We start from the raw sequence: 115,343 nt of genomic DNA on the forward strand, positions 1-115,343 counted from the left end.
GTGGCGGTGGTAGAAGTTGTTGAACTGCTGCGCGAGCTGGAAGGCGTACTTGGCTAAGTAGGCGGGCTCGGAGGTGGCGATGGCCTGCTCGATGAGGGTGGTGAGACGCGAGGTGAGCAGCCAGGTCTCCCACAGCGTCGTGCCCTCTTCGGAGTTGAGGATGGGGGCGATGTCGAGCGTGGGCATCGCGGCCAATGCGGCCTCGGCGGTGGTGCCTGCCTTGCGGAAGATGTTGGCGGCGCGCACGATGGCGTACTGCACGTAGGGGCCGGTCTCGCCTTCGAAGCTGAGGGCATCCTTGAAGTCGAAGGCGATGACGGTGTTGCGGGTGTAGCGCAGCATGAAGTAGCGCAGCGCGCCGACGGCGATCTGTTTGGAGATGGTGGCGCGGTCGTCGTCGGAGAGGTCGGGGTGACGGTTGTCGACCTCGGTGCGGGCGGCGGTGGTGAGGCGGTCGATGAGGTCGTCGGCCTTGACGCCGAAGCCCTTGCGGCCGGAGACCTCGATGTAGGCGCGCTTCTGGTCCTCTTCGCTGACATCGTAGCCGAGGTCGAGGGCGCAGCGCGGGGTGAGGGCGACCATCTCGTAGGAGAAGTGGGTGTAGCGGTCGGCCTCATTGGTGAAGCCCATGCCGCGGAGGGCGGCGATGACGTTGTTCTGCGGGTCGTTCTGGCGCGAATCGATCACGTTATAGATGGCGTCGGCGTGTCCGAAGGCGGGGGCGTGTTCGTCGCTGGGGCTATCGGTGGAGATCCAGCACATGTGGTTGGGGTACTGGTGGAACTTCGTGTAGCCGAAGTCCTTGCCGGGAAGGAGGCCGAACTTCCAGAGGTGGTAGGCGATGTCCTTGCCGACGTAGGTGACGGTGCCGTTGGAGCGGACGATGACCTTGGCGTCCTCGTCGGGGCCGGTCTCGGCTGCCTCAGCGTTGGTGGTTGCGCTGGCATCCTGCGAAGAGATGCGGGGGTTCCTCGACTCCGCTTCGCTTCGCTCGGAATGACGAGGCTCAGCAGAGGCGCGGCGCATGACCCAGCAGCCCTTGTTCTTGCCCTCGGTCTCGAGGTAGAGGACGCCTTTTTCGATCATGAGCTGGCGGGCGGCGTCCCAGAAGTGGAGATGGAGGATCTCGCTCTCGCGGGGGAGGAAGTCGTACTCGATGCCGAGGCGCTGCATGGTCTCGAGGTGGCGGTGGAGGACGGCGGTGGCGATGAGGTCGGCTACTTCGGCGATCTCGTTGCCACCTTGCTCGAGGGCGTGGAGGGTGGCGAGGCGGAGGGCCTTGCGCTCGGCGGCCTGATCGGGGTCGGCGGTGTACCACTGCGAGACGCGGGCGTAGAGGTCCCAGCAGTAGTAGTCGATGCGCTTGCCCTGGGCAGCGAGGTCGGCGACGAGGGTCTGCACGGTGTCGAGACCGAGGTTTTCGAGGTGCATGAGGCCGACGACGACATCGGCGACCTGGACGCCGGTGTTGTCGATGTAGTTCTGCACGCCGACCTGGTAGCCGTGCTTGTAGGTATCGGGGCGCAGGAGGCGCTGGAAGGTGTCGCCGAGGATGGCGTTGCGCAGGTGGCCGATGTGGGCGGCCTTGTTGGGGTTGATGCTGGTGTGCTCGATGAGGCGGAAGCCGGGGCCGCCGATGGGGGCGTGCCGGTCGGCGGCGATGTGGCGGGCGACCCAGGCGCGATCGAGGCGGATGTTGAGGTAGCCGGCGCCTGCGATCTCGACGGAGGCGACGCCCTCGGGGAGCTGCGCGGAGAGCTCGGCGGCCAGTTCGGTGGCGATGGCGCGGGGAGCCTTGCGGAGACGCTTGGCGAGCTCGAAGGCGACGGGAAGGGCGAGTTCGCCCATGGCGATGGAGGGCGGCTGCTCGACGGCGAGGCTCGCGAGGGTGACGTCGTACTTCGAGGCGAGGATGGCCTGAATGGCGGCCGTGAGCGACTGCTGGATTGTGCGATACATGGTCTGAGTTAGTTTACGTGAGGGGACGGTGGGGATTACCCGGCGGGGGCGGGAGAAGTGAATCTCCTGGCTGCGCTGCGAGGTGACAAGGCCAAGGGGTATAGGCGGGGATGGTCTGGGGTCGAAAAGCGGGTCTCTCCACTGCACGGCTGCGCCGCTACTCGGGCAGCTCTTCGGGGAGGGTTTCGATCTCCTGGAGGAGCGGGGTGTGGTTATGGGTGCGGATGCGGTGGAGGAGAAAGATGATGCCGCCGGCTCCGGTGACGGAGACGAGCATCCAGGCGTGGATGGCGAGGCCGAAGACGGCTGCGTTGGCCTGGGGGGCTCCGTGGCTGACGAGGGCGCTCTTGGTGGCCCACTCGAAGGGGCCGATGGCTCCGGGGGAGCTGGGAAGCATGTAGGAGAGGTTGGCGAAGGAGACGGCTTCCCAGGGGCCGAGGGCGTCGGTGGACAGGCCGATGAGTCGGGCGGCGGAGACGAAGATCATGCCCTCGCAGAACCAGACGATGAAGCTCTGCAGAAGGAGGGTCGCGCTGCCGGCGATGCCGAGCTGGCGGAGGGTCTCGATGGCCATGAGCAGCCAGTGCTCGAGCTTTTGGACGAGCTTGTGGGCGGGGAGCGCGGCGAAGAGCTTTTTGAAGGGGGCTTCGAGGTGCGCGGCTCCGAACATGAGGACGAAGAGGCCGATGACGGAGATGACGACGGCGGCATCGGCGGCGTGGCGGATCTTTTCGGGGAGATCGCGACCCATGGTGGCGATGAAGATGAGGCCGTACGACGAAGATGTCGAGGAGCTTTTCGAGGATGACGGTAGAGAGGATGGCCGAGGGCGAGGCTCCGAGATCGGCGGAGTAGGTGAAGACACGCATGATGTCGCCGATGCGGAAGGGCAGGATGTTGTTGGCGGCCAGCGAGGTCATCAGGACGCGGGCGCAGACCTGAAAGCCGGAGCCGCTGGGGCGCATCATGCGGGTCCAGCGAAGGCAGCGCAGGGTGTAGCCGGCGAGGGTGAAGCCGAGGACACCGGCGATCCAGATTGGGTGCTCGAAGCGGAGCGAGCGGAACTCGGAGGGGTGGATTCCACGGAAGGTATACCAGAGGAAGAAGGCGCTGACGAGAAGGCCCGGGACGGTTTTGATGAGATTACGGCTGCGGGTCTGGGGCGTCTTCTGGGTCATCGAGGCGTGGAAAACCGTCCGGCGTGGAATCGGAAGTGCAAGTACAGGAGTGTCTTATTGTAACCAAGTCAAATGATACGGACGGCTGTAGACCAAATGGGCTGTGGGCGCGTCCTATATGGCATCGGATGTCGCAGGACATGGCAGGAGAGGTTAGATTAGCGTCTAACCTGCGTCTTCAGACAGGCTGGTTTCAGGCGGCCTGAATCGATGATGAAAGACTTTCGGCAACGCCGTTGTAAGCTTCCGGCAAGGAAGCATTTGCCAGGATGGACCAATCGAAGCTGAGACCGCGATAGCGGCAGGAGCGTATTGTTTGGCGACACCCGTACTCGCTCGACCGGGCCTAACCGGGAAGTTCATTGCATCGCAGGCACAGGAGAGACGTCGCTATGCTCTTTGCCTGATTTCGGCGCTGACGGCGGTGGCCCTGGTCATCCATGGATTTCATCCCTTTGCCGAGGACGGCGGCCTTTATCTGGCTGGGGTGAAGCGGGTTCTGGACCCCTCTCTTTATCAAGTGAACGGCGATTTTGTGATGGGGCACCTGCGGTTCTCGGTGTTTGCGCCTGTGGTGGCTGCGCTGGTGCGGATGTCGGGTCTGGGGCTGGAGACGGTGGTCTTTCTGCTTCACCTGGCGAGCATATGGCTGACGCTGGCGGCGGCGTGGATGCTGGCGAGCCGGTGCTTCCGCAGCACGACAGAGCGGACGGCGGCGGTGACGCTGCTGGCGGTGTGGCTGACGCTTCCGATTGCCGGGACCTCGCTGATGCTGATGGACCCGTATGTGACGGGGCGCAGCGTTTCGACTCCGATGACGATCTTTGCGCTGGTGGGGGCGGTGGACTTCCTGCGGTCGACGCGGATGGAGGGACGCTGGAACTGGCGCGCTCTGGCGATGGCGTGCGCTGCTTTGGCAGTGGCCGCGGCGGTGCATCCGCTGATGGCGGCGTATGGCTTTGGCTGCGTGCTGACGCTGGCGGCGGCGGCGACACCGGAGCGGCGCGGGGTGAGGATCGGCGCAATGGTGGGGCTGACGGCCTCGGCTGTGGCGGCGGCGATGGTGCTGCGGCTGGTGGCGCAGCCGGAGTCGAGCTCTTATCAGGCCGTGGCGATGTCGCGGTACTACTGGTTTCTGAGCCAGTGGCACTGGTATGAGCTGGTGGGAGCGGTGGCTCCGCTGATGATTCTGGGGGCAGTTGCGTGGATGCGGCGGGGCAACCGCGGCAGCGCACAGCGCGAACTGGCCACGATGGGCGTGACGGCGGGGACGATTGCGCTGCTGATCGCGGTGCTGTTTGCGCGGGTGCATTCGACCAACCACCTGGTGGCGCGGATGCAGCCGATGCGGATCTTTCAGCTGATCTACGTGGTGATGATCCTGTTTGTGGGCGCGGCGATGTCGCGCTGGATGGGGCGGCGTGCGCTGCGCTGGGTGGGCGTCTTCGCGATGCTGGCGACGATCATGTTCGTGGTGGAACGGAAGACGTTTCCGGCGTCGGACAGGATTGAGATCGCAGAGGACCGCGAGGGACCGGAGAACAGCTGGGTGCAGGCGTTCGAGTGGATCCGCACGAATACCCCAAAGGACGCTGTGTTTGCCCTGGACGCCGACTACATTACGCAGTCCGGCGAGGATGCGCAGGGCTTCCGCGCGATTGCGGAGCGCAGCGCGTTGCCGGACTACTCCAAGGACGGAGGCGAGGCGGCGATTACGCCGACGCTGTCGGAGGAGTGGAAGTCGGGCGAAGAGGCGCAGGCTCGCCTAAGCGAGCGTACGGATTCGGAACGCGTCACGATGCTGGCGAGCAAGGGCGTGGGCTGGGTGGTGCTGGCGCATGGAGCACAAACCGGCTTTGCGTGCGCTTACTCGAACGCGATGGTGAAGGTATGCCGGCTGCCGGAGGGAATGGATGCGCTGCGGGTGAGCCTAAGGCCACCGGCTATCGCGGCGCCGACGCAGCGATAGTTCGTCCGCTTCGTGCTGCAGCTTCAGGTTCAGGATAGTTGTGCGGGACTGGATGCGGGGCGGTCGCGGAGGATGGCGGCGGCCCAGAGCTGCAGCAACGGGAAGAGCTCGAGCGTGTAGCGCGGCTCGGAGTTGTCGAGGTTGAGCAGCATGGCGCAGCGCAAGAGCACAAAGGCAATGGTTGCAAAGGCGAGCGCGGCGTGTCCGTTCCAACGCTGGCGACGCCAGCACCAGAGGCCGTAGAGGCCAAGCAATAGATAGGCGAGGTTGAGCAAGGCATAGGCGAGGACGAGCGCGGTGCGCCTGGGCTGCGTCTTCCACTGCCACCAGTGGAGGGGGACCTCCATCATTTCGACGCGGGGCCGCAGGAGCATGTCGGCGAGCCGGGCGAAGGGCATGGCGAGGTAGTAGCGGACGGGATCGTCGGCGATGCGCTCGTCGGCGAGCTTGTCGAAGGCCTGCTCGATGGCGGGGTTGGTGTTGTTGTTATTAGCGTTGTAGGTGGTAAGCAGCGCATCGACCTGGTTGTACTGCTGGTCGCTGTCGAAGGCGCGGGAGGGGATGTCGTCGATGTTGATGTCGTCGGAGTCCCAGTTCCAGTAGACGTTCTCGGTGGAGGAGAAGTCGATGGCCCAGGTGCGGTACCAGCGCTGGAAGCCGAGGTAGACGGGTTCGCCGGGATCGGTGGCGTAGCGGGGGGCCAGCGGCTGGATGACGTGGAAGGTGCGCCAGTTGCGGATGGTCCAGGGCACTAGCGGAAGAAGGACGCAGATGGAGGCGGCCACGATGGGAACGACGCGGGAGAGTCTGCGCGGTTCGGTGAAGGGCGTGGCTAGCCAGATCATGGCGGGTACAACGGCGGCGGCGAGCAGGCCCTGCTCGGGGCGCAGCAGGATGGAGTAGGAGAGGGCCGCGGTGACGATCCAGAGCCAGCGGTTCCAGGAGGCACCGGCGGCACGCCAGCGCTCGAGCGCATAGAAGGCGAGGGCGATGCAGAAGAGGGTGAGGGTCTCGGTGAGCGGGGCGGCGACGTAGTTGGCGGTGAAGGGGCAGAGGACGCCGAGCCACAGCGCGAGAAGGCCTGCGCGGTTGCCGAAGACGCGGCGGGCGAGATCGGCGATGAGCAGGCAGGTGAGCAGATCGATGACGGCCTGCACGAGCATGACCTGGAAGTAACAGTCGGGTCCGAAGAGTTTGAAACAGAGCGCGAGAAAGATGGGATAGCCGGGCAGGCGGATGAGCGTGGGGACGGCTCCGGTATCGGTACGGGCAAAGCCGTAGACGCCAAACTGCATCCAATTCTTCGCGATGTCGCCGTAGAGGAGGGTGTCTCCTGCAACGCGTGCGGCGTTGGTGATGAAGGCGATGCGCAGGGCGAGACCGAGGGCCAGGGGGGCTCCGATTGCAGTACGCGATCTCGCTCTTGACTCTGCCATGTAGGAGCATGATAACCGGAGGCTTGACACACTTTGACCTGCGTTGACTGGACTGAGGGGCGTGCATAGGATGGCAGAAGGTCTTCACACGCAGGGAGGCCGTCTCTCCCTATGAGCAAACCGATCTTTTACGATCCGCAAAAAAAGCGTTGGAAGCGACTTCGGATCGTCTTCGACATTCTGGCCCTTTGCGGGCTGGTGATCGGCACCATCTTCCTGATCGGCCTGATGCGAATGCGGCCGCTGCCGGAGCTGCTGCTGGCCTCGCAGAAGAGGAACTATCGCACGCTGGCCAACCAGCAGCTGACGAAGCAGCAGAAGCTGAGGCGGTCGGCGCATCGGAAGACGGATACGAAGCCTTCGGACGTTCCGCTGAACTCGGGCGAGGGCCTGCGCGCGGCGTACTACGTCGAGGATGACCCGGCGAGCTTCTCGTCGCTGCGTCAGCATATCTCGCAGATCGACATCCTGTTCCCGGAGTGGCTGCACGTCGTCTCGGCTGAAGGCAACCTGATGTCGTACAGCCTGGACAACCGGCCGTACCGCGTGGTGAACAACAAAACGATTGCGCCGGTGGATCGCGACAGCAAGGTGGCTTCGACGATTGCGTTGAACCATGTGAATCTCGATGTGCTTCCGCTGGTGAATAACTACGATCCGGTGCAAGGCATGTTTCTGCCCGAGATAGGCCAGTTCCTTCTGAACGAGCAGGCACGGGCGAACTTCCGCAGGCAGGCGGACGCGTTCCTGGCGGCGAACCCGAGCTATCGCGGCCTGTCGATCGACTTCGAGGCGATTCCGACGGAGGCACAGCCGGGATTCAAGGCTCTGATGGCGGAGCTGTACGACGACTTTCATGCGCGTAACCTGCGGCTTTATATCAACGTGCCGGTGCATGACGACGACTTCGACCTGAAGTTCCTGGCCGACCACTCCGATGGGCTGATGCTGATGAACTACGACGAGCATGAGAGTGACTCGGAGCCGGGAGCGATCGCATCGCAGGACTGGTTCATCGACAACCTGAAGGCGGCGCTGAAGGTGGTTCCCAAGGAAAAGATCATCTGCGCGCTGGGCAGCTATGGATACGACTGGACGACCACGCTGCCGGCGCCGACGAAGAAGGGCAGGAAGGCCGCGCCGGGAAAGGTGATCTCTTCGGTGCCGCTTTCGACGCAGGAGGCGTGGCAGGCGGCGTATGACTCGGACTCACAGATCGACCTGGACGACGATACGCTGAATGTCCACTTCGCCTATGACGATGAGGATGCGCACGTTCGTCACAATGTCTGGTTCCTGGATGCGGTGACGGTGCTGAACCAGATGCGCGCGGCGCGTGAGCTGGGCATCCAGACGTATGCGCTGTGGCGTCTGGGGCAGGAAGACAACTCGTTGTGGAAGATCTGGGATTCGCCGATGCACGCGGACCCGAACAAGGATCTTGTGCATGTGGAGCCTGGGTATGACGTCGATACCGAGGGCGAGGGCGACATTCTTCGCGTGACGCGCAAGCCTCAGAACGGCGAGCGCGACGTGACGATGGACGATGACAAATCGATCCCGCAGCAGTACCGGATGGTGCTGCAGGAGTCGATGCACTCGTATCCGCTGTCGTACACGGTGACGCAGTATGGGTATCACCCGCGGAAGGTGGCGCTGTCGTTTGACGATGGGCCTGACCCGGAGTGGACGCCAAAGATCCTCGACATCCTGAAGAAGTACAACGTGAAGGGCGCGTTCTTCATGATCGGCGAGGAGGCCGAGAAGTACGTCGGCACGATGCAGCGGGTGTATCGCGAAGGGCACGAGATTGGAAACCACAGCTTTACGCATCCGGACATCGCCGCGATCTCGAATGCGCAGGTGGACCTGCAGCTGAACCTGACGGAGCGGCTGTTTGCGGCGAAGCTGGGTGTGCAGCCGCTGTACTTCCGTCCACCGTACTCGATTGACCAGGAGCCGGATACGAACGACCAGGCGGCACCGGTGGACCGTATCCAGGGACTTGGGTATGTGATTATCGGCGACAAGATCGACACCAACGACTGGGACGAGAATCCGCGCAAGACGCCGAAGGAGATTACCGACAGCGTCTTCGAGCAGTTCGCCATGATGGAGAAGAAGGCGTGGATGCGGGGCTCGATTATCCTGCTGCACGACGGCGGCGGAGACCGGACGGCGACGGTCGCGGCGCTGCCGGTGCTGATCGAGACGCTGCGCGCGAAGGGCTACGAGATTGTTCCGGTATCGGAGCTGGTGGGCAAGACGCGGGCCGAGGTGATGCCTGCCCTGACGCCGAAGCAGCGCTGGCAGGCGATGGTCGATTCGGTTGCCTTCTTCGTCTTCGGATTCTTCAACAACTTTGTGGTGGGCGTGTTCTTTGTCGGGGACGTGCTGATGAGCGGACGGCTGATCATCATCGGCGTGTGCGCGGTGATCGATCGTCTGCGTACACGCAAGAACTATGCCGGGCCGGAGTACGCTCCGCGGGTTGCGGTGCTGATTCCGGCGTACAACGAAGAGAAGGTCATCGTGCGGACGATCCGCTCGGTGATGATGTCGAACTACAAGAACATTCGCATCATCGTGATCGACGACGGATCGACGGACAGGACGCTGGAGGTTGCGCGCGAGGCGTATCCGGCGGAGATCGCTTCGGGAAGAGTGACGATTCTAACCAAGCCGAACGGCGGCAAGGCGGAGGCGCTGAACTTTGCGCTGGAGCATACGGATGAGGAGATCTACGTCGGCATCGACGCGGATGGCGTGATTGCGCACGATGCGATCACGCGCCTGGTACCGCACTTCGCGAATCCGAAGATCGGCGCGGTGGCGGGCAATGCGAAGGTGGGCAACCGCGTGAACCTGTGGACGCGGTGGCAGGCGCTGGAGTACATCACGAGCCAGAACTTCGAGCGTCGCGCGCTGGATCTGTTCGACGTGGTGATGGTGGTGCCGGGCGCGATCGGCGCGTGGCGTACCTCTGCCGTACATGCAGGCAAGGGCTACCACCCGGACACGGTGGCCGAAGATGCCGACCTGACGATGAATATTCTGGAGCAGGGTTACTCGGTGATCTACGAGGACCAGGCGCTGGCGTTTACCGAGGCGCCGGAGAACATGAACGGGCTGATGCGGCAGCGGTTCCGCTGGTCGTTCGGCATTCTGCAGGCGGTGTTCAAACATCGCGGCGCGATCAGGAAGCACAGGGCAATGGGGCTGTTTGCGCTGCCGAATATTGTGATCTTCCAGATCCTGCTACCGCTGGTGTCGCCGCTGATCGACCTGATGTTTGTGGCAGGCGTGATCGGCTACTTTATCGACAAGCACTTCCATCCAGAGTCGGCTTCGGCGGACAGCTTTCACAAGCTGCTGATCTTCTTCGCGGCGTTCCTGGTGATCGACTTCCTGACCTCGACGCTGGCGTTTGCACTGGAGAGGAAGCATCCGGCGAGCCGTGGGGATGCGTGGCTGCTGGTGCATATCTGGATTCAGCGGTTCACGTATCGGCAGGTGTTTTCGATTGTGCTGTTCAAGACGCTGAAGCGGGCGATCGACGGCAAGCCGTTCAGCTGGGACAAGCTGGAGCGCACGGCGCAGATGTCGAAGCAGACGGAGGCTCTTACGGAGCAGCGGTAGGCTTGGCGGAGAGTTTGTCGGAGAAGCGGATTCCTTCGCTGCGCTGCGGAATGACAACAAAAAGACTGCTAAAAAATAAAGGCAGCCGCGAATCGAACTCGCGGCTGCCTTTTATTTGCTTTGGGCTAATCGCCGTAGTAGTCGAGGCCTAAGTGGGTGATGAGGTCTTCGCCCATGACGTGGCGGAGGGTGTTTTTGAGCTTCATGTTCTGAATGAAGAGGTCATGCTCGGGGTAGACGCCGGGAGCGGCGTCGGGATCCTTGAAGTAGAAGCTGAGCCACTCCTGGATGCCGAGACCGCGCAGCGAGGGCGTACGGGCGGCGAGGTCCATGAAGAGGACGAGATCGAGCGCGAGCGGTGCGGCGAGGATGGAGTCGCGGCAGAGGAAGTCGACCTTGATCTGCATGGGATAACCGAGCCAACCGAAGATGTCGATGTTGTCCCAGCCTTCCTTGTTGTCGCCGCGGGGCGGGTAATAGTTGATGCGGACCTTGTGGTAGATGTCCTTGTAGAGCGCGGGGTGCAGGTCGGGCTGGAAGATGTGTTCGAGGACGCCGAGCTTGGAGACTTCCTTGGTCTTGAAGGAGTCGGGGTCGTCGAGGACCTCGCCGTCGCGGTTGCCGAGGATGTTGGTGGAGTACCAGCCGGAGACGCCGAGGTTGCGCACCTTGAAGGCGGGGGCGAGGACGGTCTTGATGAAGGTCTGCCCGGTCTTGAAGTCCTTGCCTGCGATGGGGGCGTTCATCTTGCGGGAGAGCTCGTTGAGCGCGGGGATGTCGACGGTGAGGTTGGGCGCGCCGTTGATGAAGGGGATGCCCTCCTTGAGCGCGGCCCAGGCGTAGAGCATGGAGGGCGTGATGGCCGGGTCGTCGTCGACGAGGCCTTTTTCAAAGGCTGCGAGCGTCTGATGGACGGGCGCCTGCTCCATGAAGATCTCGGTGGAGCCGCACCAGATCATGACCTGGCGGTCGGTTCGGGTCTTGAACTCGGCGATGTCGTTGCGGATCTGGTTGGCGAGATCGCACTTGTTCTTGCCGACCTTGACCTTCTTTCCTTCGAGGCGCTTGACGTAGTGCTGGTCGAAGGCGGCGGGCATGGGCTCGATGGATTCGAGGAAGGGGCGCATCTGCTCCAGCTGATCGCGGTCGAGAACCTGCGCGGTCTTGGCGGCGTCGTAGAGATTGCCGCCGAAGATGTCCCAGCCGGTGAAGACGAGATCGTCGAGGGAGGCGATGGGGGCGAAGTCCTTGATGAGCGGAGAGCGGCCTTCGTTGCGCTTGCCGAGGCGGATGGTTCCCATCTGCGAGGTGGAGCCGATGGGGAGAGCGAAGCCGCGGCGCACGGCTTCGACGCCGGCGATCAGCGTGGTGGCGACGGCTCCCATGCCGGGGATCATGACGCCTAATTTTCCTGTGGCTGGCTTGATGGAGGTTGCCGCTGGCCTGGCTGCGGCGGATTCGTTCGACATGCTGGGTGAGACCCTTCCCTGTTGCAATTTTCCGTGGCCACGGAAGTTGCAGTATGAAAGAGCGTTGAAGGGCGATGCAAACAAAGTGCCCGTTTTTACAGGCGTAAACGGTAAAGGAGGGTTAGCGGTTACGTGTTTATGGCCGTTCGTCGTGGATATTGAATGTGTTGCACTTCAGTGATGGACGAGGTGAAAGCCTTCGTCTTTGTGGGGTAGCTCGAAGTACTTTGCGATGGCATAGAAGTCTTCATCGGTCGTCTCGGCGAAGAAGAGACCTTCGGGCTTTTCGTGATTGCGGCGGTGCAGATTTTCGAGGCAGGCGGCCTCGGACAGAGAGAGGACGTGCAGAGCGTGCGGGGCCTCCGCCGTTTCGAAGAGGGATCGCACCCAGGCGCGTTCGCGGGCTGTATTGCCGGCGAAGTCGAGGACGACGGAGCTTCCGGTGCGCAGCGTGTCGATGAGGAGTGGGCCCATGACGGCGCGGCAGCGGCGGGACCACTTGAGGTAGTCGTCGAAGGAGCGGATGCCGTCGCTCAACTTCGACAACCACACGTCTTCGCAGAAGAGAACGGCCGGGGTGGAGGCTGCGATCTGGCGCGCGAGGGTTGTCTTGCCGGATGCGAGTCTTCCGCAGATGAAGTGCAGCGTTCCTGCCATGGACGGCCTGCTATGAGGTTAGACGGCTTCGACCTTCACGCGGTTCTTCCAGTGGGTGTAGACGAACCAGGCGATGAAGGCGACGAGGACCAGCTCCACGCCGAGGTGGAAGCGGTGGAAGATCTCCTTGAAGCGCGGATCGGATTCCCAACGATCGCCGAGCTTCATGCCGACGTAGGCGAGGATGTAGCACCAGGGCCAGGAGCCGAGAAAGGTATAGGTATGGAAGCGCAGCTGCGGCATCTTCGCGATACCGGCAGGCAGGGCGATGAAGGTGCGCACGACCGGAAGCAGGCGGGCGACGAGGACGGTGATACCGCCGAAGCGCTGAAAGAAGTGTTCGGTGCGGTCGAGGTCGTGGCGGCTGAGCAGAACGTAGCGGCCGAAGCGCTCGACGGCGGGGCGGCCTCCCCATGCACCGAGCCAGTAGGCGGGGATAGAGCCGAGGTTGCAGCCGATGGCCCCCGCAGTGGCGACCCAGAAGAGCTTCAGCTGACCGGTGTGCACCAGGTAGCCGGCGAAGGGCATGATGATCTCGGACGGCAGAGGGATGCAGGCGGACTCGATGCCCATGAGCAGGGCGACGCCGACGTAACCACCGGCAGAGATAACCGCAATAATGAAGCTGGCAAGGGCAGCAATGATCTTCTCGGACATGCAGCTTGAGTATAGCTGGCCCTCGCCGGAATGGCGGCAAGCGTGGAGAGCCCTGATGCGCTAGCATTAAAAGTGTTCAGGAGAGATCGATGTCAGAGAGTACTGTCGCCCCCGTTGCCCCGGCTTCCACCGCAACCACCCCTGCCACCGGACGTCCCGCGTCGAGCTATGGCGCAGCGCCGCATGACCCGTCGAAGCCGCCGGTGAAGCGGCAGATCGTCTGCTTCAGCTTCTATAAAGTGATGCCGGAGTGGCGACGCCTGCCTGCCGAGGAGCGCGAGGCTCATAAGAAAGCCTTTGCCGCGGTGCTGGCGAAGTGGAACAAGCCAGGCGAGTTTCTGTCGCTGACCTACTCGACGACGGGTACGCGCGGCGATGTGGATATGTGCGTGTGGTCGATCGGCTATGGGGTGGATGAGCTGAACGAGATGCGCAGCGAGCTGATGTCGACGCCGCTGGCCGGCTACCTGACGACGCCGCATAACTTCCTGGCGATGACGAAGCGGTCGCAGTACCAGATCGACCGTCCGGATGAGAGCGAGAGCGAGGGACGCGGCGCGATCCGTCCCGGCGGCCAGAAGTACATCTTCATCTACCCGTTCTGGAAGACGCGGCCGTGGTACCTGCTGTCGATGGAAGAGCGCAAGCGGTTGATGGACGAGCATATCCGCGTGGGGCTGGCGTATCCGCGCGTGAAGCTGAATACGACGTACTCGTTCGGCCTGGATGACCAGGAGTTTGTGGTGGCGTTCGAGACGAACTTCCCGGAGGACTTCCTCGACCTGGTGCAGCAGCTGCGCGAGACCGAGGCCAGCCTGTATACGCTGAAGGACTTCCCGATCTTCAGCTGCGTACGGCTTTCGCCGGAAGAGATGCTGAACCGGCTGGGATAGATGGCGACGGCAAAGCGTGCGGGAAAGACGGCAGCGAAGAAGGGCGGACCGAAGAGGAATCCGCTCGACCCCGCACGCGTGGCCGCAATCTTGGACATTCTGGCAAGGACGTATCCCGGCGTGGTGTGCGCGCTGACGCATCGCAATGCCTGGGAGCTGACGGTGGCGACGATTTTGTCGGCTCAGTGCACCGACGTTCGCGTGAATATCGTGACGCCCGCGCTGTTCAAGACGTTTCCGACGCCGAAGGCGATGGCAGCGGCTTCCCTGCCCGAGATCGAAGAGCTGATCCGGACGACGGGTTTTTTTCGCAACAAGGCGAAGTCGATTAAGGGTGCGGCGGAGCTGGTGGTGCGGGAGTTCGGCGGGAAGATTCCACAGACGATGGAGGAGATTCTTCGTCTGCCAGGCGTGGCGCGCAAGACGGGAAACGTGGTGCTGGGGTCGTGGTACGGCATCGCCGTGGGTGTGGTGGTGGACACGCACGTGATGCGGCTTTCGCGGCGGCTGGAGCTGACGAAGGAGACGTCGCCGGAGAAGATCGAGCGCGATTTGATGAAGATTCTGCCGCAGGACCGGTGGATTAACTTCTCACATGAGCTGATTCATCATGGGCGTCAGGTGTGCGTGGCGCGGAAGCCCCGGTGCGTGGACTGCACGCTGGAGACGCTTTGTTATTCGGCCGATAAGACGTGGAGCTCGCACCCGGCTTGAGCTTGCAGCTTGGTGGCTGCGGGTTTGTGGCTGGGAGGCGTTGGCGGTAGAGAAGCAGGTTCCTCCACTTCGCTTCGCTTCGGTCGGAATGACAATTTTGTGGGAATGCTTAGCGCGGTCGCTCGGAACGACAATCTTGTGGAGGTGCTGAGTGCGGCCGGAGCGGGATGGCAGCTTTGTGGAGGTGCTGAGTGCGGTCGAGCGGGATGGCAGCCTGTCTAATTCTTCAAAATTTATTAGGTGTGTGTCGCTGCTACGTTGAAGCGAAGTGCTGCCTGATGGCTTCGATGAGGGCGGGGATGGTGGCTTCTTCGGCTTCGATGGTGGGGCTGTAGCCTAGTTCGCGGATGGCGGCGGTGGTGACGGGGCCGATGGATGCCAGCGCGATGGTGCGCGGCAGGGCGAGGTTGGCGGTTTCCAGAAGGGCGATGAGGGAGCGGGCCGTGGAGGCGCTGGTCAGCGTGATGGCGTCCGGGTAAAGCTCTGGCGCGGAGAAGAGATCGCGGACGGCGGGGATGGAAGACGCCGGCACCTGGTTGCGGTAGGCGGGAGCGATGGTGAGGTGGGCTCCGGTTAACGCTTCGGGGAGGACGTCGCGGGCCTCTTCGGCCCGGATGAGCAGCATGCGCTTCCCTGCTGCGTGAGGCGCAAGCGCTTCGGCGAAGGATTCGGCGACGTAGCGTGGCGGGAGAAGATCGACCCTGAGGCCGAGGGCTTCGATGGCTTTCGCGGTGGCGGGGCCGATGGCAGCGATCTGTTTTGGCAGCAGGGATGGATTGCGGCGGGCGGCGAAGACGTCGACGGCGTTGGCGCTGGTGAAGAGCAGCCAGTCGAAGGTGTCGAGGGCTGCGAGCGAGCGATCGAGGGTGATGTAGCTGGCGGGCGGCGCGATCTCGATGGCGGGGATGGCGATGGGGGTCGCGCCCAGGGCGGCGAGTTGCCCGGCGAGTACGGAGGACTGGCGGCGGGTGCGCGTGATGAGGATGCGTTTGCCGTCGAGGGAGGACATCGTCTCCTGATTTTATGACGCCTTGATTTTATAAAGCGAAGACAAGAGAGCCTTCGCCGTGGGGTCTATCTTGCGGCGAAGGCTCTCTTGTTGATTCTTCCTGCGTGATTATTCCTGCGTGTGGCGCGGGGGCTGTGTCTTCCGCACTTTTTTGACCGGGGGCGCGGCTGAGGGCGGGAGCGCCTCGCCGTTGTCGCCGTTGATGGGCGTGTACTGGCCGGGGGTCTCGATGACGGCGCGCATCCAGTAGTTGCCTTCGCTGTCGCCCTCGATGCCGTGGACCTCGCGCTCGAAGCCGGGAAAGCGCTTGCCGAAGGCCTCGGTGGCGAGGATGAGGCGGATGACGGGGCTCTCGGGACCGCCGAGCCGCTCGCCGGGCATGCACATGGGGATGCCGGGAGGATACGGGACCAGCATGACGGCGCCGATGCGTCCGGGCATCTGGGTGAAGCGGATCTTCTCGGTCTCGTTGCGGAGGAGCTTCTGGTAGGTCTCGGACGGCGTGAGGACGGGGTCGAAGTCCTCGTCGCAGGCATCGCCGACGAGCGTGGGCAGGTTGAGCTCGACCATGGCGGCGTGCATCTCGTCGGAGAGCTCCTTGAGCGTGGAGTTGCGGTAGCGCTGCGGATACTTGGCGACCAGCTCGGGGAGCGCCTCTTCGAGGGGAGCCTCGCTGTCGTAGAGACGCTTGAACTCGAAGAGATTCTCGAGCAGCGAGCCCCACTTGCCCTTGGAGGTTCCGACGGAGAAGAGGACGAGGACGGTGTAGTCGCCGGTGCGGGCGATCTCGACGCGGCGGGAGTCGAGAAATTCGGTGAGGATGGCGGCGGGAATGCCCCAGTCACTGACCTTGCCCTGGGCGTTGACGCCCGGCATGAGGATGGTGACCTTGGTGGGGTCGAGCATGCAGTAGCCGTCGGCGATATCGTCGTCCTGAAAGCCGTGCCAGTCCTCGCCGGGCTTGAGCGTCCAGCAGTTGGGATTGGCGCTGAGCAGCTCGTCCGGAGCCTCTTCGAAGACGAAGGTCTCGTTGGAGTTGGGATCGGTGACCTGGTCGGGCTGGAAGAGACGGAAGAACCAGCCGTCGCCGTTTTCAGCAGCGCGCAGGCGGTGTGCGACCGAGCTCATGGCCTTGCGGAAGCTGATGGCGTCCTGGATGCACTCGTACATCAGGGTGGGGCCGGTGGGCTCGTCCATCATGGCCGCGGCGACGTCGAGCGAGGCGATGAGCGGGTAGAAGGGCGAGGTGGTGCCGTGCATCATGAACGACTCGTTGAACTGGTCGAACTCAAGCGGAGCGCGGGGGCTGAGCTTGATGTGCACCATGGAGCCCATGGAGAAGGCGGCGAGCATCTTGTGCGTGGACTGCACGGAGAAGATGGTGGGACGCTCGGGCATGTCGTCGGGGACGTCCATGGCGAAGCGACCGCGGTAGATCTTGTGGAACTTGGCGTAGGCGTACCAGGCCTCGTCGAAGTGGACGCGGGGGACGGACTTGGAGAGCTCTTCGACGACGCGGTTCACGTCGTAGCAGAGGCCGTCGTAGGTGGAGTTGGTGACGACGGCGTAGGTGGGGTTCTGATCTTCGACGCCCTTGGTGAGCGGGCTGCGATCGATGAGGCCGCGGATGAACTCCGGCGCGAAGCGCTTGAGCGGCACGAGGCCGATCATGCCGTAGCCGTTGCGCGTGGGCTTCATGTAGACGGGCCGGGCGCCGGTGACGGTGAGCGAGTGACAGATGGACTTGTGACAGTTGGCATCGGCGAGGACGATGTCGTCCTGAGCGATGACGCCGTGGCCGATGATCTGGTTCGAGGTGGAGGAGCCTCCGAGGACGTAGAAGGTCCAGTCGGCGCCGAAGATGCGGGCGGCGTTGCGCTCGGATTCTCCTGGAGGCCCGAGGTGGTCGAGCCAGGAGCCGAGCTGCGCGGTGGAGATGCCGAGGTCGGAGCGGAGGAGATTCTCGCCGAAGAAGCGCTGGAACTCCATGCCGATGGGGTGCTTGAGGTAGGCGACGCCGCCCATGTGGCCGGGCGCGTCCCAGGAGTAGGCTCCCTGGTCGGTGTACTTCTTGAGCTCGCGGAAGTAGGGGGGCAGCAGCTGCTCGTGGTAGCGCTCGACGGCGAAGTCGACGCGGTTGGCGATGAAGGCCGGTGTGTCGCCGAAGAGATGGATGTACTCGTGGACCTGCTTGACGACTTCGAGGGGAAGCTCGGAGACGAGGGTTCGGTCGGCGATGAGGAAGATCGGGATCTTCTTGCTGCGATGACGGACGGAGCGCAGAACCTTGAGAGCGGCGCGCTCGTCGAACTGGCCCTCGCCTTCGAGATCCCAGTCGAGGAGGATGGCGGAGTAGGAGGGATCGCTGGTGACGAGCGAGACGCCATCTTCGGGCGTGGAGGTGCGAATCACCTGATAGCCCTCCTCGCGGATCGCCTCGACGAGACGTTCCATGGCGCGGTCCGAGACGGAATCGGTACCGCCAACTTCACTCGCAATCAAAAGTACCCAACGACCTTCGTTCATTCCACCTCACAGCAATACGATTAAGCAGTTTATAGCGATTTGACGCACGACAAGATGAACGGTGGGGAGAATTCCCTATCCGTTTTGATGAAGCGTGGGTTACATGATGGAGGGGGAGAGCAGATCGAGCGCTCCCCTGATTTTGAGCTCGTCGGCGACAGTGCTGCCGAGGGTCTCGGCGTCGGTCGAGAGCGGGAATTCGCGATCGAACTGCACCATGGTCTCTCCGTCGGAGGCGATGACCTGGGCGAAGATACGCCACTTCTCGTACTCCGGCACGCAGTGGACGCCGATGGGAAGTGAGCAGCCTCCGCCGAGGGCATCGAGGGCGATGCGTTCGGCTTCGACGCAGAAGCGGGTCTCGAGATGATCGAGCGGCTGGAGGGCCTGTCGGACGGCGCGATCGCGGCACTCGTCGATGGGATGCGAGGCGCTGCGGGTCTCGATGGCAAGCGCTCCCTGACCGGGTGCGGGACAGAGCTCGAGCGGCGAGAAGCGGTGGTGGACCCACTCGGTGCGGCCGAGACGGTCGAGGCCGGCGGCGGCGAGTACGAGGGCGTCGCAGACTCCGCCAGCGAGTTTATTGAGGCGGGTGTCGATGTTGCCGCGCGTCTCGACGAATTCGATGTCGGGGCGGAGGGCCCAGAGCTGTGCCTTGCGGCGGGGGCTGGTGGTGCCGACCTTGCCGCCGAAAGGAAGCGTGTGCAGCGACCAGAAGGGCTCGCAGACCCAGGCGTCGCGGGCGTCGGCGCGGCGCGGGATGGCGGTCAGGGTGAAGCGCGAGGCGAGCTGCGTGGGCAGGTCCTTGAGGGAGTGCACGGCGAGGTCGATGCGGCCTTCGGCGAGCGCCTCCTCGATCTCCTTGATGAAGATGCCCTTGCCGTCGACGTCGGGGGGCGGCACGAAGCCGGGCTGCTGCATGCGGTCGCCGGTGGTGCGGATGATCTCGATCTCGGCTTCGTAGCCGGAGGCGCGCAGTTCAGCCTGAACGAAGTTTGCCTGCCAGAGGGCAAGCTGGGAGCCGCGCGACCCGATGCGAATGGGAGAGGAGAGATTAACGGAAGAGCTCATAGATCCTGTCTCTCTAGGATACGGGAAGCGGCGTTGGATTTGTTGGAGGCAGGGGTTACGGGCAGGCGGTTAAATGACTCACCCGGCAGCCATGACCGGCTGCCGGGTGAGAAGAGTTCCAGATGCGGAGGTTAAGGTTCCAGATGCGGAGGTGAGGCTTAGCGGTGTCCGCCGCCACCACCGCCACCGCCGTGGAAGCCACCGCCGCCACCGCCCATCATGCCGCCGCCACGGAAGCCGCCGCCGCCAGCCGTTCTGTTCTGGAAGGCCGCAGCCGCGGGGTTGCCGCGATAACCGGCTGCGCCGCCACGATATCCGTAGCCACCACGATAACCGTAGCCGCCACGGAAGCCGCCGTAGTAACCACCGTAGATGGGTCCGCCGCCGTAGAGGTAGTAGGGCGAGTAGAAGCCAAAGCCATAGGGGTTCCACCAGAGGCCATTGCCGGGGAGCCAGGTATAGCCGTAGCCGCCTCCAGCCCAGTACCAGCCGGGATTGAAGCCGGAGTAACCGGCGTAGGAAGAGGCCAGCTGCAGGTTGGCTTCGCCGAGGTACTGCGAGCGCAGGCTGCCCCAGTTGTAGAGATCGTCCTTGGCCTGGTTCTTGTCGAACTTGACCGGCTGCAGGGTGTCACCAGCGAGGACCAGACGGCGCCCGCCCTTGACCTGGACCGGCTTCACATTGGTCGTGAGGTCGGAGCCGGGGTAGACGTTGGCCTGTCCGTCGAAGGTGCTGACCGAGGAACTCGAGGCATCGAAGGCGTAGAGACCCTTCTTCATGATCTGCGCCTGTCCGTTGGGCAGATCGATAAGGATACGGTTCTGGTTGTAGAGCTCGTCGACTTCGAGGTTGGCTCGTCCCTGCTCGAGGCGAACCTCGGTGTGGGTCAGATTCGGGGAGATCATCTGCACGGTGCTGTTGGAGCCGATGCGCAGAAAGATTCCGGGGGTCAGCAGGATCTCCGCCTTACCGGTGGTGGTGGAGAGAGACTGGCCCGCTGCGAGCGTCTTGCCGGTCTCGGCACCTGCGTTGAGGGTGCGACCGTCGAGGACGGACTGTCCTTCGGTGTAGTTGAGGGTGCCTGGCCGCGCTGAGACCGTGGCCTGAGATGTCTGCTGGGCAAGACCGGCTACGGAAAGAGTCGCCAGGGCAACAAATGTGATGATTTTCGACCTTGGCATCTTGGTACCTCTCATTAGGTTTAGATGCAGTCAGGGATGAAATGTCACACGTTAAATGCAAGTGGGCCAACGAGATAGCCGATTATCAGAACGCAACTTTCTGGAAAAACGCGGGTTGCAGAGGGAGAACCCTTTATTTCCATCACCCTCGACGCAAACCGACGCTGCAGCTCCTGAATCAGCTTTTGGAGCCGTTGCGGCTGCGTGGCTGGCCAAGGTAGAGAGCTTCGAGCTCAGCGAGAGCCTGAGCATCGCCGTCGCGGGCGGCCTCACGCAGGGCGGTCATGGGGGGGTGCAGGAACTTGTTGGTGAGGGAGCGGGTGAGGGCCTCGACGGCGGCCTGCTGCTCGGCGGTGAGGCCGGCAAGCTTACTGGCGCTGCGGCGCAGCTCGGCCTGACGGAGGTTCTCGGCGTGCTCCTGGAGACCGCGGATGGCGGAGGCGGCGTCGAGCGACTGCACGCGCTGCTGATATTTTTCCACCTCGCGGGTGACGATGGTCTCGGCGGCGGCGGCCTCGCGGCTGCGATCGGCGAGGTTGGCGACGGCAACCTGCTGGAGATCGTCGATGTCGTAGACGAAGCAGCCTTCGACCTCGTTCATGCGGGGATCGACGTCGCGGGGGACGGCGATGTCGATGAAGAACATGGGCCGGTTGCGGCGGGAGTGCAGGAAGTGCTGGCCGTGGGAGCGGCCGAAGAGCTTCTGCGGCGCTCCGGTGGAGGTGATGACGATGTCGGCGCGGGCAGCCTGATCGTAGAGCGCGTCGAAGGGGACGACCTGGCCGTTGAACTGTGCGGCCATCTTCTCGGCTCGCTCGGCGGTGCGGTTGGCGACGAGGATGTTGGAGGCGCCGTGCTGCATGAGGTGACGCGCGGCGAGCTCGGACATCTTGCCGGCGCCGACGAGCAGAACGGTCTTGCCGTCGAGGGTGTTGAAGATCTTCCGGGCGAGATCGACGGCGACCGAGGCGATGGAGACGGAGCTGGAACCGATCTGGGTCTCGGAGCGGACCTTTTTGGCAACGGTGAAGGCGCGCTGGATGAGGGCGTCGAGCGAGCTGGCGACGGCACCGACCTCGCGGGCGACGGAGTAGGACTCCTTGACCTGGCCGAGGATCTGCGGCTCGCCGACGACCATGGAGTCGAGCGAGCTGGCGACGCGGAAGAGGTGCCGGACGGCCTCGCCTTCGCGGTACTCGTAGAGATGCGGCGTGAGGGTGGCGGGCGCGAGGGAGAAGTACTCGTGCAGGAAGCGCAGGAGCTCGGCGTTGCTGTTGGGGTCGGCGTTCTCCTGCACGGTGAGCAGCTCGACGCGGTTGCAGGTGGAGAGGATGAGGCCTTCGCGGATGCCGGGCTGGTGGATGAGGGTGCGGGTGGCGTCGGCGAGGCGGCCTGCGGGGATGGCGAGGCGCTCACGCACCTCGATGGGCGCGGTGTTGTGGTTGATGCCGAGGAGCACGAGATTGAAGGTCTGGCTCATGGCGTCGTAAACCTGTGCACGGCGGAGAACTGATTAGCCGACCAGACGGCCAGCACCACGAAGAAGACAAAGGCCGAGAGGTAGATGGCGCGGCGTCCGCGAAGGCCGGAGTGGCGGCGGATATAGATCATGCCGACGTAGGCCAGCCACATGGCGAAGGAGAGGAGCACCTTGGGATCGAGAAAGTAGCTGGGGCCGATGGTCTGCTGGGCGATGAGCGAGCCGATGAAGAGACCGGCGGTCATGCAGGGCAGGCCGAAGAGCAGCGACTTGAGCGCGATCTGGTCGGTGGTCTCAAGCGGCGGAAGCCACTCGGCGCTGGGGCGCGTGTGCTTGGACTTGAGGTTGCGCTCCTGGATGAGGTAGAGCACGGAGGCCAGCAGCGAGAGCAGAAGGGCGGCGTAGGCGGCCAGCAGCAGAGCGACGTGGAGGAAGATCCAGCCGGTGTGGAACTGCGGAAAGGGCATGCTCTCCTGCCCGGGGCGAAAGGCGGGGATCAGGCAGAGCAGAAAGCAGATAGGCAGCACGAAGATGCCGAGCGAGACGGTGCGGTAGCGCCAGTACACGATGACGAAGGCACAGGCGAGCAGGAGGCCGAGCAGGGCCTGGGTCTCGTGGGTATCGACGGGAAGGCTGTGATGGGCGGCGTTGAGCATCTCGGCGAGCGAGACGAAGTGGAACAGCAAAGCCGCAATGGTGGCGGGCACCGCGATGTGCCGCCAGCGGGGGCGTTCGTACAGCGCAGCAGGCAGTACCGCCAATGCGGCGATACCGTAGAGAAGCACTGCGACCCTGAGCCAGAGTAGAGACATGAAGTGTTCGTTCATCGGCCCAGTTGCGCCGAAACTTCAGTATACCGTCTGGGCCCGGGCGGCTGTGTGCGATGTACGGTATTCTGCGGTTCTGCGATGGCAACAGAGACAACAAATTTAAGCCCGGAGCTGGCCGCTCTTTCACCGGCGATGCGGCAGTACCGGATCGCCAAGGATACCTACCCCGATTCCCTGCTCTTCTTCCGGATGGGCGACTTCTACGAGCTGTTCTTCGAGGACGCCGTGGTGGCATCGCGGGAGCTGCAACTGACGCTGACGGCCCGCGACAAGGCCAGGAGCGTGCCGATGTGCGGCGTTCCTTACCACGCGGCGGAGACCTACCTGCAGCGGCTGCTGCGCAAGGGCTTCCGCGTGGCCATCTGCGAGCAGATGGAGGACCCGAAGCTGGCCAAGGGTGTGGTGAAGCGCGAGGTGACCCGCGTATTCACGCCGGGGACGGCGATCGACCCGACGCTGGGCGCGGAACAGAGCAATTACCTGGCAAGCGTTTCTGTTACAGGGACGGGCGCGGGGACGGTGTTCGGAATGGCGCTGCTGGATCTTTCGACGGGCGAGTTTCGCGCGACGGAGTTTGCGGGAGCGGCGGCACGGGCACAGCTGGCCGATGAGCTGGGGCGGATGCGGCCGGTGGAGCTGGTCTTTGGCGCGGGTGGATCGCTGTTTGCGGCGCAGAGCGGCTCGCTGGGACTGGAGAAGAAGCGCGAGGACGAGGATGAGTCGGCGTGGCTGAACGGGATTCGCACGAAGACGCCGCTGGATGAGTGGGTGTTTTCGTCAGACCATGCGCTGCCCCTGCTGCAGCGGCACTTTCGTGTGCACTCGCTGGACGGGCTGGGGCTGAGCGGACGGGATACGGCGGCGATTGCGGCCGGGGCGCTGCTGCACTATATGCAGGCGACCAAGCAGGGCGGTCTGGAGCATGTGGACGCGCTGCGGTTCTACGAGCGCTCGTCGTGCCTGGAGCTGGATGCGGTGAGCGTGCGCAACCTGGAGCTGGTGGAGCCGCTGTTCTCGGGCGAGACGACGCAGACGACGCTGTTTTATACGCTCGATGCGTGCTGCACACCGATGGGTAAGCGGCTGTTGCGGGCGACCCTGCTGCGGCCTTCGAGCGAGATCGCAGAGATTGAAGCTCGGCTGGATGCAGTGGCCGAGGCGGTGAGCGACCTGCAGCGCCGCGAGACGGTACGGCGGGCGATGGATGGCATCCTCGACCTGGAGAGATTGCTGGCGCGGGTGGCGCTGGATTCAGCGGGCCCCCGCGAGGTGATGGCGGTGGCGGCGACGCTGGGCTGCCTGCCTCGGCTGCTGGAGGCGACGCTACGGTTTACGGCAGCGCGATGGGTGGCGCTGTGCCAGGGATTCGATCCGCTGGTGGATCTGCATGGGGTGATCACCTCGACGATCGCCGACGAGCCGCCGGTCTCATTTGCCGACGGCGGCGTGATTCGCGCGGGCGTGGATGCGGAGCTGGATGAGCTGCGCGAGCTGAGCCGCAGCGGACGGCAGGCGCTCGCTGCGATCGAGGAACGCGAGCGCGAGCGGACGGGCATCACGTCGCTGAAGGTGCGGTTCAACAATGTCTTCGGCTACTACATCGAGGTGACGAAGGCGAACGCAAAGGCAGTGCCTGCGGACTATGAACGCAAGCAGACGCTGGTGAACGCGGAACGCTTCACGACGCCGGAGCTGAAGGAGTACGAGACGAAGATCCTGACGGCGCAGGAGCGTTCGAGCGAGATCGAACGCCGCCTGTTTGCCGCGCTGCGACGGCAGCTGCTGGATGCGGCGGGCCGGATGCGCGAGACGGCGCGGCGGGTGGCGGAGATCGACATGCTGAGCTGCTTCGCTCACATGGCGACGCTGTATGGATGGACGCGGCCGGCGGTGGAGTCGAGCGGCGTGCTGGAGTTTATCGGCGCACGGCACCCGGTGGTGGAACGAAGGCTGGAGGAGTCGGGCAGCGGGCGGTTTGTGCCGAACTCGGTGTACCTGGATGCGGATGCGGGGCCATCGATCCTGCTGATTACCGGGCCGAACATGGGCGGTAAGAGCACGTACCTGCGGCAGACGGCGCTGCTGGTGATCATGGCGCAGTGTGGCTGTTTCGTTCCCGCGGAACAGATGCGGGTGGGACTGGTGGATCGCATCTACACGCGCATCGGCGCCAGCGACAATGTCGCTCGTGGGCGCTCGACGTTCATGGTGGAGATGACGGAGACGGCGGCGATTCTGAATACCGCCACCAACCGTTCGCTGGTGCTGCTGGATGAGATGGGGCGCGGTACGGCGACGTACGACGGCCTCTCGCTGGCGTGGGCGACGGTGGAGCATCTGCATGAACGCATCGGCGCGCGCACGCTGTTTGCGACGCACTATCACGAGCTGACGCTGCTGGCCGATCGGCTGGAGCGGCTGAAGAACCTGCGCGTGACGGTAAAGGAGACGGCGAGCGGCATCGTCTTTCTGCACTCCGTGGAGGCAGGACCGGCGAACAAGAGCTACGGTATCGAGGTGGCGCGGCTGGCGGGTCTGCCGCAGGCGGTGATCTCGCGGGCACGCGAGGTGCTGAAGCTGCATGAGCGCGCGGAGAGCCAGCAGGTGGCGCAGGCGGGAGCGGAGTACGTGGCTCCGATGCAGATGACGATGTTTACGCCGCTGTCGCAGAGAATCGTAGACCGCGTGGCCGAGGTGGATGTGGATGGCCTGACGCCGCGTGAGGCGCTGAACCTGCTGGCGGAGCTGCAACGGGAGCTGAAGGGATGACCAAAGCTAAGGCGATGATCGTTGCAGGTGTGATGAGCGGCACTTCGGCTGACGGCGTGGATGTCGCGCTGTGCCGCATCGCGGAGGGCACGGATGGAGTTCAGGGCTCGCCGAAGGTGAAGCTGCTGGGGATGTCGAGCATGGCGTATCCCAAGCCTCTGCGTGAGGCGGTGCTGGCGGCGATGGATGCGAAGTCGATTGCGGCGGCGGAGCTTTCGCGGCTGCACTGGCGGCTGGGCGAGGTCTACGCGGACGCGGTGGCGAAGGCTCAGGTGGAGCATGGCGTCAAAGCGCAGCTGGTGGGCTGTCATGGGCAGACGATCTATCACCAGGGTGCGGCGACGAAGTACCTGGGCAGACCGGTACGGGCGACGTGGCAGATCGGCGAGGCGTCGGTGATTGCGGAGCGGCTGCGGGTGACGGTGGTGAGCGACTTTCGTCCTGCCGATCTTGCGGCTGGCGGACAGGGCGCGCCGCTGGTGCCGATGCTGGATTATGTGCTGTTTCGCTCGGCGAAGATGAGCCGCGTGCTGCAGAACCTGGGTGGCATCGCGAATATGACGTCGATCCCGGCGGGAGCGACTGCTGAGACGGTGATGGCGTTCGATTCGGGACCGGCGAATGTGGTGATCGACAGCGTGATGCTGAAGCTGTTCGGCAAAACCTATGACCGTAATGGAGCGACGGCGAAGCGCGGCAGGCCGGTGGCAGCGGTGATTGAGCGGCTGAAGCAGGATGCGTATTTTGTGGCCGCCCCGCCGAAGAGCTGTGGACGCGAGGAGTTTGCCGGGGAGTATATCGAACGCTTTATGGCGCTGTGCCTGAAGGCGCGGGCGAGCGATGCGGACATTGTGGCGACGGCGACGGCGCTGACCTCGGAGACCATCCTGGAGGCGTATCGCAGCTTTGTGTGGCCGCACCTGGGTCAGCTGGCTCCAATGGCACGCGGCGTGGAGTACATCGTTGCCGGGGGCGGAGCGAAGAATGCGCTGCTGATGAAGCAGCTGCGTGCGGGGCTGGAGCCGTTGGGGGTGACGGTACGCACGATGGATGAGCTGGGGATTCCCGCGCAGGCAAAGGAAGGCATGGCCTTCGCGCTGATGGCATGGCTGACGGCGCATGGCAGACCGGGAAATATTCCGAGCGCTACGGGGGCTTCGCGGCCGGTGGTGCTGGGCAAGGTCACGCACGCATGAGGCGTCTGCTGCGTGCCATGAGCGTGGCTACGGCTGTGGCGATGTTGCTTCCGATGGCGGGATGCCGGGGGAAGGCAGCCGATCCGCGAACGGTGGTGATGATCATCGAGAGCAGCCCGAACAATCTCGACCTGCGACAGGGGACGGATGCGCAATCGGAGCGCGTGGGCGGAGTGATCTTCGACGGGCTGGTGACGAAGGACGAGCACTACAAGCTGAAGCCGTGGCTGGCGACCGCGTGGGAACAGACCGATCCGCTGACGCTGGTGATTCATCTGCGCGATGGAGTGCAGTTTCAGGATGGGCGTCCGATGGAGGCCGAGGATGTGGCGTGGACGATCCGCAGCATGGTGGACGGCACGCTGATCACGGCCAAGGGCGGGGCGTTTGCCAGCGTGGATCGCGTGGATGTGCGCGATCGGCTGACACTGGTGGTTCATCTGAAGCATCCGGATGCGGGATTGCTGTTCAACATGAGCAATGGGCTGTTCGGCGTGGTGCCGCGCGGCGCGGGGCGCGACTTCGGGCTGCATCCGGTGGGGACGGGGCCGTTTGCGTTTGTGAGTGCGGTGCAGGATAAAGAAGTGATCGTGCGGCGTAACGAGCACTACTGGGCAGGAGCGCCGAAGATCGACGGCGTGCGCTTCACGGTGGTGCCGGACGCGATCACGAGCGCACTGGAGCTGCGCAAGGGCGCGGCCGACCTGGCCAGCAACGTGGTGACGCTGGACATGATTCATACGCTGAAGCAGGCGCCGAACCTGGGCGTGGCTTCGGGCGAGAGCTCGGTGGTGGTGTACACGAACTTCAACGTCAACGATGCGACGCTGAAGGATCGTCGCGTGCGTCAGGCGATTGCGTGCGCGATCGACAGGAAGGCCATCATCGATGCGATCTGGCGTGGCGAGGCCAAGCCTGCGGAGACGCTGCTGCCCGCAGGGCACTGGGCTGCAGCGGATGATGCATCGATGGCGCAGTATCCACATGATGTGGAGCGGGCGGAGCGTCTGCTGGAGGAGGCGGGTTATCGTCGCGGTGCGGACGGCGTTCGCCTGACGATCACGATGAAGACTTCGACCGATGAGACCACACGGCTGATGGCGATGGTGATGCAGCAGCAGCTGCGAGCGGCGGGCATACGGCTGGAGCTACGGTCGGCGGAGTTTGGAACGTTCTATGCGGACGTAACGCGCGGTGCGTTCCAGATGTATGCTCTGCGCTGGATCGGGTCGAACGAAGATCCGGACATCTTTCGCTACACCTACGGCAGCGCGGCGTTTCCGCCGAAGGGAGCCAATCGAGGACGCTACTCCAATCCGCGGGTGGATGCTCTGCTGACGGCGGCCGCAGCGGAGACGGATGAGGCGAAGCGGCGGCAGGACTACGTCGAGGTGCAGAAGATTCTCGCCGTCGACCTGCCGGGGATTCCGCTGTGGTATCCGAACAATGAGGTGGTCTACTCACGCCGGATTGCGGGCGTGCAGCCTGAGGCTTCGGGGACGTTCAGCTACCTGCGAACCATCACGATCCAGTAGACACGCCCTCGTTACGAGGTAGCGCTCCACTCGGCCTTTTCGGCTTCGGTGAGTGGGAGGGGCAGAACGCGGCCCTCCTGTCCGGAGCGGAAGGAGGTTTCGAGGATGGCCATGGTGGTGATGGCGTCGCGCGCGGTGACGGGCAGACCAGAGCCGTGAAGGATGGCATCGCGAACAGCCTCGTAGTAGCCCTTCTGATTGCCGCGCGGTGAGGGAATCTCGCGGCGCTCGCCGGTAGCTCCGTCGTAGATATAGCAGGGCGTGGGGTCGATGCCGAAGGCGGGATCGCGCGGCGACATGCCGGACTTGAGCTGATCTTCCTGCACGTCCTGGCCGTATTTAGCCCAGCTTGCGGTGGTGCCATGCATCAGCGCGCGCGGCATGCCTCCGGAGGAGAGAAGCGTGGCGTTGAGGACGATGCGCATGTGTGGATAGAGGAGCTGGATGTGGGCCCAGTCGTCGGTCTGTGCGCCATCGCGGAGGCCGGCGAAGCTGCCATGCACGGCATCGGGCAGACCGAAGAGGTAGAGCGAGAGATCGATGAGGTGCGGACCGAGATCGAACCAGAGACCGGCACCGGGGCCGGGGTCTTCGCGCCAGCGGCGGCGTACGTTGGGGCGGAAGCGGTCCATGTGGCACTCGAAGTGGGTGACGCGGCCGAGTTCGCCGGAGTCGAGGATCTGTTTCGCGGCGAGGATCTCGCTCTCCCAGCGGCGATTGTGGAAGACGGAGAGGAGCCGGCCCTGCTGCTGGGCGATGCTGCGCAGAGAGCGTGCCTCTTCGAGGGTGACGGTGAAGGGCTTGTCGATGACGACATCTTTGCCTGCGAGCAATGCGGCTTTGGCGAGCGGATAGTGGCTGTCGTTGGGTGTGGCGATGACGACGAGATCGACGTCGGGATGCGTGGGCACCTCGTCAGCAGCGCAGAAGATGCTGGAGGGGAAGACGGAGCGCAGCTCTTCGCCTTTGCTGGAGCCGACGACGGTGATAGGCATGTTGTCGACGGCGAGGATGGATGGCGCGTGGAAGGTCTTTCCCGCGTAGCCGTAACCGATCAATCCAACCCGTACACTGCCTGCCTGCTTTGCCTCTGACGTTGCCATGAAACTCCTGTTGCAGCGCGATGGTTTCGCGCGTGCCGAGACATCAGTTTATCGTCAGCGGCAGAATGACTTCTATTGCGCCCTAACTGGCGCGCAACGTTGAAAGCAGCAAGGCTGTGAGTGGTCCCCTTCTCTGCCCTGCGATGATGGTGTATCGCAGGGTGTGGGTTCGACGAGTGGTCCACGCTTCCATTTCCTCGGTTCCCTACGGAGTGCAGTGTCGCGGGACAGGGGCAGGCAAAATCGACGACCCGCTAAAGGTTGCCTGCCTGCGACGAGGAGAATGCGGCGGTTCCTGCAGAGCTACTGCCAATGGTTCAGCGATTGGATTTTCGCTGCACGCGCAGGTATGGAGAAGGCAAGAAAAGAAGCGAAAAAGAACGGGATTTCTGCATGGAAGAGCTCTGCGATTGACCATATCTACTTGCAAGCCTTAGGATTTTGGCCATGAAACGAAGAGACTTTGTGAAGGGTCTTGCGGTGGCCACGGTTACTGCCGGCGCGGCAGCGGGACAACAGTCCGGGTCGCAGGCGCAGAACCCGCCGCCTGCTCCGAACGCGACAGACCAGGGAACGATGGCCGTGCAACCATCGGCGGCATCCAGCAGTCGTGCCAGGTCACGCGTAGAAGAGATGGCGCATTTTCACACGCCGAATATCCCTGTCACGCAGCCGGATCTTCTTGCGACGACGGACGCGCGGTACTTTACGGCGGTCCGTTACGCGACGCTGGTTCACCTGTGCGAGATTCTGATGCCGGCAGGAGATGACGTTCCCAGCGCCATCAAGGCGGGGACGCCAGAGTTTCTGGATTTTTATATCGGAGCCTCGCCGGCCGATCAGCAGGCGATGTACAACGACGGTCTCGACCGGTTGAACGCCGATTGCCTGAAACAGTGCAGCGTTCCGTTTGCGAAGGCGGATGCGAAGCAGGCGGACTCAGTGATTCGACCTCACCTGCGGGGGTGGATGAACGATCATCCGCCACGGGAGGGGCACGTTCGCTTTATCAACCTGGCTCATCGCGATATTCGCACGGCGACCATCAACTCCCCTGCATGGGCGATCGCAGCGGAGGCATCTGGTGAGCGCACACCTGGAGTGGGACTGTACTGGCATCCTATCGACCCAGGAATCCAGACGTGGGTCAGCCATGCGGTTGAGCAAGCGACTCCAACGAACAAGCACAAGCACGCTTAAATAGATTTCGCGAGAAGGAACAGGAAGACCATGGCACAGAAGAAGGTAGATGTCCTGATTATTGGTTCGGGACATACCGGCGGTATGGCCGCAAAGATCCTGACGGAAAAAGGTATCTCGTGCACGATGCTCGATGCGGGGCCAATGCTGAACTTCGAGAAGGATCGCGAACTGAAGCCTGTGAACGAGCTTCCTTATCGCGGCTTCGACGCACCGGGGCGTCTGCCCCACGTCTTTCAGGCGAGCGAGTTCAATGCGAACTTCTGGGTGGATGAGAAGACCAGCCCCTATTACCATCCGCCAGAGCAGCCCTATAACTGGGTTCGCGTTCGCAGCGTTGGCGGACGTTCGCCTGTATGGGGGCGGCAGTCATTCCGTCTGAGCGACTATGAGTTCAAGAGCAAGGATCATGACGGCTTCGGAGAAAACTGGCCTGTCTCGCTAAAAGACCTGGCACCGTACTACTCGCGCGTGGAAGAGATCTTTCGCGTGACCGGGCACACGGATGGTCTGCCGCAGTATCCGGATGGCAACTTTATCGAGGACAAGTCTCCGTGGTCGGGCGCCATGCAGCGATTTGTGGATGCCGGCAAGAAGATCGGCGTGCCGGTAACCAAGCCGAGGTCCTCTCTGGGCAAGGACGGCATGGCGGCATCACTGAATCTGCTGCTTCCGGATGCGGTAGCAACGGGCAAACTCACGATGATTCCGAATGCGATCGTGCGGCAGATTACGGTGGATAAGAATACCGGACTGGCCGATGGGGTTCTCTTCATCGATCGCCACTCGCATCGTGAGATGAAACTGAAGGCGCGAGTGGTCATCGTCGCGGCCGGGACACTGGAGACGACTCGTCTGCTGATGTTGTCGGAGATCTGTAATTCGAGCGGCGCGCTGGGCCATTACCTGACAGACCAGATTTACGGTGCAGGCATCATCTGCTCTGTTCCCGAGGCACGCGACGGTAAAGCGCCTCATGGCCTGATGGGTGGAGGAGCGCTGATTCCCCGGTTCCGCAACCTTGAGACCAAGAGCAATGGCTTCCTGCGCGGCTATGCGGTGAATGTCTCATGCAGCAACGGACCTTTCGACTCTCGCACGTTGCCCTTCTACGGCAAGGAGCTCGACCAGAAGCTTGAGAGCTATAACGGGAGCGGCTTTTCGACCAACATCATGGGCGAGACGCTCGGGCACTATGAGAATCATGTCACGTTGAATAAACAGGTCGTCGATGCCTGGGGTATTCCAACGTTGAATATTTACACCAAGTACACGGCCAACGAAACAAACATGACGAAGGACTATATCGACACCATGGCTGCGATGGCCGAAGCTGCGGGCTTTGAAGTCATGGTGAAGAACTATGAGTTCAATCCTCCGGGCTACTCGATTCACGAGCAGGGGACGGCCCGCATGAGCGACGATCCGAAGAAGGGCGTCGTGAATAAGTGGAACCAGAGTCATGACATGAAGAATCTGTTTATCTCCGACGCCAGTGTGTTTGTCTGCGCCGGATGGCAGAATCCGACGATTACGATGTGCGCACTCGCCATGCGTGCATCAGAGTATCTGGCGGAAGAGATGCGCAAGGGCAACGTTTAGCCTGATGTCATTTGCAACAACACCGATGCGCCGTTGATGACGGGAGACGGCCCTACTCTCCAGGAAGAGGTTGTATGCAGAAGTTTTTGCTTATGCTCACCGTACTGTTCTGCGCCGCCGGCGTTCTTCAGGCGCAGAACACCGATGCTTTGAAGCCTGCTCCTGCGCAGCCGATTGCCTTTAATCACAAGCTCCACATCGAAACTGCGAAGATGAGCTGTAACGATTGCCATGAGCCACGTGGCACCGGCATGACGGTCGCGATGCCGCAGCCACCAAAGTGCATGCGCTGCCATGCCACGGTCGCTACCGACAAGCCGGATATCAAGCGTCTCGCCGAGGCGGCCAAGAATGAAGATCCTATCTTGTGGGTTCGCGTGTATCGTATACCGTCGTTTGTGAGCTTCAGCCATAAGACACATACCGATGCCGGTTCTACGTGTGAACAGTGCCACGGGCCTGTTGCCGAACGCACGGCGATTGCCCAGGAGAAAGACACCAGCATGGGCAGCTGCATTGCCTGTCATCAGGCCAAGGGCGCACCGTCGACCTGCGATACCTGCCATGCGATCATGTCGATGAATCGTGGATTTCCAGCCAATGCCGAGGGGGCAACTCTCGCTCGTCTTGGTATCCATGCGACGGACCATCCCACATTCAAAGCAACGCCGGAGGCAAAGAGCACCGGCGGCTTGCCTCAGCTCGCAGCAGTTGCCAACTTTTTGTTCGCTCCCCCGTTGTCGGTTCAATAGCTGACAAAACCTGCATCCTGCAAACTAAGCTAAGGCGCACGTCCTGCGCGTCGTTCTCTCGAACGAGACCACTCGAGCAACCCCGAGTGGTCTCGTCACGATATCGAGCTCGACGTTGCTGCGCTGCGGCGCCCTATGATAAAAGCCCACAGAACAAGGCCCACGACTGCCCAGATGCTGCCTGCGACAAGTGCAAGTCGGCTGAGATTGCACCACAAGCAAAGACAGGTAAGCAGGCCACACACGGCGAGGAAGATATCCTTCCGCTTGCTTTGAAGATTGTCACGCGCCGCCCGCACCGCGCAGGCAAGATTCACCCCCATGAATGCGAGCAGCGCTCCATAATTCAACAACTCGGTTCCAAGTTCGTAACTGAACATCAGCGCGCCGATCAAAGAGATGGCGCCGACCAGCAGCACATTATTTCGGGGAATCCGAGTGTGCGTCGACACGGAGCCAAAGAAGCGGCGAGGGAGAGCGCCATCCTGCCCCATCGCGTAGAGAAGGCGAGCAGCGCCCAGTTGGGATGCCATGCCCGATCCAACGGTGGCGACCAGCAGAGCACTGTTCACAATAAGGAAGAGTGCCGGGCCACCCAGCCTCTGCGCAACATGGACATAGGCCGTATCGATGTCGGGAAATGCCAATCCCTTTGGCCAGACTAACTGTGCGAGGTAGACTTCAATGCTCGCCAGAAGTCCTGTAACCAGGCAGGCAAAGACGATGGCACGAGACACATCGATCTCAGGCCGGACAGCTTCATCGCTAAGCGTAGAGATGCCGTCGAAACCGATGTATGTCAACACTGCGATCGATGTCCCGCTAAGCAGGCCGGATGGGCTGAACGTGCTGCGGTCATAAAAGGGTTTCAGGAAAAAAGCCGTCCCAGGATGATGCAGATGCAAGAGCCAGCGAACTCCCTGGGCGAGCACCAAAAGGATGACGAGCCCAAGCGCCGCGGCCATTCCGCGATTGATCCGCGCAGACGTCTCTACCCCGAAGCAGTTCAATGCACTAAAAAATATTGCGAAGAATATTGCCAGAATCGGATAAGGGATATGCGGTAGAAAATTCATCACGGCGCGGCTGCACCATATAGTGCAGATCAAGGGATTGAGGACGTAATCCATGATCAGACACCAGCCCGTGACGTACCCCAGACCGGGGTGCAGTTCCTTACCGACGTATAGAAATGCAGATCCTCCCTGCGGATAGACTCGCGCCATCTTTCCATAGCTGATGCTGGTAAACAGCATTGCAACCATCGCAAGGAGGATTGCCGTGACCACGTGTCCGTGCGCTTTGGTGTAGATCACACCGAAGCTCGGCATGGGAGCCGTCGGCTGGATCAGGACGATGCCATACAACAATAGATCGGAGAAACGTAGGGTCCGCCGCAGACTCAGGCGGTCAGAAGTACCGTCTTGCATGGAGATTCCTTAGGTGTACAACGGCTCAATGATCGTCTTAGTATCTCCCATTCATTCTTTTATATAGCTGCCATGCAATAGCTACCATGCCGCCCCTGGAAGCCAGATGCAGCCCCACTGTCGAAGCGCGAGTCTCATCCCTGCGGTCGGAGGATGGTTGGAGTATCCGATCAGCAAGCTGGAATGCGCAAAACGATCGCCCGAGGCGCTCCCGCCCCGAGCGACAGTCTCCCCACTACCGCGTTATTGGTGAGGAACGAATACCAGAAGATGGTTGGCGACAGGGCGCTCCATGCCTAACACCCCAGCCTGCATGACCCGGTTGAGGATCTTTGCCCTGCCGTCTTTTCCTTCTACGACCAGCGTGCTCGATCCACCACCATCGAGATTGATGGCATCGCTGGCTCCGAGCCGCAAAAGAACTCGACTCAGCTCCGGCCCTGTCATTCCGACACTTCCTGGCTGGCGACCATCGACCACGACGATCCATGCCTTATCGCGGTTGCTGGAGAGACCGAAGGCGGTGCGTGGCTGAGGTTTGAGATAGTAGTCAAGGGTGGAGGGAACGATCTGCCCCTGCTTCAGCAGTCTTGGACCGGCCGCGACACCATCGAGGAATTCTGCAGGACACTGCTGGCCATCGACGATCGTGCCCTCCGCATGACGGAAGCACAGCATCGCATCGACGCGCGGGTCAAGATCGGTCTCGACCGGTGAGACGGTCTGGCCATCAGAGAGCGCGGCTCCCGAAACATTGACCGGCTCGCCTACATGCGGATAAAAGCCCGTACCATTCTTTCCACCGCGAAAAGGGAGAAAGTACATTGCGTTGATTGCAAGCTGAGCGTGGCGCTCTTCCAGATAAGTGCTTGTAAGGCGCGCGGTGTACTCCATACCCTGTGAACGGTCTGCCGGGGTCACGGCAAATCGAAGTCCGGGCGTCTTCAACGCAATCTCCACGATATGAACTAGGGCCGGGATCTCGCCCGTGATGGTCAACTCTTCATAGCGCATCCCCGGCCAGAGCTGCGTTGGAGCAGGGATGGCCTGCTGACAGAGTGCCGACATTGCTGTGAGTGCGAGGACACACCAGACTGCAAGGCTGCGGATGGTCTGAGCCACGGTCTGCTGGCGTCGAGTCGGACGTGCGACCGTGCGAGTAATCACTGCGAGATAAGGCCGTAGCCCGATGCAATTCATAACGAAGATGGTCCTTCCTAATCTCTGTTGGAAGCGATGCTCTGCGGAGGCGTGCCACCAGGAATTTCCCCGGCAGCACGCGCAATGCTGCGGCCTAGAAGTTAACTTTGGCCTGCAGTTGCAGGATGCGAGGCATGAAGTTCTGTCGGGCCGAGCTCTGAGTGCTCAGAATGCGGCCAAAGTTCGCATTGTTGATGTCGGTCACCGGATTTCCCCGGCCGGCCCGGTTCAAGGCATTGAAGGCATCCATGCGAATCGAAATGGAGCGACGCTCTTTCCACCCGAAGGACTTCTGAATGCCTATGTTCTCGAAGGCGTATCCCGGCCCCTGGACGTTAGGCAATATGGTTGGAACATTGCCCTTGGCGAGACCGACGTGGTGGTTAGAGGTATACGCCACATGACTGAAGGCTGCGGGATTCAGGTAGAGCGGCCCCGTGTTGTGTACCGTGTCGATGAAGCCGCTGCGATCCAGCTTGATGGGCTCACCGGTGAGGTTCGGCCTGCTCGTGGCGAAGAGGCCGTTCGTGACCAGGCCGTCGGTAATAGAGAGGGTATCTCCGGACTGATAGATCCCGTTGCCGACAATCTTCCAGCCTCCTGCAATCCAGTCGAGCGGTCCGTGAAGGCTTACGAGCCTGCCTCTTCCGAAGGGAAGCTCGTAGACAGCCGTAATTTTGAACAGTTGCGGCACATGGATAAACGAGGCAACTCCCTTGGCCGCCTTCTTGTCATAGACATCCTGCAGGCCGCTATTGGTGTTGGTGAGCGTCTTCGACCAGGAGTAGGTGGCGAAGAATGAAAGGCCGTTGCTCATTCGCTTGGTCAGCGTCGCCTGCAGCGCATCGTAGCGAGACCAGCCGACACCGGGATCGAACAAGGTGACACCACCGCCAGCGAACTGCGGATAGGGTGCAAGCGCCTGGCGCACTGTCCCGTTGAATCCGCTGTACGGAAGCGGGATCTCCGGATGCTGCGAGATGTTATCCAGGAGAGCATCGCCGTACTTCTCCAGGTAGCTGACCGGCAGTTGGTTCATCTGAGTCAGCTGTGAGGCACGAATTCGGCGTCCTGTGTTTCCAATGTAGTTGATCTGGGCCACGACGCCCTTCCCCATGTCGACCTGCACGCCGAAGGTGTAGTTGGCATAGAGAACGGGCTTCGATCCCTTCGGATTGTTCACCGTCACACTCTGCAGGTTAAGCTGTGTGGGGTCGTAGTTCGGCAGAGATGTGGTCGGCGCTGGATAGGGATCGCTTAATCTGGCGACTGCCATGTCGGCGTAGGGCTGAGGGTTCGTCGTGGAGTTGACTGCGATGGAGGCGGAGTATCCGGTCGAGGAAGGCAGCGTCTGTCCCTGGAAAGGTTCGGCGCTGTACACCGGGGCCTGCGTGTTCATTCCGAAGCCGCCGCGAAAGACGACACGGAGAGCTGGGGTGTAGGCAAATCCGACACGTGGCAAAAAGAGCTTCCAGTCAGGATCTTCGAAGCTGGTCTGCTTCAACTGGCTCGCGAAGACCAGGGCTCCGGGGAGATTTCCCGCGGCCGTGTTGGGAACCGTCAGATCGACGCCGCTCCACTGCCCATTGGTCTCGTAGAGCTTGCCGACAAACTCCCAGCGGAGGCCGAGATTCAGAGTGAGGTTGCGTGCCGCCTTCCAGTCATCCTGTACGTAGAGGCCGGCCTGACGCCTGCGATAGTGCTGATTTCCAGCGTAGATCGTGCTGGAAAGCGAGTTCACCTGGCCAAGCAGGAAGCTGGCAACTGCATTGCCGGCGTAACTGGTCGTCGCAGTGCCGTCGTCGGTCAGAGCGCTGCTGAAGCCGTAGGTTCCCGGAGCCGTGCCGTTGGTCCAGTTGGTCGAATAGAAGCGTCCTTCGAAGCCGGCCTGAAGCTGATGCGCTCCATGGTTGACGTAGATCTGATCGATCAGCATGAAGTCGGAGTTACCGCGAAGCTGCCCCTGGTAGGCACCCGCGATACCGAGTGTTTGAGTTCCACCGCCAAGAGCAGAAGCGCCCGAGAAGTCGATTGTGGGGAAACCATAACCACCATAGTTCGGAATCCCCAGTTCGGCGGCCCACTTGCGGTTAGATTGCACAGGATCGAAGGAGATCGGAGCGCGGAACCATCCGGCTCCAAGGTGATTTGAGATAGACGGTGTAATCGTCCAGTAATGATTGATGCGGGCGATGTGGTTCTTGAAGACCTGGTTGTAGCCGGTATCAAGGATATTGTTTTCACTGGGAAGCGACCAGCACGGGCCACAACCATTAATGCTCTTTCGATCGTTGTAGTCGTAGAAAAGCGATAGCTTCTGATTGGAGGTCAGCACCTGATCCAGCTTGGCTGCGATGAAGTGCTGCATGATCGTCGGCACTGTACTGGCGAGGGTCGGAATGTTATTGACGACCTGGTTGCTCAGAAAGTTCGTGGGCAGTTTCTGCTTCAGAATATTTGTGGCGACAGGATTAAACTGCGTCGTCGCAATCTTATTGTTGGCATAAGGATCGCGCACAAAGCCATTCGATTTTGCGATCCTGCCGGTCGCCGAATCGACCTCGCCCTTCGACAGCGTGCGAGTCGTATCCGGGTTGTAGATCTGTCCGAAGACAACAGGCCGACCGAGAATGTCGGTCGTAATCGTCTTTCCCGAGTTCGCATTCAGGGTCTTCGACGGATCGAGCCATGCGGAAAAATCTCCGTCCAGCATCTCGGGGGTCGGGATCGTCGCGTTGGATCCTCCGAAGCCCAGATTGTTAAAGCTGTCGCGCTCGTAGTTGAAGAAGAAGAAGCTCTTGTCTTTGCCGTTGTAGACCTTTGGAATCGAAATCGGTCCGCCGAGCGCCACGCTGAACAGGTTGAAGCGGTTCTGCGCACGTACCTGCCCTGCCTGCTTGGCAGCATAGCCGTTCGCATTGAAAGCCTCATTCTGAAATATTCCGGTAAGCGAACCATGCAGATTATTGGTTCCAGACTTGATGGAGACGTTGGTGACCGCCGTTCCGCCGCCGTTGTATTGAGAGTGAATGACACCCGTCTGAACGCTCATCTCCCGGACGGCATCGACACTTGCGCCCTCCTCGGCGGTATCCATCGTACCCAGCGGAACGCCTTCGAAGTAGATCTCGTTGGACCGGGTCTGTCCTCCATTAATGGAGCCGGTAAACGAGACGCCCGTAGCTCCGGGCAGGTTGTTATAGAGGTACTGCGAGATGTCACGCTCTCCGCCGGTCGCCAGCAGCGGCCAGTCCTCCATCTCCTCCTTGCTGATGATGACGTTAATTTGTGGCGATCCTGTTTCCAGGAGTTCCGCGCTATTGGTGACCTCGACAACCTGGGAGGTGGAAGCGATGTCGAGGGTCAGGTTGACCGTTTGCAGCTGACCGACATGGAAGATCACATTCTTCACGATGGACTCGCTGAATCCGTTATGAAGAGCCGCGATGTCATAGGTGCCGGGGGGGAGTGACGGGACACTGTAGAGGCCGGCCGAGGTCGTGGTCGCGCTGTAAACGACACGGGTCTCGCTATTGGTCGCCTCGATCCGAGCCTCCCCTACCGCGGCCCCGCTCCGATCCAACACCTGCCCTGTCAATCCTGCGTTCGATCCCTGCTGCGCGAAGAGAAGAGAGGAAACCGAGAAGAACAGGATCATCACTGCGAGCTGAAGCAGACGACATCCTGCCTGCCGATCTCCCTTCCGGACACCCGGGCGCGACGGGTCCTGGAAGAAGGATTCGTTTCTGGTGCCCCATGGAAGGGGCGCTGTACTGGACGTGTGCATGGTATGGATCTCCGAGGAGCTTCGAATGTCACAACCCTTGTGAATTGAGGTCATCGTGACATCACGAACCGGAGTAAAAGAATGCAGCTCACGGGTAGATCCACGTGAACCACGGGTCTCTTCGGACAGCGATTTACCTGCATGTAACATTCACAACCTTTGCATCTGACTGTGCTAGAGTCGCCTACGTTGATGAAGTGATGATTACCTCAGAGCACAGTAGTCAGGAGTCATGGAGAACACACCCTGACGGTCGGTCAGAAGATCCGCGCTGGCAGGCGACAGAGCGCTTGCTTGCCAGCAGCAGCTTTGTTCGATCGGAACGCATGAGTGCCTTCCTGCGCTATATTGCCAACTGCGCCATCGAGGATCGTACTGCTGAAAGCACGGAACAGTTAATCGGGATTCGTGTCTTCGGACGTGCTCCGGGATACAACACCAGCGAGGATACGGTGGTTCGGACCACCGCACGCCAGCTCCGTCAGCGCCTGGCCCTGTACTACCAGGAAGAGGGCGCGCACGATCCGTTGCGCATTTATGTACCGCGCGGCGCCTACGTTCCATCCTTTCAGGATATGGCGTTGCAGACTCCAGCAGACGACGCCCAGACCTCTCGTCCCATGGCTGCGCCCCGCTTCGAGGAGCTGGCAGCTCCTCCCTCGCAGGAAGATGTGGTGATACCGGCTTCTGCCGATATCCATGCTCCCGCACCATCCTCCTGGAAGAAGATGGGCGGTCTCCTGCTTCTTGGGGCAGTTATGGCGTTACTGATGCAATGGTGCATGGCGACGCTGCAGCAGCGTTCCTACCAGACGGCCCCGTTATGGAGGCAGCTCTTCGACAGTCGCCACAGGACTATTTTCGTTCCAGGCGATGCCGGGCTGAACATGTATAACAACGAGGCGCGCCTACCGCAGCCACTTAGTTTGAATGAATACATCCAGGGACGATTCGGAACAGCCTCAGCCAACACACCAGCATCGTTTCGGGAGCAGCACATCGTGGGTGCGCCTCTGGCGAATCGCCGCTACACCACTGTCTCCGACCTTGATCTGGAGGAACGGCTTACCCGTGCGCCGTATTATCGCGCCGACCAGTTCAGTGTGGCCTATCCCCGGGGCCTCTCTGTCGAGAGCTTTCGCAATAGGAACGTTGTCCTCGCCGGTGCTCCTGTGTATAACCCCTGGGTTGCGCTCTTCGACTCCAATCTCAACTTTCACTTCGTCTACGACAACACAAATGGCTCCAACCGCCTCTATGTCGTCAACCGAAAGCCCAGAGCCGGAGAACCGTCGCAATACAACTTCAATGGTGACGAAGGATTTGGCTACATTGCTCTCACCGACAATCCAAATGAGGGGGGCAAGGTGCTATTGATCGAAGGGACGGCTCATCCCGGGGTGGATGCCTCCATCGCCTTTCTCTTCGACGATTCCAGAATGGGAGCCGTGGTGACCAAGGCTCTTCGCTCGCATGGCGGCTCTGGAAACTTCGAGATCCTGCTCCGCAGCCACTTTGTCGGGGCCAATGGAACCGATACCACCATCGTCAGTTCGCGATTCTATTAGGACGTATTGACCTTGCGTGATCGATGCGCAAGCGATGGCCAACGATCTGAGCCTTCGCGCATACTTGTCATCGCTGCATGCGAGTTGCAGAGAGGTGAGCCGATCGAGCCACGGGCTATGCTCATCATCGATCCATATCCGATCGCGGTTTACTCAGAAGCTATCTGGACAATCTTCGGGATCAATAATGGCAAGCACGCATCGGGGGTAGTAGCGGATGGCTACCGATAAGCTGCCGCTCCCGCGCCAGACGCCGGGCACCCGCATTGCCAATGTTTCGAAATCCGTCGGTCATTTTTGATGCACTCATTAGTAGCGAGGCGTAAACGATATCAAAATGATGCCTACTCAATCATGTCTCAAAGCAGTCACAGGATTCATCTTCATGGCCTTGAATGCAGGCAGGTAGCCTGCCAGCGTGCCCACCAGCAGCAGGATTAGCGATGCACTTGCAAGCGTTATGGGGTCGGCGGGGGAGAGACCAAAGATCATGTGCGCAATCAGCCGAGTCGCAGCAAGCGTACACGGAAGCCCCACAGCAATGCCGGCCACGGTAAGCAGGATTGCTTCGCGTAGAACCAGTTCCAGAATGCCTCTGCGCTGTGATCCCATCGCCATGCGAATGCCAATCTCGCGGGTTCGCAATGTCACAGCGTATGACATCAGGCCGAAAAGCCCAAAGCCGGCGATGAGCAGCGCGATGCAGGCAAACAATGTAGAGAGTGTTGCCGTCATCTGCTCATAGACAAAGGTATGTTCGCTTTTCTCTTCGAATGTCGTCATGCCAGTCGCGTACTCGTGATTAAAGGATCGTATCTCGTCAACAACGGCCTTGGTGATTTCGGTTGAGGCAGAGCCGCGCAGCAGAAGCGTTCCTCCACGGGCGAAATCGCGGAGTTGAAGCGCAGAGGTATAGATGACAGGCGCATTGCCATCGCGAATGTCCAGAATCCGTGCGCTTTGAGCGACCCCTACAATCTCAAGATCCTGGAAATCGGGTTGAACGCCAAAACGAATATGTTTCCCGATGGGACTGCCAGTGGGAAAGAGCTGTTTTGCGATAAGGCTATCGATGATGACCACCGCAGGATGCTGTTTGTCATCGAACCAGGTAAAGTCGCGGCCCGACATCAAGGGAATCGCAAGTGTCTTGAAGAAGCCGGGTGAAACGGCTGCGAGTGTTGCAGTGCTGTTCCCCGCGGGATTGGGATCGGATACGGTGGAGAGCGTCTCCTTCCATCCGCTGTCGCCGTTTGGCACGGAGAGGTTTGAAAAGGCGGCAGACTTGATCGATGGCAGGTTGGTCATGGCCTCAAGAAGCTGTCTGCGATAGCTGGCTGCATCGAGTTTTTCCTTATCCTGCGGCTGTGGCGAAAGATGAGCTTCTAACAGGCTCGCTCTCTCAAAGCCGGGATCGAAGGTGCGCAGACTCTTGAGGGTTCGCAGAAACAGCCCCGATGCCTGCAGCAGGATAAGGGAAATTGCGATCTGCGCGATGATGAGAGCCTTGCCCAGCGAGCCCAATCCATAACCAAGGGTGCGCTGGTCCACACACAGGCTTGTTGCAGGATGTTGCCGCGAGAGCTTCCATGCCGGGATAAGACCGATAAACAATCCGGTGAGAATGGCAGTGGCCGCGGCAAAGACACCTATGCGCCAATCGGGTCTCAGATCGAGCAGCACGGGAACGGCGGTGCCCTTCGCCAGAAGACGGACCAGGAGCTGGCTGCCCCAGAAGGCGAACAGCAGGCCGGACAACGCGCCCATCGTCGAGAGGAAGAGACTTTCGACCACGATCTGCCGAATGGCCTGCCATGGCGTGGCGCCCAGCGCGATGCGTGTGCTGATCTCGTGGCGGCGTGCGCTGGCGCGTGCCAGCATAAGGCTCGCCAGGTTGACGCAGACAACAAGCAGGATCAGCGCGACAATGCCCGAGAGCAGATAGAGCGGCTTCAGAAATTTGGACCGGAGATCAATATTTTTGCTGCCCGCGGATGCCGGGTCGATGCGGAACCGCATAGCAAGAAACGACTGGCGTCGTGGCCCTACGGTCTGCGTGGGAACAGTGTCCTCCAGCAGCCTGGGCCAGAATGTCTGCAACTGGGTGCGCGCCTGCTCGATGCTCGTTCCCTCGTTGAGCCGCCCGGTTACGAAGAGCCACAGCATCGATCGGCTTTCAAGATCGCTCAGTTGCGCTGCTCCGGCAGGAATGGTGATCTCGGGCGGCGATCCGACGATCATCCCCGTAAACCACTTCCGCGTAACTCCGATGATGGTGAACAGCTTGCCATCGATACGAATATCTTTGCCGACGACGGCAGGATCGCCGCCGAAACGCTCTTGCCACAGCTCATAGCCGATAACAGCAACCTGCGATACCTTGTTTCCCTGTGTGTCTCCGGGAGAGATCAGGCGGCCCATCAGCGGATTCGCGCCAAGAACGGTGTAGTAATTTCCGGTAACAGAGTGCACGAGCGATGCGGTAACGCTGCCGTTTGCTTCCACGTTGAAGTTCGCGCCCGCACTCCATCCACAGATACCGGAGAAGGCATGCTGCTCACGCTCCAGTTCGGCAAACATGGGATAGGAGATCGGGATACTGGAGTTGTTCCGGTAGATGCCGGAGAGTTGTATGAGCTGTTCGGGATGGGGCAGCGGGAGAGGCCGGAACACAAGAGCGTTGAAGACGGTGAAGATCGCAATGGCCGCCCCGATGCCGATGGCAAGAACGATGACCACGATGGAAGCGAAACCGGGGGTCCGCGTAAACGCCCGAAGTCCGTAACGTGCATCCTGCCGCAACGATCCCATAACGAGCCTCTCGGATACTGGTCAAATTCTAGAGGAATTTCGAGAAACGCCGAGTCGATCAGAGGAGAAAATCCAGACTCCCCGATGACGATTTCAGTCCGATGCACTCTCCGATGCACTCATTGACGGTCTCTTTCCGACGTCAAACGAACGATTCGACTTCGGCACGCCGGGGAACGAAAGATCTGGTGTCGAGTCACGAGCTATTCTGGAGTAAACCTCTACGGTCAGGTCACTGCGATTTTGCCTACCCACCAGAGATCTTCATCAGCAGACGAGTCTTCTGACAAAGCTGCACATCCAACTTGGTGATGAACGACGTGCGACAGTTCGTCCACCGGCCAGGAGGTACGCTGCGCCGCTACGTGCGTGAGATCCTGTGGATCAACTCGGAGAAATCCCGGGGACAGGTTCTACTGCCGGAGACCACGCTCACGCTCGTCTTACGACAGTCCGGTGCGGCGTCCCTGCACAACGAAATCCTCCCTAACACCATCGTCTCCGGTCTGCAGAAACACACTCGCATGATCGAGCACGCTGCCGGCTCCTCACTCATCATCGTTCGTTTCACTGAGGTCGGTGCTCCGTCGATCCTGCATGACCGCGTCGACCTCCTGTACAACCAGACCATATCGCTCGACAATCTCTTGCCTCGGCAGCAGATCGACCATATCCAGAACCTTCTTGCCGACACACGCGAGAGATCGGGCCAGATCCAAGCGGTGGAACGCTTTCTCTCCGGCCAAATCCGCGGGAAAAATGTTATCTCTCCGCAGATCGAAGCGGCTGCACGTATCATCCGCAACTCCCATGGACGGGCCTCCATTCGAGCGATTGCGCGTCATGCCGCCATGAGCCAAAGTGCGCTGGAGAGACACTTCCGTGCCGCAGTGGGCGCGACACCCAAAAAGCTCAGCCGTCTGGCCCGGTTGGAGCATATCTGCCGGCTGTGGGACACCGGGCAGACGCTGACAGAGATCGCCTTCGAAGCTGGCTACTGCGATCAATCGCACATGGTGCGCGACTTCCGTCTCTTCACCGGTACGTCCCCGGAAGAGTTTTTTCGGAACGCTCGCCCACGAAATCTGCCGATTTTTTACAAGTAGGGGACACCCCTCGTTCGCTACGCTCGCAGAATGAGACCTCGGTTTCGCCGTGCCCGCATTCATAGTCAATCCGGAAAAGCGAGCTTCTCGTTTGCAATGTTTCTCTGTCTTTCACTCCTGGTTCCCACCTGCAATCGCAGTTCGTCCCCTCTCAGCCTGCCAGACCACAGGGGAGTCCGTGAAGCACTATGCCCTGCTCTTGCATATCGCCCCGAACCGCCAGCCTTAGTCGCGGGAGACCGGAATCGCTCGAAATCTCTCAGAGGAACCTGAATGACAAAGACGAATGCGACGATCTATTGGATAGCAACCCTGTTCGTGGTGTGCATCATGACCATCTCCGGCGTGCTCGCGATCATCCGGTCGCCCGACATGATGAGAGCAATGGCACATCTGGGCTATCCGCCATACTTTTCAAATCTCCTGGGAGTGTCGAAGCTGGTCGGTGTCTGCGTGCTCCTCGTTCCCGGCCTTGCGAGGCTGAAGGAGTGGGCGTACGCAGGATTTGGGATTACCATTCTCAGCGCCTCCTACTCTCATCTGCTTTCGGGCGACGGACTCCTTTCCCTTGAACCACTGGTCACGTTCGTTGCATTGATCGTCTCCTACCTGATGCGTCCTTCCAGCCGCACATTTTTGTGGCCTGTTCTGAGCAATGCCACTTCTCAAGGTGAGGCAACACAGGCCTATAGCAGCACCAAATCTTTATCGACCGACAACGATAACCAGCTATGAGGAGAAGCAAACCATGAAACTCATCGTCCTGGGAGCTACAGGAGGCATCGGTCTCGAGACCGTTCGCCAAGCCATCGAAGACGGTCATTCTGTAACAGCATTTGTGCGTTCGCCGGAGCGGCTCAAACCATTTGGCAATCGCATCACGGTGAAGCAGGGCGACCTGTTGAATAGTATCGAGCTTGCAAAAGCAATCAGCGGTCACGATGCAATTTTGTCGGGATTCGGTCCGCGCGTGCCAGTTTCAAAAGCCGACGCCAACCTTCTCCGGGACTTCGCCACAACCCTGACAACCGCCATGCAGCATGCAGATATCCGGCGTGCCGTGATCGTATCCACAGCTTTCCTGTTTAAGGATTCGATCGTTCCCCCAACATATCTTCTAGGCCGCCTGTTTTTCCCAGGTGTGGTTATCGATGCCACCGCAATGGAGCAGATCATTGCGGAGAGCGGCCTCGACTGGACGATCGTGCGTCCCCCTCAACTTACTGACAAGCCGTTGACTGGTAAATACCGCGTTCAGACAGGCCATCTACCTCGTTTCGGCTTCAAAATCTCACGTGCGGATGTAGCCCGCTGTTTGATCGAAACCGCTGACGATCGTGCGTCCATCGGAAAGATTTTAGGCTTAAGCAACTAACGTCAGCACCTTTTCTTCTGTAAAGAGCCTTTCGAACACGCTTGGCACGTGCAATGACTTAATCGATGGTTCAACAGGATGTACCCATTCGAGCCGTTATGTGTCGTGCTCAGGCTGCTGCGCATGCCTGAAACATTCAAATGCAATCTGCCTAAGCAATAGCGATTGCTGCCAGCGGTCCGATTCTTCCACGTCACGAAAGCGCCGGGCGTAATAGATGTCCGCCGCCAAGAGTTCTGGCGTAAACGTGAGAAAAGGCTGTCTGGTTGCAGACGCAGCCATATATCCGGCAATCGCTGCCGTCCACAACATTCGAAAATGCAGAATATAAGGATGCTGCTCCGGGTTCCCATCGCCGAGATCGACCTGAATCGATCCAGGATTTCCAATGCGTCCATGCAAAAAACGTACGTTGCTTAAGATCGGAGCAATAAACTCGAGCTTTTTTTCGAAGCCTCCGTAGACCATCTCCTGGCCGGTGTACCAATGAGAGAAGTCGCCATTGAACTCCAGTGACGGAAAGCGTCGATGAAAGCCTACCGTTCGCCACATATCCTGAAAGATCGTTGCACGATGTGTTTCGACATACAGAGGAACGGAGTACCTGGCTGAAGCATCAAGAACCGCATCGATCAGACGGAAAGCATCGTCATCGTCTTCGAGACCCCAGCCCACATGCAAGGTAAGACATTCCAGTCCCAGCTGCTTCGCCTGCCCGGCACACAAGTCAGCATCCGCGGGGTTATTGACTCTTGCGGGATTTGGCTGCCAGCCAAACTTCGTGGCGATCGTGACGGAACCGCCATAGGGCTCCAGCGCTTCGCCAAGAAGTTCTTCGTTGAGGAGCGGCCCCCTTCCAGTGACTGCACTGCAGAGCGAATACTCCTTCGGCAATCGGGGCGATGCCAGCGCACGGCCTCGCATGGTTTCGGACCTAAAAAATTGTCGATTTATATGAATAAATTCTCGCGAATGGAAATCTGACGGAGCACGAGCAAATGTGGACTTGGTTGCCTCCCAGGGAGTAACAAGCATTGAAAATAAGGGATATAGATCTTGCGATGGTGTACCACGCCGGCAAGTATCTCGTGAGCTTTTGCAGTCTCCGAAAAACAGAAGCAAATCAAATCAGGAAACTGCCCAATCTGCTTCGCCCAATTCAGAGATTTTTATTTTCGCGTTATACCGCAGTGAACAACTAAAAGTCGACCCTCAACATAAATTGAAGCTCTCGCGGAGTGCCCGTTCCCACGGGGTTGCTGTTGAACGATGTCGTGATGACGCCAAAGTTATTCGGATTTGCCGAACTTCCTGTCGGCGCGGCCCACACTGCAGCTGGTGTGCCATAGTGTGCAACATTGAAGAGATTGAAGGCTTCGGCTCTGAAGCTAGCACCAACTCTCTCAGTGATGACAAAGCGCTTTTGTAGCGAAGTGTCCATCTGCCATAGACCCGGCGCACGGGCGATATTACGGCCAGCGTTTCCGTGTGTTCCTACGGCGGGAGCGGAGAAGGCTGCGATGTTCAGCCAGCTTCCCGGCGTTTGCGACGACGGATATAACGGCACTCCAATGACACGATTCGGTCGTTGATTCTTATTCAACTGATCGGGTAGATCACCAGCGCTTCGGCTCATGGTGACATTGATCGGCAAGCCGCTACGCGCAGTACCCAGCGCACCAAACTGCCAACCGCCAAGAAGAAAATCTGTGGCGCGAGATGCCTGTGACAGGAACCTGTGTCCCCGGCCAATTGGTAGTTTCCAGATCGTGCTCGCCGCAAAGTAGTGACGCATGTCCTGATCGCTCGAAGCGATTTCACAACGGTGGCAGTAATAATCCTGAGGAATGTCCGCCTCTCCACCACCCAGACCACCATTATCGATCGAGTGCGAGTACTGGTAGTTAGCTGAGATCAATAAGCCTGTATTCATGCTGCGCTGTAGGCTGGTTTGAAACGCGTGAGTATGTGCGTCGTTTGCGAATCCGCGATAGTCAATCGTTGAATAACCCGCATAAGGCCTAACGCCAGTCGTTGGATTAATCCCGTTCAATGTCACGTCAGAGAAAGCATGGCTTGTTTTGTTTCCAAAGTAAGCCACCTGCCAGATTGTATTTCTCGCAACTTCGTTCTGCACCGAGAGCGTCCACTGATTCGATGCTGTATCGCGACGGTTGATGGGTGATCCCGAGGGGCTAAAACTGTAAGCTACCGCGCCCAGATAAGGAGTCGTCGGATAGCTGAGTCCAGGTGCCTGCTTTTGGGTTAGCGTGTACTTGGTCGCCAGATTTCCAATTGGCGTGCCAAGGTTTCCAAACTGCCCGTCACCATAATAGATTCCGAAGCCTGCACGAACGGCTGTCTTACGCCCCAAGACAGGAGGCTGCCAGGCAATACTAATGCGCGGCGAAAAATCGGCCAGATTAGGCTTATACCACTGCGTTCCTGTGGGGCATATGACTTTGATACAGTTGAGCGGATCGACGACGATCCCACGTCCCAGGACCTCATGATCGACTCCGAAGTATTCGTAACGCAAACCTATATTTGCGGTGAAGTGCGGCGACATCTGGAACTGATCCATGACATAACCAAATGTTTCGGTCATACGCTGACCTGTAAGAGGCACAACGCCGGCATAGCTATCAGAGTCCATTACGTTGTTCGTAAAGTTAGCCAGGCTGGTATAGGTGTAAATCTCATCGGCGACGCTCGGCGACGACTTGTTTTCCTGGATACGGCGCACAGTGGCACCAAACTTGATTGTGTTCCTGCCACGCACCAGGGTCACGTCATCGACAAACGAGAACGAGTTATCGTAACGAACGGACCCGGTGGGATCATCCAGCTTTGTGAAGCCGGTGACGACGGTTGAGAAAGGTAGCGTGTTGGTCTCGCCTTGTGTAAAAGCCGCGCGATTGAAACCGAAGCGTGCGTCGTTCATCAAGCTTGAGTTGAGGGTATTCTGTACCCCCACCACCACGCTCGGCGTTTCAAGCGTGGTAAAAGCCGAGCCCGTCAGGTCACCTGGTGTGGTCAACGAATAATGGTCGGTACTGTAGCGCACAAACGCATTCATACGGTCGCTCAGGTGATAGTCCACACGAAGAAGTCCCGAATCCTCATGGTCGACCTGGCGACCGCTTCCGTACCATGTCATCACATCCGGGTTGCTGGTTGCCACCGTGCCAATTGGGTATTGCGCAAGAATCGGTGACAAGGATGGAGACTTTGCCAACGTCGCCGTACGATATGAAGCACTGGGGACCGAGCCCGTCACGACCTGGTCGAGAACTTGGCGCAACGATTCGTAGTTCGCAAAGAAGAAGAGTCTCTTCTTCAGGAGCGGACCTCCGAGGTTGGCACCGAAGTTATTCAAACGGAGCGGAGGTAGTGCACCGTGCGAGCCCCACGGTGCAGCATCAAAAACATCGTTCCGTATAAACTCCCACGCTGCCCCATGAAATAGGCTTGTTCCCGACTTTGAAACAAGCTCTATCTGGCCGCCTGGCGTTCCTCCCTGATCTGCGCCATAGGCTGTGCTGTTTGCGCGGAACTCCGCAATCGCTTCAGTCGATGGTTGTAGACGAATTGCAACTTTTTGGTACTGATGATTGATTCCAGAGTTGTCCACACCGTCCAGATGCCAGGAATTATCCTCCGCAGAGAGGCCGGCAAATCGCACTTGATCCTGCGTTCCAGTACCAGAATCAATTGCTCCTGGCACAAGCGCCACCAGACTGACATAGTTGCGGCCGTTCAGTGGAAGATCCTGCGCCTGGCTGCCATGCACGACTCCGCCAATTTCGGCAGAAGAGGTAGAAAGACCGGAGTCGGCGGCCGTCACTTCGACCTGAGACGCTACGCTCTCCAGCGCTAGTTGAATCGCCACGGTTCGCGTTTGTCCCACGTCGAACGTTAGGTTTTCAAGTTCGCGCTTTCCGAATCCGCTGGCCGTGAAACGCGCGACATACGTTCCTACCGGCAGCGACGCAATAGTAAACACGCCCTCTTGATTGGTCTTGCTGGTACGGTCTTGACCCGTCGCAAGTGAATGAACCGTGACCTCGGCGCCCGCAATACGCGCACGAGCGGCGTCGGTGACTGTACCCGTCAGAGTTCCTCTATCGGTTTGTGCAAAGACAGAAGATACACACAATAATGGGAGGAGAAATACCGCAAGCTTCTTCATGTCGACTCCTTGAGCAAGGTGGAGATCTATTGCTTGTAAAGAGCGTCCCGGCTGGGGATCTGACGCTGTATCTCGTTGCGAATGCCCTCGCCGATCTTAAGTGCCTGCTCTGGACTGTCAGCGTTCTTGAAGGGCACCTCCATCACGACAAAACCTTGACCGATGTCTCTTCCCTTTGCATCAGACAAGGGCAGAAAGAGGTCATAGATACCGTCCTTCTCAATCCGCTCTGCTTGCGGCTTTGCTTCCGCTACCTTCTTCATGTCTTTGTCCGAAGACTTTTTCCCTACCTTGGCCTGTGCATCGCTGCCGATAATTGCGTTATCACTTGCTGATGGGGGAGTGGCGTGTAGACCAAGCTTCACGATCTCGGGGTGCTTCTGCTTGGTCGCGACCGTCAGACGTTGAGCCATCGGTGCGCTGACGTGGATGTAGTTGGCGGGGAGCGGGGTAGCCGTGTTCTGGGCGGTTGCAAACAGCGATGCCGTTAGGAACGTGGTGACGATAAGAGAGCTGCGGAAATAGCGGTTCTTCATGGGAGATATCCTTTCGGCTAGGGCGTAGTATGCGAACTATGGATTGACGCGATAGACAAGAAGGCCTGCATCGTCGATCGTCGTCTTCGGGTGGACCACGTAAAGCTGCTTGAGCTGGGGGACCAGGAGGGCGGTCTTGCCACCGTTGGTGGGAATGTCGGTCAGCTTCGTGTAGTGGTCTTTATCATCCTGATGAAAGATAGAAAGCCCCTGTGAGCCAGCAACATAGATCCGCTTCATCTGTGGATCCCATGCCATGGCATCAGCAATATTCACGCTGGGCTGCTGATCAACGACTTTGCCGGTTGCGGTGTCGAAGACATAGAACAGGCCAGGCTTGCGGCCCACGACGAAGAGCCGGTGCGTTGCAGCATCGAGCGCCATTGACGTATTGAGGTTCAGGTCTGGGGTCGTCCAGGTACCAGTCACCTTCCCGGTCTTGAGATCGATGACACCAATCTGCTTCTTGTCGCGAACATTGACATAGAGCGTGTCATTCGCTTCATCCACTGCGATCGCTTCGAGGTTGATGCCTTCCACTCGAATTTTTCTAACAACCTTATGCGTGTCGACATTAATCTCCGCGATCTCGGAGTAAGGCAGGTTGGCAGACTTGCCTCCGTTGCCAATAAAGAACGTTCTACGCTTTGCATCGTAGTAGCCCACATCCGGGGAATCCGTCTTGCCGGTTACCGATCCATCAATTAGCGGGATACGATCGGTCCGATGAAAATCAGCCGCAGAAAAGAACAGGCAGGAAGAGTCACCGCCATCCGCTACGATAAGCTCATCTTTTTCCGGTACGTAAGCAAGGGTATGAGGGGTTTTGACTTCACTGATGCTCTGGAGATGTTTGCCCGTGCTGGCTTGGAACACTTCGATGGTGTGATGCTCTTCCGCAGCAATAAACAGGTGATCCCGCTTCAAGTCGATTGCGAGGAAATCGAAGTCGCCTTCAATGTCCGGCATAGCTGTCGATGTCCGTAACGTCACCGGGGCTCCCTGAGCAATCGCGAACACTGGGAAATCGAACCACGCAAGTCCGGCAAAAATGCTGTACAGGGCGAACGCAAACACTTTACTTCTGGTCATAAATCCTCTTTGGAAATGAGTTGATTGTGGCGGGGTTGAAGAAAAAAATTACTGATGGCGCGAGTTCGTCTTTGCCTGCGTCTTATTCAGGAATGGGTCGGCAACCTCTGGGAGGATGTGGCCCACCGTACCGCTCGGCGCCTGAATTTGAAGAATTGCGGCAAGCGTCGGGGCAACGTCGCTGATGCCGACCTTCTCGCTGTACACACCTGCTCTTATCCCACCACCCCAGAAGAGGAGAGGAACATGACTGTCGTAGTCATAGGGAGAACCATGCGAAGTTCCTTCTTTTCCGAAGAGATAGTACGGCTTGAGGACGACGAGCACATCTGGCCCGCGCTGCGGGTAGAAGGCACGTGCGATGTATTCATCGATTTGCGACTGTGATGCTTCGTGACGCAGCAACTGTGTCCGGGTATAGACGCTCGCGACGTATGGAAGCGTCATAACAGTAGTGGCGACCTCATCCTCGACCGCACTGTGTTTCAGCTTCTTCGACTGGATCAGTTCGTCATTGAGGTAGAAGCCTGATTCCTGAGTCGCAATGACCCACTTACCTTCGCCAAACTTTTTCTCGAGAGCGGACTCCACAGTGCTGATGTAGACGGTCTTATCGAGTCGGCCTCCCGGCATTTTGCGTTTCAGGTTCACCTCGGGCACTGGTGCAACGCCATGGTCGGCGGTAAGAATGACAAGAACGTTCTCCCGACCTCCCGCTTGCTTGACTGCAGCATCGAGCAGCTTTCCAATAACGCGGTCCGTACGCACCGACATATCTTCAACCTCCGGTGCATCCGGTCCAACCGCGTGGCCGAGGTGATCATTTGCGGAGAAGCTGATCGTGAGAATGTCTGTCTGTTCGTGCTTTCCAAGTTTCTCGTTGTTCATGACACGCTCAGCAAATTCCTCGAGCATCTCGTTGGCGAATGGCGTCTCTTCCCACTGCGAAAAATATGCTTTGCCAGGCGTCGCAGGAAGCGTCATCAGCGGCGTGGAAGAGGGCTCGTCACCGACAGCGTGCCAACTCGCACCGAGAGATTTCAGCGCCGTCTTCTGCGCGTTGAACTGCTTCACCCATTCCGGCAGCTCCGGTTGGTACCAGGTGCTGCTAACGACAGCTCCGGTCAGGTTATCGACCCAGTACGCCGCATCTGCCATTCTGCCTGCCGGAAGGATGGCAGCGCGATCCTTCATCGAAATACCGATGACCCTCGAAGCCCCGCGGTCGGCAATCTTCAATTCATCGCCAACCGTACTGACAATCAGGTTATGCGGGGAAGATCCTTCTTTTTCCCCGTCAACCCCCAAGAGCCTGGTCTCAGCATCCTCAACCGAGGTAATCACCTTGCCTGACTTACGGTCGTACCACTCATTGCCAATAATGCCGCTGGTTGCCGGAACAGAGCCACTGAGATAAGTTGCGTGTCCCGTGGCAGTGACCGTTGGAAAGTGATCCTGGTGGGCGTCCGTGTAGATTGCCCCTTCAGACAACATCTTTGACAGACCGGCGTTATATCGAGCTCGGAAGCGTGTGGTGTAGTCATATCGGAACTGATCGACTGCAATCGCAATAATGAGTTTGGGGCGATGAGGTCCGGGGACCACGGCATCTGTGGTCGCAGCCTGTGAGGCAGGTGCAAGGAAGGCAATCAACGTGGTGGCAACAAGACGCTTCATAAGAGACCGATTCTCCTCAAGTCATCGCAAAGAGCCTCTTACACGGAGAACGATCTCCGCACGACTCTTTTGCAATCAGGAATGATGCGATTCAAACTGATGTTCCTGAGAGCAATCTGAGAGAACAAACCGAGTAACCGACTATTCACAAGACAGCAGTCGGATCTTCACATTTCTCGTGCTCAATCGATCTATGAACGTTCTAGTCATTGAAGATGACAAAAGAATCGCTGTAGTACTCCAGCAAAGCCTGGCCGAAGACGGCCACAACGTCTTTCTCTCTCATCGCGGAGATGAGGGCATGGATCTCATAACGAGCGATCAGTTTGATGTAGTTGTGCTTGACATCATGCTTCCAGCAATCGATGGTTTCACGATATTGAGTAAAGTCCGCGCAAAGCGTTTGCAGATCCCTATTCTGATGCTTACCGCGAGAGGCGACATGCCGAATATGGTTCGCGGACTGGACTTGGGCGCAGATGACTATCTAACCAAACCCTTTCAGCTCGACAATTTTCTCGCCAGAGTACGGGCAATAGGACGTCGTGGCCATAATGCCTCAGACAACAACATCACAGTAGGATCCCTGATCCTCAATCAGGCGCAGCAGATCCTGCGGAGAGATGGTGAAGAAGTTGCTCTGACCCGAAAAGAGTTTTTGATCTTAGACCTGCTCATGCGCCGGATGAACAAAGTTGTGACACGCGACCAGATGATCTCTGCCGGGTGGGGTTTCGATGCAGACGTCAGTGACAACTCCATCGACTTCTACATCTCAAGTTTGCGCTCCAAAATCGATACGAAAGGACAACCCAGTCTCATTCGCACCATGCGATCGATTGGGTACTGCTTCTCTACTTCCAGTGTTTCCCAACCGTCGATCGCTTAGAGTACGCATCTGCCTCTGGTACGTGACGCTAACCATAGCGTGCGTCGGAGCGCTTGGAGCGTTTTCGTTCTTCTATCTGCGCACAGCCTTGGCCAGCTCACGCGAGCACACACTCCAACGGCGCGTAGATCGTCTCATCCTATTCGTCAATAGCGCCCCGCAATCCTGGGCCGCGATTCCGCTATCTGATCTGATTCATCAATTCAGTGTTGTTAGCCCTGAGAGTGATTTACTGGCGGTGAGTAGCCTCGAAGGTCGTAGCATCTATCCTCATTCATTGAATGCAAGAACCTTCTCTTGGCCTGCGGATCGCTGCGATCTTCCCTGCTTCAGTATGGTCCAACTCGGCGATAAGCATATGCGCCTTATCCAGCAGACGATTACATTACGCGGACAGGCTGTTCACGTCGCACTCGCCGGCCAGGTCGACGAGCACTACGACATACTTCGAATGGTTCGAAACTCTTACCTTGTCAGCATTCCGGTCTTGCTGGGCGTCTCTATCATTGGGGGCTTACTTCTAGCGAACCGAACCATGGAACCGATAGGACGCATGACGCGGGCCGCACAGACGATAAGCATTCGCGACCTCCGGAAGCGACTTCCCGTTCCCGCAACCGGCGATGAGATCCAAGGCTTTGCAGTCACATGGAATGAGATGCTAGCAAGGCTGGAAACAGCCGTGGAGAGTCTCACCCAGTTCACCGCAGATATCTCTCACGATCTTCGGACAACCCTCACAGTGATGCTGGCAACCGCTCAGGTTTCCATGAAGCGCGAACGGACGGCCGCGGAGTATCAAAATGCCCTGCAGACCATCATGATCGAATGCGAAGCAACGACCCAGCTTCTTGACGATCTTCTCGCGGCATCGAGGACAGACGTGGAGCATCAGAACATCCAGCTCTCTCTTGTTCCTCTTTCTGATGTCGTAGAAGAAACCTGCACACACCTTCAGGCGCGTGCCGAGGTGAAACAGCAATCGGTAGACATTGGGGTCGAACCAAATCATTGGATTGAGGGAAACCTTTCGCTGCTTCGTCGTTTGATCACCATCCTCGTCGACAATGCCATCAAGTACACACCGCAGCAAGGAAAGATCAGCGTGCGACTTTATTCAGAGCAGAGGAATGCGATGCTCGAAATAGCCGATAACGGCATAGGCATCGCGGCACAGGATCTCGATAAGATTTTTAAGCGCTTTTATCGTGCCGATACATCACGAAATCGCGACCAGGGCGGCGCCGGTCTTGGTCTCGCCATCGCAAAATGGATTGTTGAGGTCCACAGAGGAACCATCTCAGCGAAGTCTGACTCGACCATGGGAGCCAGGTTTCGTGTGACCTTCCCAATCACGCAGGGCTAAATTTTAGTGATTCTGCCCAGCTCGATCGGCCATTCAGGTTGCATTGTCGGAACGCGGATGTAGATGGTATTTTTATGCCCCTGCCAGACCATCCATTTTTTAGGCACTTTACGCCAACCCTTAAATTTAAAAAGAAGTATGCGGAAGTCATATTGCGCAGAGTATTGGTTGCCTCCCAGGGATTCGAACCCCGATTGATCGGTTCAGAGCCGACTGTCCTACCATTGAACGAGGAGGCAACAGGTTTGCTGAAGGCGAGCCGCTGGATTACTCCTGCCGACGTCGCACTCTTCTAAGAGTAAGGCATGAAAGCGATTCGGTCAAACCTGTGATCCGCCAGTTAGAATCCCCGCATGGCCGATACTGCAGCGTCGCTTTTTCTTGCACATTCCACCGCGAAGCTCGATCAGATGACCGGGTTTCTCAACTCCTGCCTGGAGAAGCTGAGCGAGGAGCAGATCTGGGAACGAAATGGGGCTCACGAAAACGCCATAGGCAATCTGGTGCTTCATCTGACAGGGAATATGCGGCAATGGATCATGCATGGTGTTGGCAAGGCGGAGGATGTGCGGCTGCGTGACGAAGAGTTCAGCACGCGGAGCGGCATGACGCCTCAGCAGCTGCAGGATCACTTCGCGGCCACGGTGAGCGAAGCCAAAGCGGTGATCGCCGCGCTGCCGCATGAACGGCTTATGGAGAGGGCTACGCCCCAGGGGCGGGACGTGACGGTGCTGGATGCGATCTACCAAGTGGTCGGACATGTCCAGCAGCATGTGGGTCAGATCATCCTGCTGACGAAGCAGATGACGGGGCGGGATCTCGACCTGACGATGCCGCGCCCGCGCTAGCGATTCTCTTCCCTCTTCGCCTTACTCGTAGCGCAATGCTTCGATGGGATCGAGATTTGCCGCCTGGATGGCAGGGATCATGCCACTGACGACGCCTACGACAACCAGCACCGAGGTCGCGATGATGACGATGTTCGGGGAGATGAGCAGGTAGATGTCGGCACCGGTGGCGTTGGTGGCGATGGCGCTATAAAAGGTGATGCCGCCGACGAGCTTACTGACGCTGAAGGCGAGGAGGATGCCTCCGATGCCTCCCACGCTGGTAATGACCATCGACTCGGCGAGAAACTGGAAGAGGATGTGGCGCTTTCGTGCGCCGAGCGCCTTTTCGACACCGATCTCGCGGGTGCGTTGCTGCACGCTGACGAGCATGATGTTCATCAGGCCGATTCCCGCGATACCGAGGGTGAGCACGCCGATGAAGAGCAGCAGCGCCTGTAGTCCGATGGAGATCAGGCGGAACTGCGACAGCTGCTCCATAATATTGGCGACGAAGACGGCGTTGCGGTCGGAGGGACGGAAGCCGTGCGCCTCGCCCAGCTGATTCCGCAAGGCACGCTCCACGGCCTTGTGGTCACCGTGGAAGCTCATCCAGATGCCGTCAAGATACTTGGTGTCCTTGATATCTCCCATGGTATTGAAGGGGATATAGATGACGCGGTTGATGTTGTCATCGCCCTCCTGCATTTTGGGCCGGAGCACACCGATAACCTCGAAGCTGATGCCGTTGAGGCGAATCTTTTGACCGATGGGAAACATGCCGGAGAAGAGCTTGCTCTTGGCTTCGGAACCGATGACGGCGACATGGCCGCGCTGCTGGAGGTCGGCGCCTGAGAGAAAGCGGCCTTCCTCGATCGGCATGTTCATAATCTCCTGCAGCTCCGGGGTGACGCCGTCGACTTCCCAGGTGTAGGTGTGGAGATCATTCTGAACAGGAATACTCTTCCACAGCACAGGTGAGACATGAATGACGCCGGGGACGGTCTCCTGGATGCGTTCGACGTCGTCGCGCTGGAAGCGAATTTTGACGCCGGCTTTCGCGCCGCCGGCCTGCTCGCTGGTCGTACCGGGAAAGACGCCGATCATGTTCGTGCCGAACTGGGCAAAGATGGTCTCGAAGGCACGGCCAAATCCGGCACCGTAGGCGAGCAGCAGGACAACGGTAGCAATGCCCCATGCCATGCCGACGATCGTGATCGTTGTGCGGCGGCCGTTGTGGCGCATGGCTTCGATAGCCTGACGAAAGATGTCCTTGAGCATGCGCTACTCCTTTCTGAGCGCTTCGACGGGCTCGAGCGCGGCGGCTTTGCTGGCGGGATAGATTCCGGCGACGATGCCGCAGAGCGTCAAGGTGGTCATCGCCATAACCGCCGACCAGGGCACAAGGCGAGGCGGATCGAAGCCCATCTGATTGTCGCCCATGGCTTTGCCCAGGACAAACATGAGAGCACCGGCACCCACGATGCCGATCAGGCCGCTGAGTCCGGTCAACAACAAGCCCTCCAGAAAGAACTGCGTGAGGATACTGCGCTTGGTGGCTCCCAAAGCCTTGCGCAAGCCGATCTCGCGTGTGCGTTCGGTGACGGTAACAAGCATGATGTTGATGATGCCGACAGCTCCCAGGGCGAGAGTGACGATGCCGACACCGCCGAGGAAGACGTCCATGGCGGTGAAGATGAGGCCGATGGTTCGCTCGGACTTGATGGTGTCCCACTCCTCGAAGGCGTCCTTCTGGGCGACGTCGAAATTGTGGCGCTGAGCGATGATGCCGTGAAACTCAGCCTTGGCGGTCTCATTGGTCTCAGGAGTGAGCGGCTGGTACTGGATGGAGGTGACGGCGTCGTCGGGGACGTTTTCACCCGTGATGGGAAAGAGCTCCATCATGGTGGTTAGCGGGATGTAGAGGCGCTGATTGTCGCCATCGTTATTGCCACGGCCGATCTTGGCGGCGACTCCGATGACCTGGAAGCGCGCACCGTTGATGGTGATGAAAGCCCCCAGAGCGGGGCGGCCGGAAAAGAGCAGCTTGTTGTTCTTCGTACCAAGGACGACGACGCGCCGACGGAGGGCGAGATCCTCGGTATCGAAATAACGTCCTTCGGCTATGGGGAGGTTGCGGATGACAGGATAGTTAAGCTCGACCCCCATAACGGAGCCGCCGGTGCTCGAGAACTCACTGACCTGCTTGAGATCACCGCGGTTGATGAAGGCCGTGACGCCACGAATGTGGCTGGCTTCCGAACGAATGGCCTCGACGTCGCTGTAAGTGAGCTTATAGGGGCGCATGCCGGTGTGCTGATTGGGCAGTGCCGGGATCGTGCCACCCCAGGCCATAATGACGTCGGTGCCGAGCTGGGAGAGCCCGCGACGCTGCCCCGAGCGAAAGCCTTCGCCAAGCCCAATGAGCAGAAGCAAGGACGCCACGCCCCAGGCGATGCCGAACATGGTGAGGAACGAACGGAGCTTGTTGGCGCCGATGGAGCGGAAGACCTGAGCGAAGATGTCGTACAAGGCGCGCATGACGGTTATTGGACTCGAAGAGACACTCTCCGATACGCAGAATGTCAGGAAAGGGTTCCGTGCAGGGACGAATAACCGTTACCTACTCCCGCGAGAGCATCTTACAGGAGGATTGCCCTCTCCTGAACGGGGATGGAAGCGCCTAATTCGGACGCGAGAGGGTCTGGTTCTTTACCAGCATGGGAGCGTCCGGGTCGGAGAGCACCTCCGTACGGATACCGAGCGCGGTGAGCATGCCGACTACAGTATCAAGGGCCAACGCATCCACCAGGGGTGGATGGAGCAGACGCACCGTCTCGCCCTTCTGCAGCTGGCCACGCACAGCGACGGCACGCTCCGGCCGGTAGACGCAGGAGGCGAGATCCGTGATGCTGAGTGCTTCGCTGGGGGTGCAGAGGATCGTCTTCGGCGGGGCCATGCGGTCGATCATGCTGAAGATCTCGAGCTTGGACTCAAGCTCATCGGGAACGAAGTCGACGGCGATGTCGGCCTCGCGAACGGCCTCTTCGACCGTGGAGGCCAGCTGGAGTTCACCGAAGCCGCCGCGCAGACTCAGGTCGGCGTACTCGACCTCGGCGTTGCGAAGCTTCGAGGGCATGACGTCCTCCAGCACAACGTAGAAGCCGGCCGCAGCACATGCCATGGCAAAGCTGCGGCCGGCCAGACCTGCGCCGATCACGGCGATCACACGAGCCGTGGGTTGGACTCCTGCAGAAGCATTCACTTCTTGGCCGAAACAGCAGTGATCACGGAGTCGTAGCTGGGGTCAGCCTGCTTGATGTGCTCAGCCACGCGCGCACGCTCCTCGTCGGTAAGCGACGGCAGCACGGCGAGGATGCGGCGCAGGGTGACGGAGATGTCGTCGACGTAGTTCATGGTGCGGATCGCTTCGCCAGAGAGTGGCATGTTTACTCCTCGGGATTGGGATTGCTCTCCCAGTCTAAATGCTGTCGGGCTGCTCTGCCGGACTGACGGCCAACGGTATGACGGGCGAATTGGCCACCTCGGGCGGAACGTAGCCGTCGCGATCGGTCATCTCCATCAATGCCGCGAGCTGCGTGGCGAAGTCCGGGTGCAGGGCGTTGGGACCATAACGCCAGGCCCAGTTGCCATCGATGGCAGCTGGAGTGTTCATGCGAGCCTCGCTGCCGAGGTGCAGGAGATCCTGCAGGGGAAAGATGCAGATGCTGGCGACGGAGCGTGCGGCCCCGCGCATCATGGCCCAGACGACCTCACCGTTGTGGTGGATGGGCTGGAGATACGTCTGCACGTTGGTTCGCTCGTAATCGCCGATGTCGTCGTTCCACCAGCCGAGGGTCGTGTTGTTGTCATGCGTGCCGGTGTAGACGACGGTATTAGGCACGAAGCTCTGCGGGAGGTGGAGGTGGCCGCCGCGGTCGGAGAAGCCGAACTGCATGACGCGCATGCCGGGCATCTGGAAGTGGAGGCGCAGCTCATCGACCTCGGGCGTGATGAGACCAAGATCTTCGGCGATGAAGGGCAGCTGGCCGAAGACCTCGCGGAGACGATTGAAGAGGGCGTGTCCCGGAGCCTTAACCCAGACACCGTTGACGGCGGTGGCCTCCTCGGCGGGGATAGACCAGAAGGCCTCGAAGCCGCGGAAGTGATCGAGCCGGATCATGTCGTAGAGGGTGAGCGAGCGGCGGATGCGCGCGACCCACCAGTCAAAGCCACGCTTCTCAAGAAGCTTCCAGCGATAGAGCGGATTGCCCCAGCGCTGGCCGGTCTCCGAGAAATAGTCCGGGGGGACACCGGAGACGCGGATAGGCTTCCCTTCTTTGTCGAGTTCGAAGATATCGGGGTTGGTCCAGACATCGGAGCTGTCATAGCTGACGAATATCGCGACGTCGCCGAGGATGCGGATCGCGCGCTCGGCGCAGTAGCCGCGCAGCTGACACCACTGCTCGTTGAAGAAGAACTGCACAACCTGCTCGACAGCGATCTCCCGAGCATACTGCTCGAGCGCCGCGGCCATGGCTGCATCCTGACGCAGGGCCAGATCGGTGGGCCACTCGTTCCAGCTCTTGTACTCGAACTGGCGGCGCAGCACGCTGAACATGGCGTAATCCGCGAGCCAGGTGCTGTTCTCGTGGGCGAAGGACTGGTAGCGTGCGCGGGCATCGTCGGGTGCGCGATCGAGGAAGTTCGCCGCAGCCTCTTCAATGAGCGGCAGCTTCTTCTCGTAGGCAGCGCCAAAGTCGGCCGCGCCATCGTGGCCTGGGAGGCCCGCGATGCGATCCTGCGTCAGCCAGCCATCGGCGACAAGGCGCTCGAGGCTGATGAGCAGCGGGTTACCGGCAAAAGCGGAGATCGCTGAATAGGGAGAACTGCCGTACCCCGTGGGGCTCAATGGCAGGACCTGCCAGAGATGCTGCTTGGCGGCGACGAGAAAATCGACAAAGGCATAGGCTGCAGGGCCGAAGTCGCCGATGCCCCCATACGAGGGGAGAGACGTCACATGCAGCAGTATCCCGGAGATACGCTGTTCCTTCACTGCTTCCCCACTCATATCGACACTCCCCACCGGTCTGATTTCTTTACGCTCCCTGTTGGACGCAGATTGGGAGCACGGTGACTGTGTAAAGTCTGTCATGGTCTGAGATAAAAGCTGACGGGCATGACTCCCAAAGGTAACGGGGCAGCGATGCAGGAGGGCAAAAAAGGCCCGGGATCATCCCGGGCCTCTGTGATGGTGGTTCGAAGCGTTTACTTGCCGGTGGGAAGTGCGGGAGCCGTCGGCTTCTTGGCGTAGCGGACTGCGCCTGCGGTCTCATACTTCTTGGTCACCGTGCCAACATAGACGCGGAAGAGCTCTTCGCGCTGATCGTTGAGCTGCTGCTCGCGGGTCTGATCGAAGTTCTTGGCAATCTCGTCGGCCGTGGGCTCCTGCTTGTCGGTCACCGTCAGCACAACACCGGAGCGGCCGAGGTTGATAGGACCGGAGACAACACCCTTGTTCAGCGAGAAGGCAACGCTCGCAGGACCGCCCATGGAGCCGATCTCCGGTACCTGGGCATCCCGTCCAACCATCTCGCTGGACTTCACCGGGATATTCATCTCCGCTGCAGCCTTCTTCAGATCGTTGAGCACCTTGGCGCGGTCATCGAGCTTGGCCAGCTGGGTGTTGAGCAGCAGGGGAACCTTCTGCTCACGGTAGTCGTCGAGGATATGCGTCTTATAGTCGGCGAACTCAGGGGCATGAGCAGCCTTGACGTCGACAACCTGGAAGACAGCGAAGCCGTCGCCGGTGGAGACAGAGGCAGGATCAGCTCCCTTGACCACGCTAAAGGCCTGGGTCAACAGACCGGAGGCATCGGCCAGACCGGCTACAACGCCATCCTTGGCGACATAATCAGTGGTGACGGCGTGGAGGCCACGAGCCGTTGCGGCCTTCTCAAGGCCATTCTTCTTGGCGTCGGAGGCGAGCTGCGAAGCAAATGTCTGCTCGGCGGCACCTACGCGCTGCTGCTCAAGAACAGGAACGATCTCAGCCTTGACCTCGGAGAGAGGACGCAGATGAGCTGTCTTCTTCTCTTCGACCTGAAGGATGTGATAACCGAACTGCGTCTTGATCACGTCGGAGATCTGTCCGGCGTTGAGCGAGAATGCCGTCTTGTCGAACTCAGGAACAGTGCGGCCGCGATCGAGCCAGCCGAGCTCACCGCCCTGCGTCTTGCTGCCGGGGTCATCGGAGTTTTTGCTGGCGAGATCGGCGAAGTTGCCGCCGTTCTTGATCTGCTTCAGCAGGTCGTCGGCCTTCGCCTTGGCAGCCTGATCGGTCTTGGCATCAGCACCCTGCGGTACGGCGACGAGGATGTGGCGAACCTTCACCTGCTCCTTCACCTCGTACTGCGACTTGTGCTGGTTGTAGTAAGCCTCAACATCGGCATCGGAGATCTGCGGCTTGCCGCCGGGCAGATTCGAGGCATCGAAAGAGGCGTACTGGATCTTGCGCGTCTCGGGAACAGCGGTCGCGTACTTCGCGGCATTGTCCTTGAAGAACTTCTGGAGCTCATCGTCGCTGGGGGCGACGGTCTTGGCCAGGTCGTCCGCCGAGATGACGGCGTAGTCAAACTTCACCTTGGTGGCCTGCGTCTTGTACGCCTCACGCACGGCGTTGTCGGAGACGCTGACGCCGCCGGTGATCAGCGACTGCAGACGCTGCAATTCCATGTCAGCCTTGATCTGCGACTCGAACTCGGAGCGGCTGGTCTGGAAGAACTGCTGCACGAAGTTCATGTAGGCGTCGTCGCCGATGTACTTGCCACCGGGAAAGAGGTACTGCGCGAAGGCACCGGTCCGCAGCTCGCGACGAAGGTCCTCATCGGAGACCTGCAGGTTCATGCGGTCTGCCTCGTGCTTGAGGATCTGGCGCTGGACCAGAATCTGAGCAGCCCGCTGCGACATGTAGGGCAGAAGAAACTCGGGAAGACGCTGCTGCTGAAGCTGACGGGCGGCAAGCTGGTTGACTTCGGTCGTCTTCACGGTCGAACTGTCTACGCCCAGGCGGCCAAGAAATCCTGTCTGGCGAACCGTGGCAAAGACGTCTGCGCCGGTCGTGCCTGCGTCGTCAAAGACGCCGGGCACAAGAGTGATCACCATGGTGACCACCGCAAAGCCAATAATGACAGCAAAGAGAATCTTGGTGATGCGGTTGTCCTGCTGCAGAATACGAATCATGCTTGACTGAAGACCTTTACTTCAACGCCACCATCCGACACGGTGAACGCGCGCCCGGTATTTGCGAAGCCAGAACAAGACCCCCTGAGGGTCTGCCGGATGCAGGGCAAGCTTAAAGTATAAATCAGAGGGCGCGGTGGATTCCCTCCCCTGCCTGCCGGGAGTAGAGACTTAATCGTTATGCCAGCCCCACAAAATACATCGGCGGACCCGGTGTGGGGTCCGCCGAAAATCTCTTCCGCCAGGCTCAACGATAGCGGTAGTAGGGGTAGTACGGTGCGGGATATCCATAAGGATACGCAACCGGGCCATAGGGATACGGTGAAGAATAGCGGCGCTGCAACTGCTGCGGTCCTGCCATCTGGGGCGGCATCGTCGCGGCCAGTCGATCAAGTTCAGCCTGCGAGACCGCATTGATTGGGACTTGCTGCGAAAGCCGGAAGCTGAGGAGCGCCTCAGAAGGAACAGTAGCATCGCCCTGGTGAGACGCCGAGGACAGGCCGATGCCGGCGACGCCGCCGATGCCTGCTCCAAGCAGCGCGCCCGGACCACCACCGGCGACCGCTCCGATGAGGGCACCCATGGCTCCGAGACCGACGGTGGTGCCGACGGTCTGGCCGGTCTTGCTATACCCCTGGTGCGTCCACGGATCCGTCGCCAAAGCGTAGGTGCGGCCTTCGAGAGTAATCTGCGTCAGCTGCAGTGCAAGACCTCCGCCGCCTTTTAAGTCACCACTGGGATGAACGTCGACGACCTGCCCCTGCACCTGAGCCCCACGCGGAACAGCGACCATACCTCCGAGGACGACCTGGTTAACGACGACGCCGTCAAAAGCCGCTCCCGGCTGAGTGTGACGGCTGTCCATCGCCTGATTGATGCGAACCTGCAGATAGGTGCCGACAGGCAGCGTAAGGGAATCTCCTGCCTGCTGCGAGCGATATGGCTGTGGCGAGGTGCTGGCAGGAGGATAGGCTCCGGCCTGCTGCGGATAAGGCGGATACTGCTGTTGCGCCCCCTGCTGCGAAGAATAGGGTGGCTGAGGAGCGCCCTGCTGCTGCGGCGGCATCGATGCACCGGCATCAGCTTGCTGTTGTCCGTCTGGCTGCTGTCCTGCATCGGCAGGCTGCTGCATATTCCGATCGGCAGGGTCAGGACTGGCATCGCTGGCGGCCTGTGATGTATTCGCATCAGGCTGCGTCGCCTCCCCGATGACCAGCTCATCGACAACCTTCACCACGCCGGGAGCAGTTGCGACGGCCTGCTCAGCCTTGTCGCGTGATGCCTCATCACGCACCGAACCGGTGATGGTAACCGTTCCATAAACGGTCGTAGTGCCGATAGCCTGATCTGCAAGTTCAGACACACCCGCCAGCGCCTTCAGGACATTCGACTCCACCTGTGCATCCGGCATACTCTTCTGCTGCGCAAGAGCCGAAACAGAGAGTGCTGCTGGTCCGACTACACCTAGAACGGCCAGGCGAATCAAGCGCCTCCAACCGTGATCCGTAAACATACGTCCCTCCATCGAGACGGCACATGTTGCCCACTTAATCAAACGTATTTAAAAGAAAAAAGTTACGGCAGCCTATGAGGATATATAAGCATTGCCCTTACAAAAGAGATTATCTATGGCGTGTTATCTCTTTGCCATGAGGCTATTTGACGCCACATGAAACCAGCAGTATATTGAAGAAGCGGGGTGGAGCAGCCCGGTAGCTCGTTGGGCTCATAACCCAAAGGTCGTAGGTTCAAATCCTACCCCCGCAACCAATAAATAAAATCAATTAGTTACGTAGTTTGTGCCATTCGGACAAACTACATAAACTCTCAATGACAAAAATCAAGGTTTAGGCGCTCGCCGGCATCGGCTTGAGCACCATATCCACAACCTTGCTATTCGCCTCCCACTTCGCTTGAAGTCATAGCCTGTCCATAGACGTTCATCGTCGTCTTGGATCGACGCATGGCGCATCAGCTCCTGCTGCACCTTCATCGGCGCTCCCGTCTTGTCGAGCCACGAACGGTACGTACGGCGGAACGTGTGCCAGCCGAGATTCGCATACTTCCCTGCAGCAACCTCTCGCTTCTCGTGAATCAGGAGCGGCTTGCCGTTCGGCGTCGGATAGTCCTGCTTGCACCATACGCCAACACCGGCTCCGCACTCCCCGCCCAGCAGCCGCAGAAGCCGCAAATGTAGGATCAGCCCTGTTCCGATATTCGGCTGCTTGTTGCTCTCCGTGCTTTCCCGCCACTGGGATTTGCTGTCGCGCCGACCAAATGGTTCCACGCTCTCATCGAGGTGTTTACGACTTCAGTCAAGATCTTGCGGGAAGCTCCGTCCCTTGCCTGAATGGAGAGACCGTGAAGCACTGTCGCGTAAAAGGCGGCGATCGCTTTGACTGGCACGTTTTTAGCTACGTCCCCTTCGCGCTGACCACGCCGTAGCCGAGCCTCAATATCGACGCAGGTTCGCTTCCGCAACGAAGACAGATACTCCTGTACGCCTTTGTTCTCTACGGTGCAATTGATGGTGCTCAGAACAAGGAGGCAACCGCGCGACGCGGCGTGTGCGGTGAACAGATGGACACCATCCTGGAGCATGGCGTGGATGGCATCGTGCGTGGACAGATCACTGGCGAGTGCACGCGCAGTCGCGACGCCGTCGGTCTTCCGGTAGAGAGTGACAACCTCGCGAAATAACTCTTCTTTGCTGCCATAAGCAGCGTAGAGACTTGCCTGGTTGATTCCAAGAGCTGCCCGAAGGTCTGCCATGGATGTGGCCTCATAGCCCAAGGACCAGAAGATCTGCATCGCTTTGCGAAGACCTTGCTCACGATCGAACTCACGAGGCCGTCCGCGCCCACGGATCGCTGTTGAGATATCGTGGTTTATGGATCGCCTGGTCTGTATATTCGCCACCCCACTCATTCCTGCGTCAAATTATAGATCGATCGATCTGTAAATAGCATCCTAAATGTCACCTGCCAGACCGAAAGCCGTTTTTCTTCTGTCTGCCCGGACAGTCAGGTAGCGTGATCAAGATCCAGAAAGTACATGAAGACTTATAAAGAGAATGGCAGCGCCAGATTTGACGAGATGCAAAAAACTCTGGCTCCCGATGTAGTTCTGCACCAATCGTCAGACCTTCCCCATGGGGAGATCATGTTGGCCATGAAGGATATGAGCCATGGCCTGTTGCGATGAGCTCGATCTTCGACAAGCTCGAAGTCACCGAGCGTGAGTTCTTCGGACACGGTGACAAGGTCATCGTAGTGTGCCGGCTGATCACCCGATCCCGGATCAATGGCTCTGTTCAAGACTTTCCGATGACACAAGTCGTGACCGTCCGCGATGGAAAGATCTGTGATTTCAGACCGTTCTACTGGGATGTTGCGCGTACGTCGTTGCCGCACGCTAAACACCGACAAACAACCAATCGAAAGAGGTTTTGCTATGAATGCCCAAGAACAACAACCTGCGCTGGCAACGCTAACGCGCTTTTATGAGGCAGAGACTGCCTACCTTGCGTCGGGAACTCGCGACTTTTCCGGCATCGCAGCCACCCTTGATCCGGAATGCGTCATCTACCAGCCAGCGTCACTGCCGTACGGCGGAACATGGCGAGGGCATGCAGGGTTTGAGGCCTGGATGCAAGCCTTCGCCGAGATTTGGTCTTCGCTTGAGGTGAAGAGCCCTGAAATTTTTCCGCTTGGAGACGTTCTTGTGAGCCGCTCGCATGTGTACGCGAAAGTGCGCCGCAATCAACGTGAGGCCGATTGGCCTCTGCTGCAATTCTTTCGTGTACGAGAGGCGCGCATCCTCGAGCTGAGGCCCTTCTACTGGGATACGGCGGCACTTCTAAAGGCTATCAATCATCGCTGAAACAACTCAGACAAGGCAGGTTTGCGATGCTGGTAAGTCCAAACAACTCAACCCGAGGAAGGGATAAAAAGTCGAACGCTCTATTCCGGTATCGGCAGGCTGCACCCGTTCGAAGCCAAGCGGATAGGAGCGGGTGGTTATTATGGAACAATTGATTTAGAATGTTCATGGCATGGCACGAAGCGTCGAATTCGATGAAGAGCTGGCCATTCGGGCCGCGATGGAAGTCTTTTGGGAAAAAGGCTACAAGGGAGCATCGCTGCGCGATCTGACCGACGCCATGAAGATCAACCCAAGCAGTTTGTATAACACCATTGGCGATAAGCACGCGTTGTTTCTGCGCTGCGTACAACGCTACACCGATGACCGTACAACATACATCGCTTCTCATCGTGCGAGCGGCAGGTCCCCCGTGGAGACACTCAAGATCTTCATCGATGATGCCGTGACCAATATCACCACCAACGCGCACAGCTGCATGGCCATCAAGGCTGCGTTTGAAGTCGCTGCCGATGACATCCGCGTTCAGGCCATATTGAAAGAAGACAACGATGCGATGTACCGCTTTCTTTGCTCGCTGCTTACCCTCGCGATCAAAAATGGTGAGATCAAGACCGAGGAAGACCCGAAGCTGCTTACCGATTACCTGATAAGCATCTATATCGGTTGGCATGAATCATTCATCCTCGATCGGGATGCTACCAAAATCAAGCGAATGGCCCGCTTTTTATTGCGGCAGCTCACCCGCTGAATTCGCATCAGCCTTCAGCAACTTCACGGACGTAGCTCTTTTTATGTCTTATTCTGAAACGCTTGTTTTACAAAAGGAGAAGAAATACGCAATGGCCAATTCACTTCTGCAGGACATCACCCTCGAAGGCAAGACTGCGCTCGTGACAGGCGGCACCAAGGGCATCGGCAAAGCAATTGCCGAGCGTCTAGCTCGTGCTGGAGCCACGGTTGTGGTTACGGCGCGAACGCGTCCGTCCGAAGCCAATTCCGAACACCAATTCATCGCTGCCGATTTGACCACCGTTGAAGGAACCGCAACCGTGGTGAAGGAGGTTCAAGATAACTTTGGCGCCGTAGATATCCTGATCGAGAACGTGGGCGGGCTACGCGCCCCTGGTGGCGGTTTCAGCGTTCTCACGGACGAGCATTGGGAGAACGAATTGCGGCTGAACCTGCTGCCCACCATTCGACTGGACCGCGCATTGCTGCCGGGGATGATCGCGAAGAAGAGCGGCGTCGTCATCCATATTTCCAGTATTGCGGGAAGGATGCCACTTTGGGAGGTCAACATGGCGTATGCCGCTTCCAAGGCGGCCTTGAACTCCTACAGTAAGGCACTCGCAAATGAGGTAGCGAACAAGGGAGTACGCGTCCTGACTGTTTCTCCAGGGGGAGTTGCCACGGAACCCATGATTCAATTCATGGAAAGCCTGGGTGGGGCCTCCGGCGCATCCCCGCACGAGGTCTATAAGAATCTTGTCGATCGATTTGGGGGAGTGCCGATGGAACGAATGGCTGAGCCCGAGGAGGTGGCCTCGCTTGTCGGCTTTCTGGCCTCGCCTGCTGCTGCCTATCTCACGAGTGCGAACTACATGATCGATGGCGGCGCTGTTTCGGTGATCTAGCAACCGTGTGGCATTCCTGGCCGGGCAGTCCTGAACGAGAATGCCCGGCCTCTTGTTGCAACGAATCTCGCAAATGATTTGCGAACCTGGCGTCGTCAAGGCAGGGAGTTTCGAGCGCTCCTTGGATTTCTTGGATCAGTTGGCCATAGGCCTCGCCTTTGTCTTTGCACTCTGCGCACTGCAGGCCTTCGCGCAGGCTTCGTGATACGGGCGCATCTGGATGCCAACACGACATTCTCGTCGGTCATACCTAGAAGACTAATCATCTGGAATAAGCAAACTGCTGGGCCAGATAGATTTCGTGTACATAGAAACGGTCAGTCCATAAGGCCCTCATTAATTTGTATGAAAGAGATTGGGAACTATACCCAGTCCGTAAACACTGCGATGATGAACATATATGGACGTACACAAACAGATTTCCTGGAGCTTCTCCCAACTTCGGGCCTTTCGAATTGTTGCGGAATACAGCAGCTTTACTAAAGCGGCAGAGCAGATGGAAGTGACACAACCATATATTTCTGGGCAAATTTCATCTTTGGAGGCGCGTGTCGGCGCGCCCCTATTTAATCGCGTTGGAAGACGTGCCTATCTCAATGCCGCCGGAAAAATGTTTCTCCCTTACGCGATTGCGATTCTCGATCGGGTTCGCGACGCAGACCGCGCAATTGATGCTTTTCGCGGTCTGAGCAGCGGTTATGTCACGATTGCTGCCAGCTCCACGCCTGGGGCCTACATTCTTCCCCGCATTCTTCGCCAGTTTCTGAGCGATTATCCGGGAATTCGGATTACGGTTCACATCAAGGACCAATTGCATGTCGAGCAGTTGCTGCTCCGTCAAGAAGCTGAAATTGGAGTCATTGCTTCCGAGCCCGCTTCGCCGGAACTAGAGCCCCGACTCCTTGGCATTGATCGCGTGCTCCTAATTTGCAGCCCAGATCATCGACTGAATCGTGGAGTTCCCATACACCTTCGCGAGCTCGAAAACGAATGCTTGATCGTCCGAGAGGAGACGTCAGGAACGAGAATTCTAACTGAGCAGGAGTTTAAGAAGGCGAACCTTAGCCCCCTGTCGAAGATTGAATTCACAAATAACGATGCGATTAAAGAGGCTGTGATGGAAGGCCTCGGGGTAGCCTTCGTCTCCCAGCGTTCGGTTCGAACCGACCTAAAGTCCAGGAACCTAGTCGCCATTCCGATTGAAGACTACAGCGCAGCTCGCCCCCTAATGCTCCTGACCAATGCTGGTCAGCCTCTCAGTCCTGCCGCGACAGTACTTCGCAATCTCATCGTCGCCGACGCCGCAAGGGATGAAGCGCAGCAATAAGGTCCCCTGTTTGTTGAGAAATCGCCGCTACGACGAGCCTAACCTCATTGCACCGATCGCTGGATCCGTCTTGCTTGCTCGACCATTTTCGAGATGACCGGCATACTGCCATACGGTCTCTCCGTCTCCTTGAGATCTGAGAGTCAGACCATACCAACGGTCGCTTCCGGCAACAGATATTCGATGTTGTGCCTTTGTTCCCGGCCGTAATGAGATGGTCTGTACTTGTAGCTGACCGGACGAAAGCCGGTAGGCTTCATCGTGCGTGATGGTAACTTTTTTGCTTTGGGGTGATTGATTGTGAATCTCGATCATGATCGCTAACCGCTCGGGCTCATAGGTCGTGATAACTTCGAGCGATTCCTTTTCTTCAGAATTTCCCTTAAACCTTCTATAGAAACCATTGGGGCCATGAACCGCAAGATCGTAATCTCCTTCCGATTGTGCATTCCATGGAGAGACCATCAACTCCTTCCCTGCTTCAATCGTGTACACCCACCGGCCTTGGTGCTTGCCGTAATCGTAGACATGAAAGACCACCCCCGACTTTCCCCGGTTGGCAAGCTTCAAAGAGAAACGGCCATCTTTGCTCCGCAGAGCATCAGCTGACAAGATGTAAGGTAGGGCCCGTGCACGACGCTGGCCAGCTCCCTGGCGAGTTGCGGCCTGTGCTGCAGGTATATGGAGTTGCGCTCCATTCTTAGAGCGCGCCACTCGAGCCAGGTAGTCTGCCGTATCCGCCAACGCAAGGCTACGACAGTCATTCTCAGGATCTGTGAAATCGAAGGCCGAGAGGAGGTTGCCGCACACTGAGCGGCGCCAGTTGCTTATATTCTCTTCTCTTACCCCAAAGCGTTCTTCAACAAAGCGGAGGACCGACGTATGGTCGAAGACCTCGGAACAGACCCAGCCTCCCCGCGTCCAGGGAGAAACAATAATCGCTGGAACCCGCATGCCGAGCCCAATCGGATGTTTTCCCAGATTCGCATTCTTGCCATCATCGGCATAATGCTTGAACTCCCCATCCGTAGATACCGTACTGATCCCTTCAGCCTCCGAGGCTGGAGGGCGGGGGGGCGGCATGTGGTCGAACATGCCGCCGGTCTCGTCGTAGTTCAGAATGAAGACGGTCTTGGCAAACATATCTGGAAAGTCCGTCAATGCTTCGACCAGCCGTGCTGTTACGTTCTCCCCATTTGCAGGAACATGATCAGGGTGTTCTGAAAGATCGGCTGCCGTCACAATCCACGAAACCTGAGGTAGAGTGCCTGCCTTCAGATCGCGGCGGAAAGCCTCTACCAACTGCGTCCCATCGGAACGCTTCCGATTAGAGGGATCGGGGTCATGTTCGGAGACCCAGGAGCGCCCTCGGCGATAGAGCTCGGACGTTTTGTCCGCAGGACGAAAGTTCTTGTAAACCGATAGCAGGTTGTCGCCGAAGTTATCGTATTCCTGGTACACCTTCCAGGTAACGCCTGCCGCCTGAAGGCGTTCTGCATACGTGGTCCAGGTGTAGGCCGCGAACTTCTTGTCCTCATCCATGCATGCAGAGGGCGTCTCGTCTTCTCCAGCATTTGACATGACTGGATCGCCGCCAACTGTACCGCCCCCATTGCATCCCGTGAAGAGGTGATGTCGGTTTGGATATGTCTGCGTCAGCGTCGAGCAATGATAGTGGTCACAGATCGTAAATGCGCTAGCCAACGCATGATAAAAAGGCAGATCATGCGCATCGTAATAGACCATGCGCTTGTGCAGTTCTTTACTCGCACCCCACGCATCGTATCTTCCGCCATTGAGAATTGTCAGGTTGTCCTGATGACTCTGACCTGAACCATCGACGGTATAGGCCGTTGTAGTTACAGAGTCCCCATGAAAGGGCATCACGTATCCGTCAACGTGTTCATCACTTGTTTGCTGCCAGACCGGGCGATTGTCGGGAAGACGCACCGCACGCGGATCTCCGAAACCCCGTACCCCATTCAGCACACCAAAATAGTGATCGAACGAACGGTTCTCCTGCATGTGAATGACGATGTGCTCGACATCCTTGATCGTCCCGGTTTTTCGATGAGCAGGTATTGCCATCGCTTTGCGGATTGACGATGGGAGCAAGCCAACCATGGCGGCATTGCTAAGACCCATTGTTGTCATCCGGAGAAAATCACGCCGCTCTTTTGACTGCATTGACCCTCTACTATTTCTCTCTGCTTCACCATCATTCCGCGTCATAATCTCCTCCCTACCCTTCCAAGAGAGTCATCTCTTCATCGATGATGTCGATCGCCTTCCCCATCTCTTCACGAGTGATCGTCAGGGCAGGAGTGAGAGTCAAAATGCGTCCCATGGTGGTCTTGAAGTTAAGTCCTTTACGCAACGCGCCATACATGATTGCCTCTGCAGCCTGTGCTGAAGACCGGCCTGCAATTGGAGAACGGACCTCGACTCCAATCAGCAGACCCAATCCCCGGACATCAACGATCATGGGGTGACGTGCCTTCAGATCATGCAACCGTTGTAACGCATACTCTCCAAGAGCCGAGACGTGGTCAAGCAAACCATCTTCGATCACATCAATCGCAGCCAGCGCCGCCGCAGCCGCAACCGGATTTTTCTCATGCGTATAGTGACCGAGTGCGCGATCCCCTGCAACATCAAGATGCTGGCGAGCGATCAGTGCCGCCAGCGGAAAGATGCCGCCGCCCAGGCCTTTGCCGATCACCACCATATCGGGCACTATCCCGTAGTGCTCGAAGGTGAACATCTTTCCTGTTCGCCCCAGAGCATGGGGAATCTCATCCAAAATCAGAAGCGCACCGTGCCGGTCACAGGCCGCTCGCACCGCCTGCCAGTACTCTGGAGGGGGAATATAGGGGGTGCTCCGGACCGTCTCCGCGATCACCGCAGCCACATCACCTTCCTTTTCCAACATGTACTCGATGTAGCCGGCGCAATGCAGATTACAACTGCTTCCGCAGTGGAATGGACAATTCACTGGGTCCGGAGGCGGAGCATGTTCTGTGCCAGGTAGCAACGGCCCGGCGTTGTTACGGAAGGTTGCCTCTCCACCGATCGAGATCGCGTCGAGAGATGCCCCATGAAAGGAGTCCCACATGGAGATCGTCTTATAACGTCCCGTAGCCGCGCGAGCGAGCTTCAGCGCCATACCGATCGCAGCTGTACCGGCTGGGGCAAACAGGACTTTATTCAAATCTCCAGGAGCTAGATGCGCAAGACGCGAGGCCAGCTTGATTGCCGGAATGTTCGTATACCGGCGCGTGCAGAAAGGCATCTCCTGCATCTGCTTTGCCACTGCTTCGATGACACGAGGATGGCCAAATCCCACCTGATGCACACTGTTGCCATGGAAGTCCATGTAACTTCTGCCTTGCAGGTCTTCAATATTTACGCCATGGCTCTTGGTGAGCACATTTAAACACGGGGTCGATAAAGATTGATGTAGAAAATACTTCGCATCCTCTTCAAGCCAATGACGCGTCTCCGCATCGAGCCATTCTTCGTTCCACTGCTGCCGTTCCAAAGAAAGATTCGTATCGCCTTCAGACTGAGCTATCTGTACAAATGTCATGCCGTCATCTCCCGTGGTTCTTCTTCCGGCAGTCTGCCGTAGTTCCAATAAAAAGCCTGCAATAAGCCACCGCACAGCGCAAAGATCACAAAGACATGGAACAACAAGTTCCACCCAAAGCGTCCGGCCATCAGTGCGACCATATACGGAGAGATCAGCTGCCCTAACGAGCCCACACCGCTGATAAATCCAGAGACCGTTCCGGTGCTCAAGGCACCTCCCGCATCCTGTGACGCAGCTCCCTGCAGTAACGTATCAGGGCCGAAATTAGTGATGCCGATTAAGGCAATTCCCAGAGCATTCGTCCAATGACTGGCGGCACCGAGAAACGGCTGCAGCAGGCATGCAATACCGAGCCCCCAGAACATGAGAGCGCACACTGGAAATCGTCGCGAACCGAAACACTTGTCGGAAAGATATCCAGCCGCAAGTGCGCCTGCGAATCCCGCTAACTCGAAAATACCTGAGGTATAGCTGGCCTCAGCCGCCCGATAGTGCAGTTGCTGCGTCATGTAGAGGGGCAACCAAAAAAGAAAGGCATACCTCGTGATCTTCGCGAATAGACATCCTCCAGCAATCACGAGGACTTCTGGACTGCGCGCGATGAGGAGAAACTTTTCAAACATCGACTGGCTAGGAAGAATCTGCGACAACGCCGGATCGTTGGGATCAGGCATCGATGTCTCTTCCAACTCCACGATCTGCACTCCAACTTCTTCCGGTGTGTCCCTTACGCCGAGAAAATAAAATGCCGCAACGCACAGGAGAATGACAGCAGGCATCCAGAACGCGCGTTGCCAGGCTGCTCCGGGAAGAAACGTGCAACGTGTAGCAAAGTACGTTACGGCAAGCGTCGCCAAAAATGCGCCGAGCACATAATTTGTCGTCCACCAGGACATCACAATGCCCCGGTTCTTCTTGGGAAACCAGTTGGACATCATCTGCACCAGTCCCGGCCAGCCGCCTGCCTGGCCAAGTCCGTTGACCATCATCATGGCAAACAGGATCTTTGGTGAAGAGGTGAACGCCATCGCCATATTGGCAAGTGCCGCTATACACATGCTCAATGCCACAACGAGACGAGCACCAAATCTGTCAGACAACACGCCGCAAATCATCTGGCCAGCGGAGTACATCAGGCTGTACACAAAAATCATGTTGGCAAAAGCCAACATCCCTAACGTACTGTGACCAGACAGCAGCGGAATAACAACACTGAAGTTCTTCCGGCAAAGGTAGAAGGAGGCGTAGGCCACCCATGTCACGGCAAAGATACGCGATTGCCATTGCAGTGTCTGGGACATGACACGGATTTTCATTTATGGCCGATCCCAGGGAAGTGAGTACGTTTTGATATAGGTCATACTTTTAGCGGCCTCGATTACGCCTTCTTTGTATCCAAGACCTGAAGACTTGATTCCTCCGAAGGGAGAGCACTCTAAGCGAAACCCGGGTATCTCATTAACATTCACCGTGCCCGTCTCCAGATCCGAGATCACTCTCTGTATTGACGGCCAATGATCGCTTACGACCGCACCTGAGAGTCCGAACTCCGTGTCATTGGCGATCTCGATGGCTTCGTTCAAATTCTGGAACCGGATAATTGGTGCAACCGGCCCGAAGGTCTCATGGCGAGCGATTGTCGTCTCGTTCGAAACATTGTCCAGGACCGTAGGAGCATATAAAGCTCCTTCGCGTGTGTGCCCCGCTATAAGACGGGCGCCCTCTGCGATCGACTGTTCAACACTCTGCTCAATTGCCATGGCCGCTTTCTCAGAGATCACGGTTCCCATCTGGGTGGCCGGATCCATCGGATTGCCAAATCTCAACTGTTCAGCTTTGTGAGCGAGAGATTCTGCAAAACGATCCGCCAGAGATTCATGCACCAGCAGGCGTCGAATCGCAGTGCAACGCTGTCCACTGTTTTTAAAGATTCCAGCAGCGGCCAACTCTGCTGCCTTTTCCGGATCGGCGTCCTCGAGCACCAGCATCGCTGAGCTTCCACCCATCTCAAGAACAATGCGCTTATAAGCAGCCACGCCCGCGATACGTTTGCCGACGGCCGTACTGCCGGTAAACGTTACCATCTCCACAAGAGGGTTTGTAATCATGCTTTCGGCAACCGCAGCGCTCTCGCAGTTGATCACGCTTAGCATCTCCGGCGGCAATCCGCAGTCATATGCCAACCGAGCAATGTAGTGCGCTGAAAGCGGCGTGAGCTGTGAAGGCTTCAGCAGGATTGGGGCACCAGCCGCAATCGCAGGAGCCACTTTGTGGACCACCTGGTTGAGTGGATGGTTAAAGGGTGTAATCGCACAGACCAGCCGCAACGGATGCCGCGTCGTGTAAATTCGACGCGGCTTTGCTGAAGGTGAAACATCGCATGGGAAGACCTGGGAGTCATCCTGCAGTGATTGAATTGCCGAGAACATCAGCACATCACAAGCTCGGCCCACCTCGTACGTCGTGTCCTGCAATGAAAGTCCGGACTCAAGGCTAATGAGTCTGCTGACCTCATCAATCTCGGCGGATAACCGCTGTGACATCGCGTTCAGAATGCGGTAGCGCTCATGACGAGAGAGTCTAACCCGGCCGGCAGCCATCTTGTCTATGGCTCGCCCTGTCAGAGCTGCATCAGCCAACGCCACAGCTCCAACCTTCTCTCCCGAATACGGGCTGCGGATATCCAGCCAGCCGGATCCCGCCTCCTCCTGGCCGACAATCAAATTTGCATACTCCCGCGTCATTGGTTACCTCTGTGTTCCATTGAGAGCAAAATCGTAGATGTCATAGTTATTGACGAAGCCGGATGCCAGACGTTCCGCGTATTCCGGAAGCAGTGGACGGTTGATCACGAAGGGTACACTTCGTTCGTGCAGGCCGCCGTGCGAACGCAGCCCCTGATGGACACCCGACAAGTCATGCCATTCCGGTGTTCTGCCAAATGTTGTGACATGGTCCCCCAGCACGACAAGATCCCCTATCCGATCTTCCGGAAGTAGAAACTGCTTCGCAGCCTCATCCCGGGACAAGACCTGCTCGACGCCACTGACCGCAGCAAGCATCGCTCGCGCATCTTCGATCCCGCCATTCGGGAGATAAACCGTCGCGTAGGATCCCAACGCTCCATGATGAAGCACGTAAGGATCGGTGATCGGCAAGATGACAAAAGCACCTTCAAATCCCGCCTCGTTCAACAGCGTTTCAAGAAACCGTACTCTCGGCGTTCCGTCGGCACAGGTCTTCGCGTTCATTCCATGGTCTGCCGTGACTGCAACAATTGCGCCTGTCGCATGCAATCGTCCCAGCATCTCATCCACCCTCTTGTAAAACGCGTGAGCCAACTCTTCGTCAGGTGCCGCCTTGTGCTGCACATAATCCGTCGTACTTAGATAGAGCAAGTCAGCGACCCCGGCCTCCAGCATCGCGGCACCGGCCTCCAGGCAATAAATGCTCGCTTCCGGATCATAGATTCCTGGTGATGTGCCTCCGCGCAACGCCGCAACCATAGCCAAACGAGGATCCGTGTGAATAACGTCCTGAGCCTTTTCTACTGAAAAACAGATTCCGTCCAGACCGTAGCCGAGAATGCTTCGCAGCTTATCCTTAGCTGTCACTACGGCAACCGAACGCCCTGCTTGAGCCATTGCGGCGAACAACGTGCCGCAACGTAGATACTCCGGCGAGTTCATCATCACTTCGGCGCCGCTCTCAGCATCGTAGTAGAAGTTTCCACTGATGCCATTCACCTTTGCCGGTACGCCAGTAGCAATCGCAACATTATTGGGATTGGTAAAGGAAGGGATTGCGGAATTGGCAATTCCCTGGGCACCTCCCTGCATCATCTTTGCCAGGTTCGGCATGACATCAACGCACGCTTCAAGATAGCTTGGGTCTGTACCGTCAAGGCAAACCGCCACGACAGGCGGTGTATCCAAGCGATAAGACCTTCCATTTACTTTAATCACTTCTTCTCCTCGAATTAATGTCTCCATGCCTTGAGCCCTCCGACGACAAGAATGAAGGGTCATTGGCGAGAGGTACGGCTCCCCGTACGCGCTATCGCAATGCGAAACGCGTACGAGGCAAAGTTGGTGCGTTTACTGACTTAATACAGAATCTTCAGCGCGAACTGCAGGATTCTTGGATCTCCTTGCGTGGACGTAATCATGCCGAAGGTGCTGTTCCCATATTGAGTATCTGGATTAGTAAAGTTGGCATGGTTGAGAACATTGAAGGCCTCAGCACGAAATTCAAGCTTTGCCGAATCCATCATCGCTGGAAGAGCAAATACCTTGTTGATCGAAGCATCAATGTTCACATATCCAGGCCCGTATAACGTGTTTCTGCCGATATTTCCGAAGCTCCCGGGAGCGCCGCCAGTGACATTCGCCGTGTTGAAGTATTGATTCAACATCTGCGAGCGCGACCGACTCGAGCTGAACTTCAATGGTCCCGTCTGATCCGCGTGGGGACTACACCCCGGACCGCATCCTGCCTGAGTCGAGCTGGCGGTGATCGTCGAAGGATAACCTGTTTGGATCGTAGCGATACTACCGATGCGCCAGCGATTCGTAAAGAACGAGGCGAACGTTCCTTCACGTGTCAGCTTCGGTGTCTCATACAGAACAGACGCAACCAGAACATGCTTGCGGTCATAGTCAGATGCTCCGCGAAAGGCAAATGGATTGGATGGGTTTGGGCTAGATGAGCCTCCATTCATATCCTCTACGCTTCCGTTCTGCGTTGTGTAATCCAACGCCTTGGCAAACGTGTAGCTGGCAGTAAAGTTTAGGCCGTTCCGCATGGGATGCGAGACAAACAGCTGCAACCCGTTATAGTCTGCGTTTTGTCCAGCCTGAAGAAGATACAGGCGCTCAAACTCCGGTCGTGGGCGACGAGTCTGGATCGTCTGGGCGTTTCCCTGCACCGTCATACTGTAGTCATACTTCGGAGCATTGATGTCCTGAGTAAACGCGAGCTGTGACGAGTGATTTCCAACGTATGCGAGCCGATAGGCCCATCCCGGAGCAACCTGGTGTTCAATTGCCAGGTTCCACGCATACGTCGAAGGAATCTTCCAATGCTTGACCTGTGCATACGCAAATAGCGGAGTCGGGAATACAAGGTTTGGATTATTCAGGAACCCCGTCGGCAAAGGGAAGACATTCAGCGATTCGCGCCCTTCGTACGGCTTATCGAACGAACCGCCCTGCATATTTTGGTCGTAACCAAATGGCGCCTGATCGCTCAGCGCATTCAGCATATAGACCTCGGGGGTGCTGTAATAAATGCCCGCTCCCCCGCGAAGACTCATCGTTCCATCACCAAGCACATCCAGCGCAAAACCTGCGCGGGGAGCCAACAGGTTCCACATCGAATCAGTGATTCCATTGTTAAGCTTTTGACCGTTTAAAGTGTCCCCGGGGTACAGGAGACCTGCCGGTGAATTGCTATAGACCTGCGACTTCACACCCGTCGCATAAAGATCTTGCTGAAACAAGACATCGCGATTCTTCGTATCGGTCAGGGGTGTGTATGGCTCCCAACGCAGTCCAAGATCAATCGAGAGTCGCGGAGTGAGCCGAATGCTGTCTCCACCATAGAGCGCCTGGTAATGGTGGCGGCGAAACTCAAACTCTCCCGTTCCCTGCGTGAACTCGCCAAGACATCCGAGAATGGCATCCGCCTGATCGAAGCCTGTACAACGACCATCGAACGAAAATACACCGGAGGCATGGTAGGGGTTGTACTCGTTATAGCGTGACCAGCGCATCTCTCCGCCAAAGTTCACATTGTGTCGTCCCTTGGAGAACTGCCAGGATTGTGAAAAGCCTCCGCTGCCGCGCTTGAAATCCGCCGATCGACCGGCGCTGCCCAGGCCAAATCCACTGGTTCCGTCGAGACCGACGTCCATCTCGTTGGCCAGCGGGTTGATGTCGATTCCCAGAGCCTGCTTAATATTTCCCCACGGGGAATCCAGGTTTCGGTGTGCCGGAACATAGTTGAGGTACACATGACTATCTGCCAGCAAATTATTCGTGATCGTCCAGGTCCATCCCAACGTGCCGCTATGCGCATTGGTCTTGGCTCCGTCTTGACTTGTGCCAAGGTTATTCCCGATAAACGGCTTAGGGGCATTGTCGCTCTGCATCAGATAGCGAGCATAGATCGTGTTATGAGAATTCAGAAGATAATCCGCACGACCGACATACTGAAAGACGGTTGAATTGTTTAAGACAGGCGCCGACACCAAGCCATTGGCGTTAGGCTCCGGCCAGAACGCAAGCAGCTTCTGCATTGCCGGGGACCACGCCGACTGCGGAATCTGGTTATTCAGGTAAGGAGTTCCGGTCGTCGGATTCACAAGCTGTATCTTCGAGCTACCATTCAGCAGATCTGAGAAATCTCCTCTGCGATAGGCCGCCGGCATCGCTTGCACGAGATTACTGCCTTCCAGCTGACGGACCCAAGTACCCTGCCAGCCAGCAAACAGGAAGAGCTTGTTCTTGATAATTGGTCCACCAATCGTGAACCCGCCCTGATTACGCTTCAGTTGATCACCGGTGGTTGAGAAGAAGTTGTTTGCGTTGAAAGCCGTATTGCGGACGAACCAAAAGAGCGTTCCATGGTACTGATTCGTTCCGCTCTTCGTGATGATATTGACAGACCCACCGGGACTTGAGCCAACATCAACTCCTTTGCCCGCAGTGACAACACTAAACTCCTGCGACGCATCCGGAAACGGAAACGGCATGCCAGAGTTGTACATCGTGTCGTTATTGTCCGCTCCGTCCAGCGTATAGCGCGTTTCATTGTTTCGGGCTCCGTTGATGGAGAATTGACGACTCCCGGCCGTGATCTTGATACCATCGCCATACCCCTGCTGATCAGCACCGTGAGTGTTCTGTGCAATCGAGACTCCCGGAGAGAGCAGTGCCAGATCTGCAAGATTTCTGCCATTCAATGGCAGCTCCTCGACGCGCTGCGAATCCACCACAACCTTCATGTCGTTGCCCTGCAATTGAACAAGCGAGGGATCCGAGGTCACATCCACCGAGGTCTGTACACGATCAACGCCAAGTTTCGCTTCGATCTTCAGGTTGTCATTGACATGAAGAATGACACTGCTCTTTTCAAACGGGGAAAATCCCACCCTCGAGATGCGGATGTTATACGTTCCCACAGTGAGCGAGGGGATACGATACTCTCCCTGGTTATTGGTCGTGTCGGTACGAACCTGCTGCGTTCCGATCTCGATGACGGTGATGGTTGCGCCAGGAAGAGCAGCACCTTGGCCGTCATAGACCGATCCGAATAAGCCGGCCGTATTTCCTTGTTGCGCCAAACCTTCCCTGCACGTACCAAGCGCAGACAACAAAAGAAGGCAGGACAGAAGCCTGCAAAGTACTTTCCGCTTCGACAGTTCGCCAGTAGCTATGGACCTCAGCATATTCTCTCCTTGAACCGATCTAGGACAGCTCATAGCCCATGCGACTGATCCGGTGTCACTCCCGAGGGCTCAAATATTCGTTTTTTTTAAAAAAGAGGGCTTATTACCCATTTCTGAGCATTCGTGCTGATGAAGCTATTTCTTGTGAAAGTGAACTTGGTTGTGCTGCTAAACGGATAATAGCAACGAAATTTCAGCACATGAGGTCGGAGTACTTTTTTGTAAATCGGAAGATTATGAGTTCCATAATCAAAACGAGGACAAATTAATCCCTCATTAATGGTCACGCGAATTCGGCAGCCTTCCAAAATTCTGGCAGCGATCTCACGCAACCGTGATGCGTATGGCTTAGGTTTGAGAAATCTCCACCTTCGGCCACCCAGACCTGCACCTTCGCGTCGGGATACGTGAAGGAAGCGGGCAGAATGCCTATCACGGTGTAGGGCTTGCTATCGAGATGGATTTGCCCCCCCCAACAATGCCGCAGCAAACCGTTTCTCACCTGCGTCGCACTTACCTACCGACATTTGCCGCACCTAGCGAAGCACGGTGCGCTTTATATGTCTTATTCCCGTACAGTGCATTTACGTTGTAACGTGTTAGACATGCAGCTTCATCCTCTATGATCCGCAAGTGAAATACCTTCGGCGGCTTCATTGTTCCGGCAAACACCCCTTCCACCACATACAAATCATCTGCCTTCGGGAGCCATTGGCATGCTTCGTAGAGAGTTCATTCGACTCGCATCGTTCACAGCAGGCGCGTTAACCTTCTCCGGTCCGGCGATGCTTCACGCAGATGGCGATAGCAACGCCTCTCTCTCCGGGGATGATCTTTACAAGCTCTTCCTCGATGCTCCAAATCAGTATCGCCCGATGGTGCGCTGGTGGTGGAACGGTGATCGCATCCGTGTGGATGAACTGCTCCGTGAGCTGGATATCCTGCAGCAGGCATCGATCGGTGGCGTCGAGATCAACCCCATCCGCTTCCCTTCCGATGCCGATCCACTCGACACCAAGCCCCTGATCTGGATGAGCGATGAATGGATCGCCGCGCTGAAAGCAGTCATGGACGGAGCAAAGCAGCGCGGCATGGTCTGCGATATGATCGTCGGCTCCGGCTGGCCCTACGGCGGTGAGTTCCTAACGCGCGAGGATCAGACACAGATGATGGCGCTCGGCACACGAGACATCCAGGGTCCGGCACACATCCGTCTCACATCGCAGGAGCTGCTGGCCGACGTGCAGCCTCATCTGGTCTCGGCCTATAAAGATCCGCTCAAAGAACTCATCTCCGCTTCGCTCGTTCCCCATGAGCTCTCGACCACGGAGCAGGCAACGTCGATCACCTGGGACAAGAGCAAGAACGTTCTTGAATTCGACGTACCGGAAGGACAGCATGTCCTTTATTTTCTCGTGAAGCTTACGGGCTACATGGCCGTCATCAATGGTGCCCCGGGCGCAAGTGGCCCCGTGCTCAATCACTACAACGGGCCTGCGGTCTCCCGCTATCTTGACCGGATCTCCGATCGCCTCACGGACAAGCTCGGTCCGCTCCACTCGCAACTGCGAGCGTTCTTCACCGACAGTATTGAGCTGGAGGGCGCGAACTGGTGCGACGACATGCTGCAACAGTTCCAGCAGCGTCGCGGCTACGACCTTGCCCCCTATCTGCCATTCGTCCTCTTCAAGGTGGGAGAGATGGGGAACGCCGTCTCCACGCCCTACGGGGCAAACTTCACGCTGGAGTTCAAAGAGAAGACCGAGCGCGTGCGATACGACTTCGAGACGACCAAGCGAGAGCTCTTCAACGAAAGATTCGTCGCCACCTTCGTCGCATGGTGCCGTAAGATCGGCGTCAAGTCACGCATGCAGGCCTATGGGATGGAGTGCGATGCGATCTCGGCCGGAATGATGGTCGACATCCCCGAGTGCGAGACCTGGATTCACTCGGAGGAGATCGAATCTTTTGGGACCGGCTCCTATATTCACGGCCGCAACTATTCCATGATCAACAAATTCGTCTCATCCGCGGCTCATCTCTCCGGCAAGAGACTGATCAGCTGCGAAGAGATGACCAACACGGAAGACCCCTTTCACACAACCATGGAGCGTATCAAGCTCGCTGGCGACCAGAGCATGCTCTCCGGTGTGACGCAATCCGTCCTTCATGGATTCAACTACAGCCCGCTCGCGGCGCCATTTCCCGGCTGGGTGCGTTACGGCACCTTCTTCAACGAACGCAATACCTGGTGGCCCTACTTTCATCTATGGACCATGTACAAGGCGCGCCTCTCAGCGCTCTTCCAGATGTGTGAGATGCAGGCGGACATCGCCATCCTTCCACCGCAGGCAGACCTCGCTTCCAAGTATGGATTTCAGCGAGACCCCTTTCCGAAGATCGCCTACCCCGAGTACCTGTTCAAAATCTGGGAGGCGATACACCAGAACGGAAGCGGCTGCGATTACCTGTCGGAAGAAGTCATCGCACAGTCTTCGATCAAGGATGGGAAGCTTCGCTTCCGTACGCGTTCCTATAAAGCGATCCTGCTACCCAGGGTGGAATCACTTCATCCCGCTACAGCGGAGAAGCTCCAGACCTTCGTCGAAGGCGGTGGAGTGCTTGTGTTCCTCGACACAGTGCCGCATCTCTCTGACGGGCTTATGCACCAGGAAGCAGACAGCCGCACGGTGGAGGATCTCTTCACGGCGATGCGCTCGAAATTCCCGGAGCGCACGCCGCAGCTCTCCGTGCGCGAAGAAGATATGGTGGGCTGGTTCCGTGAGGTGCAGCAAAGCTTTTCGCTGAAACCGGACGTCTCCATCAGTGAACCGAAGGATTACGTCAGCCAGCTGCACTATCGCAATGGAGATCAGAGCATCTTCTTCTTCACCCACTACGGGCCGGAAGATCGCCACACCTTTCAGGCACACTTCCCCGAAGAGAAGAAGTCTGCGTGGCGATGGAACCCGGAGACGGGTGAGCGTAGCCGACTGCAACGGAACATCAGCGATGGATCACTAACGATCTCCCTCGGCCCGTCAGAATCGCAACTGATCGTCTTTGAAACATCGCGCGCAAAGACGATCCCTCATACCGTGGAACTTTCTTATCCGATTGCAGACCGAAAAGAGACGGCATCGGAACCTCTCCAGGGTCCGTGGAAGGTGCGGCTTCAGCATGTGGACGGCACCGACAGAACCATCACGCTGGACAAGCTCATCGACTTCAATGAACGCGAGGACCTGAAGTCCTTCGCCGGAACCATCACCTACTCGCAGAGCTTTTCCACTGGATCGAAGACACCGCAATGGCTTTCACTCGGCCGTGTGCGCTCCATCTCCGAGGTCAGCCTGAACGGCCATGCCCTGGGCGTTCGCTGGTACGGCGAGCATGTCTACCCCATGGCCAAGGCAGTCCGGAGGGGACAAAACGCGATCTCAATCAAGGTTGTCACCACACTCGGTGACTATATGAAGACGCTGAAGAATAACCGCACGGCGATGGATTGGACCTCCTACACCCCAAGCTATCCCCTGGGACTCATCCATACTCCGGAACTAATTGTCGATTGAACTCTTCGGCTATCGAGACTCTTTGAGCAGATAGATACGGAAGGCCGCAGGGGTCTCCGGCCGGTTCCATAGGCGAACCTGCTGATGACTGCTCCACTGATCCGCCAGGCGATAGTTTTCGCCGAGGTAGCTTGCAAGCTCAGGCCATGCTTCCATCCATTGGAATCCCTCGTGGGCGATGAAGCAGGGCTGGTCCGTCACCACGATCGTCCGGGGCCGTTTGGTTGTCAGCGACTGGAGAAACTCACGGCGGTAGCGATCGCGCAAAGGACTCACGGGCATCGTGAGATAGCAATCGTAGAGATAGCCGGTGCTCTGCTCCAGCTTTAGCCGATACAGCGTGCTGCTGCAGCCGACGTACGTATCGAGACACTGAATACCCTCCGCGGAAGACGCCTGCATCCCGATCAGCCTCTGCGCCAGCGCATCCTGAAAGGGCGCGGCATGATCGAAGCGAGAGATACGCCACACCGATAGCGGAGCCAGCACGAAGGCATACGCCACAAAGGCAGCTGCACCGGCATATCTCCTCCACCCTGGGCTTTGCATGAGGCGATAAAAATCATTCGACATCAGCACCAGCATGAAGAACAGAAGCGGGTAGCGGTGATACGACAGCCCCTTTCCCTGGACAAGGTACGAGACCAGCCCCGCGGCCGCACAAAAGGCCAGCGCCACGCGCTCCGCCGTCCATCTCATCTTGCCGAGAAGCACTGCGATCAGCCACAGCAGAAAGAACTCGTTGAGCGGCGAAAGACTGTGTACAAGCAGAAACCACAGGCCGCGGCGAGGCAGTTGACCATGCAGCGCCCCGATGGTCGTCAGCACATCGTACAAAGCGCCGACCGCCCCATGCGACGCGAGCCACAGAATCGCGATCAGAATCGGAAGACAGAATCCTGACAGCATCGCAGCGACTCCGGCAAGTGGCCGCCACGCGATGAATCGTCTCGAGGGGGCGTAGACCAACGGCAACAATGCCAGCAGAAGGAGCGTCGGCTTGATAGTCGCCGTGAAACCGACGATGAGAGAAAAAGCGAAGATCCTCTGCAGCCATCGATCATCGTCTCGCACCAGAATGACGTACGCGCACACGGCAAAGACAGCCATGGCGAAGTCACGCTGCCCTGCCTCCACTAAACCATCCTGCAGATGGACCAGCACAAAGAGCAGACCGGCAGAGAGGCCGGCAAGCATCTGCTTCTTATCGCGCTGTACTGCACATGCGGACGCAACGCAGGCCAGCACACATAACAGCAGATCGTAGAGACGCACCCCCACATCGCCCGGCCCGAGGAGATGGATGACCAGCGCGTCCAGGAAATATGACCCCGGCAGATTCAGGTCTTTGATTCCGACGTATGGCGTGTGCCCCTTTTCGATCAGGAAGACGACGTAGTGGATGATTCCCTCATCCCCGAGGAGCGGCCATCGCGCACCGAAGATAACGGCAGCCACACACGCGATGCTCAGCAGCGCAACGCAAAGCGGCAGTATGCGTCGGGTCAAGCCATCCTGATCAGGAGAAGCGGCGAAGTTCATCTGGTAGCTCATTGTACCGACGCTGACCTGAGGCCGATGGAAGAACTTCCAGGATCTGCGCGTCTTCAACCTCTGCCTCTGGCCGTCATGATGATCCCACCTGTCATCTAATTCCCCATTGGAATTTCTCACCTATTGACACAACCATCGCGGCGACATTAGGGTTTTGTGGGCTGACTTCAGCCCATGTAAGAGAGATCGAAAACGACAGAGGTGCATGGCTCATTGAGCTCGCCTCTGTGCAGGTTGAGCGATTCGGTAGATCTCTCACACCTGAATACTGCAGTCTTTCGCGAAAGGGTTCCCTGTATGTCGTCCCGTACCTGCTGTCATCTTGCCGCCGTCGCTCTTCTTATCGCGCTGCCCGTCACTCTCTCCGCGCAGGCTCGCAGAGACACCCGAACTCCTGACAAGATGCCGACGCAGGAAGAGATCAGCCATCCTCCCAAGACCTGGATTGACAAGGACACCGGCCATCGCGTCACGCGTCTGACCGACGAGCCTAACTCCGCCAGCTTTTACTTCAACGTCAACGGCTATACCCCCGATGGCAAGGAGATGGTCTACACCACACCCGACGGCATCAACGTGCTGAACCTTGAGACCCACGCAACGCGAAGCGTCGTCAAGGGGCGGGTGCATACGATGGAGGTTGGTCACAAGACACCCTCCATCTTCTACGTGAAGACCGACGAGAACGCGGTCTACAAGACCGACCTGCGGACCGGCGAGACCAAGATGCTCGCGAAGATTCCGCCCCGCGGCCACGTCATTACCGTCAATGCCGATGAGACCCTCGCCGCCGGTACCTACGACGAGGTCGATCGCCCAAACGAACAGTTCGGCCGCAACGGCGGCAACCCTCCCGCCCGTCCCGGCGCGACACAGACCAGTCCTCTCGAACAGGCTGCAAACAAGGGTGAGATGATGGAGCGCCGACTCGCCGCGCGTATCCCTCTCGTACTCTTCACGCTCGACCTGACCGGCAGCAGCAAGGTCACGTCCCTGCTGCACAGCACCGACTGGGTCAATCATCTTCTGTTCTCGCCCACCGACCCCACGCTGTTGATGTACTGCCATGAAGGCCCCTGGCAGAAGGTCGACCGCATCTGGACCATTCGCACCGACGGCACGCACAACCGCCTGATGCATCAACGCACCATGCCCGGTGAAATTGCAGGCCACGAGTTCTGGGGCAAGGATGGCGAGACCCTCTACTACGATCTGCAAACCCCGAAGGGTGAGGACTTCTGGCTCGCCTCGCTGAACCTCACCAACAATCAGCGCATCTGGTATCACATGCAGCGCGATGAATGGTCGATTCACTTCAACGTGAATCGCGATGCGACTCTGTTTACCGGAGACGGAGGCGATCCGCACCAGGTCGCCAAGGCACCCGACGGAGAGTGGATCTACCTCTTCCGCCCGGAGATGCTGCTGACCAACGGCATCAACGATAAAAGCTGGCCACAGCCCGGCAAGTTCCACGCCGAGCGCCTCGTCAACATGTCGAAGCACAACTACACACTCGAGCCGAATGTCAGCTTTACGCCGGACAGCAAGATGATCATCTTCCGCTCAAACATGTTCGGCCCAACGTACGTCTTTGGCGTCGATATCGACAAAGCCAAATAGCGGTACGCACTCGAAGCGAGAACATAGAACGTCTAGGTGACAGGACCGGGGTTGAACAGGGCGTACTCATTGTGCAGCCCCCAACGGTCTGCCCACGTCGTGTGCTCTCCGCTTGCCACCTTCAGGATGAGATGAAAGATCTCCCACCCCACATCCTCAATCGTGGCGTCTCCAGTCGCGATGCGGCCGGCGTCGACGTCGATCAGATCGTGCCAGCGCTGCGCCAGTGGCGTGCGTGTCGCCACCTTGATCACCGGAACCATGGCCAGTCCATAAGGCGTTCCCCGCCCCGTCGTGAACACGTGCATGTTCATCGACGCCGCAAGCTGTAGCGTTCCGCAGATAAAGTCGCTCGCCGGAGTGGCGGCGAAGATCAATCCCTTCTGCGTCACACGCTCCCCTGGCCCAGTAACGCCCGACAGTGCGCTGGTGCCTGCCTTCGCCACCGATCCCAAAGCTTTCTCGACGATATTGGCAAGTCCACCCTTCTTATTTCCGGGCGAAGGGTTCGCGCTGCGATCGATATCACCCTTGGCAAGATAGTCGTCGTACCATGCCATCTCACGAATCAGGTCGCGCGCCACCTGCTCGTTCGCTGCGCGCGCCGTCAGAAGATGCACGGCATCACGCACCTCCGTGACCTCAGAGAAGAGCACCGTCGCTCCTGCGCGCACCAGCAGATCCGCAGCAAAACCAAGCGCAGGATTTGCGGTCACACCCGAGAAGGCATCGCTGCCGCCGCACTGCAGTCCCACCACAAGATCCGACGCCGGACAGGTGACACGCACGCGCCGGTTCAAGCGCTCCAGCCTTCGCTCCGCCATCTCCATCAGTGCCGCCACCATCTCGCCGAAGCCATGATGCTCTTCATCCTGCAGCCGCATCACGTATGGCTCCGCCGCAAGAATAGGCAGTGTGCTCGAGGGCAGCATCTGCGCCGGCTGCATCTTCTCGCATCCCAGGCTTGCCACCAGCGGCTCTCCGCCAAGGTTCGGATTCAGGCTGAGATTTCGCAGCGTGCGCACGGGAATCGCGGCTTCCTTCGCCTGGATGGCAACACCGCAACCGTAGTTGTGCGTGATCGCAATCACATCATCGACGTTGGGATAGCGAGGAAGAAGCTCTGCCTTGATGCGCTGCACCGCATAACCCACCGTCGCCGCAACGCATTGCACGGTTGTGCTGATAGCCAGAATATTCTTGGTTCCCACCGTGCCATCGTCGTTGCGATACCCCTGAAAGGTATAGCCATCAAGTGACGGCAGCGGAGCGGGCGTTGCGGTCGCCATCGGCAGGTTGTCGAGGGCGGGTGCAGCTGGCGACTCAATCGAATCTTCCGCCAACCATGAGCCTCGCTTCACAGAGCGCGTCGCGTAGCCGATCACAGAGCCATAACGGATGACAGGATCGCCTGCAGCAAGATCCGTCAGTGTCACCTTGTGCGCCTCCGGAACTGCCTCCAGCAGAACCAGTCCCGAGGCAAAAGCGCTTCCGGCTGGAAGGCCGCCTTCATTCACAATGATGGCGACGTTGTCGCGTTCATCGACCTGGATATATCGAGGCTCTCTTTGCTCTGTCATCGTCACCGATCTGTCATCATCACATCGCGCCCGCAGGCCGCTACTCCTGCTTCAACTTGCCGTCGCGCAGTCTCCACAGGTTGAGCGTGTTGGCGTCATCCAGTGCATCCGGCAAAAGCTCGCCAGGAAAATTCTGATAGCAGACAGGCCGCAGAAAACGGTCGATCGCCGTCGCACCCACCGAGGTATGGCGATCGTTGCTCGTCGCAGGATACGGTCCCCCGTGCACCATCGCATACGACACTTCCACACCCGTCGGGAATCCATTGATAAGGATGCGTCCGACCTTGCGTTCGAGAATGCTGACCAGCGATCGAGCCTGCGGCGTATCTGCAGCCGTCATGTGAAGCGTCGCCGTCAGCTGTCCCTCCAGCGACTCGGCCAGCGCATTCATCTGCTCAAAGCTCTTGCACCTCACCAGAAGCGAGGAGGGCCCGAAGTTCTCCTCCGACAGCCGCCGATCCTCCAGAAACTTTTCGCTCGTCGTCTTGAACAGCCCGGCAACCGCGCCGCACTTTCCAGATCCCTCGCTCTTCCCGCGAGCAATCTCAGACACTCCATCATGGCCTTCGATGCTGCTGAGTCCGCGCTCATACGCGGCGTGGATGCCGGGATTCAGCATCGTCGAAGCCCCCTTCGCGGCGATGGCTTCGGCAGCAGCAGCCTCGAATCGATCGAACGCCTCTCCCTCAAGAGCGAAGACGATGCCCGGCTGCGTGCAGAACTGCCCCGCACCAAGCGTAGCCGAATCGGCAAATCCCTGAGCAAGTACCGACACATCGCCACTCAGGCTACCGGGCAGCAGAAAGACAGGGTTGACGCTGCTCATCTCCGCGTACATCGGAACCGGTACCGGCCGGCTTGCAGCGATCGAAGCCAGGGCAAGACCGCCGCGGCGGCTTCCGGTAAACGCAACGGCAGTGATCGCTGGATGCGCGGCCAGCGCCTCACCGACTTCATTGCTCGCGCCGGTCACCATGGAGAAGACGCCTGCAGGAAGACCGCACGACGCTACAGCATGCTGCACCGCAAGCCCAACAAGCTCCGAGGTCCCCGGATGCGACGGATGCGCCTTCGCCACCACGGGGCATCCCGCAGCGAGCGCCGAAGCAGTATCGCCGCCTGCTACCGAGAAGGCGAGTGGAAAGTTGCTCGCGCCGAAGACCGCAACCGGACCCAGCGGAATCTTCCGCTGCCTGAGGTCGGGACGCGGAAGCGGCTTGCGATCCGGTAACGCTGAATCGAGGATCGGCCCCAGCCACATCCCATCGCGGACCACGGTTGCAAAGAGACGCAGCTGCCCAACCGTGCGGCCCCGCTCTCCCTCCAAACGAGGGCGCGGCAAGCCGCTCTCCGCCATCGCACGATCGATCAGCTCATCGCCAAGCGCCATGATGGCATCGGCGATCGCTTCAAGAAACAAGGCACGCTGCTCCAGCGACGTCGCACGATACGCATCGAAAGCACCCCGCGCCAGCTCGCATGCCTCTGCGACCTGCGCCTTGGAGGCACCGGAGAACTCCGGCTCCATCGTCTCGCCCGTCGTAGGGTTGAAGGCACGAAAGCCCTTCTCCGTTCCCGCAACGCTCTCTTTACCTATAAGAAGTCTGCCGCTGATCTGCATCGAGTCCTCGTCAATCAATCTCAACATCTATTACGTTCGTGGAAGAAGACATGGCCGCTTCGGATCGAAGCTCCATCCCGGCATCAGGTATTGCATCCCCTGCGCATCGTCCCGTCCGCCCAGCGCCATACGCTCATATAACAACTTTGCGTCTTCGACCTGCTTCCAGTCCAGTTCTACTCCAAGACCGGGCCGCGACGGAACCGCGATCTCTCCCCCGACAATGCGCAACGGCTCCTTCGTAAGCCGCTGACCATCCTGCCAGATCCAGTGCGTATCGATCGCCGTCACCTTACCTGGAGCAGCCGCGGCGACGTGCGTAAACATCGCCAGCGAGACATCGAAGTGATTGTTGGAGTGCGATCCCCACGTCAAACCCCAGTCCCGGCAGAACTGCGCGACACGCACCGATCCCTGCATCGTCCAGAAGTGAGGGTCCGCCAGCGGGATATCGACCGCGTGCAGCTGCGCCGCGTGGCGAAGCTGCCTCCAGTCGGTGGCAACCATGTTCGTCGCCGTCGGCAGCCCCGTTGCCGCGCGGAACTCCGCCATCACCTCGCGTCCAGAGAATCCCTTCTCCGCCCCACATGGATCTTCCGCGTACGCCAGCACATTGTGCTTGCCGGAACAGAGACGGATCGCCTCCTCCAGCGACCACGCTCCATTTGGGTCCAGCGTAATGCGCGCCTGCGGAAAGCGCTCTGCCAGCGCCGTAACCGCCTCCATCTCAGCTGCACCTTCAAGCACGCCGCCCTTCAGCTTGAAGTCCTGGAAGCCGTAGCGATCATGAGCTGCCTCTGCCAGCTTCACGATAGCCGAAGCCGTCAGAGCCTCCTCGTTGCGCAGATGAAACCACGGATCGTCACTCTCCTCTTCCGCACGATACGGCAGATCGGTACGGCGGCGATCCGCAATATAGAAGAGATAGCCCAGCGCCTGAACCTTGTCGCGCTGCTGACCTTCACCGAGCAGCGCCGCCACCGGCAGGCCGAGAAACTGGCCATAAAGATCCAGCATCGCGGACTCAATCGCCGTCACAACATGCACTGTCGTACGCAGATCGAAGGTCTGCAGCCCGCGCCCCGCGCCATCACGATCGGCAAAGGTCTCGCGCACGCGGCGCAGCACGCTCTGATCGTGAGCGATCTGCTGCCCCATCACTAGTGGAATCGCCGCCTCCAGCACGGAGCGAATCGTCTCGCCGCCGGGAACCTCACCTACACCAGTATTTCCGGCATTGTCTTTGAGCACGACGATATTCCGCGTGAAGAACGGCGCATGCGCTCCACTCAGATTCAGCAACATGCTGTCGTATCCAGCGACAGGGATCACTTGCATGGAGACGATTGGGGAGTAGCCGAAATACCCATCTAGGAGACAGTCCTCTCTGCCGCCGTCGAAGTAAAGTCGACGCGATGAATCGTACCCACCAGCGGCAGGTACGCGACGATGGCAGCCAACGCCGTCAAGCCAACAAAGACCAGCGCCAGGTTGAAGGACCCCGTCTTCTGCACGATGAAGCCAATGATGATCGGCGTCGTGATGCCTGCGAGATTGCCGATCAGATTGAACAGTCCGCCATTGATGCCGATCATGTTGCGAGGCGAGACATCGGAGATCACCGTCCACCCCAGCGCGCCAAATCCCTTGCCAAAGAAGGCCAGCGACATCAGCAGAATCACCACCGTCTGCGTCGAGACGTAGTTGCAGAAGATCATCGTCATCGACAGCGCCATGCCCAGCACAATAGGCACTTTACGCGCGAACGTCAGTGAGTGCCCCTTGCGCAGCAGGTGATCCGAGACAACTCCACCAAACACTCCGCCAATCGACCCGCAGAGTGCAGGCACCGCAACCAGGAAGCCCGTCTTCATGATCGAAAGATGCCGCGCCTGGTTGAGATACACCGGGAACCACGTCAGGAAGAACCACGTCAGCGTCGTAATGCAGTACTGCCCGACATAGATGCCGACCAGCATGCGAACGCTCAGCAACCGCCGCACCGCAGCCCACGTCAGTTGATTCGGATTCGCACCGGCTCCAAGGTTGCGATCCATATTTGCAAGGCCGCCGCCGTCCTCGATGTAGCTCACCTCGGCATCGCTGATCCGCGGATGCGACTTCACGCCATAGATGACCTTGAACCACACGATACTGAGCAGAAGACTTGCAGCGCCGCCGAACCAGAAGCAGGCCATCCATCCATAACGATGCACGATCCATCCCATGATCGGTCCGAAGACAACCAACGCAAAATACTGCGACGAGTTGAAGATCGCCGAGGCACGTCCGCGTTCCGCCGTAGGAAACCACGCGGCAACGATGCGTCCGTTGCCGGGAAATACCGGGGCCTGAGCAATGCCAGAGACGAAGCGGAGCGCAAACAGCGCCGTGAAACCTATCGCTACCGGAAGAAATCCAACGCAGCCTGCAAGCAGCGCGCAGATAGACCACGCAATGATACTGAGACCATAAATACGCTTGGAGCCAAAGCGATCCAGCAGCCCACCCGCCGGAAGCTGTGCCATCACATACGCCCAGCTGAAGCCCGAGAAGAGATATCCCAGCTTTAGGGCATTGAAGCCAAGCTTGTGCGAGAGATCCGTCCCGACAATCGAGAGAACGACCCGGTCGCCATAGCTGAAGCAGCTCGCGACAAAGAGCATCGTCACAATCAGGAATCGAATATGCGTCTGGCTTCGTTCCGTCATGCCTGATTGATCCCGACTAGGACCGTCCCCCAATCAATGCCTTCAACTCGTCCATCTCTTCGGGCTTGAGATCGACCAATGGCGACCGCACCGAACCCGCATCCCGCCCGACAAGTTTCATCCCCGCCTTCACGATCGAAACAGCATACCCTTTCCGGCGGTTTCGGATACTGCTGTAAGGCAGCACAAACTCACGCAGACCTTTATAGATCGTCTCGTGGTCCCTGCGCCTGACCGCAGCATAAAAATCGTTCGCGAAGTTGGGCAGGAAGTTGAAGATCGCCGAAGAATAGGTCGTAACGCCCATCTCCAGATATGGCAGCGCGAAGGTCTCCGCCGTTGGAAGTCCGCCCACGTAAGTCAGCCGGTCTCCCATGCGCGAATAAATCCGCGTCATCAGTTCGATGTCGCCGTAGCCATCCTTGAAGCCGACAAGGTTCGGACAACGGTCGCAGAGCGAGGCCAGCGTCTCCTCCTGGATGACGAAGTTGTCGCGGTTATAGAGAATGACGCCGAGGCGGGTCGCCTTACATACAGCTTCGGCATGAGCGGCCAGCCCCCCCGGCTCGCCATGCACAAGATAGGGCGGCAGAAGAAGAATTCCATCTGCACCTGCCGCCTCGGCAGCTTTTGCAAACTCAATCGCCATCTGGGTGCCGTAGCCGCATCCGGCCAGCACTGGCGCCTTCCCTGCGGCCTCCTCCACGGCAGCGCGCACCACCTGCGCAAACTCCCCGAAAGCGAGCGAGAAGAACTCCCCTGTCCCTCCGGCGGCGAACAGCCCTGCGGGCTTATGCTCCAGCAGCCAGGAGATGTGCTGCCGATAGGGGCCCTCGTCAAAGGCGTTGTCTTTCGTAAAGTGCGTGACGGGAAAGGAGAGCAGACCGCTACCGATCGCCTGCGCCATCTCCTTCGGGTTCATACCTGCCATGTCGTGTCCTCTTCGACGTAGGGATGTTTCTATGCACCCCATTCGTTTGCAGGTAAAACTATAGCCCATGGACCAATGCTGAAAACATCTATATTAAGCAACGAATGATGCAGGAAAGGACTTAATGCTTGACCTGAGACAGCTACAGTATTTCCTCGTCGTCGCCGAAGAACTACACTTCGGACGCGCTGCAAAGAGACTGCACATCACGCAGTCTCCCCTCAGCCGCCAGATCCAGATCCTCGAATACACGTTGCAGTTCCAGCTCTTTACGCGGAACAACCGCTCCGTGCAACTCACCCCCGCGGGCCAGGCCTTTCGCGCCGAGGCGCGACAGCTGCTGGCGCAGGCGGAAAATGCCGTCTCGCTGGCACGGCGCTACTCGCAGGGACAGGCTGGCGTGCTGAAGATGGGCTTTACTGCTGGCTCCAGCTATCGCCATCTCCCGCGTATGCTGGCGCGCGCAGGGGCCGAGCTGAAGGATGTCGAGATTGTCCTCGAAGAGATGGTGACCGTCCAGCAGATGGAAGCACTGCGCTCCAACCAGATTGATCTTGGACTGGGGCGGCAGCCTCCCAACGATAAGCAGACCGACGGCATCCGGATTGCCCGCGAACCTCTGCGTCTCGCAGTCCCCTCGTCTCATCGACTGGCCAAAAAGGCAGCGGTCCGTCTTGCCGATCTGCAGGGGGAGCCAATCATCACCTTCTCGCCCCGGGACGGCTTCTACTTCTACGCCCTCATCGACAGCCTCTTCCGCAGAAACGATATGCAGCCCACCTACGTGCAGCACGTCAGCCAGATCCACTCCATCCTCGCGCTCATCAGCGCGGGCATGGGCGTCGCGCTCGTGCCCGAGACCGCGGAGGCGCTACACTTCGAGAACGTGCGCTTCCGCAAGCTCGATGCCGCCACCGCGCACGCCGATCTCTATCTCATCTGGCAGAAGAACAACAACAACCCCGCCGTCCAGGCCTTCGTTCGCCTGATGCGCAGGCGCTCCTAGCGAAAACAGACTAGTGCAGGCTGTACAGCAGCGAATCGCTGCTGCTGGTCGCGATCAGGCCGTCGTTCGGATAAAACGAGGCCATATTTTCCGCCGTGATCAGCTGATGACGCACGAACGTCGCCGAAGGAGTCTGTTTGCCCTGTAGCTTATCCAGCGCCAAAGCGATCACCGCTTCGCCATAACGCTCCGGAAAGTATCCGACCGAACCGATCATGCGCGAGCCTGGCCGTTGCATCTCCCGGCGCGCTTCAATGCTGGCATTCTGCCCCACAGCAATGCAGTGTGCCGCACGTCCTGCCTCTTCGAACGCCTGCATCGCTCCCAGGCAGCTTGGATCGTTCAACGCGGCAACCAGTACATGCCGCGCCTTGCTCCGGCAGAGATAGCGCCGCGTCACATCGAGGCTGTTTTCAAACCGCCCATGCCCATTCAGAAAATGAACGCGCCGATCGTCGAAGCCGGATAACGTCTCGCGGATGGCAGCCAGCACTCCCGTAAGACGGGAACGCGGAAGCGGCCCCGCCATCGGCAGCTCCAGCAACAGCAATTCGTCGATCTCTCCCTCCCACTGCTGCATCGCGGCCCGCGCCAGCGCCTGCCCGGCAAGCATCCCTGCGCGATAGTTATTCGCGCCGTAGAAGTCCGCCCCGGGGTGAGGGATCTCAATCGCAATCACCGGAATCCCAGCCTCCATCAGCGTCGAGGCCACCAGCGGCGCACTCCGCTGATTCGTCTGGAACTCAATGACCAGCTCTACGCCCTCGCGCACAAAGCTGTGAGCGTTGCGAATCGCCACCGTGGAGCTATACCGGTTGTTTAATTCGATCAGCTCGACTCCGGCTTCATAAGCCGCGCTGCGGATGCTCTCCGAGACCAGGCGCGAGAAAGAGAACTCATCGCTCTGCGAGGCGTAGCCCAGGCGACGCTTCCTCGAGAGCGACGTGGCGACAGGGCGGTACAGCGATCTCTCCGGATGCTCCAGCAGACGCTGCTCCACCAGCGTCGCCAATAGCCGAAACGCCGTGGTGCGGCTCAGCCCCGTCCGTTCGCAGATCTCGCCCAGCGAGAGGCCGCTTCTGGCAGCCTGAAAGGCCCGCAGAATGGCACAGGCGCGCTCCACGGCCTGGACGCCATAACTAGCCTTGCTCTCCTGCTGGAGACTCTCTTCTGTCGGCTTCCGAATCCGCGCCACGCATCCCTCCTCCGCAAGCCATAGTACATCTGGACGCACCAATATTTCACCATGTGGAATTTGACAGCCCCCAACGACGTGCTGCCCCCACTTCTGTCGATCAAAGGCCTAACGGCCTTTTCCTCGCGTAACAAGCAGGCAGGCCGAGCAGACTATTTCACGATATGGAATTTCGAAGCGCCTCAAAATTTCATTTGTCGTCCGCTCATGCCGCCTCCTACTCTCTTCCGCACAGAGATGACAGGATTGCCAGCCAGCACGAATCAACGCCCCCTCCGCGTCGGCCTCATCGGACTCGGCCTTGAAGCCTATTGGCCACAGTTCGAAGGCCTTCAACAACGGCTTGAGGGCTACCTCCTTACCGTCGCCGAGCGGCTCTCCACCAGCGAACGGCGAAGCATCGTCAATCTTGGCCTGGTCGACAGCCACGCCAAGGCCCTCGAAGCAGGCCATGCCTGCCGCACGCAGGACATCGACCTCCTCCTGGTTTACGTGACCACCTATGCCCTGTCGGCGACGGTACTGCCCGTCATCCTTCGCGCGCGCGTTCCCGTCATCGTGCTCAACCTCCAGCCGGAAGCCTCCATCGACTACAGCCGCTTCAACCAGATGCGCGACCGCCGCGCCATGACCGCGGAGTGGCTGGCCTACTGCAGCAGCTGCCCGGTGCCGGAGATCACCAACGTCCTGCAGCGGCTCGATCTGCCGTTCCATCAGGTCACCGGCATGCTGCACGACGATCCCGTCTGCTGGACCGCACTCGAGCAATGGATCGTGGCCGCTGAAGTTCAGCAGATGTTCAGCCACAGCAGGCTCGGCCTCATGGGGCATTACTACGGCGGCATGCTCGATATCGCAACCGATCTCGTCCAGGTCGCGGGACGCTTTGGAGTCCACCTGGAGATGATCGAGGTCGAGCGCCTGAGCGCGTTGCGGCGCGAGGTCTCCTCGCCCCAGATCAGCCACAAGGTCGATCAGCTGCGCGAATTCTTTACCGTCGACGAGGACTGCGAACCCAGCGAGCTGGAGCGCGCAGCCGCAACGTCAGTTGCGCTCGACCACCTCGTCGCCGACAGCGCGCTCGACATGCTCGCCTACTACCACATGGGCTCGGGCATCGAGGAGAACGAAAACGTCATGAGCTCCATCATCCTTGGAGCCACCATGCTGATCGGCCAGGGCATCCCGGTCGCGGGCGAGTACGAGATCAAGAACGCTCTCGCCATGAAGCTCCTCGATCGGCTCGGTGCAGGCGGCTCTTTCACCGAGTACTATGCCGTCGACTTCCGCGAAGACCTCGTACTGATGGGACATGACGGCCCCGGACACAGCGGCATCGCTCAGGATAAAGTTCGCGTGCGCCGCCTCGAGGTCTACCACGGCAAGGTCGGTCAGGGGCTCTCCGTCGAGATGAACGTGCAGCATGGACCCGTCACACTACTCTCCGTCGTCGAAGACAAGCGCGGCTTCCTGCTTCTCGTCGCGCAGGGGGAGAGCGTCCCCGGTCCCATTCTCGAGATCGGCAACACCAACAGCCGTTATCGTTTTCCGCTTGGGGCGCGCGGATTCGTAGAAGCATGGAACGCCCAGGGGCCGGCGCATCATTGCGCCATTGGCATCGGTCATCACGCGGAGCAAATTCGCAAAATCGCAGCGCTTATGAACCTGGGCTTCCACCAGGTCTGCTAGAGAAAGGAACGATGAGATGAGAGAACACATTCTTTGGGGAACGGCATGCAGCCTGTTCGCGGCAACACTGATGGCAACAGCACAGCAGGCAGCCGCTCCCCCGGAGCTGACCATCGACTGGTCCAGGACAGCCTTCGAATCGAAGACCACACCAACCCTGCAGGTCGTCGTCAATCCAATGCTTCTCCGCGGAGCGCCCATGCACGACGGCAGCTTCGCCGCGCTCAAGCTGCTGGGCGCAGACTATGTCCGCTACGTGCCCTGGCTTCCCTATCCCAAGCAGGCCGTGGCAGAGCTTGAGCCGCCCACGCGCGACAAGACATCGTGGAACTTCAAATACATCGACCCCACGCTGGAAGACTTCATGAACGCCACCGCCGGTCACTCCGTGGTGATGAACTTCAGCACCATGCCCGCCTGGCTATGGAAGACCGACAAGCCCGTCACCTATCCCGATGACCCCAACCAGAGCTACTGGAGCTACACCCAGGGCACGGAGCTCCGCGACCCAACCATGAAGGAGGCCGCCGACTACTATGCCCGCCTGCTGAGCTGGTACGAGAAGGGTGGGCTCACCGACGAAAACGGCAAATGGCACGAGTCCGGTCATCACTACAAGTTCGCCTACTGGGAGCTGCTCAACGAGATCGACTTCGAGCACCGCTGGACTCCCGAAGCCTACACGAAGTTTTACGATGCCGTCACCGCGGCCATGCTCAAGGTCGATCCCGACATCAAGTTCATGGCCGTCGCATCAGCAAAACCCTCCGCGCACGGCGCCATGTACGAGTACTTCCTGAACCCCAAAAATCACGCTCCCGGCGCGCGGCTCGACTTCCTGACCTATCACTTCTATGCCTCTCCTCCCGAGTCGGAGCCCTTCGAGGCGATGCAATACACCTTCTTCGATCAGGCTGACGGCTTCCTCAACACAGTGCGTTACGTGGAACAGATCAAGCATCGCCTCTCCCCCACAACAAAGACCGACCTCAACGAACTCGGCGTCATTCTTCCCGAGGACAACAAGAGCAACAGCATCCCCGGCTACAAGGCGAAGCCTGAACCGAAGGAGTATTGGAATCTCGCCGCAGCCATGTACGCCTACATCTACATCGAAGCAGCCAAACTGGGCGTCGACGTCACCGGGGAGTCGCAACTGGTTGGATATCCAACGCAGTACCCCTCCGTCAGCATGATGAACTACAACACGTCCGAGCCAAACGCCCGGTTCTGGGTCTTGAAGCTCCTCAAGGACAACTTCGGCCCCGGCGATCGCCTGGTGAACACGGCAGAACGCAATCATGAGATCGAGATCCAGGCCTTCGTCACACCGCACGGCAAAAAGATCCTTGCCATCAACAAGCGCTCCACGCCACACACCGTTCATCTTCCCGCAAACGCAAAGGCCGAGAGCGTGACCTACGTAGCTCCCTCGACCGGCGACAAGCAACCTGCAAAAAAGCAGCTAACCACCGGCAGCATAGAGCTTGAACCGTTTGAAGTCGCGGTCATTGCGATCCAGTGAACGACGATACCCTCTGAACTACGGTTGTTGATCCTCCCCGGATACCCTCCCTGGGCCCTCCTCTTCGCCGCACGAATGCTGGTAAGCGGAGGGCTCTGAAAAACTTCCTCTTCGATGACGAAATGCCTTGACACCTTCTGAAGCAGCTACGTAGGATTTCGCACGAAAAATGAGACGTCTCATTCAGGAATCAAAAGACAGCAGCTCAAGCAGCTTTCGATAAGAACCGAGGATGAAATGCGGCGCGGGCTAGGATTCGCCGCCCCCTTTCCTTGCGAGCATACGGCGCAAGGTTTCCATGTCGCCACTGACCACCGACCGTCGAGAACTACTCAACGACACCGAATGAACAACGGCCGGTAAGCGTTCGCTGCCTGCAGCAGGACGAAAAAACAGAACACCCCATCACCGAGTTCCTTTCCCCAAAGGCACTTTGGAGGCTTCTCTCATGAGTTCCTCGACCATCCGGACGCAATCTGTACGGAACGAGACACACGATCTCCAGCTCTTCTTCGATCGGATCGCGCGTCTTGCGCGCCCCCTTCTCGCGGTACTGCTTCTCATCGGCGGTCTCACCCTCACCTCTAACTCAGCCTTCGGCCAGGCAAGCTCCAGTTCCGACGCCGTCGGCAGAGTCACCGACAGCAGCGGCGCCACCGTTCCCGGCGCGACCATTCATCTCATCAACAACGCCACCGGCGCAGAACGCACGGCGACGACCAACGACAGCGGCGACTGGTCCATTCCAAACATTCCCCCCTCGAACTACAAGGTCCGCGTCGAGAAGCAGGGCTTCCGGATAACAGAGATTCCTTCGATGGACGTCGAGATCGGTAAGACGGCCAACGGCTCAGTCACGCTGAACGTCGGCGAGCGCACCGAGACCGTCGAGGTCAGCACCCTGCCCTCGCAGCTCCAGACCTCCGAAGCCACCGTCGGGCAGGTCATCAGCCAGAAGCAGATCACCGACCTTCCGCTCAACGGACGCAACGTGCTGCAGCTGGCAACGCTCGCCCCCGGCGTCTCACCGCCGCAGACCGGACAGACCGGCAGCCCCGGCCGCTTCGGAACACGCAGCCTCTTCATCACCGTCGACGGCGGACGCGGCAGCTCCACCAACTACGTTCTCGACGGAACCTACATCCGCTCCATCCGCTTCAACAACATGGCCATCCAGCCCAACGTGGATACCATCCAGGAATTCAACCTTCTGCGCAACTCCTTCTCCACCGAGTACGGCCAGGGGCAGGCAGTCGTCTCCATGGTCACCAAGTCCGGTTCGAATTCCATCCACGGCAGCGCCTATGAGTTCGCCCGCAACAGCATCTTCGACGCACGCAACTACTTCGCCACCTCCGTCACCAACCCCGAAAAGCCGCACTTCTCGCGTCATCAATACGGCGGCACGCTTGGTTTCCCCATCAAGAAAGACAAGCTCTTCGTCTTCGGCGGCTTTGAAGGTCTGCGCACCAATCGCGACACACCGGTCTACGGTGTCTTCCCGACGGCGGCGCAGCTCGGCACTCCTGTCCCCGGCAACACGCTGGCCCAGGTCATGAATCCGACCTTCCCTGTCCCCACCACTCCCAATGGCGCAGCCACCATCCTTGGCCAGTACAACTACAGCGCCACGCCAACCACCACCGACAACTACGATCAGTACACCATCCGTGCCGATCAAACGCTCTCGCCGCGCAATATGTTCTTCGAGCGTTACGTCGACTTCAACTCCAACCAGTTTCTTCCGTCGGTCCAGGGCGGCATCAACAACACGCTCATCGGCCGCAACGGTGTCCTCGGACACACCTTCATCCTCACGCCGAACATCGTCAACGAGGCACGCATCGGCTACAACATGTACTTCAACTTTGAGAACGGCGTCGGCTATCAGCCGGGAACAAACTACGCCTCGCAGGAAGGCCTGAAGTTCGTCACCGGCCTCACCGATCCCAGCCAATACGGTCGCGCCAACGTCTCCATCGTCGGCTTCACGAATGTCTTCGATAACGTCACCAACCAGGGCGGCAACGAGAACATCATCAGCGCGGGCGACTCGCTCAGCATCGTCAAGGGCAAGCACACGCTGAAGTTCGGCTTCCAGTTCCAGAACCGCCGCGTCATCCTGCTGGCCGACAACAATGCAACGGGCGCCTTCACCTTCGGTGCCTGCAGCAGCTCCGCCTGCGATGCCGCCAATAAGATCAACCCGGCCACCAGCACCTACTACACGGCGTTGGAGAACTACCAGCGCGGCTACTGCACCGCAAGCTGCAACGGCAACTTCGGCACCACCCGAGGCCACTACCGCGACAACACCTACGGAGCCTTCGTCAGCGACGTCTGGCAGGTAGGCCGCGGGCTCACCGTCAACGCAGGCGTGCGCTGGGAGTATAACTCTCCCTTCGTCGAGCAGAACGGACTCGAAGGCACACTCGATCCCACCAGCGGCAAGATCAAGTACAGCAAGGTGCCTGCCTTTATCCCTACGGCCTTCCTGCCCTACGTCACCATCGACTCCACCTACAAGCCCGGCATCCTGCAGCCACGTCGCAAAGGCTTCGGCCCGCGCGTCGGCGTAGCCTACGAGCCTCGCTCCGGAACCGTCTTCCGCGCCGGCGGCGGCATCTTCTTCGAAAACATCAACAGCAACGAGCTGCAGTTCACCCGCTACGCCGCGCCGCTCTATTATCAGCAGTCTTTCTTCAACGTCTTCGCGCAGAACATGTTCCCGGACCCGACTCTCGGCTCCGCCGGACTACCCGCGCCCTTCTCCATCAACCCCAACAATTCCCTGCCATACACGATGGAATGGACCGCCAGCGTGCAGCAGGATCTGGGCCATGGACTCGTACTCGAGCTCGCCTACACCGCCAGCGCCACGCGCAAGCTCTGGAAGCGCTATGACCAGAACATGGACCTTCTCCAACCGGGCTACAACGCGTCTGGCGGCAGCAATACCGCCAACGTCGGCGTTCGTCCCTTCCCGCAGTTCCAGCACGGCATCCTGACCAGCGCCAACGCGGCCACCGCCAACTTCAACGGCGGTTCCGTCAAGGTCGAGAAGCGCGCCAAAAACGACGCGCTCTACTTCCTGGCCAGCTATCAGTGGTCCAAAAACCTCGATAACAACTCCGGTGAGGTCGAATCCAACGACACCGCCTACTCCACCGACTTCTCCTTCGACCACTCCTATGCGCGATTCGATGTTCGCAATCGTGCCGTCATCAGCGGAGGCTATGCCCTCCCCTTCGGCAAAGGACGATCCCTGCTCCAACACGGCGTGGGCAACGCCATCGCCGGAGGATGGGCGCTCCAGACAGCAGTTCAGCTGCGTGGCGGCTATCCCTTCTCGCCGTCCCGCTCCGGCGTCACCTTCGGCACCTACACTCCCGGTCGCGTCAACCTCGCTCCCGGTCGTACTCTCGACAGCGCCTTCCTCAGCAATCGCTCCATCAATCGCTGGTTTGACGCCTCTGCCTTCACCGATCCCGGCGGCACCGTCCAGGGCAACGTCCGCCGCAACACCCTGGTTGGTCCCGGCACCGTGCAGTTCGATCTCTCCGCGATCAAGTCATTCCAGATCAAGGAGCGCATCACGACACAGTTCCGTGCCGAAGCCTACAACGTCATCAACCACGGCATCTTTGCCCAGCCGGCGTCCAACATCTCCACACCCAGCACCGTCGGCAAGATCTCGTCGACCTCAGGCGACAACCGCAGCATTCAGCTTGCCGCCAAAGTCATCTTCTAACCTGACACACCAACACAACGAGGCCCGGCAGACGATCGCCGGGCCTCTTCTTTTTTGCTGTTCGAAAAGACTGCTCAGAAAGCAATGCGGTTACGGCGGAAGTCTACTTCCTTCTCCATGTCCGGAACCTTCTTCAGGTCATCGAGGGTCTTGAAGTCGCCGTTCTTCTCGCGATACGCAACGATGGCCTCGGACTGCTTGGTGGTCAGTCCAAGCTGTGCCTCGATATCCGCCGCGCTTGCCTTGTTCACATTCACCTTGCCCGTCACCGGGGGAAAGTTCTTCGACACATAGTCGAGGATCTCGGAGAACTCTTCATCCGAAGCCGAAGCTCCCAACCCCGCCATCTTCGTGATCTCCGACTCCCATCCCTCACGATTCTGCCCATTGGCGACCACGTTCATCGGCGAATGGCACTTTCCGCAAACCCGGATCAGCGTGTCCCTCCCCGGCCCATCCGGCAGCTTCGGATACTGCGACGCCGGCTTAGCCGCATCGGCCTGTGCTTGTCCGCTCGCCGCATGCACCGCCGAGCTGGCCAACAATACCCCACTACCCAGCGCCAGCACGCAGGCGACACCCCGTAACGATCTTTCTCTCATGATCCCCCTCACAGATACTTTTCGCAGGCAGGTCTTACACCCGCTATCGCCTTGATCTTCGACAACCCGCACGATCGTTCTCACGCGGCCAGTCCATTATTCGACGAATGGGCCAACATCGTCGAGTACCGGCAGAGACATTACACGCAGACATCAAAAAGATGTATTGAGACGTCTCACTTTGAGCCAGAATATATCGAGCACCGCCAAAGCCTGTCAAAGCTGCCGTAGCATTGCTTCGACACAACCCGAGAACCTCAGCACACGCTTCCGCATCATGTAGGATTTCCCTTATGCCGCCCACACAAAAGGAGTTAGCGAAACTCGCCGGCGTCTCCGCAGGAACTGTCTCCAACGTCATCAGCGGCTCAACCAACGTCAGCGAACGCTCCCGGCAAAAGGTGCTCGAGGCCATTCGGGTCTTGAACTACCAGCCCAATCTCATCGCGCGCAGTCTTCGCACCAACCGCACCCGCACCCTCGGCATCGTCGTCCCCGACATCACCATCCCCTTCTTCCCCAAGATCATCCGCGGAGCCGAATCCGCGGCTCGCGTGCGCGGCTACTTCCTCATCGTCCTCGACTCCGAGGGCAGCTCCGACCGCGAAGCCGACATGATCGCACTGCTTCGAGCGCAGCGTGTCGAAGGCATCCTGCTGGTGACCGCAGGCAGCACCGAAGCCTTTCCCGATCGCCTCAACACCTCCGACGTACACTTCCCTGTCGTCTGCCTCGATCGACTCCCCGCCGATCTGCACGTCGATTCTGTCTGCGTCGATGACTGCGGAGCCGCTGAAATGGCCATCGCACATCTCATGAGCCTCGGCCACACCTCCATCGCCGCCATCACCGGCCCCCTCAGCCTGCGAAATGAGCAGGAACGGCTACGTGGCTACCGGCAGGCATTGCAGCGCGGTGGTCGCAAGTTCGACCGCTCGCTGGTCTGGAGCGGCAGCTTCGAGCAGGAAGAGGTCGCAAAGCTCTGCCAGGGAGGCATGCTGCATCCGGCAGGCCGCCCCACCGCGCTCTTTGCCACCAATGGCGTCACCGGCCTCGCTGCCCTGCGTAGCCTCTACTCCATCGGTCTCAGCACTCCCAAAAACTTCTCCTTCATCACCTTCGACGAGATCAACGCCGAGGACTTCTTCCGCCCCAGCATCACCTCCGTCGTGCAGCCTACCTTCGACATGGGATATAAAGCCGTCGAGCTTCTCCTCGATCGCATCGAAAAAGGCGAAGACGCTCCGCGGCGAAAGATTCGCCTCCCCGCAATGCTCAAGATCTGCGAATCTTCCGGGAAACCACTAAAGCCTGTGCCCGCAAGGAAGACAGCAGCACGGAAGCAAACCGGCTCGAAGACACGCGCTCATCGCTGATCCACGGACCAGCAGGTGAGTCGTCTCAGCTACTGACTCGATTGCGAAATAGCCCGCTGAACCGCTTCTGCAGTCTCCAGAACATCCAGCCGCAGACGAAAACGCTCTGTCTCGCCAGGCCCAAGCATGCGCAGTGTTCCGCGCTCTCGCTCGGCCTTCCGCCCCAGCGTCCGGCAGTTCGCAGGCTCGAGCCCCAGCACGAAGTGGTTCTCTCCCGTCATCTTCCACTGCACGAACTCCGGCAGACTCGCCGCGTCATAGCTCAACCGGATACCGAAGTCAGGCCGCTCTCTATCCTGCACCAGCACAACCGAAACCCAGCCCTGCTCATCTGGCCTCATCTCGTGAAAATAAACGCGCTCTGGCTGCCCTTGCACCGGAGCCTCAAAGCCAGCCCACGTCTTCACGCTCTTCCTGGAGAGATCGTCGATCGGATGCGCAATCGATGAGGGCGCATACATCTGCGATCGCTCCGTCAGCAGCGGATATCCGAAGTTGAAGTGATAGATCAGCATCAGCGGCGTCGTCCGCACTCCATCATTCGTAACGATGTCCTCAATCTCCAGCGACGAGGAGCGCAGCGAAGTCGAGATCGTTCTCTCCATCCGCAGATTCGGGCCATGCACCGACGCCTCCCGCAACAGCCCCTTCACCACGAATCGGCAATCCTCTCCATCCCACGTCTCCGACCAGCCCACCTGCTCCGCTGGCGTCGTCGAGATCGCGCCATGCAGCCCCAGCGCCTCGCCCTCATCCGTCGAGGGAGCGCCCGCAGCCGTCAATCCGCACGTCGTCAACAGACCGCCGGCAAAGGTCTTCAGCCACTCCAGTCCACGGTTCGAGGAATACGCCGGATGCACCATCCCCTGCGGCGCATGCCAGCACAGCGACTGGCCGCGAAAGCTCGCCTCGTAAAGATCCATCCCGCGATCCGGCACCACCCAGAACTCCAGCCCCGCCTCCGTCCGCACCCGCAGCGTCGCCGTTCCCTTCGCGCGCCCCTCCGCATGCGTAAAGCTGGAGACACCGCCAACCTGCGACAGCCGCCCCACCCGTCGCAGCAGATCATCCTTGCCCGCATCGCTCATGCTTTGTCCTCGCCGAGCAGCGTCACGGAAGCTTCTTGAGCCACACATTACGATGCGAGATCTTCACATCGCCGCCACCCTCAATCTCAAACGCCAGCAGCCCCGACGCGGCATAGTGCTTCGGATCGGTGTCCACCAGCATCGCCATCACATGGCCGTTCACAATATGCGTCAGCGTATGTCCATCCGCTATGACCTCGAACTGGTTCCACTCGCCCGGCTTGATAAACGCCTTCAACTCATCCGAGCTTCCCAGCGTCCCCAGCAGGCGCGGCTTCGCATCCGGCTCCGTTGCCACCACCTGTCCGCGCCAGGCGATGATGCCTCGCGGACTGTCCTGCTCGTAGAGCTGCCCCGTATAGCGATTGTTGTAATCGAAGTCGCCCTGGTAGCCCGTCAGATTCCACTTGGCATGCTGTTGCAGCAGCTCCTGGCTCTTCTTCATTCGCTGCTTCTGCTCATCCGTCATCTGCGCCAGCCGGTCTGCGGGAATCTCGCGGATCTGCGGCTGCACCAGCTTGCTGCGATACTGGATGCCTCCATTCGCTCCCGTGCCCTCCAGCTTGATCTCAAACCGCAGCCTGAAGTTCCCCACCTCGCCGCCGCGCCAGATAATGTTCGTCGTGCCCGAAGGATGCGCGTCGCTCGACACGCCGACGAGAGCGCCATCCTCCACATGCCACACCTCCGACGGCCCATCCCATCCGTTCAGCGTCTTGCCGTCGAAGATCTGCGTCCAGCCCGTGTGGTCGTCGAAATCGATCGGCTCCGGCTGCACAAAATGACCACCGCCAGCAGCCGGCTTCGCACTCTTCTGCTGCATCTGCGCCGGAAGCGTAAAGACCGTTGCCGCAAACAGACTCAACATTGCGACGCCCTGCTGTATCCCTCTTTGCCTCATCATGCCGACACCGCCTCCCACGTCTTTCTCTTCGCTGACTGCAACACGGCATCGGTGACATAATCCACCGCAAGCCCATCACGAAACGTAGGCGCCACAGCTTCCTTCCGTCCCACGCCTTCAAGAAAATCCGCCACCTGGTGGATGAAGGTATGCTCGTACCCGATCTGCAGCCCCGGCACCCACCACTGCTTCATATATGGATGATCGCTGTCCGTCACATGAATGCTCCTCCATCCGCGCAGTCTTCCCTCGTCGCGATGATCGAAGTACTCCAGCCGGTGCAGATCGTGCAGATCCCAGCGAGCTGACGCCTGTTCGCCGTTGATCTCCAGCGTGAACAGCGCCTTGTGCCCGCGCGCATACCGTGTCGCTTCAAAGATCCCCGTCGAGCCATTGCCGAACCGTCCCAGGAACGAGCTGGCATCGTCGATCGTCACCGGCTCCATCTTTCCCGTCAGGCTATGCTTGCGCTCCTTGATGAAGGTCTCCGTCATCGCCGCGACCTCCGTAATCGGACCGTTCAGCCACAGCGCCATGTCGATGTTGTGCGCCAGCAAATCGCCCGTCACGCCGCTGCCAGCAATCGAAGAGTCCAGCCGCCACAACCCCTCGCCGCCCTGCGGCAGGTCTTGCGAGATCGTCCAGTCCTGCAGAAACTGCGTGCGGTAGTGAAAGATGCGCCCGAAGCGTCCCTCATCCAGCAGCTGCTTCAGCAGCGCCAGCGCAGGCACGCGGCGATAGTTGTACCAGACCATGTTTGCGATCTTCGCCGTCTCCACGGCATCGACCATGGCCTTCGCCTCGACGGCATCGCGCCCCAGCGGCTTCTCGCACAGCAGCATCTTGCCAGCCTTGGCCGCGGCAATTGCAATCTCGGCATGGGTATCGTTCGGACTGGCGACATCGATCAGGTCAATGTCGCTGCGTTCGATCAACGCACGCCAGTCCGTCTCAATCGACGCATAGCCCCAGTTCTCCGCGAATGTTTTGGCGCGCTCAGCATTCCTGGCGCAGACCGCCTTCAATACCGGTCGATACGGAAGATCGAAGAATCGCGGCGCCTGTAGAAAGGCATTCGAATGCGTGCGTCCCATGAAGCCATAGCCAACCAGGCCGATATTCAGATCTCTCTTTGCCATACCCTTCCGGCTCTCCCCGCTTCAATCCCATCCATGCGCATCGCGGACTGCAAGCAGCGTGCGCAGCACATCGTTCCACGTCTCCGGCGAGGTCATCGTCGCATTCGGAAACATGCATCCATCCCAGCAGATATGCTGATACGCCCTCGTCGGCTCGCCATCCCCTCCGCGCATCCACAGACCGGCAACCTTCACAATATCCATCTTCCCGTTGGGATCGTTCGCCGGACAGTGGCGTCCCGTCTTATCGTGCGACCCCGCGCCATGCACCGTGCCATCGTTCTGCGCGACGTGAAAATCAAACGTCCACGGGCGCAGCGCATCCGTCAGCCTGCGCAGCGCCTCCATCAGCACATCCTGCTGCGACCAGTCGAAGTTCTCCGGCAGCAGGCGGCTCTCCGGCGAGTTATAACCCAGCGTATACAGCAGCGAGTGCGCCATATCCGCCTGGAAGCCAACCGTCTCCGGCTTCCCCACCAGCTCCAGCAGCTCGACCATATGCTTCCAGCCATGCATGCCGCCCCAGCAGATCTCACCCTCCGCCGCCAGCCGCTCGCCATAGTCTTCCGCGATGTCCGCTGCCTCGCGAAACGTCGCTGCAATCTTCTTCGTGCTTGCAATCGGGTCCTTGGCCCACTCCTCCGGGCTCGTCGCCGAATCGATACGCACCACGCCATACTTGCGTATTCCCAGCTCGCGCAGCGTCCTGCCCATCGCGCACGCCTTCTTCACCTGCCTCAAAAAACGCGCTCGCTCTTCCTCCGAGCCCATCGCCGATCCGCCGCCCGTTGGAGCCCACACCGGGGCGACCAGCGATCCCACCACCAGGTTGCGCTTCGCAATCCCATCGGCCAGCCGCGCCAGGTCCTCGCGGCTCGAATCGATATCCACATGCGGCAGCGCGGCAAACAGGTCGACCCCATCGAACTTCGACCCATTCACCTCCGCCGCCGCCGTCAGATCCAGCATCGTCTCCAGGTCGATCGGCGGCTCCGAATCCGGCCCCTTTCCCACCAGCCCCGGCCACATCGCATTATGCACTGCAGGCTTTGCGTGATTCATCACTGCTGCTCGCTTCCTCTTAGTGCTTCACCAACGACGCGGCATCCGGATTCCCCGGGCCGAAGTGCTTCAGCAACACCAGCGGGTCCGTCGTGCTGCGGTTCTCGATCACAACGCCCTGTCCAGCCGCCGACGCCGTCACAAACACCTCGTCCTCCGTCATCTCACCAAAGCGGATCATCGAAGGCGTGGAGATCGTCGTCTTGCCAATCGCTCCATGTCCCTGCGTCACAATCACGCCATATGCCGCAGCATCCTTGATCGTCACCTTCTGCTGCGGCAGCACCGTCAACTCCTTCGCCGAGTAATAAGGCGTGCCATAGGTCACCCACACCTCGCGATATCCCGCATCCTTCATCTCATCTTCAGACCGCACCGCCTTCGGGAAGGTCTTGTTGCTCATCGCGAACTCCGGGTTCACATTCGCCTCCCAGTCCAGCATGCTGACCAGGTAGTCGAGATCCTTGTTATGCTCCGGCGGCACGTCCTTCGTCAGCAGGCTCCAGTCGACAATACGCCCCTCCACCTCTGACTGGAACATCGCAAACACATCGCTGTTCACCTGCGGCTCATACGTCACCAGCGATCCCGGCGCATGCAGAATGCCAGGGTTGATCTGCCATCCCTCGCCCGGCACCAGTCGATACGCCCGCGCATACTTCAGAATGCCGTTGTCGCCCTGGTTCCAGCGCTCCAGGCACGCGCGAATCTCCGCCTTCGTCGTCCCCGGCTCCAGGCCCATGTACGTGTGCGGAAAGTTGTTCTGAATCTGGTTGTACTGGGGAGGAAAGTAGTACGCCTCCGGCTTGCCCTTATGCCCCACCCGCTTTGCGAACTCGTCGGTCTGATGCATGTGATGCGGAATCGGTCCCATGTTGTCGAAGAACTTGCACAGCAGGCTCCATCCGCCTTCGCGCGACATCACCTCTTCGCCCAGCAGCGCATCGCCGGCAACCTCCACCGCATCCTTCAGCAGAAACGATTCACCCGACGCGGTCTTCACATAACTCAGCCCCTCATCGGGCAGCGTATCCGGTCCGTTCGACGCCTTGGTTGTTGAAGAGAACCAGCGCTCGTTGATACCGCCGCGATGTCCTCCAAAGGCATACAGGTCATCCGGGTGCAGCTTCAGCCTTCTGCCGGGAATCATGAACGAACGCGGCACCCAGCACGGCGCCAACCGCAGAATGCCCCCACCGGAACCGACTGCCTCTTCTACTGCTGCTCTCTTCATCATCGTCCCACCTCTACGCCGTTGCGTGTTTTTTTACGTGCGTGTTGATCTCTCGCCGGTCAGCAGCCGCTGCCTGGCAACTTCGCTCTAGTGCTCAATCCCGATACCGAAGGAGTACAGCGTATGCTCGTGCGTCACGAAGAACACGTGGCCATCTCCCACCGACAGGCCAGCCCCCTGGGCATACGTCGGAATCGTCTTGCCGCTCGTGTACAGCTCCTTGCCGTTCGCCGCATCCAGCACCAGCAGCTTTGCCGGCATAGCCGGACTGCCCTGCGCCAGCGCAATCACCATCCCGTTCGCAATCACCGGTGGCGCAGGATTCACCATATCCTTCGTCATCCACTGCGGCGTCAGCGACAGCTTACCGCCACTCTCTTCGATCTTGAACGCCACGATGCTGCCGTGCGTAGCCGCGCCATAGCTCGTGGAAAACTTCGTCGCCGCGCCAACCGCTCCATGCACCGACGCAAACAACCACGTCGTTCCCGACGACGCATCCTGCCACACCGACAACGCATCGGATGCGCCCACCGCACCGCCAATCGCCGTTGTCTCCGCGAGCACCGTATGGTGATCGTCTCCACCAGGCATCTCCGCATCCAGCAGCACCAGGCTGCCGCCCTTCCCCGGAGCAGCCAGCAGCTTCTTGCCCTGGTACGCAAACGCTACCGGAGTCACACTGCGCAGCGCTCCACCCGCGTCATACCACGCCTTCACCTTCGCATCCGGAGTCAACGCAATCACGCTATTGGCATGAACCCCGGCAGTCTCATCGCTCACGCCCTTGCCGGTGACGACATAGGCTAAGCCATCGCCCAACGTTGGCCCCATCGTCGTCAACAGCGCCACGCCCTTTGCATCGTAGGTCGATACGGGATAGCTCGCCGACGTCATATCCATGGCATACAGCGCATTCTTCGCACCCGCGCACGGTGCGGCGGTCGTCGTATACATCACCTTGCCGCCCAGCCCAAGTCCCTTCGTCACGCCCACCGCACCCGGCACAAACTTCACCGGCGGAGCAAAGTCCACGCCCGTCGTGATCACCTGCTCGTGCAGATAGCCGTCCGCCGTCAGCACATAGATCCCCTTCAAACCGAATCCGCCTCCACCAGCTGCCACGCCGACGCGGCGCTCATTCACCGCCAGCGGCCCCTGCTGCGTGGGCGGCCTCTGCCCCGGCACCCGGCGCGCGCCGAAGTTGATCACCAGCGGCGGCTCCATCGACATCGCCACGCTCGATGCCGCACACGCAGCCGGGGCAGCATCGTAGTGCTTCTCCCACAGCATCGACCCCAGCTCCGAGTCCACCGCATACACCGTCTGCGTATCCGACCAGATCACAAAGTCCTTAAAGCCCTTCGAATTGATCAGCCGGAAGATCAGCAGCGGTTCGCTATATGAGCGCAACGCGCCCGTCTCCTTACCCAGCTTCAGCTTCCACAGAAACTTGAAGTCCTTCGCCAGCGACTCCTTCGTAATCGTCGTCTCCGCCTTCTGCACGCCGGCGCGACCAGCATCGTTGCGATTCGTACTCCAGTTCCCCACCGTCTGCGCGCCTGCCTGCGTCAGCCAGAGCACGGCGCCTGCAACCGTGAGCCCGATCGATGCCGTCGACAATCTCTTCATGCTGAAATGTCCTCTTCCAAACCTGAACTGCAATGTGTTCGTCTCTCGAACGGTTTACTTCACGCCAAAGCAGTAGATCGTGCCGTCGAACGTGCCGAAGATCACACGCCCGCCCGCCACCGACAATCCCGCCTGGTGCAGGAACGACACGATCTGGTCGCCGCTCGAATAAAGCTGCTTCCCCGTCTGCGCATCCAGCACAAACAGCTTCGCCGGGATCGACCGCTTGATGCGTTGCTCCGCGCTGTACAGGCCGCCTTCCACATCGTTGGTCTGCCCGGTGAATTCGCCGCCCGCCAGCACGAACACCAGCCCATTGGCCACCACCGGCGGCTCGGCCGTCATCATGTCTCCCGACTGCCACGCCGGCGACATCACCGTCTTACCGGCCTTCTCTTCCACCTTGAACGCGAGCACACCGCCGTTCGGCGTATCGCCGTAGTTGGTCGGAAACTTCATCGTCGTCGGTCCGCCGTTCGGGGCCAGCACCCACTGCGTACCGCTCTTGTCCTTCCATGCCGCAAAGCTGCCCCACGTGCCCTCGGTCTGGAAGTTGACGTTCGCATTTGCGATCAGCTCCGAGCGAAACAGCGGCGTCTGGTGGTCCGCTCCTCCAACCGACTTGCTATCCAGCATGAAGAAGCGCCCTTCCTTACCGCCGCCGATCAGCAGATCGCGCCCCTTGTAAGGAAACACCACCGGCGTCGTATTCAGATCGAGGTCGCGCTGCGTCAGCCATTTGTAGTTCGACGGAGTGTAATAGTCCTTCAGCGTCAGCGTGTCGTTGGCAAACGTGTACGCCTGCAGGCTCGTCGAAAGCTGTCCTGTCTTCGCATCGTACGGATGATCGCCCGACTCGAAATAAATCGTTCCGTCCGTGCCGATCGCCGGTCCCGCCGTGCCCCACAGCCCTCCCTGCGGAGGAGACGACATCGTCACCTTCTTCGTCGCCGTGTTGTACGCATACAGCGCATTCGGCACACCGCCGCAGCCCTGCCCCGTCACCGTGAACACCACGCCGTTCACCAGGTTCAGACCATACGGCTTGCCGTACACGCCGGGCAGCATCTGTACCGGCGCCTGCTTCTCTTCGCCCGTCGCCGGATTCATCAGGTGCAGATAGCCGTCCGTCGTGATCAGGTACAGCACCCGCTCGCCGGCACCGGCAGGCGTAATCACCGGATTCGCGCTCAGTGCATTCGTGCAGATAAATCCGCGTCCCTCGCCAGCCTCCTGCGGCTGGTCCGAAGCCCACTTCAGCTTCTTCTCCCACAACAGCTCGCCCGAGTCCGCATCGACCACAAAAACGTCATTCGAGCTTCCCGCCAGGATCGCCACCGTCTTCACGCCCGCCTTCGTCTCGATGCCGGAGACGATCAACGGCTCGCGAAACGACTGCATGCCCATCGTCTTGTTATCCACCTTCAGCTTCCACAGCAGCTTCAGGCCATCGACATTCTGGGCTGTGATCTTCGTCTCGTCCCGCTGCCACGCATCGCGCTGCGGACTGTAACTGCTTGTCGTCCACTCCGGCGGTGTCGAGGCCTGCGCCAGCGCCACGCCCTCCGCGGCCATAAGCCCGGTCGACGCCAGCAAAACGGCTGCAATCCATCGCCCTCGCGCTGTAAAACGATCGGCGTCCGAGGCAGGGACGAATCGAGCCGCACTCTCAAAGAGACCGGCACCGGAGCAGTTTTTTAGATGAAATATGAGACGTCTCATTTCGAGGGG

The 115,343-nt window shown here is 59.1% G+C and carries 80 protein-coding genes, 2 tRNA genes and 2 pseudogenes (1 of these 84 only partly in view); 30 read left to right on the forward strand and 54 right to left on the reverse strand.

The window, feature by feature from the left end:
- The 3 genes and pseudogenes from PW789_RS12485 to PW789_RS20140 all read right to left on the reverse strand — a co-directional run.
- Window positions 1-1,959, reverse strand: the 5' portion of a protein-coding gene (locus PW789_RS12485) for an arginine--tRNA ligase (protein ID WP_299376775.1). The gene continues 123 nt to the left of window position 1, outside the view; 1,959 of the gene's 2,082 nt are visible here — the first part of the coding sequence; its start codon is at window positions 1,957-1,959; its stop codon lies off the left edge, out of view.
- 157 nt (window positions 1,960-2,116) lie between these two features.
- Entirely contained in the window at window positions 2,117-2,710 is a 594-nt protein-coding gene (locus tag PW789_RS12490; protein ID WP_299376778.1) for a lysylphosphatidylglycerol synthase domain-containing protein, read from the reverse strand.
- Between the two features lie 82 nt (window positions 2,711-2,792).
- Window positions 2,793-3,137, reverse strand: a pseudogene (locus PW789_RS20140) (lysylphosphatidylglycerol synthase domain-containing protein); the annotation flags it as partial.
- 316 nt (window positions 3,138-3,453) lie between these two features.
- On the opposite strand from PW789_RS20140, the gene PW789_RS12500 reads away from it, so the two are divergent.
- Window positions 3,454-5,106 (forward strand): DUF6798 domain-containing protein, encoded by a 1,653-nt coding sequence (locus tag PW789_RS12500; protein WP_299376783.1) that lies wholly within the window; start codon window positions 3,454-3,456, stop codon window positions 5,104-5,106.
- A gap of 29 nt (window positions 5,107-5,135) precedes the next feature.
- Here the strand turns inward: PW789_RS12500 and PW789_RS12505 are convergent, their stop codons facing one another.
- Window positions 5,136-6,542: a glycosyltransferase family 39 protein gene (locus PW789_RS12505; RefSeq protein WP_299376785.1), complete on the reverse strand. Its 1,407-nt coding sequence runs from the start codon at window positions 6,540-6,542 to the stop codon at window positions 5,136-5,138.
- 111 nt (window positions 6,543-6,653) lie between these two features.
- On the opposite strand from PW789_RS12505, the gene PW789_RS12510 reads away from it, so the two are divergent.
- Window positions 6,654-10,181 (forward strand): glycosyltransferase, encoded by a 3,528-nt coding sequence (locus PW789_RS12510; RefSeq protein ID WP_299376787.1) that lies wholly within the window; start codon window positions 6,654-6,656, stop codon window positions 10,179-10,181.
- Between the two features lie 125 nt (window positions 10,182-10,306).
- On the opposite strand, the gene PW789_RS12515 is transcribed toward PW789_RS12510, so the two are convergent.
- The 3 genes from PW789_RS12515 to PW789_RS12525 all read right to left on the reverse strand — a co-directional run bounded on the left by PW789_RS12515 (window position 10,307) and on the right by PW789_RS12525 (window position 12,964).
- Window positions 10,307-11,650 (reverse strand): inositol-3-phosphate synthase, encoded by a 1,344-nt coding sequence (locus PW789_RS12515; protein WP_299376789.1) that lies wholly within the window; start codon window positions 11,648-11,650, stop codon window positions 10,307-10,309.
- Between the two features lie 174 nt (window positions 11,651-11,824).
- On the reverse strand, window positions 11,825-12,307 hold the full coding sequence (locus tag PW789_RS12520; protein WP_299376792.1) for an ATP-binding protein: 483 nt from the start codon (window positions 12,305-12,307) through the stop codon (window positions 11,825-11,827).
- A gap of 18 nt (window positions 12,308-12,325) precedes the next feature.
- Complete coding sequence (locus PW789_RS12525) at window positions 12,326-12,964, reverse strand: DedA family protein (protein ID WP_299376794.1); 639 nt, start codon at window positions 12,962-12,964, stop codon at window positions 12,326-12,328.
- Between the two features lie 89 nt (window positions 12,965-13,053).
- Between PW789_RS12525 and PW789_RS12530 the strand changes: the two genes are divergently transcribed.
- Both PW789_RS12530 and nth read left to right on the forward strand, forming a co-directional pair.
- Complete coding sequence (locus PW789_RS12530; protein WP_299376796.1) at window positions 13,054-13,857, forward strand: chlorite dismutase family protein; 804 nt, start codon at window positions 13,054-13,056, stop codon at window positions 13,855-13,857.
- Window positions 13,858-14,571, forward strand: a complete 714-nt coding sequence (gene nth / locus PW789_RS12535; protein ID WP_299376798.1) for an endonuclease III — start codon at window positions 13,858-13,860, stop codon at window positions 14,569-14,571.
- 253 nt (window positions 14,572-14,824) lie between these two features.
- On the opposite strand, the gene PW789_RS12540 is transcribed toward nth, so the two are convergent.
- The 6 genes from PW789_RS12540 to ccsA form a co-directional block, all read right to left on the reverse strand.
- Window positions 14,825-15,580, reverse strand: coding sequence for a uroporphyrinogen-III synthase (locus PW789_RS12540; protein ID WP_299376801.1), 756 nt, complete (start codon window positions 15,578-15,580; stop codon window positions 14,825-14,827).
- A gap of 108 nt (window positions 15,581-15,688) precedes the next feature.
- On the reverse strand, window positions 15,689-18,106 hold the full coding sequence (locus tag PW789_RS12545; protein ID WP_299376803.1) for an Orn/Lys/Arg decarboxylase N-terminal domain-containing protein: 2,418 nt from the start codon (window positions 18,104-18,106) through the stop codon (window positions 15,689-15,691).
- 99 nt (window positions 18,107-18,205) lie between these two features.
- Window positions 18,206-19,177: a hydroxymethylbilane synthase gene (gene hemC, locus PW789_RS12550; RefSeq protein WP_299376805.1), complete on the reverse strand. Its 972-nt coding sequence runs from the start codon at window positions 19,175-19,177 to the stop codon at window positions 18,206-18,208.
- A gap of 158 nt (window positions 19,178-19,335) precedes the next feature.
- Window positions 19,336-20,358, reverse strand: a complete 1,023-nt coding sequence (locus tag PW789_RS12555; RefSeq protein ID WP_299376807.1) for a FecR domain-containing protein — start codon at window positions 20,356-20,358, stop codon at window positions 19,336-19,338.
- A gap of 178 nt (window positions 20,359-20,536) precedes the next feature.
- Complete coding sequence (gene hemA / locus PW789_RS12560; protein WP_299376809.1) at window positions 20,537-21,838, reverse strand: glutamyl-tRNA reductase; 1,302 nt, start codon at window positions 21,836-21,838, stop codon at window positions 20,537-20,539.
- Window positions 21,835-22,650, reverse strand: a complete 816-nt coding sequence (ccsA, locus tag PW789_RS12565; protein ID WP_299376811.1) for a cytochrome c biogenesis protein CcsA — start codon at window positions 22,648-22,650, stop codon at window positions 21,835-21,837. Before ccsA ends, hemA begins: the two co-directional genes overlap by 4 nt.
- A 96-nt stretch (window positions 22,651-22,746) precedes the next feature.
- Between ccsA and mutS the strand changes: the two genes are divergently transcribed.
- The 3 genes from mutS to PW789_RS12580 are packed head-to-tail and all read left to right on the forward strand — an operon-like array spanning window position 22,747 to window position 28,168.
- Window positions 22,747-25,437, forward strand: coding sequence for a DNA mismatch repair protein MutS (gene mutS / locus PW789_RS12570; RefSeq protein ID WP_299376814.1), 2,691 nt, complete (start codon window positions 22,747-22,749; stop codon window positions 25,435-25,437).
- Window positions 25,434-26,633: an anhydro-N-acetylmuramic acid kinase gene (locus PW789_RS12575; RefSeq protein ID WP_299376816.1), complete on the forward strand. Its 1,200-nt coding sequence runs from the start codon at window positions 25,434-25,436 to the stop codon at window positions 26,631-26,633. Before mutS ends, PW789_RS12575 begins: the two co-directional genes overlap by 4 nt.
- On the forward strand, window positions 26,630-28,168 hold the full coding sequence (locus PW789_RS12580) for an ABC transporter substrate-binding protein (protein ID WP_299376818.1): 1,539 nt from the start codon (window positions 26,630-26,632) through the stop codon (window positions 28,166-28,168). The genes PW789_RS12575 and PW789_RS12580 overlap by 4 nt, the downstream gene beginning before the upstream one ends.
- 11 nt (window positions 28,169-28,179) lie before the next feature.
- Here PW789_RS12580 and PW789_RS12585 read toward each other — a convergent pair whose 3' ends face one another.
- Entirely contained in the window at window positions 28,180-29,271 is a 1,092-nt protein-coding gene (locus tag PW789_RS12585) for an oxidoreductase (RefSeq protein ID WP_299376821.1), read from the reverse strand.
- Window positions 29,272-29,718: 447 nt separating this feature from the next.
- Here PW789_RS12585 and PW789_RS12590 point away from each other — a divergent pair, with 447 nt between their 5' ends.
- From PW789_RS12590 to PW789_RS12600, 3 genes are all read left to right on the forward strand, one after another.
- A complete protein-coding gene (locus PW789_RS12590) occupies window positions 29,719-30,471 on the forward strand; it encodes a gluconate 2-dehydrogenase subunit 3 family protein (RefSeq protein WP_299376825.1) in 753 nt (250 codons plus the stop codon).
- Between the two features lie 30 nt (window positions 30,472-30,501).
- Window positions 30,502-32,073 (forward strand): GMC family oxidoreductase, encoded by a 1,572-nt coding sequence (locus PW789_RS12595; protein ID WP_299376828.1) that lies wholly within the window; start codon window positions 30,502-30,504, stop codon window positions 32,071-32,073.
- A 74-nt stretch (window positions 32,074-32,147) separates the two neighbouring features.
- Entirely contained in the window at window positions 32,148-32,825 is a 678-nt protein-coding gene (locus tag PW789_RS12600; RefSeq protein ID WP_299376831.1) for a cytochrome c3 family protein, read from the forward strand.
- Between the two features lie 95 nt (window positions 32,826-32,920).
- Here the strand turns inward: PW789_RS12600 and PW789_RS12605 are convergent, their stop codons facing one another.
- The 3 genes from PW789_RS12605 to PW789_RS12615 form a co-directional block, all read right to left on the reverse strand.
- On the reverse strand, window positions 32,921-34,255 hold the full coding sequence (locus PW789_RS12605) for an APC family permease (RefSeq protein WP_299376834.1): 1,335 nt from the start codon (window positions 34,253-34,255) through the stop codon (window positions 32,921-32,923).
- A gap of 243 nt (window positions 34,256-34,498) precedes the next feature.
- On the reverse strand, window positions 34,499-35,455 hold the full coding sequence (locus PW789_RS12610; RefSeq protein WP_299376836.1) for a phosphodiester glycosidase family protein: 957 nt from the start codon (window positions 35,453-35,455) through the stop codon (window positions 34,499-34,501).
- Window positions 35,456-35,549: 94 nt separating this feature from the next.
- Window positions 35,550-39,242, reverse strand: a complete 3,693-nt coding sequence (locus tag PW789_RS12615; protein WP_299376839.1) for a TonB-dependent receptor — start codon at window positions 39,240-39,242, stop codon at window positions 35,550-35,552.
- A 326-nt stretch (window positions 39,243-39,568) separates the two neighbouring features.
- Here PW789_RS12615 and PW789_RS12620 point away from each other — a divergent pair, with 326 nt between their 5' ends.
- Window positions 39,569-40,810 carry a hypothetical protein gene (locus PW789_RS12620; protein WP_299376842.1) on the forward strand — a complete coding sequence of 414 codons (1,242 nt, stop codon included), beginning with the start codon at window positions 39,569-39,571 and terminating at the stop codon, window positions 40,808-40,810.
- Window positions 40,811-41,158: 348 nt separating this feature from the next.
- Here the strand turns inward: PW789_RS12620 and PW789_RS12625 are convergent, their stop codons facing one another.
- On the reverse strand, window positions 41,159-43,621 hold the full coding sequence (locus PW789_RS12625; protein ID WP_299376845.1) for an ABC transporter permease: 2,463 nt from the start codon (window positions 43,619-43,621) through the stop codon (window positions 41,159-41,161).
- 320 nt (window positions 43,622-43,941) lie between these two features.
- On the opposite strand from PW789_RS12625, the gene PW789_RS12630 reads away from it, so the two are divergent.
- The 3 genes from PW789_RS12630 to PW789_RS12640 all read left to right on the forward strand — a co-directional run bounded on the left by PW789_RS12630 (window position 43,942) and on the right by PW789_RS12640 (window position 46,102).
- On the forward strand, window positions 43,942-44,727 hold the full coding sequence (locus tag PW789_RS12630; protein ID WP_299376848.1) for a helix-turn-helix domain-containing protein: 786 nt from the start codon (window positions 43,942-43,944) through the stop codon (window positions 44,725-44,727).
- Window positions 44,728-45,000: 273 nt separating this feature from the next.
- On the forward strand, window positions 45,001-45,462 hold the full coding sequence (locus tag PW789_RS12635) for a DoxX family protein (RefSeq protein ID WP_299376851.1): 462 nt from the start codon (window positions 45,001-45,003) through the stop codon (window positions 45,460-45,462).
- 13 nt (window positions 45,463-45,475) lie between these two features.
- Window positions 45,476-46,102, forward strand: coding sequence for an NAD(P)-dependent oxidoreductase (locus PW789_RS12640; RefSeq protein WP_299376854.1), 627 nt, complete (start codon window positions 45,476-45,478; stop codon window positions 46,100-46,102).
- A gap of 96 nt (window positions 46,103-46,198) precedes the next feature.
- Here the strand turns inward: PW789_RS12640 and PW789_RS12645 are convergent, their stop codons facing one another.
- From PW789_RS12645 to PW789_RS12665, 5 genes are all read right to left on the reverse strand, one after another.
- Window positions 46,199-46,996 (reverse strand): hypothetical protein, encoded by a 798-nt coding sequence (locus tag PW789_RS12645; protein ID WP_299376857.1) that lies wholly within the window; start codon window positions 46,994-46,996, stop codon window positions 46,199-46,201.
- Between the two features lie 304 nt (window positions 46,997-47,300).
- Complete coding sequence (locus PW789_RS12650; RefSeq protein WP_299376860.1) at window positions 47,301-50,294, reverse strand: TonB-dependent receptor; 2,994 nt, start codon at window positions 50,292-50,294, stop codon at window positions 47,301-47,303.
- Between the two features lie 26 nt (window positions 50,295-50,320).
- Complete coding sequence (locus tag PW789_RS12655; protein ID WP_299376863.1) at window positions 50,321-50,830, reverse strand: hypothetical protein; 510 nt, start codon at window positions 50,828-50,830, stop codon at window positions 50,321-50,323.
- Between the two features lie 36 nt (window positions 50,831-50,866).
- Entirely contained in the window at window positions 50,867-51,922 is a 1,056-nt protein-coding gene (locus PW789_RS12660) for a hypothetical protein (protein ID WP_299376866.1), read from the reverse strand.
- A gap of 48 nt (window positions 51,923-51,970) precedes the next feature.
- Window positions 51,971-53,599, reverse strand: coding sequence for an alkaline phosphatase family protein (locus tag PW789_RS12665; RefSeq protein WP_299376869.1), 1,629 nt, complete (start codon window positions 53,597-53,599; stop codon window positions 51,971-51,973).
- A 193-nt stretch (window positions 53,600-53,792) separates the two neighbouring features.
- Between PW789_RS12665 and PW789_RS12670 the strand changes: the two genes are divergently transcribed.
- Window positions 53,793-54,488, forward strand: a complete 696-nt coding sequence (locus PW789_RS12670) for a response regulator transcription factor (protein WP_299376872.1) — start codon at window positions 53,793-53,795, stop codon at window positions 54,486-54,488.
- 358 nt (window positions 54,489-54,846) lie between these two features.
- On the forward strand, window positions 54,847-55,854 hold the full coding sequence (locus PW789_RS12675) for an ATP-binding protein (RefSeq protein WP_299376876.1): 1,008 nt from the start codon (window positions 54,847-54,849) through the stop codon (window positions 55,852-55,854).
- Window positions 55,855-56,019: 165 nt separating this feature from the next.
- Here the strand turns inward: PW789_RS12675 and PW789_RS12680 are convergent.
- A tRNA-Gln gene (locus PW789_RS12680) sits at window positions 56,020-56,093 on the reverse strand.
- Window positions 56,094-56,207: 114 nt separating this feature from the next.
- Between PW789_RS12680 and PW789_RS12685 the strand changes: the two genes are divergently transcribed.
- Entirely contained in the window at window positions 56,208-56,702 is a 495-nt protein-coding gene (locus PW789_RS12685; RefSeq protein WP_299376879.1) for a DinB family protein, read from the forward strand.
- Window positions 56,703-56,723: 21 nt separating this feature from the next.
- On the opposite strand, the gene PW789_RS12690 is transcribed toward PW789_RS12685, so the two are convergent.
- The 7 genes from PW789_RS12690 to PW789_RS12720 form a co-directional block, all read right to left on the reverse strand.
- Complete coding sequence (locus PW789_RS12690; RefSeq protein ID WP_299376882.1) at window positions 56,724-57,962, reverse strand: ABC transporter permease; 1,239 nt, start codon at window positions 57,960-57,962, stop codon at window positions 56,724-56,726.
- Window positions 57,963-57,965: 3 nt separating this feature from the next.
- Window positions 57,966-59,222: an ABC transporter permease gene (locus tag PW789_RS12695; protein ID WP_299376885.1), complete on the reverse strand. Its 1,257-nt coding sequence runs from the start codon at window positions 59,220-59,222 to the stop codon at window positions 57,966-57,968.
- A 142-nt stretch (window positions 59,223-59,364) separates the two neighbouring features.
- Window positions 59,365-59,946, reverse strand: a complete 582-nt coding sequence (locus PW789_RS12700; RefSeq protein WP_299376889.1) for a 3-hydroxyacyl-CoA dehydrogenase NAD-binding domain-containing protein — start codon at window positions 59,944-59,946, stop codon at window positions 59,365-59,367.
- Window positions 59,943-60,128, reverse strand: coding sequence for a hypothetical protein (locus tag PW789_RS12705; protein WP_299376892.1), 186 nt, complete (start codon window positions 60,126-60,128; stop codon window positions 59,943-59,945). Before PW789_RS12705 ends, PW789_RS12700 begins: the two co-directional genes overlap by 4 nt.
- 34 nt (window positions 60,129-60,162) lie before the next feature.
- A complete protein-coding gene (gene malQ, locus PW789_RS12710) occupies window positions 60,163-61,752 on the reverse strand; it encodes a 4-alpha-glucanotransferase (protein WP_299376895.1) in 1,590 nt (529 codons plus the stop codon).
- 197 nt (window positions 61,753-61,949) lie between these two features.
- Window positions 61,950-63,923 (reverse strand): peptidylprolyl isomerase, encoded by a 1,974-nt coding sequence (locus tag PW789_RS12715; protein WP_299376898.1) that lies wholly within the window; start codon window positions 63,921-63,923, stop codon window positions 61,950-61,952.
- 247 nt (window positions 63,924-64,170) lie between these two features.
- Window positions 64,171-65,409 carry a BON domain-containing protein gene (locus PW789_RS12720; RefSeq protein WP_299376901.1) on the reverse strand — a complete coding sequence of 413 codons (1,239 nt, stop codon included), beginning with the start codon at window positions 65,407-65,409 and terminating at the stop codon, window positions 64,171-64,173.
- 207 nt (window positions 65,410-65,616) lie between these two features.
- Between PW789_RS12720 and PW789_RS12725 the strand changes: the two genes are divergently transcribed.
- Window positions 65,617-65,693, forward strand: a tRNA-Met gene (locus PW789_RS12725).
- 70 nt (window positions 65,694-65,763) lie between these two features.
- Here the strand turns inward: PW789_RS12725 and PW789_RS12730 are convergent.
- On the reverse strand, window positions 65,764-66,114 hold the full coding sequence (locus PW789_RS12730; protein ID WP_299376905.1) for a hypothetical protein: 351 nt from the start codon (window positions 66,112-66,114) through the stop codon (window positions 65,764-65,766).
- Window positions 66,115-66,122: 8 nt separating this feature from the next.
- Entirely contained in the window at window positions 66,123-66,851 is a 729-nt protein-coding gene (locus PW789_RS12735; protein WP_367182554.1) for a TetR/AcrR family transcriptional regulator, read from the reverse strand.
- A 272-nt stretch (window positions 66,852-67,123) separates the two neighbouring features.
- On the opposite strand from PW789_RS12735, the pseudogene PW789_RS20145 reads away from it, so the two are divergent.
- The 5 genes and pseudogenes from PW789_RS20145 to PW789_RS12755 all read left to right on the forward strand — a co-directional run.
- Window positions 67,124-67,231, forward strand: a pseudogene (locus tag PW789_RS20145) (hypothetical protein); the annotation flags it as partial.
- A gap of 55 nt (window positions 67,232-67,286) precedes the next feature.
- A complete protein-coding gene (locus PW789_RS12740) occupies window positions 67,287-67,805 on the forward strand; it encodes a nuclear transport factor 2 family protein (RefSeq protein WP_299376908.1) in 519 nt (172 codons plus the stop codon).
- 172 nt (window positions 67,806-67,977) lie between these two features.
- Window positions 67,978-68,556, forward strand: coding sequence for a TetR/AcrR family transcriptional regulator (locus PW789_RS12745; RefSeq protein ID WP_299376911.1), 579 nt, complete (start codon window positions 67,978-67,980; stop codon window positions 68,554-68,556).
- A gap of 43 nt (window positions 68,557-68,599) precedes the next feature.
- Window positions 68,600-69,442 (forward strand): SDR family oxidoreductase, encoded by an 843-nt coding sequence (locus PW789_RS12750; RefSeq protein ID WP_299376914.1) that lies wholly within the window; start codon window positions 68,600-68,602, stop codon window positions 69,440-69,442.
- 400 nt (window positions 69,443-69,842) lie between these two features.
- Window positions 69,843-70,769, forward strand: a complete 927-nt coding sequence (locus PW789_RS12755; protein ID WP_299376917.1) for a LysR family transcriptional regulator — start codon at window positions 69,843-69,845, stop codon at window positions 70,767-70,769.
- A gap of 27 nt (window positions 70,770-70,796) precedes the next feature.
- On the opposite strand, the gene PW789_RS12760 is transcribed toward PW789_RS12755, so the two are convergent.
- From PW789_RS12760 to PW789_RS12785, 6 genes are all read right to left on the reverse strand, one after another.
- The gene (locus PW789_RS12760) at window positions 70,797-72,956 is read right to left on the reverse strand and encodes a phosphocholine-specific phospholipase C (protein ID WP_299376920.1); all 2,160 of its coding nucleotides are present in this window, start codon (window positions 72,954-72,956) and stop codon (window positions 70,797-70,799) included.
- A gap of 55 nt (window positions 72,957-73,011) precedes the next feature.
- Window positions 73,012-74,358, reverse strand: coding sequence for an aspartate aminotransferase family protein (locus PW789_RS12765; RefSeq protein ID WP_299376923.1), 1,347 nt, complete (start codon window positions 74,356-74,358; stop codon window positions 73,012-73,014).
- Window positions 74,355-75,677 (reverse strand): MFS transporter, encoded by a 1,323-nt coding sequence (locus PW789_RS12770; protein ID WP_299376925.1) that lies wholly within the window; start codon window positions 75,675-75,677, stop codon window positions 74,355-74,357. The genes PW789_RS12765 and PW789_RS12770 overlap by 4 nt, the downstream gene beginning before the upstream one ends.
- Window positions 75,678-77,105, reverse strand: a complete 1,428-nt coding sequence (locus tag PW789_RS12775) for an aldehyde dehydrogenase family protein (RefSeq protein WP_299376929.1) — start codon at window positions 77,103-77,105, stop codon at window positions 75,678-75,680.
- A gap of 3 nt (window positions 77,106-77,108) precedes the next feature.
- Entirely contained in the window at window positions 77,109-78,353 is a 1,245-nt protein-coding gene (gene phnA, locus PW789_RS12780; RefSeq protein WP_299376931.1) for a phosphonoacetate hydrolase, read from the reverse strand.
- A 113-nt stretch (window positions 78,354-78,466) separates the two neighbouring features.
- Window positions 78,467-81,706, reverse strand: coding sequence for a TonB-dependent receptor (locus PW789_RS12785; protein WP_299376933.1), 3,240 nt, complete (start codon window positions 81,704-81,706; stop codon window positions 78,467-78,469).
- Window positions 81,707-82,527: 821 nt separating this feature from the next.
- Between PW789_RS12785 and PW789_RS12790 the strand changes: the two genes are divergently transcribed.
- Window positions 82,528-85,386: a glycosyl hydrolase gene (locus PW789_RS12790; protein WP_299376936.1), complete on the forward strand. Its 2,859-nt coding sequence runs from the start codon at window positions 82,528-82,530 to the stop codon at window positions 85,384-85,386.
- Between the two features lie 9 nt (window positions 85,387-85,395).
- Here PW789_RS12790 and PW789_RS12795 read toward each other — a convergent pair whose 3' ends face one another.
- Window positions 85,396-86,997, reverse strand: coding sequence for a hypothetical protein (locus tag PW789_RS12795; protein ID WP_299376939.1), 1,602 nt, complete (start codon window positions 86,995-86,997; stop codon window positions 85,396-85,398).
- A gap of 240 nt (window positions 86,998-87,237) precedes the next feature.
- On the opposite strand from PW789_RS12795, the gene PW789_RS12800 reads away from it, so the two are divergent.
- A complete protein-coding gene (locus PW789_RS12800; protein ID WP_299376942.1) occupies window positions 87,238-88,563 on the forward strand; it encodes an oligogalacturonate lyase family protein in 1,326 nt (441 codons plus the stop codon).
- 32 nt (window positions 88,564-88,595) lie between these two features.
- On the opposite strand, the gene garD is transcribed toward PW789_RS12800, so the two are convergent.
- The 5 genes from garD to kdgD all read right to left on the reverse strand — a co-directional run bounded on the left by garD (window position 88,596) and on the right by kdgD (window position 95,409).
- A complete protein-coding gene (gene garD / locus PW789_RS12805) occupies window positions 88,596-90,143 on the reverse strand; it encodes a galactarate dehydratase (protein WP_299376945.1) in 1,548 nt (515 codons plus the stop codon).
- A 40-nt stretch (window positions 90,144-90,183) separates the two neighbouring features.
- On the reverse strand, window positions 90,184-91,794 hold the full coding sequence (locus PW789_RS12810) for an aldehyde dehydrogenase (NADP(+)) (RefSeq protein ID WP_299376948.1): 1,611 nt from the start codon (window positions 91,792-91,794) through the stop codon (window positions 90,184-90,186).
- Window positions 91,795-91,797: 3 nt separating this feature from the next.
- Window positions 91,798-93,072 carry an enolase C-terminal domain-like protein gene (locus PW789_RS12815; RefSeq protein WP_299376951.1) on the reverse strand — a complete coding sequence of 425 codons (1,275 nt, stop codon included), beginning with the start codon at window positions 93,070-93,072 and terminating at the stop codon, window positions 91,798-91,800.
- A 65-nt stretch (window positions 93,073-93,137) separates the two neighbouring features.
- Window positions 93,138-94,478 carry an MFS transporter gene (locus tag PW789_RS12820; protein WP_299376954.1) on the reverse strand — a complete coding sequence of 447 codons (1,341 nt, stop codon included), beginning with the start codon at window positions 94,476-94,478 and terminating at the stop codon, window positions 93,138-93,140.
- A 16-nt stretch (window positions 94,479-94,494) separates the two neighbouring features.
- The gene (kdgD, locus tag PW789_RS12825; RefSeq protein WP_299376956.1) at window positions 94,495-95,409 is read right to left on the reverse strand and encodes a 5-dehydro-4-deoxyglucarate dehydratase; all 915 of its coding nucleotides are present in this window, start codon (window positions 95,407-95,409) and stop codon (window positions 94,495-94,497) included.
- Between the two features lie 124 nt (window positions 95,410-95,533).
- On the opposite strand from kdgD, the gene PW789_RS12830 reads away from it, so the two are divergent.
- Window positions 95,534-96,415, forward strand: coding sequence for a LysR family transcriptional regulator (locus PW789_RS12830; RefSeq protein ID WP_299376958.1), 882 nt, complete (start codon window positions 95,534-95,536; stop codon window positions 96,413-96,415).
- A gap of 10 nt (window positions 96,416-96,425) precedes the next feature.
- On the opposite strand, the gene PW789_RS12835 is transcribed toward PW789_RS12830, so the two are convergent.
- Window positions 96,426-97,610 (reverse strand): substrate-binding domain-containing protein, encoded by a 1,185-nt coding sequence (locus PW789_RS12835; RefSeq protein ID WP_299376960.1) that lies wholly within the window; start codon window positions 97,608-97,610, stop codon window positions 96,426-96,428.
- A 237-nt stretch (window positions 97,611-97,847) separates the two neighbouring features.
- Between PW789_RS12835 and PW789_RS12840 the strand changes: the two genes are divergently transcribed.
- The 3 genes from PW789_RS12840 (at window position 97,848) to PW789_RS12850 (ending at window position 104,575) form a co-directional block, all read left to right on the forward strand.
- Window positions 97,848-99,299 (forward strand): arabinose isomerase, encoded by a 1,452-nt coding sequence (locus tag PW789_RS12840; protein WP_299376963.1) that lies wholly within the window; start codon window positions 97,848-97,850, stop codon window positions 99,297-99,299.
- 16 nt (window positions 99,300-99,315) lie between these two features.
- Complete coding sequence (locus PW789_RS12845; protein WP_299376966.1) at window positions 99,316-100,824, forward strand: glycosyl hydrolase family 39; 1,509 nt, start codon at window positions 99,316-99,318, stop codon at window positions 100,822-100,824.
- 448 nt (window positions 100,825-101,272) lie between these two features.
- A complete protein-coding gene (locus tag PW789_RS12850; RefSeq protein ID WP_299376969.1) occupies window positions 101,273-104,575 on the forward strand; it encodes a TonB-dependent receptor in 3,303 nt (1,100 codons plus the stop codon).
- A gap of 74 nt (window positions 104,576-104,649) precedes the next feature.
- On the opposite strand, the gene PW789_RS12855 is transcribed toward PW789_RS12850, so the two are convergent.
- Window positions 104,650-105,177: a helix-hairpin-helix domain-containing protein gene (locus PW789_RS12855; RefSeq protein WP_299376972.1), complete on the reverse strand. Its 528-nt coding sequence runs from the start codon at window positions 105,175-105,177 to the stop codon at window positions 104,650-104,652.
- A gap of 293 nt (window positions 105,178-105,470) precedes the next feature.
- On the opposite strand from PW789_RS12855, the gene PW789_RS12860 reads away from it, so the two are divergent.
- Entirely contained in the window at window positions 105,471-106,553 is a 1,083-nt protein-coding gene (locus PW789_RS12860; RefSeq protein WP_299376975.1) for a LacI family DNA-binding transcriptional regulator, read from the forward strand.
- A 29-nt stretch (window positions 106,554-106,582) separates the two neighbouring features.
- On the opposite strand, the gene PW789_RS12865 is transcribed toward PW789_RS12860, so the two are convergent.
- The 7 genes from PW789_RS12865 to PW789_RS12895 form a co-directional block, all read right to left on the reverse strand.
- Complete coding sequence (locus PW789_RS12865; RefSeq protein WP_299376978.1) at window positions 106,583-107,641, reverse strand: aldose 1-epimerase family protein; 1,059 nt, start codon at window positions 107,639-107,641, stop codon at window positions 106,583-106,585.
- 22 nt (window positions 107,642-107,663) lie between these two features.
- On the reverse strand, window positions 107,664-108,545 hold the full coding sequence (locus PW789_RS12870; RefSeq protein WP_299376980.1) for a DUF1080 domain-containing protein: 882 nt from the start codon (window positions 108,543-108,545) through the stop codon (window positions 107,664-107,666).
- Window positions 108,542-109,684, reverse strand: coding sequence for a Gfo/Idh/MocA family oxidoreductase (locus tag PW789_RS12875; protein ID WP_299376983.1), 1,143 nt, complete (start codon window positions 109,682-109,684; stop codon window positions 108,542-108,544). The genes PW789_RS12870 and PW789_RS12875 overlap by 4 nt, the downstream gene beginning before the upstream one ends.
- Before the next feature lie 21 nt (window positions 109,685-109,705).
- Window positions 109,706-110,746 (reverse strand): TIM barrel protein, encoded by a 1,041-nt coding sequence (locus PW789_RS12880; RefSeq protein ID WP_299376986.1) that lies wholly within the window; start codon window positions 110,744-110,746, stop codon window positions 109,706-109,708.
- Between the two features lie 19 nt (window positions 110,747-110,765).
- Window positions 110,766-111,983, reverse strand: coding sequence for a hypothetical protein (locus PW789_RS12885; protein WP_299376991.1), 1,218 nt, complete (start codon window positions 111,981-111,983; stop codon window positions 110,766-110,768).
- A gap of 84 nt (window positions 111,984-112,067) precedes the next feature.
- On the reverse strand, window positions 112,068-113,612 hold the full coding sequence (locus tag PW789_RS12890; protein WP_299376994.1) for a hypothetical protein: 1,545 nt from the start codon (window positions 113,610-113,612) through the stop codon (window positions 112,068-112,070).
- 54 nt (window positions 113,613-113,666) lie between these two features.
- Window positions 113,667-115,334, reverse strand: coding sequence for a hypothetical protein (locus tag PW789_RS12895; protein WP_299376997.1), 1,668 nt, complete (start codon window positions 115,332-115,334; stop codon window positions 113,667-113,669).
- Between the last annotated feature and the right edge of the window lie 9 nt (window positions 115,335-115,343).

The organism is Edaphobacter sp., from assembly GCF_028283685.1.
Taxonomy (GTDB): Bacteria; Acidobacteriota; Terriglobia; order Terriglobales; family Acidobacteriaceae; genus Edaphobacter.

What these genes read in the sequence shown, in the direction of transcription:
- PW789_RS12870 (WP_299376980.1), bottom strand. Translation starts at nt 108,545, where the DNA reads ATGATGAGGCAAAGAGGGATACAGCAGGGCGTCGCAATGTTGAGTCTG.
- PW789_RS12555 (WP_299376807.1), bottom strand. Translation starts at nt 20,358, where the DNA reads ATGCCAAGGTCGAAAATCATCACATTTGTTGCCCTGGCGACTCTTTCC.
- PW789_RS12770 (WP_299376925.1), bottom strand. Translation starts at nt 75,677, where the DNA reads ATGAAAATCCGTGTCATGTCCCAGACACTGCAATGGCAATCGCGTATC.
- PW789_RS12605 (WP_299376834.1), bottom strand. Translation starts at nt 34,255, where the DNA reads ATGCAAGACGGTACTTCTGACCGCCTGAGTCTGCGGCGGACCCTACGT.
- PW789_RS12490 (WP_299376778.1), bottom strand. Translation starts at nt 2,710, where the DNA reads ATGGGTCGCGATCTCCCCGAAAAGATCCGCCACGCCGCCGATGCCGCC.
- PW789_RS12845 (WP_299376966.1), top strand. Translation starts at nt 99,316, where the DNA reads ATGAGAGAACACATTCTTTGGGGAACGGCATGCAGCCTGTTCGCGGCA.
- hemA (WP_299376809.1), bottom strand. Translation starts at nt 21,838, where the DNA reads ATGAGCCAGACCTTCAATCTCGTGCTCCTCGGCATCAACCACAACACC.
- PW789_RS12820 (WP_299376954.1), bottom strand. Translation starts at nt 94,478, where the DNA reads ATGACGGAACGAAGCCAGACGCATATTCGATTCCTGATTGTGACGATG.
- PW789_RS12585 (WP_299376821.1), bottom strand. Translation starts at nt 29,271, where the DNA reads ATGGCAACGTCAGAGGCAAAGCAGGCAGGCAGTGTACGGGTTGGATTG.
- PW789_RS12575 (WP_299376816.1), top strand. Translation starts at nt 25,434, where the DNA reads ATGACCAAAGCTAAGGCGATGATCGTTGCAGGTGTGATGAGCGGCACT.
- PW789_RS12595 (WP_299376828.1), top strand. Translation starts at nt 30,502, where the DNA reads ATGGCACAGAAGAAGGTAGATGTCCTGATTATTGGTTCGGGACATACC.
- PW789_RS12505 (WP_299376785.1), bottom strand. Translation starts at nt 6,542, where the DNA reads ATGGCAGAGTCAAGAGCGAGATCGCGTACTGCAATCGGAGCCCCCCTG.
- PW789_RS12865 (WP_299376978.1), bottom strand. Translation starts at nt 107,641, where the DNA reads ATGAGCGATGCGGGCAAGGATGATCTGCTGCGACGGGTGGGGCGGCTG.
- PW789_RS12520 (WP_299376792.1), bottom strand. Translation starts at nt 12,307, where the DNA reads ATGGCAGGAACGCTGCACTTCATCTGCGGAAGACTCGCATCCGGCAAG.
- PW789_RS12885 (WP_299376991.1), bottom strand. Translation starts at nt 111,983, where the DNA reads ATGATGAAGAGAGCAGCAGTAGAAGAGGCAGTCGGTTCCGGTGGGGGC.
- hemC (WP_299376805.1), bottom strand. Translation starts at nt 19,177, where the DNA reads ATGAGCTCTTCCGTTAATCTCTCCTCTCCCATTCGCATCGGGTCGCGC.
- PW789_RS12860 (WP_299376975.1), top strand. Translation starts at nt 105,471, where the DNA reads ATGCCGCCCACACAAAAGGAGTTAGCGAAACTCGCCGGCGTCTCCGCA.
- PW789_RS12660 (WP_299376866.1), bottom strand. Translation starts at nt 51,922, where the DNA reads ATGACCAGAAGTAAAGTGTTTGCGTTCGCCCTGTACAGCATTTTTGCC.
- PW789_RS12525 (WP_299376794.1), bottom strand. Translation starts at nt 12,964, where the DNA reads ATGTCCGAGAAGATCATTGCTGCCCTTGCCAGCTTCATTATTGCGGTT.
- PW789_RS12705 (WP_299376892.1), bottom strand. Translation starts at nt 60,128, where the DNA reads ATGCCACTCTCTGGCGAAGCGATCCGCACCATGAACTACGTCGACGAC.
- phnA (WP_299376931.1), bottom strand. Translation starts at nt 78,353, where the DNA reads ATGGAGACATTAATTCGAGGAGAAGAAGTGATTAAAGTAAATGGAAGG.
- PW789_RS12635 (WP_299376851.1), top strand. Translation starts at nt 45,001, where the DNA reads ATGACAAAGACGAATGCGACGATCTATTGGATAGCAACCCTGTTCGTG.
- PW789_RS12790 (WP_299376936.1), top strand. Translation starts at nt 82,528, where the DNA reads ATGCTTCGTAGAGAGTTCATTCGACTCGCATCGTTCACAGCAGGCGCG.
- PW789_RS12655 (WP_299376863.1), bottom strand. Translation starts at nt 50,830, where the DNA reads ATGAAGAACCGCTATTTCCGCAGCTCTCTTATCGTCACCACGTTCCTA.
- PW789_RS12875 (WP_299376983.1), bottom strand. Translation starts at nt 109,684, where the DNA reads ATGGCAAAGAGAGATCTGAATATCGGCCTGGTTGGCTATGGCTTCATG.
- PW789_RS12510 (WP_299376787.1), top strand. Translation starts at nt 6,654, where the DNA reads ATGAGCAAACCGATCTTTTACGATCCGCAAAAAAAGCGTTGGAAGCGA.
- PW789_RS12600 (WP_299376831.1), top strand. Translation starts at nt 32,148, where the DNA reads ATGCAGAAGTTTTTGCTTATGCTCACCGTACTGTTCTGCGCCGCCGGC.
- garD (WP_299376945.1), bottom strand. Translation starts at nt 90,143, where the DNA reads ATGACAGAGCAAAGAGAGCCTCGATATATCCAGGTCGATGAACGCGAC.
- malQ (WP_299376895.1), bottom strand. Translation starts at nt 61,752, where the DNA reads ATGAGTGGGGAAGCAGTGAAGGAACAGCGTATCTCCGGGATACTGCTG.
- PW789_RS12580 (WP_299376818.1), top strand. Translation starts at nt 26,630, where the DNA reads ATGAGGCGTCTGCTGCGTGCCATGAGCGTGGCTACGGCTGTGGCGATG.
- PW789_RS12665 (WP_299376869.1), bottom strand. Translation starts at nt 53,599, where the DNA reads ATGAAGCGTCTTGTTGCCACCACGTTGATTGCCTTCCTTGCACCTGCC.
- PW789_RS12625 (WP_299376845.1), bottom strand. Translation starts at nt 43,621, where the DNA reads ATGGGATCGTTGCGGCAGGATGCACGTTACGGACTTCGGGCGTTTACG.
- PW789_RS12610 (WP_299376836.1), bottom strand. Translation starts at nt 35,455, where the DNA reads ATGAATTGCATCGGGCTACGGCCTTATCTCGCAGTGATTACTCGCACG.
- PW789_RS12615 (WP_299376839.1), bottom strand. Translation starts at nt 39,242, where the DNA reads ATGCACACGTCCAGTACAGCGCCCCTTCCATGGGGCACCAGAAACGAA.
- PW789_RS12685 (WP_299376879.1), top strand. Translation starts at nt 56,208, where the DNA reads ATGGCCGATACTGCAGCGTCGCTTTTTCTTGCACATTCCACCGCGAAG.
- PW789_RS12745 (WP_299376911.1), top strand. Translation starts at nt 67,978, where the DNA reads ATGGCACGAAGCGTCGAATTCGATGAAGAGCTGGCCATTCGGGCCGCG.
- PW789_RS12540 (WP_299376801.1), bottom strand. Translation starts at nt 15,580, where the DNA reads ATGTCCTCCCTCGACGGCAAACGCATCCTCATCACGCGCACCCGCCGC.
- PW789_RS12530 (WP_299376796.1), top strand. Translation starts at nt 13,054, where the DNA reads ATGTCAGAGAGTACTGTCGCCCCCGTTGCCCCGGCTTCCACCGCAACC.
- PW789_RS12850 (WP_299376969.1), top strand. Translation starts at nt 101,273, where the DNA reads ATGAGTTCCTCGACCATCCGGACGCAATCTGTACGGAACGAGACACAC.
- PW789_RS12800 (WP_299376942.1), top strand. Translation starts at nt 87,238, where the DNA reads ATGTCGTCCCGTACCTGCTGTCATCTTGCCGCCGTCGCTCTTCTTATC.
- PW789_RS12890 (WP_299376994.1), bottom strand. Translation starts at nt 113,612, where the DNA reads ATGAAGAGATTGTCGACGGCATCGATCGGGCTCACGGTTGCAGGCGCC.
- PW789_RS12765 (WP_299376923.1), bottom strand. Translation starts at nt 74,358, where the DNA reads ATGACATTTGTACAGATAGCTCAGTCTGAAGGCGATACGAATCTTTCT.
- ccsA (WP_299376811.1), bottom strand. Translation starts at nt 22,650, where the DNA reads ATGTCTCTACTCTGGCTCAGGGTCGCAGTGCTTCTCTACGGTATCGCC.
- PW789_RS12810 (WP_299376948.1), bottom strand. Translation starts at nt 91,794, where the DNA reads ATGTTGAGATTGATTGACGAGGACTCGATGCAGATCAGCGGCAGACTT.
- PW789_RS12760 (WP_299376920.1), bottom strand. Translation starts at nt 72,956, where the DNA reads ATGCAGTCAAAAGAGCGGCGTGATTTTCTCCGGATGACAACAATGGGT.
- PW789_RS12670 (WP_299376872.1), top strand. Translation starts at nt 53,793, where the DNA reads ATGAACGTTCTAGTCATTGAAGATGACAAAAGAATCGCTGTAGTACTC.
- PW789_RS12715 (WP_299376898.1), bottom strand. Translation starts at nt 63,923, where the DNA reads ATGATTCGTATTCTGCAGCAGGACAACCGCATCACCAAGATTCTCTTT.
- PW789_RS12880 (WP_299376986.1), bottom strand. Translation starts at nt 110,746, where the DNA reads ATGAATCACGCAAAGCCTGCAGTGCATAATGCGATGTGGCCGGGGCTG.
- PW789_RS12830 (WP_299376958.1), top strand. Translation starts at nt 95,534, where the DNA reads ATGCTTGACCTGAGACAGCTACAGTATTTCCTCGTCGTCGCCGAAGAA.
- PW789_RS12895 (WP_299376997.1), bottom strand. Translation starts at nt 115,334, where the DNA reads ATGAGACGTCTCATATTTCATCTAAAAAACTGCTCCGGTGCCGGTCTC.
- PW789_RS12590 (WP_299376825.1), top strand. Translation starts at nt 29,719, where the DNA reads ATGAAACGAAGAGACTTTGTGAAGGGTCTTGCGGTGGCCACGGTTACT.
- PW789_RS12735 (WP_367182554.1), bottom strand. Translation starts at nt 66,851, where the DNA reads ATGAGTGGGGTGGCGAATATACAGACCAGGCGATCCATAAACCACGAT.
- PW789_RS12640 (WP_299376854.1), top strand. Translation starts at nt 45,476, where the DNA reads ATGAAACTCATCGTCCTGGGAGCTACAGGAGGCATCGGTCTCGAGACC.
- nth (WP_299376798.1), top strand. Translation starts at nt 13,858, where the DNA reads ATGGCGACGGCAAAGCGTGCGGGAAAGACGGCAGCGAAGAAGGGCGGA.
- PW789_RS12755 (WP_299376917.1), top strand. Translation starts at nt 69,843, where the DNA reads ATGGACGTACACAAACAGATTTCCTGGAGCTTCTCCCAACTTCGGGCC.
- PW789_RS12515 (WP_299376789.1), bottom strand. Translation starts at nt 11,650, where the DNA reads ATGTCGAACGAATCCGCCGCAGCCAGGCCAGCGGCAACCTCCATCAAG.
- PW789_RS12775 (WP_299376929.1), bottom strand. Translation starts at nt 77,105, where the DNA reads ATGACGCGGGAGTATGCAAATTTGATTGTCGGCCAGGAGGAGGCGGGA.
- PW789_RS12695 (WP_299376885.1), bottom strand. Translation starts at nt 59,222, where the DNA reads ATGCGCGCCTTGTACGACATCTTCGCTCAGGTCTTCCGCTCCATCGGC.
- PW789_RS12750 (WP_299376914.1), top strand. Translation starts at nt 68,600, where the DNA reads ATGTCTTATTCTGAAACGCTTGTTTTACAAAAGGAGAAGAAATACGCA.
- PW789_RS12650 (WP_299376860.1), bottom strand. Translation starts at nt 50,294, where the DNA reads ATGAAGAAGCTTGCGGTATTTCTCCTCCCATTATTGTGTGTATCTTCT.
- PW789_RS12690 (WP_299376882.1), bottom strand. Translation starts at nt 57,962, where the DNA reads ATGCTCAAGGACATCTTTCGTCAGGCTATCGAAGCCATGCGCCACAAC.
- PW789_RS12815 (WP_299376951.1), bottom strand. Translation starts at nt 93,072, where the DNA reads ATGTTGCTGAATCTGAGTGGAGCGCATGCGCCGTTCTTCACGCGGAAT.
- PW789_RS12840 (WP_299376963.1), top strand. Translation starts at nt 97,848, where the DNA reads ATGACAGGATTGCCAGCCAGCACGAATCAACGCCCCCTCCGCGTCGGC.
- PW789_RS12675 (WP_299376876.1), top strand. Translation starts at nt 54,847, where the DNA reads ATGCGCCTTATCCAGCAGACGATTACATTACGCGGACAGGCTGTTCAC.
- PW789_RS12620 (WP_299376842.1), top strand. Translation starts at nt 39,569, where the DNA reads ATGAGTGCCTTCCTGCGCTATATTGCCAACTGCGCCATCGAGGATCGT.
- PW789_RS12545 (WP_299376803.1), bottom strand. Translation starts at nt 18,106, where the DNA reads ATGAACGAAGGTCGTTGGGTACTTTTGATTGCGAGTGAAGTTGGCGGT.
- kdgD (WP_299376956.1), bottom strand. Translation starts at nt 95,409, where the DNA reads ATGGCAGGTATGAACCCGAAGGAGATGGCGCAGGCGATCGGTAGCGGT.
- PW789_RS12855 (WP_299376972.1), bottom strand. Translation starts at nt 105,177, where the DNA reads ATGAGAGAAAGATCGTTACGGGGTGTCGCCTGCGTGCTGGCGCTGGGT.
- mutS (WP_299376814.1), top strand. Translation starts at nt 22,747, where the DNA reads ATGGCAACAGAGACAACAAATTTAAGCCCGGAGCTGGCCGCTCTTTCA.